The organism is Vibrio ostreicida (assembly GCF_013074385.2).
Taxonomy (GTDB): domain Bacteria; phylum Pseudomonadota; class Gammaproteobacteria; order Enterobacterales; family Vibrionaceae; genus Vibrio; species Vibrio ostreicida.
In genome coordinates this window covers 1-115,343 of the sequence record NZ_JABEYA020000003.1, presented here as the reverse complement: position 1 = coordinate 115,343, position 115,343 = coordinate 1, and the positions used below count along the sequence as shown (strand labels likewise).

At 45.4% G+C, this 115,343-nt stretch carries 98 protein-coding genes, 1 pseudogene and 1 riboswitch (1 of these 100 running past the window's edge); of the genes and pseudogenes, 59 read left to right on the top strand and 40 right to left on the bottom strand.

What is annotated here, in order from left to right; genetic code table 11:
• From HLM86_RS07505 to HLM86_RS07490, 4 genes are all read left to right on the top strand, one after another.
• A protein-coding gene (locus HLM86_RS07505) for a methyl-accepting chemotaxis protein (protein WP_076588320.1) crosses the window boundary here: on the top strand, positions 1 to 978 show its 3' portion. It extends 684 nt beyond the left edge of the window; 978 of the gene's 1,662 nt are visible here — the last part of the coding sequence; its start codon lies off the left edge, out of view; the stop codon is at positions 976 to 978.
• A gap of 444 nt (positions 979 to 1,422) precedes the next feature.
• Complete coding sequence (locus tag HLM86_RS07500; protein ID WP_076588318.1) at positions 1,423 to 2,976, top strand: S8 family peptidase; 1,554 nt, start codon at positions 1,423 to 1,425, stop codon at positions 2,974 to 2,976.
• 231 nt (positions 2,977 to 3,207) lie between these two features.
• Positions 3,208 to 3,594: a thiol-disulfide oxidoreductase DCC family protein gene (locus HLM86_RS07495; RefSeq protein ID WP_076588316.1), complete on the top strand. Its 387-nt coding sequence runs from the start codon at positions 3,208 to 3,210 to the stop codon at positions 3,592 to 3,594.
• Between the two features lie 197 nt (positions 3,595 to 3,791).
• Positions 3,792 to 5,453: a methyl-accepting chemotaxis protein gene (locus HLM86_RS07490; RefSeq protein WP_076588314.1), complete on the top strand. Its 1,662-nt coding sequence runs from the start codon at positions 3,792 to 3,794 to the stop codon at positions 5,451 to 5,453.
• Positions 5,454 to 5,552: 99 nt separating this feature from the next.
• Here the strand turns inward: HLM86_RS07490 and HLM86_RS07485 are convergent, their stop codons facing one another.
• From HLM86_RS07485 to HLM86_RS07470, 4 genes are all read right to left on the bottom strand, one after another.
• The gene (locus tag HLM86_RS07485) at positions 5,553 to 7,664 is read right to left on the bottom strand and encodes a response regulator (RefSeq protein ID WP_076588312.1); all 2,112 of its coding nucleotides are present in this window, start codon (positions 7,662 to 7,664) and stop codon (positions 5,553 to 5,555) included.
• Between the two features lie 5 nt (positions 7,665 to 7,669).
• Positions 7,670 to 8,176 carry a putative pterin-binding protein gene (locus tag HLM86_RS07480; RefSeq protein ID WP_076588311.1) on the bottom strand — a complete coding sequence of 169 codons (507 nt, stop codon included), beginning with the start codon at positions 8,174 to 8,176 and terminating at the stop codon, positions 7,670 to 7,672.
• A gap of 499 nt (positions 8,177 to 8,675) precedes the next feature.
• Complete coding sequence (locus tag HLM86_RS07475) at positions 8,676 to 10,034, bottom strand: alkaline phosphatase family protein (RefSeq protein ID WP_076588310.1); 1,359 nt, start codon at positions 10,032 to 10,034, stop codon at positions 8,676 to 8,678.
• Between the two features lie 180 nt (positions 10,035 to 10,214).
• A complete protein-coding gene (locus tag HLM86_RS07470; RefSeq protein WP_076588309.1) occupies positions 10,215 to 10,715 on the bottom strand; it encodes a GlcG/HbpS family heme-binding protein in 501 nt (166 codons plus the stop codon).
• A 173-nt stretch (positions 10,716 to 10,888) separates the two neighbouring features.
• Here HLM86_RS07470 and HLM86_RS07465 point away from each other — a divergent pair, with 173 nt between their 5' ends.
• From HLM86_RS07465 to HLM86_RS07455, 3 genes are all read left to right on the top strand, one after another.
• Positions 10,889 to 11,569, top strand: a complete 681-nt coding sequence (locus HLM86_RS07465) for a response regulator (RefSeq protein WP_076588308.1) — start codon at positions 10,889 to 10,891, stop codon at positions 11,567 to 11,569.
• Positions 11,547 to 12,941, top strand: coding sequence for a sensor histidine kinase (locus HLM86_RS07460; RefSeq protein ID WP_076588306.1), 1,395 nt, complete (start codon positions 11,547 to 11,549; stop codon positions 12,939 to 12,941). Before HLM86_RS07465 ends, HLM86_RS07460 begins: the two co-directional genes overlap by 23 nt.
• Positions 12,942 to 13,168: 227 nt before the next feature.
• Positions 13,169 to 14,941: an RICIN domain-containing protein gene (locus tag HLM86_RS07455; RefSeq protein ID WP_245798185.1), complete on the top strand. Its 1,773-nt coding sequence runs from the start codon at positions 13,169 to 13,171 to the stop codon at positions 14,939 to 14,941.
• Between the two features lie 184 nt (positions 14,942 to 15,125).
• On the opposite strand, the gene cyoE is transcribed toward HLM86_RS07455, so the two are convergent.
• The 8 genes from cyoE to HLM86_RS07415 all read right to left on the bottom strand — a co-directional run bounded on the left by cyoE (position 15,126) and on the right by HLM86_RS07415 (position 23,486).
• Positions 15,126 to 15,992: a heme o synthase gene (cyoE, locus tag HLM86_RS07450; RefSeq protein ID WP_076588304.1), complete on the bottom strand. Its 867-nt coding sequence runs from the start codon at positions 15,990 to 15,992 to the stop codon at positions 15,126 to 15,128.
• A gap of 7 nt (positions 15,993 to 15,999) precedes the next feature.
• Positions 16,000 to 16,311 carry a cytochrome o ubiquinol oxidase subunit IV gene (cyoD, locus tag HLM86_RS07445; RefSeq protein WP_076588302.1) on the bottom strand — a complete coding sequence of 104 codons (312 nt, stop codon included), beginning with the start codon at positions 16,309 to 16,311 and terminating at the stop codon, positions 16,000 to 16,002.
• Positions 16,311 to 16,907 (bottom strand): cytochrome o ubiquinol oxidase subunit III, encoded by a 597-nt coding sequence (gene cyoC, locus HLM86_RS07440; RefSeq protein ID WP_076588300.1) that lies wholly within the window; start codon positions 16,905 to 16,907, stop codon positions 16,311 to 16,313. The genes cyoD and cyoC overlap by 1 nt, the downstream gene beginning before the upstream one ends.
• Positions 16,897 to 18,933, bottom strand: coding sequence for a cytochrome o ubiquinol oxidase subunit I (gene cyoB / locus HLM86_RS07435; RefSeq protein ID WP_076588298.1), 2,037 nt, complete (start codon positions 18,931 to 18,933; stop codon positions 16,897 to 16,899). The genes cyoC and cyoB overlap by 11 nt, the downstream gene beginning before the upstream one ends.
• 5 nt (positions 18,934 to 18,938) lie before the next feature.
• Positions 18,939 to 19,820 (bottom strand): ubiquinol oxidase subunit II, encoded by an 882-nt coding sequence (gene cyoA, locus HLM86_RS07430; protein ID WP_083949326.1) that lies wholly within the window; start codon positions 19,818 to 19,820, stop codon positions 18,939 to 18,941.
• A 596-nt stretch (positions 19,821 to 20,416) separates the two neighbouring features.
• Positions 20,417 to 21,148: a transporter substrate-binding domain-containing protein gene (locus HLM86_RS07425; RefSeq protein ID WP_170882513.1), complete on the bottom strand. Its 732-nt coding sequence runs from the start codon at positions 21,146 to 21,148 to the stop codon at positions 20,417 to 20,419.
• 13 nt (positions 21,149 to 21,161) lie between these two features.
• Positions 21,162 to 22,697, bottom strand: coding sequence for a methyl-accepting chemotaxis protein (locus HLM86_RS07420; protein ID WP_076588292.1), 1,536 nt, complete (start codon positions 22,695 to 22,697; stop codon positions 21,162 to 21,164).
• A 306-nt stretch (positions 22,698 to 23,003) separates the two neighbouring features.
• Positions 23,004 to 23,486, bottom strand: coding sequence for a MarR family winged helix-turn-helix transcriptional regulator (locus HLM86_RS07415; RefSeq protein ID WP_076588290.1), 483 nt, complete (start codon positions 23,484 to 23,486; stop codon positions 23,004 to 23,006).
• A 134-nt stretch (positions 23,487 to 23,620) separates the two neighbouring features.
• Between HLM86_RS07415 and HLM86_RS07410 the strand changes: the two genes are divergently transcribed.
• The 3 genes from HLM86_RS07410 (at position 23,621) to HLM86_RS07400 (ending at position 26,683) form a co-directional block, all read left to right on the top strand.
• Positions 23,621 to 24,520 (top strand): DMT family transporter, encoded by a 900-nt coding sequence (locus HLM86_RS07410; RefSeq protein WP_076588288.1) that lies wholly within the window; start codon positions 23,621 to 23,623, stop codon positions 24,518 to 24,520.
• Positions 24,521 to 24,679: 159 nt separating this feature from the next.
• Positions 24,680 to 25,921 (top strand): leucine-rich repeat-containing protein kinase family protein, encoded by a 1,242-nt coding sequence (locus HLM86_RS07405; protein WP_076588286.1) that lies wholly within the window; start codon positions 24,680 to 24,682, stop codon positions 25,919 to 25,921.
• A 105-nt stretch (positions 25,922 to 26,026) separates the two neighbouring features.
• The gene (locus tag HLM86_RS07400; protein ID WP_076588284.1) at positions 26,027 to 26,683 is read left to right on the top strand and encodes a cupin domain-containing protein; all 657 of its coding nucleotides are present in this window, start codon (positions 26,027 to 26,029) and stop codon (positions 26,681 to 26,683) included.
• A 25-nt stretch (positions 26,684 to 26,708) separates the two neighbouring features.
• On the opposite strand, the gene HLM86_RS07395 is transcribed toward HLM86_RS07400, so the two are convergent.
• The 4 genes from HLM86_RS07395 to HLM86_RS07380 all read right to left on the bottom strand — a co-directional run bounded on the left by HLM86_RS07395 (position 26,709) and on the right by HLM86_RS07380 (position 29,057).
• Entirely contained in the window at positions 26,709 to 27,440 is a 732-nt protein-coding gene (locus HLM86_RS07395; RefSeq protein ID WP_076588282.1) for an SDR family oxidoreductase, read from the bottom strand.
• 250 nt (positions 27,441 to 27,690) lie between these two features.
• Positions 27,691 to 28,410, bottom strand: coding sequence for a YebC/PmpR family DNA-binding transcriptional regulator (locus tag HLM86_RS07390; protein WP_076588280.1), 720 nt, complete (start codon positions 28,408 to 28,410; stop codon positions 27,691 to 27,693).
• Between the two features lie 93 nt (positions 28,411 to 28,503).
• Positions 28,504 to 28,713 carry a DUF3283 family protein gene (locus HLM86_RS07385; protein WP_076588278.1) on the bottom strand — a complete coding sequence of 70 codons (210 nt, stop codon included), beginning with the start codon at positions 28,711 to 28,713 and terminating at the stop codon, positions 28,504 to 28,506.
• Positions 28,714 to 28,856: 143 nt separating this feature from the next.
• Positions 28,857 to 29,057, bottom strand: a complete 201-nt coding sequence (locus HLM86_RS07380; protein ID WP_076588276.1) for a PA3496 family putative envelope integrity protein — start codon at positions 29,055 to 29,057, stop codon at positions 28,857 to 28,859.
• Positions 29,058 to 29,401: 344 nt separating this feature from the next.
• On the opposite strand from HLM86_RS07380, the gene HLM86_RS07375 reads away from it, so the two are divergent.
• A complete protein-coding gene (locus HLM86_RS07375) occupies positions 29,402 to 30,784 on the top strand; it encodes a protein kinase family protein (RefSeq protein ID WP_170882512.1) in 1,383 nt (460 codons plus the stop codon).
• 298 nt (positions 30,785 to 31,082) lie between these two features.
• Here HLM86_RS07375 and HLM86_RS07370 read toward each other — a convergent pair whose 3' ends face one another.
• Positions 31,083 to 33,053 carry a replication initiator protein RctB domain-containing protein gene (locus HLM86_RS07370; protein ID WP_076588272.1) on the bottom strand — a complete coding sequence of 657 codons (1,971 nt, stop codon included), beginning with the start codon at positions 33,051 to 33,053 and terminating at the stop codon, positions 31,083 to 31,085.
• A 1,224-nt stretch (positions 33,054 to 34,277) separates the two neighbouring features.
• Between HLM86_RS07370 and HLM86_RS07365 the strand changes: the two genes are divergently transcribed.
• The 16 genes from HLM86_RS07365 to HLM86_RS07290 all read left to right on the top strand — a co-directional run bounded on the left by HLM86_RS07365 (position 34,278) and on the right by HLM86_RS07290 (position 53,946).
• Positions 34,278 to 35,495: a ParA family protein gene (locus HLM86_RS07365; protein ID WP_076588270.1), complete on the top strand. Its 1,218-nt coding sequence runs from the start codon at positions 34,278 to 34,280 to the stop codon at positions 35,493 to 35,495.
• Between the two features lie 7 nt (positions 35,496 to 35,502).
• Positions 35,503 to 36,474, top strand: coding sequence for a ParB/RepB/Spo0J family partition protein (locus HLM86_RS07360; RefSeq protein WP_076588268.1), 972 nt, complete (start codon positions 35,503 to 35,505; stop codon positions 36,472 to 36,474).
• A gap of 106 nt (positions 36,475 to 36,580) precedes the next feature.
• On the top strand, positions 36,581 to 38,575 hold the full coding sequence (locus HLM86_RS07355) for a tRNA(Met) cytidine acetyltransferase TmcA domain-containing protein (RefSeq protein ID WP_170882511.1): 1,995 nt from the start codon (positions 36,581 to 36,583) through the stop codon (positions 38,573 to 38,575).
• A 386-nt stretch (positions 38,576 to 38,961) separates the two neighbouring features.
• On the top strand, positions 38,962 to 39,243 hold the full coding sequence (locus HLM86_RS07350; RefSeq protein WP_076588264.1) for an STAS domain-containing protein: 282 nt from the start codon (positions 38,962 to 38,964) through the stop codon (positions 39,241 to 39,243).
• Between the two features lie 5 nt (positions 39,244 to 39,248).
• Complete coding sequence (locus HLM86_RS07345; RefSeq protein ID WP_076588262.1) at positions 39,249 to 39,608, top strand: response regulator; 360 nt, start codon at positions 39,249 to 39,251, stop codon at positions 39,606 to 39,608.
• Between the two features lie 43 nt (positions 39,609 to 39,651).
• Positions 39,652 to 41,742: a chemotaxis protein CheA gene (locus HLM86_RS07340; protein ID WP_170882510.1), complete on the top strand. Its 2,091-nt coding sequence runs from the start codon at positions 39,652 to 39,654 to the stop codon at positions 41,740 to 41,742.
• Between the two features lie 48 nt (positions 41,743 to 41,790).
• On the top strand, positions 41,791 to 42,294 hold the full coding sequence (locus tag HLM86_RS07335) for a chemotaxis protein CheW (protein ID WP_076588580.1): 504 nt from the start codon (positions 41,791 to 41,793) through the stop codon (positions 42,292 to 42,294).
• Complete coding sequence (locus tag HLM86_RS07330) at positions 42,294 to 42,764, top strand: chemotaxis protein CheW (RefSeq protein ID WP_076588258.1); 471 nt, start codon at positions 42,294 to 42,296, stop codon at positions 42,762 to 42,764. Before HLM86_RS07335 ends, HLM86_RS07330 begins: the two co-directional genes overlap by 1 nt.
• 33 nt (positions 42,765 to 42,797) lie before the next feature.
• A complete protein-coding gene (gene aer2, locus HLM86_RS07325; RefSeq protein ID WP_083949324.1) occupies positions 42,798 to 46,343 on the top strand; it encodes an aerotaxis transducer Aer2 in 3,546 nt (1,181 codons plus the stop codon).
• Positions 46,328 to 47,182 carry a CheR family methyltransferase gene (locus HLM86_RS07320; RefSeq protein ID WP_170882509.1) on the top strand — a complete coding sequence of 285 codons (855 nt, stop codon included), beginning with the start codon at positions 46,328 to 46,330 and terminating at the stop codon, positions 47,180 to 47,182. Before aer2 ends, HLM86_RS07320 begins: the two co-directional genes overlap by 16 nt.
• A gap of 8 nt (positions 47,183 to 47,190) precedes the next feature.
• Positions 47,191 to 47,835, top strand: coding sequence for a chemotaxis protein CheD (locus tag HLM86_RS07315; protein WP_076588255.1), 645 nt, complete (start codon positions 47,191 to 47,193; stop codon positions 47,833 to 47,835).
• A complete protein-coding gene (locus HLM86_RS07310; RefSeq protein WP_170882508.1) occupies positions 47,835 to 48,878 on the top strand; it encodes a protein-glutamate methylesterase/protein-glutamine glutaminase in 1,044 nt (347 codons plus the stop codon). Before HLM86_RS07315 ends, HLM86_RS07310 begins: the two co-directional genes overlap by 1 nt.
• Positions 48,879 to 48,903: 25 nt before the next feature.
• Positions 48,904 to 50,073, top strand: a complete 1,170-nt coding sequence (locus HLM86_RS07305; protein WP_076588251.1) for a methyl-accepting chemotaxis protein — start codon at positions 48,904 to 48,906, stop codon at positions 50,071 to 50,073.
• A gap of 61 nt (positions 50,074 to 50,134) precedes the next feature.
• Entirely contained in the window at positions 50,135 to 50,434 is a 300-nt protein-coding gene (locus tag HLM86_RS07300; RefSeq protein WP_076588249.1) for an STAS domain-containing protein, read from the top strand.
• A 21-nt stretch (positions 50,435 to 50,455) separates the two neighbouring features.
• Entirely contained in the window at positions 50,456 to 52,150 is a 1,695-nt protein-coding gene (locus tag HLM86_RS07295; RefSeq protein WP_170882507.1) for an ATP-binding SpoIIE family protein phosphatase, read from the top strand.
• A 122-nt stretch (positions 52,151 to 52,272) separates the two neighbouring features.
• The gene (locus tag HLM86_RS07290) at positions 52,273 to 53,946 is read left to right on the top strand and encodes a flagellar assembly protein A (protein ID WP_170882506.1); all 1,674 of its coding nucleotides are present in this window, start codon (positions 52,273 to 52,275) and stop codon (positions 53,944 to 53,946) included.
• On the opposite strand, the gene HLM86_RS07285 is transcribed toward HLM86_RS07290, so the two are convergent.
• Positions 53,938 to 54,198 (bottom strand): hypothetical protein, encoded by a 261-nt coding sequence (locus HLM86_RS07285; RefSeq protein ID WP_170882505.1) that lies wholly within the window; start codon positions 54,196 to 54,198, stop codon positions 53,938 to 53,940. The genes HLM86_RS07290 and HLM86_RS07285 overlap by 9 nt on opposite strands.
• 69 nt (positions 54,199 to 54,267) lie before the next feature.
• Here HLM86_RS07285 and mrdA point away from each other — a divergent pair, with 69 nt between their 5' ends.
• The 4 genes from mrdA to HLM86_RS07265 all read left to right on the top strand — a co-directional run bounded on the left by mrdA (position 54,268) and on the right by HLM86_RS07265 (position 61,209).
• Positions 54,268 to 56,163: a penicillin-binding protein 2 gene (gene mrdA / locus HLM86_RS07280; RefSeq protein ID WP_170882504.1), complete on the top strand. Its 1,896-nt coding sequence runs from the start codon at positions 54,268 to 54,270 to the stop codon at positions 56,161 to 56,163.
• 100 nt (positions 56,164 to 56,263) lie between these two features.
• The gene (locus HLM86_RS07275; protein WP_170882503.1) at positions 56,264 to 57,898 is read left to right on the top strand and encodes a methyl-accepting chemotaxis protein; all 1,635 of its coding nucleotides are present in this window, start codon (positions 56,264 to 56,266) and stop codon (positions 57,896 to 57,898) included.
• Positions 57,899 to 58,415: 517 nt separating this feature from the next.
• Positions 58,416 to 60,293, top strand: coding sequence for a PhoX family protein (locus tag HLM86_RS07270; protein ID WP_170882502.1), 1,878 nt, complete (start codon positions 58,416 to 58,418; stop codon positions 60,291 to 60,293).
• A 472-nt stretch (positions 60,294 to 60,765) separates the two neighbouring features.
• Positions 60,766 to 61,209 carry a VCBS domain-containing protein gene (locus HLM86_RS07265; protein ID WP_170882501.1) on the top strand — a complete coding sequence of 148 codons (444 nt, stop codon included), beginning with the start codon at positions 60,766 to 60,768 and terminating at the stop codon, positions 61,207 to 61,209.
• Positions 61,210 to 61,226: 17 nt separating this feature from the next.
• Here the strand turns inward: HLM86_RS07265 and HLM86_RS07260 are convergent, their stop codons facing one another.
• Positions 61,227 to 62,120: a LysR family transcriptional regulator gene (locus HLM86_RS07260; RefSeq protein WP_170882567.1), complete on the bottom strand. Its 894-nt coding sequence runs from the start codon at positions 62,118 to 62,120 to the stop codon at positions 61,227 to 61,229.
• Positions 62,121 to 62,240: 120 nt separating this feature from the next.
• Positions 62,241 to 63,071 carry an HDOD domain-containing protein gene (locus tag HLM86_RS07255; protein WP_170882500.1) on the bottom strand — a complete coding sequence of 277 codons (831 nt, stop codon included), beginning with the start codon at positions 63,069 to 63,071 and terminating at the stop codon, positions 62,241 to 62,243.
• A gap of 212 nt (positions 63,072 to 63,283) precedes the next feature.
• Here HLM86_RS07255 and HLM86_RS07250 point away from each other — a divergent pair, with 212 nt between their 5' ends.
• The 5 genes from HLM86_RS07250 to HLM86_RS07230 all read left to right on the top strand — a co-directional run bounded on the left by HLM86_RS07250 (position 63,284) and on the right by HLM86_RS07230 (position 68,427).
• Entirely contained in the window at positions 63,284 to 63,787 is a 504-nt protein-coding gene (locus tag HLM86_RS07250) for a lactoylglutathione lyase family protein (protein WP_076588233.1), read from the top strand.
• A 73-nt stretch (positions 63,788 to 63,860) separates the two neighbouring features.
• Positions 63,861 to 63,958: riboswitch (TPP riboswitch) on the top strand.
• Between the two features lie 81 nt (positions 63,959 to 64,039).
• A complete protein-coding gene (gene thiD, locus HLM86_RS07245) occupies positions 64,040 to 64,870 on the top strand; it encodes a bifunctional hydroxymethylpyrimidine kinase/phosphomethylpyrimidine kinase (protein WP_076588231.1) in 831 nt (276 codons plus the stop codon).
• Between the two features lie 198 nt (positions 64,871 to 65,068).
• On the top strand, positions 65,069 to 65,812 hold the full coding sequence (locus HLM86_RS07240; protein ID WP_076588229.1) for a phosphatase PAP2 family protein: 744 nt from the start codon (positions 65,069 to 65,071) through the stop codon (positions 65,810 to 65,812).
• Between the two features lie 239 nt (positions 65,813 to 66,051).
• On the top strand, positions 66,052 to 67,284 hold the full coding sequence (locus tag HLM86_RS07235) for a hypothetical protein (RefSeq protein WP_076588572.1): 1,233 nt from the start codon (positions 66,052 to 66,054) through the stop codon (positions 67,282 to 67,284).
• 189 nt (positions 67,285 to 67,473) lie between these two features.
• Positions 67,474 to 68,427, top strand: coding sequence for a sensor domain-containing diguanylate cyclase (locus tag HLM86_RS07230; RefSeq protein ID WP_170882499.1), 954 nt, complete (start codon positions 67,474 to 67,476; stop codon positions 68,425 to 68,427).
• A 23-nt stretch (positions 68,428 to 68,450) separates the two neighbouring features.
• Here the strand turns inward: HLM86_RS07230 and HLM86_RS07225 are convergent, their stop codons facing one another.
• Complete coding sequence (locus HLM86_RS07225; protein WP_076588224.1) at positions 68,451 to 68,741, bottom strand: hypothetical protein; 291 nt, start codon at positions 68,739 to 68,741, stop codon at positions 68,451 to 68,453.
• 103 nt (positions 68,742 to 68,844) lie between these two features.
• Positions 68,845 to 69,714 carry a LysR family transcriptional regulator gene (locus HLM86_RS07220; RefSeq protein WP_367947042.1) on the bottom strand — a complete coding sequence of 290 codons (870 nt, stop codon included), beginning with the start codon at positions 69,712 to 69,714 and terminating at the stop codon, positions 68,845 to 68,847.
• Between the two features lie 96 nt (positions 69,715 to 69,810).
• Here HLM86_RS07220 and HLM86_RS07215 point away from each other — a divergent pair, with 96 nt between their 5' ends.
• From HLM86_RS07215 to HLM86_RS07180, 7 genes are all read left to right on the top strand, one after another.
• Positions 69,811 to 70,182: a nuclear transport factor 2 family protein gene (locus HLM86_RS07215; RefSeq protein ID WP_076588218.1), complete on the top strand. Its 372-nt coding sequence runs from the start codon at positions 69,811 to 69,813 to the stop codon at positions 70,180 to 70,182.
• A gap of 277 nt (positions 70,183 to 70,459) precedes the next feature.
• A complete protein-coding gene (locus tag HLM86_RS07205; RefSeq protein ID WP_076588215.1) occupies positions 70,460 to 70,753 on the top strand; it encodes an ArsR/SmtB family transcription factor in 294 nt (97 codons plus the stop codon).
• A 167-nt stretch (positions 70,754 to 70,920) separates the two neighbouring features.
• Complete coding sequence (locus tag HLM86_RS07200) at positions 70,921 to 71,307, top strand: MAPEG family protein (protein ID WP_076588213.1); 387 nt, start codon at positions 70,921 to 70,923, stop codon at positions 71,305 to 71,307.
• The gene (locus tag HLM86_RS07195) at positions 71,301 to 71,837 is read left to right on the top strand and encodes a DNA mismatch repair protein (protein WP_170882497.1); all 537 of its coding nucleotides are present in this window, start codon (positions 71,301 to 71,303) and stop codon (positions 71,835 to 71,837) included. Before HLM86_RS07200 ends, HLM86_RS07195 begins: the two co-directional genes overlap by 7 nt.
• Positions 71,838 to 71,894: 57 nt before the next feature.
• A complete protein-coding gene (locus HLM86_RS07190) occupies positions 71,895 to 72,482 on the top strand; it encodes a TetR/AcrR family transcriptional regulator (protein ID WP_076588209.1) in 588 nt (195 codons plus the stop codon).
• A 91-nt stretch (positions 72,483 to 72,573) separates the two neighbouring features.
• Complete coding sequence (locus HLM86_RS07185) at positions 72,574 to 73,434, top strand: alpha/beta hydrolase (protein ID WP_170882496.1); 861 nt, start codon at positions 72,574 to 72,576, stop codon at positions 73,432 to 73,434.
• A 162-nt stretch (positions 73,435 to 73,596) separates the two neighbouring features.
• Entirely contained in the window at positions 73,597 to 73,851 is a 255-nt protein-coding gene (locus HLM86_RS07180) for a DUF3081 domain-containing protein (RefSeq protein ID WP_076588204.1), read from the top strand.
• Positions 73,852 to 73,886: 35 nt separating this feature from the next.
• Here HLM86_RS07180 and HLM86_RS07175 read toward each other — a convergent pair whose 3' ends face one another.
• Together HLM86_RS07175 and HLM86_RS07170 are read right to left on the bottom strand one after the other, a co-directional pair.
• Entirely contained in the window at positions 73,887 to 74,243 is a 357-nt protein-coding gene (locus tag HLM86_RS07175; RefSeq protein ID WP_076588202.1) for a MaoP family protein, read from the bottom strand.
• A 422-nt stretch (positions 74,244 to 74,665) separates the two neighbouring features.
• The gene (locus HLM86_RS07170; RefSeq protein ID WP_076588200.1) at positions 74,666 to 74,869 is read right to left on the bottom strand and encodes a hypothetical protein; all 204 of its coding nucleotides are present in this window, start codon (positions 74,867 to 74,869) and stop codon (positions 74,666 to 74,668) included.
• Positions 74,870 to 75,037: 168 nt separating this feature from the next.
• Here HLM86_RS07170 and HLM86_RS07165 point away from each other — a divergent pair, with 168 nt between their 5' ends.
• The 3 genes from HLM86_RS07165 to HLM86_RS07155 are packed head-to-tail and all read left to right on the top strand — an operon-like array spanning position 75,038 to position 77,246.
• Positions 75,038 to 76,402, top strand: coding sequence for a DNA-3-methyladenine glycosylase 2 family protein (locus tag HLM86_RS07165; RefSeq protein WP_170882495.1), 1,365 nt, complete (start codon positions 75,038 to 75,040; stop codon positions 76,400 to 76,402).
• Positions 76,399 to 76,881, top strand: coding sequence for a methylated-DNA--[protein]-cysteine S-methyltransferase (locus HLM86_RS07160; protein ID WP_076588196.1), 483 nt, complete (start codon positions 76,399 to 76,401; stop codon positions 76,879 to 76,881). The genes HLM86_RS07165 and HLM86_RS07160 overlap by 4 nt, the downstream gene beginning before the upstream one ends.
• Positions 76,881 to 77,246 (top strand): hypothetical protein, encoded by a 366-nt coding sequence (locus HLM86_RS07155; protein WP_076588194.1) that lies wholly within the window; start codon positions 76,881 to 76,883, stop codon positions 77,244 to 77,246. The genes HLM86_RS07160 and HLM86_RS07155 overlap by 1 nt, the downstream gene beginning before the upstream one ends.
• 20 nt (positions 77,247 to 77,266) lie before the next feature.
• On the opposite strand, the gene nhaD is transcribed toward HLM86_RS07155, so the two are convergent.
• On the bottom strand, positions 77,267 to 78,700 hold the full coding sequence (gene nhaD, locus HLM86_RS07150) for a sodium:proton antiporter NhaD (RefSeq protein ID WP_170882494.1): 1,434 nt from the start codon (positions 78,698 to 78,700) through the stop codon (positions 77,267 to 77,269).
• A 476-nt stretch (positions 78,701 to 79,176) separates the two neighbouring features.
• Between nhaD and HLM86_RS07145 the strand changes: the two genes are divergently transcribed.
• Positions 79,177 to 80,928, top strand: coding sequence for an EAL domain-containing protein (locus HLM86_RS07145; RefSeq protein ID WP_170882493.1), 1,752 nt, complete (start codon positions 79,177 to 79,179; stop codon positions 80,926 to 80,928).
• Positions 80,929 to 80,938: 10 nt separating this feature from the next.
• Positions 80,939 to 81,385 carry a hypothetical protein gene (locus HLM86_RS07140; protein WP_170882492.1) on the top strand — a complete coding sequence of 149 codons (447 nt, stop codon included), beginning with the start codon at positions 80,939 to 80,941 and terminating at the stop codon, positions 81,383 to 81,385.
• Positions 81,386 to 81,522: 137 nt separating this feature from the next.
• On the opposite strand, the gene HLM86_RS07135 is transcribed toward HLM86_RS07140, so the two are convergent.
• Positions 81,523 to 82,827 (bottom strand): dicarboxylate/amino acid:cation symporter, encoded by a 1,305-nt coding sequence (locus HLM86_RS07135; protein ID WP_170882491.1) that lies wholly within the window; start codon positions 82,825 to 82,827, stop codon positions 81,523 to 81,525.
• A gap of 1,147 nt (positions 82,828 to 83,974) precedes the next feature.
• Between HLM86_RS07135 and HLM86_RS07130 the strand changes: the two genes are divergently transcribed.
• Entirely contained in the window at positions 83,975 to 85,219 is a 1,245-nt protein-coding gene (locus HLM86_RS07130; RefSeq protein WP_076588184.1) for a PI-PLC domain-containing protein, read from the top strand.
• A gap of 128 nt (positions 85,220 to 85,347) precedes the next feature.
• Here HLM86_RS07130 and HLM86_RS07125 read toward each other — a convergent pair whose 3' ends face one another.
• Positions 85,348 to 86,151, bottom strand: a complete 804-nt coding sequence (locus tag HLM86_RS07125) for an SDR family NAD(P)-dependent oxidoreductase (protein ID WP_170882490.1) — start codon at positions 86,149 to 86,151, stop codon at positions 85,348 to 85,350.
• A gap of 248 nt (positions 86,152 to 86,399) precedes the next feature.
• Between HLM86_RS07125 and HLM86_RS07120 the strand changes: the two genes are divergently transcribed.
• The gene (locus HLM86_RS07120; protein ID WP_076588181.1) at positions 86,400 to 86,858 is read left to right on the top strand and encodes a YaiI/YqxD family protein; all 459 of its coding nucleotides are present in this window, start codon (positions 86,400 to 86,402) and stop codon (positions 86,856 to 86,858) included.
• Between the two features lie 9 nt (positions 86,859 to 86,867).
• A complete protein-coding gene (locus HLM86_RS07115) occupies positions 86,868 to 87,827 on the top strand; it encodes a LysR family transcriptional regulator (protein ID WP_170882489.1) in 960 nt (319 codons plus the stop codon).
• Between the two features lie 32 nt (positions 87,828 to 87,859).
• On the opposite strand, the gene HLM86_RS07110 is transcribed toward HLM86_RS07115, so the two are convergent.
• The 5 genes from HLM86_RS07110 to HLM86_RS07090 all read right to left on the bottom strand — a co-directional run bounded on the left by HLM86_RS07110 (position 87,860) and on the right by HLM86_RS07090 (position 91,009).
• A complete protein-coding gene (locus HLM86_RS07110) occupies positions 87,860 to 88,306 on the bottom strand; it encodes a copper chaperone PCu(A)C (RefSeq protein WP_170882488.1) in 447 nt (148 codons plus the stop codon).
• Positions 88,303 to 88,905 (bottom strand): SCO family protein, encoded by a 603-nt coding sequence (locus tag HLM86_RS07105; protein ID WP_076588175.1) that lies wholly within the window; start codon positions 88,903 to 88,905, stop codon positions 88,303 to 88,305. Before HLM86_RS07105 ends, HLM86_RS07110 begins: the two co-directional genes overlap by 4 nt.
• Positions 88,902 to 89,330 carry a hypothetical protein gene (locus HLM86_RS07100; RefSeq protein ID WP_076588173.1) on the bottom strand — a complete coding sequence of 143 codons (429 nt, stop codon included), beginning with the start codon at positions 89,328 to 89,330 and terminating at the stop codon, positions 88,902 to 88,904. Before HLM86_RS07100 ends, HLM86_RS07105 begins: the two co-directional genes overlap by 4 nt.
• Before the next feature lie 117 nt (positions 89,331 to 89,447).
• Positions 89,448 to 89,993, bottom strand: coding sequence for a GNAT family N-acetyltransferase (locus tag HLM86_RS07095; protein WP_076588171.1), 546 nt, complete (start codon positions 89,991 to 89,993; stop codon positions 89,448 to 89,450).
• Positions 89,994 to 90,364: 371 nt separating this feature from the next.
• Entirely contained in the window at positions 90,365 to 91,009 is a 645-nt protein-coding gene (locus HLM86_RS07090) for a DUF2057 family protein (RefSeq protein ID WP_076588167.1), read from the bottom strand.
• Between the two features lie 426 nt (positions 91,010 to 91,435).
• On the opposite strand from HLM86_RS07090, the gene HLM86_RS07085 reads away from it, so the two are divergent.
• On the top strand, positions 91,436 to 92,833 hold the full coding sequence (locus HLM86_RS07085; protein ID WP_076588165.1) for a tryptophanase: 1,398 nt from the start codon (positions 91,436 to 91,438) through the stop codon (positions 92,831 to 92,833).
• A gap of 388 nt (positions 92,834 to 93,221) precedes the next feature.
• Entirely contained in the window at positions 93,222 to 95,759 is a 2,538-nt protein-coding gene (locus tag HLM86_RS07080; RefSeq protein WP_170882487.1) for a glycosyl hydrolase family 18 protein, read from the top strand.
• A 46-nt stretch (positions 95,760 to 95,805) separates the two neighbouring features.
• Here HLM86_RS07080 and HLM86_RS07075 read toward each other — a convergent pair whose 3' ends face one another.
• From HLM86_RS07075 to HLM86_RS07060, 4 genes are read right to left on the bottom strand one after another with little or no spacing between them, the layout of a single operon-like run.
• Positions 95,806 to 97,920, bottom strand: a complete 2,115-nt coding sequence (locus tag HLM86_RS07075; RefSeq protein WP_076588163.1) for a type I secretion system permease/ATPase — start codon at positions 97,918 to 97,920, stop codon at positions 95,806 to 95,808.
• 11 nt (positions 97,921 to 97,931) lie between these two features.
• Positions 97,932 to 99,842, bottom strand: a complete 1,911-nt coding sequence (locus tag HLM86_RS07070; RefSeq protein ID WP_170882486.1) for a bifunctional diguanylate cyclase/phosphodiesterase — start codon at positions 99,840 to 99,842, stop codon at positions 97,932 to 97,934.
• A 5-nt stretch (positions 99,843 to 99,847) separates the two neighbouring features.
• Positions 99,848 to 100,510, bottom strand: coding sequence for a transglutaminase-like cysteine peptidase (locus HLM86_RS07065; protein WP_170882485.1), 663 nt, complete (start codon positions 100,508 to 100,510; stop codon positions 99,848 to 99,850).
• 47 nt (positions 100,511 to 100,557) lie between these two features.
• A complete protein-coding gene (locus HLM86_RS07060) occupies positions 100,558 to 101,949 on the bottom strand; it encodes an HlyD family type I secretion periplasmic adaptor subunit (protein ID WP_170882484.1) in 1,392 nt (463 codons plus the stop codon).
• A gap of 276 nt (positions 101,950 to 102,225) precedes the next feature.
• On the opposite strand from HLM86_RS07060, the gene pdxH reads away from it, so the two are divergent.
• Entirely contained in the window at positions 102,226 to 102,861 is a 636-nt protein-coding gene (gene pdxH / locus HLM86_RS07055) for a pyridoxamine 5'-phosphate oxidase (RefSeq protein WP_170882483.1), read from the top strand.
• Positions 102,862 to 102,930: 69 nt separating this feature from the next.
• Here the strand turns inward: pdxH and HLM86_RS07050 are convergent, their stop codons facing one another.
• Together HLM86_RS07050 and HLM86_RS07045 are read right to left on the bottom strand one after the other, a co-directional pair.
• The gene (locus tag HLM86_RS07050; protein WP_076588153.1) at positions 102,931 to 104,760 is read right to left on the bottom strand and encodes an SUMF1/EgtB/PvdO family nonheme iron enzyme; all 1,830 of its coding nucleotides are present in this window, start codon (positions 104,758 to 104,760) and stop codon (positions 102,931 to 102,933) included.
• A 146-nt stretch (positions 104,761 to 104,906) separates the two neighbouring features.
• Positions 104,907 to 106,016 carry a PEGA domain-containing protein gene (locus tag HLM86_RS07045; protein WP_076588151.1) on the bottom strand — a complete coding sequence of 370 codons (1,110 nt, stop codon included), beginning with the start codon at positions 106,014 to 106,016 and terminating at the stop codon, positions 104,907 to 104,909.
• 423 nt (positions 106,017 to 106,439) lie between these two features.
• Here HLM86_RS07045 and HLM86_RS07040 point away from each other — a divergent pair, with 423 nt between their 5' ends.
• The 5 genes from HLM86_RS07040 (at position 106,440) to HLM86_RS07020 (ending at position 113,806) form a co-directional block, all read left to right on the top strand.
• Positions 106,440 to 107,255, top strand: coding sequence for an AraC family transcriptional regulator (locus HLM86_RS07040; RefSeq protein WP_076588149.1), 816 nt, complete (start codon positions 106,440 to 106,442; stop codon positions 107,253 to 107,255).
• Between the two features lie 189 nt (positions 107,256 to 107,444).
• On the top strand, positions 107,445 to 110,564 hold the full coding sequence (gene putA / locus HLM86_RS07035) for a bifunctional proline dehydrogenase/L-glutamate gamma-semialdehyde dehydrogenase PutA (protein WP_170882482.1): 3,120 nt from the start codon (positions 107,445 to 107,447) through the stop codon (positions 110,562 to 110,564).
• Between the two features lie 24 nt (positions 110,565 to 110,588).
• The gene (locus HLM86_RS07030; protein WP_076588145.1) at positions 110,589 to 111,287 is read left to right on the top strand and encodes a 1-pyrroline-5-carboxylate dehydrogenase; all 699 of its coding nucleotides are present in this window, start codon (positions 110,589 to 110,591) and stop codon (positions 111,285 to 111,287) included.
• A 76-nt stretch (positions 111,288 to 111,363) separates the two neighbouring features.
• A complete protein-coding gene (gene putP, locus HLM86_RS07025; RefSeq protein WP_170882481.1) occupies positions 111,364 to 112,851 on the top strand; it encodes a sodium/proline symporter PutP in 1,488 nt (495 codons plus the stop codon).
• Between the two features lie 478 nt (positions 112,852 to 113,329).
• The gene (locus HLM86_RS07020) at positions 113,330 to 113,806 is read left to right on the top strand and encodes an Lrp/AsnC family transcriptional regulator (RefSeq protein ID WP_076588142.1); all 477 of its coding nucleotides are present in this window, start codon (positions 113,330 to 113,332) and stop codon (positions 113,804 to 113,806) included.
• A 66-nt stretch (positions 113,807 to 113,872) separates the two neighbouring features.
• Here the strand turns inward: HLM86_RS07020 and HLM86_RS07015 are convergent, their stop codons facing one another.
• Positions 113,873 to 114,586: a DUF445 domain-containing protein gene (locus HLM86_RS07015; protein WP_170882480.1), complete on the bottom strand. Its 714-nt coding sequence runs from the start codon at positions 114,584 to 114,586 to the stop codon at positions 113,873 to 113,875.
• A gap of 342 nt (positions 114,587 to 114,928) precedes the next feature.
• Positions 114,929 to 115,343: pseudogene (locus HLM86_RS07010) on the bottom strand (transposase); the annotation flags it as partial.

Genomic DNA, 115,343 nt, shown 5'->3' with positions numbered 1-115,343 from the left:
GAGATTTTTGATGCCTCCATCCATTCATTTGCCAGCGGCGATGCCGACCTGACCGCCCGCATGGAAGATTTCACCGCGCCGGAATTCTCTCGACTCAGTCATCACTTTAATCGCTTTGTGTCCCATCTTCATACCATTATCCGCAACGTCAGTGAGGTGGGTCAACAGGTTGTCTCTGAGACAAGCGATATGTCATCCAGAGCCGCCCAAGTGGATGAACTGGCGACCAATCAACGAGAGGAAACCGAACAAGTCGCCACGGCCATGACAGAAATGACCACCTCTTCATCAGAAATTTCCAATAACGCCAGTCAGGCGGCCACTTCCGCCAGACAAGCCGATGACCATGCCAAAAATGCACAAGTCATCGTCAATACTGCGGTGGAATCGGTGAAATTACTGGCACAAGAAGTCGCTCAAGCGAGTCAGGTTATTCTGCGTCTTGAAAGCGGGGTACAAAACATTTCTTCTTCGTTACAAGTCATACAGGCAATCGCCGAACAAACCAACTTGCTCGCCTTGAATGCGGCCATAGAAGCGGCTCGGGCGGGTGAACAAGGGCGAGGCTTCGCCGTCGTTGCTGACGAGGTTCGCCAGTTAGCCAGCCGCACTCAATCCAGCACCGGGGACATCAATCAAATGATCGAAGAACTCAAAGCCGCCTCCGATGAAGCCGTGCAAGCGATGCTATCGAGCCAGCAACGTGGAGAAAGCACAGTCGAAGAGGCCAATGAGGCCGCGCAGGCTCTAGTACAAATTCAGGCATCGATCGGCACGATTATGGATATGAATGCGCTCATTGCGACCGCAACAGAACAGCAGAGTTTGGTCGGGCAGGAAATCTCCCAACGCATTGTCTTAATTTCTGATCAGAGCGCGCAATCAGCACAGTTAGCCAATCAAAATCGCGCAGGCAGTCAGGAGCTCAACCAACAAGCCAATACACTCTACGAACTGGTTGATACCTTTAAACTTTAACCCTAATCACTCCATGCCTGCCCCCTTGGACAGGCATTTTTCCTGCATAAAACGCCCTTTCCTATTCCAGTACCGCTCTAGCATATCTCGTGATATTGATAGAGTAAAAAGCCTAAAACTTGACATTCATTCCAGAAATATAGAGACCAACTTACTTAGTTTTCACTTAATTCTATAAATTGATCTCATTTTTGCCACACAACAAAGATTAACAAATGCAATAATATGCATATGTGCATATTTTCTCTTAGCAATAAAAATTCATTCGCGGATGTCAGCTTTGTGTTCACTCAAGACGACTGCAACGATGCAGAATACAGTGAGTGGCAACCGGAGCGGTAGAGCAGTACGCACCCTGTTGTGACACAGGGAATCATCTTAGCGTGCTTGTTGTTTGTAGTAGGCAATATTCAATCATCTTTTTTACCTTCAAAGGAAGAAGACATGTTAAAAAAAATCTTAAGTTGTTGTATCGCCTCGACTCTATCTATCGTTTCCTCTGCGGCGTTAGCACAACAAACTCTGGCTCCTTTAGTGACGGCCCCAGAAAAACAAGGAATCGAAAACCAATATATTGTGGTTTTGAAGCAGCCAATGACACTCAGTACGGACGCGGATGCGTTACAGCGCTTTACTCAGCAAACCGTATCGAGTCTTGCCAGCGAACATGCCCTGAATATAGAAAAAGTCTTCGATCACTCTCTCAATGGTTTTGTCGCTAAGCTGACGGATCAACAGCTCGAAGCTCTACGTAATGATCAACAAGTCGATTTTATTGAACAAGACAAGATCATTACCTTAGATCCTGTGCTCTCGACCGATGCCAATCAAAGTAATGCGGTGTGGGGCCTAGACCGGATTGACCAACGCAACTTACCCCTAAATAACAGTTACAACTACAACTACGATGGAACTGGCGTTACGGCTTACGTCATCGACACCGGGGTGACGAATACGCATGTCGAGTTCGGCGGCCGCTCTACCTCTGGTTATGACTTTGTCGACAATGATAGTGATGCGAGTGATTGTAACGGTCATGGTACTCATGTGGCAGGCACCATTGGTGGTGCTCAATACGGGGTCGCCAAAAACGTTAACATTGTCGGGGTTCGAGTATTGAGTTGTAGTGGATCAGGTTCAACATCCGGTGTCATTGGCGGCGTCGACTGGGTCGCGGCGAATGCAAGCGGACCTTCTGTCGCCAATATGAGTTTAGGTGGCGGCGTGTCCACTGCCCTTGATCGCGCTGTCGCGAGCGCTGTCCAATCTGGTGTCAGCTTTACTCTCGCAGCAGGCAACTCTAATGCCGATGCCTGTAACTCCTCACCGGCACGCGAAGCAACTGGGGTGACCGTAGGTTCAACCACAAGCAGCGACAGCCGCTCAAGTTTTTCTAACTGGGGAAGCTGTGTTGATGTGTTTGCTCCAGGATCAAGCATCAAATCGGCTTGGTATGACGGCGGCTACCGCACCATCAGCGGCACGTCCATGGCAGCACCACATGTGGCGGGTGTCGCAGCACTGTACCTGCAAGAAAATAACGCATTGTCTCCAGCACAAGTCTCGACACTCATCAGTGATCGTGCCAGTGTGGACAAGGTGAATGACACACGAGGCACCGTCAATAAGTTACTCTATAGCCAAACGGACAGTGGTTGTGAACCAGACTGCGATACTCCAACACCAGACCCACAGGGAGAGCTGACTAACGGTACTCCTGTGACAGGAATCAGTGGTTCTCAAGGTCAGCAAAATCACTACTATATTGATGTGACTGCGGGTCAGAGCCTAACCGTGACCACCTCAGGTGGAAGCGGCGATGCCGACTTGTACGTACGCTTTGGCGCCAAACCAACCACAAGCACTTGGGATTGCCGTCCATACCGATATGGTAATAGTGAGGTGTGCTCGGTTTCCAATACGCAAAATGGTCGCTACTACGTCATGCTTAATGGCTATACCAGCTTTAGCGGTGTGAGTGTACAAGCGAACTATTAACCCCCTATAACCACCAACCCGTACCTGATACCTTCTACGTCAGTCGTACCTTTGGTGAACAAACAGGCATTAGCAGACTCAATGACGGTCATTGAGTCTGTTTTTTTATTGCATCGGCGTCGTTATTATGAGATTTAACCCCTTGCCTGTACGAGCGAAAAGCCAACCATTCTAGCCTGTTTGATCTCTATCATTTTGGTCTCGTACAACAAGGTAAAAAAGGAAGAGACCATGACTGACCTGACCGTATTTTACGATGGAACCTGCCCACTGTGCGTGAGAGAGATGCAACACCTTGCCGGCTATGACCAAAAGCAACGTTTGCAACTGATTGATATCCACTCAGACGCTTTCCAACACTATCCGGCGATCGACGCCACGCTCGCCTCGACCATTTTGCACGGGTTAGACAAAGACGGTCAGATTGTTCTGGGCCTTGACGTCACCTATATGGCGTGGAAATTCGTCGGTAAGGGGTGGCTCTACGCACCCCTACGATGGAAAGGCATACGCCCCATTGCGGATTGGTGTTATCTACGTTTTGCCAATAACCGCTATGCGATCTCTGGGCTGCTCACCGGAAAACGCCAGTGCCAGTCTGGACAATGCTCTAAGTAAAAACCAAAAGTAACAAAATCATCAATAATTTAGTGTTTCACCGAGATATTGACTAACCTTAACAGGTTATACACGGTCTCGGTCTGGCACATTTTGCTTCGACGTGAGCTCTTTCACTCGCGCCTGCCTGATAAAAAACTCTAAAAACAGACAGCCCTGACCATCCGTTTAGCAGGATGACATTACAGGATAATTGTATGAATTTGACGATTAAAAGCCGCCTCTATATTTTGGCTCTTGTCCCCCTCTTGGTCATTGCCATTGGCATGCTTGGCTTCACATACATCAAAACCAATGAGCTCAACGATGAGCAAATACAACTGGCACGCGCCAATATGATGAAGATGAAGCAGGACGAGCTAAAAAACTATCTGCAAATGGCCAAATCAGCCGTTGCTCCTTTCCTTGAACGCAATGCCCCATTTGAAGAAGCGTTGCCAACATTGAAAGCCCTAGAATATGGGAAAAGCGGGTATATCTTCGGCTTTACCACCGACGGCACCCGCCTACTGGTTGGGAAAAACACGAAAGGCATTGGCGACAACGCCATCAACCAGCAAGACAAGCAAGGCAACTTCATGATTAAGGACCTAATTCGTCATGCGAAAACAGGGGAGTTCACCACTTACTACTTTCCCAAACCCGGTCAGAGTCACCCCCTACCTAAACTGAGCTACTCCATTTACATTTCTCAATGGGATGTGACTTTAGGGACGGGTTTTTACACCGATGACGTCGACGCAATTGTGGCTGAAATGGAAGCGACATCCAATGAAACATTGCAATCGACCTTAACGGCCATCATTGTTTTCTGTACGATTATTGCTGGTGTGGTCGCCGTATTCGCCATCGCAATCAACCGTTCGATCATCAATCCACTGACCCTATTCGATGCCTCTATACGCTCATTCGCCAGTGGCGATGCCGACCTGACCGCCCGAATGGAAGACTTTACCGCACCTGAGTTTTCGACTCTGAGCAAAAATTTCAATAGTTTTGTCTCCAGTCTCCAAGCCATTATCACAAGTGTTTCAGATGTCGGGCAGAAGGTCGTCTCTGAAACCACCAATATGTCTGGAAGGGCGGCGAAGGTCGATGAACTGGCCTCTGGACAACGTCAGGAAACCGAGCAAGTCGCCACCGCTATGACCGAAATGACTACATCAGCATCGGAAATTTCCAATAATGCCAATCAGGCGGCCAATTCTGCCAAAGAAGCCGATAGCAGCGCTCATAAGGCACAAGAGATTGTCAATTCAGCAGCACAATCGGTGGAATCTCTGGCTCAAGAAGTCGCTCAGGCCAGTAACGTTATTTCGCGTCTCGAAGGCGATGTACAAAACATTTCGTCTTCGCTTGAGGTGATTCAGGACATCGCAGAACAAACGAACCTGCTGGCACTCAATGCCGCCATTGAAGCGGCTCGTGCCGGAGAGCAAGGCAGGGGCTTTGCTGTCGTCGCTGATGAAGTCCGCAAATTGGCTAGCCGCACCCAAGACAGCACAGGTGAAATACACAAAATGATCGAACAACTGAAGGCCGCCTCAGATGATGCGGTTAAGGCGATGGCGTCAAGCCAAAAACGCGGCGCAAGCACCGTTGAAGAAGCCAACGCCGCGGCTCAGGCACTGATTAAGATTCAGGAATCCATTGGGACCATTATGGATATGAACGCTTTGATTGCCACTGCAACCGAAGAGCAAAGCCTTGTCGGTCAGGAAATTTCCCAGCGTATCGTCGTGATCTCAGATCAGAGCTCACAATCTGCCGAATTAGCGAATGAAAACCGTGCGGGAAGTCAGGATCTCAATCAAAGAGCCAATGAACTGTACGATTTGGTGGACCGCTTTAAAGTGTAATCATCCTGAAGCGCAGTCTCGAAAGCCAGCCCGCATTATGTCAACGCGGGTTGGCTCCATTAAGAGAGTATGACGACAGACGATGACCACGTGACTGTGTCATGTATTCACCCGATATTTAACAATCAACTCCCGCATCCATTCGAGCTTAAATGGCTTAGGTAGCACATCATCAAACCCCTGATCCAAATAAGTCTGGACGTCGCTTTCAAAGGTATTCGCCGTTAAGGCCAAAATCGGTGTTCCGGGGGCGAGATTGCGCTCTTTAATGAAGCGGATTGCCTCCAGCCCATCCATCACCGGCATTTGTATATCCATAAAAATGATATCAAATTGTTGATGCTCTAGAGCATCCAAACATTCTTTGCCATTGTTAACCGCAGAAACTTCCGCATTAAACATGGTTAACATTTTTCTTGCCACCACTTGGTTGAGGTGAATATCTTCAACCAGCAATACCGAAAAACGGTCGATTTTAGGCAGTGTGGCACTCGGTGTCGGCTTCCCTTCATCAGCACTCGTCATCGTCATCAAACAATTTAACAAACCAAATAAGTCATAAGGTTTGCTCAATCTCACCGCCTGATTAGGGGCGGTCTTGTTTAGGCTAACATCGCCATAAATAATACTGGGGTTGTGTTCTAGAGGGTGATCGTTCTTTACACTGTCCATTTCACTGGCATAGTAAAGGACAATGTCTCCCTCGTGGTCAAACACTCCAACAGACATCAATTCGGTCATGATAAGCTGCTTTGCATACCTATGCTCAGAAATGACTCTCACAGAAGGTGTTTTTCTATCGGGTGGAAACAGCGCTTTTTCATCCACCACTTCTACCGGTAAATCCACCACAAACTCACTACCGACGTCCAGTACACTATGTGCCCTGATAGTCCCTCCTAAGACACGGGTGAGCGACTGACAAATCGACAAACCTAAGCCCGTGCCCCTGTACGGTCGTGACATCGAATTGTCCGCTTGAGTAAACTCATCAAAGACCTTATCCAACAGCTCTGAACTCATGCCGATACCTGTGTCTTTCACTTTGATCACCAGATGGCTCATAATGCTGTCTCGATCTAAGCTAAGGTGAATGTCGACATGCCCCCGATGAGTAAATTTAAACGCGTTATAACCAAGATTATTGATAATCTGGGCAATTTTGGCTTTATCCGATTGAATTTTGTAGTTTTTTTCACAAGACACTGAAAAGAAAACCTCAACGTCCTGTTTCTTTTCAAAATGAGCAAAGAGCTTTTTCGATCTATCGATAAGCTCATTAAAGAAAAAGGCTTCACTTTCTTTTTGTTGTTTTCCCTGATCCATTTTACTCATGTCTAGAACGTTGTTGATGAGTTTCAGTAAGCTCTCACCTGAACTGTTGATCATGGATATAAATTCGACCGTTTGCGGATCGGCCCCTTCAAAATATTCTTTACGGCTCAAACCAATGATGGCGTTCAGTGGAGTACGCATTTCGTGGGACATATTGGACAGAAATCTTGCTTTCGTTTTGGCACTTTGCTCAGCACTTTCCTTTGCTTCCTCCATCAGACGGGTCCTGCTCGCCAAATCTCCACTCAGTTTAATCTGATTGAGATACATCCAAGAAATAATACCGATCATCAACATTGAACAAATCAAAATCCCTCCCAAATAAAGGTACTGCGCATGATAAAAATTATCTTTCTGATTGATAAAGTCCGCTTGACTGCTCTGAACCTGAGCAACAAAAAACGACAAGTAGACATTAATCTCAGTGTAGAGATTATCCAAAAAGATCAGCGCATCGCCATTGGCGTTCACATTATTGGTCCCGAGACGTTCAACCATGTCAAACAAGCGACGAACCTTATCCTCAATATCCTCTAAGGTATTCAGGTCTCCGTAGGTATCATGGATATCTCTGGTTTTTTCCGACATCAAGTCTTGCAAAATACTCGACTGATATATTCTTGCCTTGAACTTTAATTTTTGCAGGCTTCCTGGCGCTCGGTCTTGAGTGAAAAGCAAAATTTCTGATTTTAAAAGCAATAGCTTATGTTTTATTGCCACATTATTATTGACGATGGTGACATAAGGCTGGGCGGACTTATTTTTGATGTCAGAAAGGGAGTAAAAAACATACGTAATGAAAAAGATCATCACCGCACACAACACCGCGGTGACACTTAAAAAGTAACCGCCTTTCGTCTTAAAGAATGAGTCCATAGCCACTACTCAACAACCAATTCTTTGACCTGCCAAGCAGACAAACTGTAGTAAAAATTGCTTCTCAGTTCTGGATACTGAGAAAAGGGAAAAACAATAAAAAACGGCCCTTTACCATCAATGGTCATCCGCTCACCATTTTCGTGCGTCGCAAGCAAAACACCATATTTTTTAATGTCCGCTATCGAGATGCGGACGACATAATCATCCCACGCAATCACTTTGACACTCGCCCCTTTGGCCCCAACGTGATCCAGTATCCCCATTAATAGAGGCCCCGTATATTCTGCCATCTCCTCGACAACGTGGTTATTGGTGGTGATTTTGCCCTGGTTCAAGCCTTCAATCATGGCCAAATCAAATACAAGCTGACCATCAGCGTTGGTATTCGCAATATTTCCCGACACCCAAAGCATCGGGTCACCTTGTAAAAGAGATAAAGCGGAAGCAGGACTAAAAAGGCCCATACTCGCCATCAAGCTCACGGTCACGCTCAGCATGATATTACGCATAAATAACCTTTTTCGTTTTAGGGCATGTTGCGTTCCAACACCCAACCACTAAAAGTAATACCATCATTATAGGAGAGAATTTGACGGGTGACTTTGGGGGGAGATGAGTCCAATCAACGAAATCGGTCATCGCGCAGTCGATGACATGGCTTGGCCCACCGACCTCCGGCTCTACGGAGTAAGGCAACGTCAACAATGATATAAAAATAACCTTCTCAATGATTTTTTATAACCAACACGGCGTTTTACCTAAAATGATCGGGATAATATCGCCCAATTCGCATAAAAAATGATTGTGGTGGACATAAATCATACAGGTGAATATATCGTCAAGATGTAGGGCAACGTTGAGAAAATGAAAGGCGTGTTCACGGTGACAAAGAAAGCCGATACAAGTTGTGGACGGATAAACCTAGACAAATCGGCCCTATGACTATGAATGAAAGACACATTGAAAAAGGGCCGTAACACGTCAGACAGTTATGATTGCAAACTCAGCTCACTCAAAGCTCAATGGATCGGCATGGCCGTCACAATCAAACTTGGCCACATGTTCATGGTTGCCCAATGTCATGGGGCGCCCTCTTTTCGCATGCCACTCAAACCCACATTGTTGATCGTCAATCCAACTGAATAGGTCATTTTCGCTAATGGTCAAAGGATCACCGTCGTTATTGCAATCAAACTTGGCAATATGTTCATTGCTCCCCATTGGACTCGGTGATCCTTTAGTCGCCTGCCATTGCAAACCACAGGATGAGCCAAAAATATTGGCGTAGATGGTATCGCCATTCACCCACAACGGGTCCGCGGAGTCATTGCAATCAAATTTAGCCACATGCTCGTAGCGAGAAAGCGACACAGGCTGCCCTACGTCGGCATCCCACTCTAAACCACACCGCCGATCATCAATCGTAGAAAATACCTTCTGTGTCTTTATTTCCCCAAGTAAAGGCAAACCATCCAAACGATGAATTGGGGGTTCAATGCCCATAAATGCCAAAATCGTCGGCACAATGAAAGTTTGCGCGGGTTGAGAGTAAATACCACCAAAATCCTGATTAAAAACGGAGATATATTGAAGGTATGTTTGATTGAGCGTTTGGTTTGAAGCAATAAAAATGGTTTTCTCATTGGTTGTTTGAGCACCATGCCCCTTACCCGTCCTACTATTTCGTCCGTGATCGGTCGTGACTAACACCAGCCAATCTTCTGCTTTTTCCCGCTCACGTTTTTCTACCGCATCAAGCAACCGTGCAAGCCTAGCATCGCTGCCTTTAATCGCCTTATCATACTCCGTCCCCCAGCCATGGCTGTGCCCTGCGCTATCAGGCTCATCAAGATGTATAAAAATGAAATCAGGGTTTTGGTTATCAATAACGTCTATTGCTCGCAACAGACTGTCTTGATCACTCCCCCCTTCAGAACGTCCTTCCAACAGGGGCATATCATGGGGAAAATAGAGTGTATTGATGGTGCCCCATGTCGAGAACGAATAGAGTTTTGCATCATGATCAGCGCGATAAATCTGACGAAAAAGACTCGGCCAATGGGGATCGGCAGGACCAACATTATTGCTCGTCACCTTGTGTTTATTTGCCCAGACACCAGTAAGTATCGTCGCCCATCCAGGGCCACTGATGGTTTTTTGTTGACTGAATCTGCCTTTAATGCCCCCCGTATAAGCCTTGGTGATCTTCAATCGATCAAAGCCCGGGGTCGGTAACTGATCAATATGTTGATACTGCATTCCATCAATCCCAACCAACAGCACCTTTTTCTGATTGGCTGATACGCTTGTCGATATTAATACGCTAAGTAACACCATCCAATGGCGCCATTTGTGTCCAGAGACCATCTCTATTTTCTCCATAAACAATTAATTGCATATAGATTAAACAATGTATTTATGACATCAAGGTGAACTTATCGATGTCACTTGATGAACATTGGCTAAGGCCCACCCTCCATGGTGAGCCTGTTTAATATAACCATACCCATTGACACTGAACATTAGGCGCAAAGGCTAGGATCTGTCTTAGAACACCGTTTTTAGGGCCGCCTCGGCACAGGCAACGTCTAGATGGCCTCCCGGCGCACCACCGACCCCTATGGCTCCAATCAATTGGTTATCAAGCAGGACAGGCACACCCCCTGCCAAAAACAGTAAGTTTTCATCCATGTTTTGCAACGGGGCCAATATCGGTTTCTCTGCAATCAACGTCATCAAATTGGCAGAAGGTTGCTTGATGCTGGCGACAGTAAAAGCTTTTTTACGCGAGCTTTCGAGTGTGTGGACTCCTGCACCATCTGAACGCACCTGAGCCAAGACATCACCCGAAACATCAACCACGGTCGCCGAGACCGTGTAGCCTTTCATTTCACATTGGTGCAGCGCTTCGGCCGCTAATGTTAACGCCGATTTTGAAGAAATTTGCAGTACAGATACGGTGTGCTTCTGATCCTCTGCAAGGCTATGAAAAGAGGTGGCAAGCAAACCAAGTGAAGTCGCAAGTAAGGTTAGTTTCATTGTTTTCATCGTGTCTCCTAGAGTCGTCTGTTGTATTCAACACCCACATCCTAACCTGAGCGTAATTACCAAAAACTTGCCCGAACATTACAGATCCGTAATCTTGCTTATATTCCTCAAAAGTTGTTGGTAAAGTGTTTGAACCCGTTTTAGTTCAAGAGCCGCAAAGAGATGATACATCCATGAAAATACTGTTGATTGAAGACGATACTCATATTGCACGCTTTCTTATTAATGGGTTCGAGCAGGAAAGAAGCCTCGTGACTCATGTAACTAACGGCGTTGATGGGCTGCACCACGCGGTGACCGAAACCTATGATGTGATTATTCTCGACATTATGCTGCCACAGAAAGATGGCTTTGAAGTGCTAGCGGAGCTACGCGGAGAAGGGCACACCACGCCCGTTCTTATTCTTAGTGCCAAACACTCCGTTGAAGAAAAAGTCTCCGGATTGCAATCGGGAGCAGATGATTATCTGGTGAAGCCCTTCGCCTTTTCCGAATTACTAGCCCGCTGCCAGTCACTGAGCCGAAGAGGCAAGCAGAACCCAGCGCAAGCGCATCAACTCAACTATGGCGAACTGTCTCTCGACCTCTTAAGACATGTCCTCAAGCGCAATGGCCACAACATCCAGCTCAATCAACGTGAGTTGACTCTGATGACCTTGATGCTGGAAAGACCAGAGACCGTGATATCCAAAACCACCATATTAGAGCAGGTTTGGGGGTATCAATTCGACCCACAGACCAATGTCGTCGACGTGCTGGTATGTCGATTAAGAAGTAAAGTCGACAAAGGATTCAGTACGTCGTTAATCCATACCCTACGAGGGGTAGGCTATGTCCTCAAATCACAAGATTAAACAGGCATTAAGCAAAACCCAACAGACTCTATTACTGCGTTTGATGTCGATCTTGTTGCTGTGCCTCTTACTGGCTGAATTGGCGATAGGCGCCGTGCTATTTTTTGACCTTTACCGAACCGAAAGTAAATTGATGGATTCGATGGCCACAGAGTACCAACGAATTCTGACTTACGACTCTGCTGAGCGCTTAACCCATGTCATGTCCGCCAACCCCTACCGCCTGATTGACAACAACATTGCCGCCTATTCTGTATCGAGTGGCGATCAACACCACTCGACGTTTGTTGCCGGCGATGACACTCAACCACCACTTTCGACCCTATCCGCCTATACAACGGACAAAAAGTTCTGGTTTTCTGCATTTATTACTCAGCCTTTTATGGCGAAAAAGATGACAGGTGAAACTCAAGATTTTTGGCTAGTTCTCGATAATCGAGCGCGTTACCCCATTGCCTATAAACAATGGTTAATGACCTTTTATGCTCTCATTGTAATGCTGCTTGTGACGGCTATTTTTACTCGACGCATCATTAACAATGCGATGGCGCCACTGGTCACGCTTGATGATCTGCTTGACCAGCTCAGTCAGGGGAGATTGGATAACCCGCCCAACCCATCCAACACCGATCCCAAGGGTTTGGATGTGATCAGCCGTCACGTTTACGACGCCATCTCTCGGCTTCACCATATCACCGTGGTCCTCAATACTACGGTAGACGCGATTGCTCACGACATTCGTACGCCACTATCACGCATCACACTGGCCTCTCATTCAGCGCTACTCGAACAGACCGACCCAACTCAACTTAAACACGCTCTGGCGGACTGCGCTGAATATGCGGCTCGCGCCAACACTATGCTGACCACGTTAATGAAGCTCAACGATGAGCAAACCGGTAAACGTGAGCAGAAATGGGTCTCTACTGATTTAGGGCATGTGATTAACACCGTGATCAGTTGGTATGAAGATGTCGCGGATGAAAAAAGTATCGAGCTGACGTTCCACCTAGCCAATCATATCGTGTTGCAATCAGACCCCGATAAACTCACCCAGATATTGGTCAATTTGGTCGACAATGCGATTAAGTACACTGACGCAGGCGGAAAAGTCACTATTGACGCTAAGCTCAACCATGCTCACCACCTGCGCATCCGTGTCATTGACACCGGTATTGGTATTGAAGAGCGCGACCAACATTTGGTGTTCGAGCGACTGTTTCGGGTCGACTCAAGCCGAACGAATGTCGAAGGTTATGGATTGGGCCTTTCGCTCGCCTCCGCCATGGCCAAAAACCTTGGTGGGGAAATCCACCTCACCTCCCAGCCCCATCACGGCAGTACATTTACGTTACTTTTTACCCAGCCCTAAACCGCCCCAGTTCAAGCGCAGTGGGATCCATTGAGATCTCACGCGGCTGTATTCACATACACTCAAAAGATAATGGTGTAAGCGCTTTTCTCTCATTATTCCCTTTCAAATAAATAATAATTTGACCATTAAGCAACCGTTTGCATATATGAAATGATATCGGTATATTGCCATCATTCAGATTTGAAAGACAACTTAGAAAAATAACGATTAAATGAGAAGGTCTTATGATGAAAAAATATCTTTCCCGCTTGGTTTTGATAGGAATAATATTGCTATCTTCCCCCTTTATTCATGCAAAAAATGCTCACAGCATACAAGATATAGATAGGTGCACCTTATTTGGTCAGGAAAAAATAAAACCTGAAAATTGCAGCTTTTACCTTCTTGATTTAGCCAATATCTCAAAGGGTGAGAGGCAGGAATTCACACAAAAAATCATCGGTATTGGTTTCGGATCTCCTTATAATTTAATCACCTACCCTGATGATGTTTCTTTACGTCAAATCTACATAATGGACACTCGAGATATCAGCTACATTTCTCAAATATTGAATGAGAATTCGAATCAGAAAAAAAGAAACCGAAGATTCGCAACAAATGTCCATAATTCACAAGTGATTGAATTTACGTTCCACCGGCGCTTCAAGGTCGGGCGGGAAGAGAAAGGAAGGACCAACCTAAAATTTAAAGTCCGCTACTACAGAAAATCCCCGTACTTCTATAAATTTGGTGACAAAGACAAATTTGTAGAGATTATTCTTGATGAAGGGGCGGGAATTAATATGGGAGAAGAAGAAGATATTTATAGGACATGGAAACACAATAGTAATACCAGCTTTGTGTATAGAGAATACATAGATGCAAGCAGCATCGACATTAGAATCAATGAAAGCAAAAGATTGGAAAATGGCGATATATACCTAAATGATCTGCAACCAAAGATGCAAGACCAGACTGACACTCGCATCGAGAAAGAAACCACATCGTCGATTAAACTCGGCTTGGGATTATCGCCCAAGATGCCAATCAGAGATATTGAGTATAATTTTACGAATAAATACAAAATCAACAGTAAGCGGCAATTTGGTTTGCTCACTCAAGCAAATAACCGAGGCTACCAAATTAAATACGTCAACAACACCTATGGCTCTCATCTTGATCCTGAGCAAGGTTTTTGTGATTTAGGCACCGCCGACGGCTGGTGTTGGGATTACGCGAGATCCGAAGATCTACCATGGGACTTTGATAAATTAAGAAACGATAATCCGCTCTCTCTGCAAGGGCTTCGGCCCGATTTCGTCGCCAAAATCGCGGCAAAAAATCATGTCTCCGGTTTCTCCACCATCGATATCTTGACCAAGGTTGAAACACTCGCTCTGTTTGGGCGCAATCGATTCTATATTGGGCGTCGATACATTACGTCCAACGAACTCCATTCAGCGGGCACTGAAAGCAGTTGGCAGAAAGATCGCAACTATGAAAAGCGCCAATATTCGGATGGGTTTACCATTGTGGTTGACTGGGATAGCCCCTGGTTTCTCGGTAGCGATGCGGTCACGATTAAGTCCGTTTATTTGAGTCAAGACGAAGCCCAGTGTCTCACGGTTGACAGCGACCATTCCCTAACGTTCAAGAAGTGCGTTGAGGGCAGTAAATCCCAGTCTTTTGTCTACGATCAGGAAAAGCGATACCGAAGTGTCGCTGATCTGTCTCTTTGTTTGGATTCTTCTGAGCCACAACTCAGTCTCAGTGAGCAATGTGATGATGATTATGCGCCCAATACACAGGTCTGGTATTGGGAGGAGCCAAATCGGTTTACCAATGATGTGCTGTTTACCATTAACGCAGACCATTCCATCAACCTCATTGACGCCTCTGCACAGCAGCCTAGCGTGCTTAAAGTCGCCTATGACGATCCCAAACCCAATGGCACACAGTTCACCAGTCGGTTTGCCGATTTTGGCACAGCTACCTGCATCTGCAGTGAGCTGGAGTGACCTAAAATAAATCAGTCAGTGGGGCCAAAAACCCCACTGACTGAGTAGTAATCAATATTGAGACACAGAGATAAAACGCGCCCCCTGCCTTGTTTTGCTCACACAAACATCCCGAATATCAGACAATCTTGGGATCGCCGCTAAACGGCATAGCAAAACCAAACAAGGGACGACTTACCCGTTATTATGTTGGTAGAGTGATCAACTCCAGCCCCAAGACACCACTAAGGCTCATCACCACCACCAACGATACTTTAAAGACGGATTTCGACCACTTGATACAGTTATTATGGTCGAGGTTACGAAACGTCACCTGCATCCACATACCACAAGTTATCGCCGCAACCGCCAAATATTCATATCCGGCTTCCCCGAGCAAAAATAAAGCCAGAGCGAGACCACCAAACGCCACCACATACGCCTTCATATGACGATGGGCTTTCTCGATCCCTTGCGTGACAGGTAAAACTGGGATCCCCGCCTCACGATAGTCTTGCATACGAAACATCGCAATCGCATATGAGTGGGGCATTTGCCACAAACAGAACATGGCAAACAACACCGTCGCTTCAAGGCTGATGTAGTTTGTCACGGCAAGATACCCCACTAATGGCGGCACCGCGCCGGACAAACTGCCGACGAATGTCCCATAAACCGAGTGACGCTTGTACCACATGGTGTAGAAAAAAACGTAAAACACGTAGCCGAGCAACACCACTACTGCAGCGAGCGGATTGGCCAATTGGTACAGTAAAGCGGTTCCGCTAAGCAACATCACCAATGCATAAATAAAGGCGACATCAATATTGATGTTACCTTGGGCCAATTCCCGATTTTGGGTACGCTTCATTTTCTGATCGATGTCTCGGTCAAAAATGTTATTCACCACGCAACCCGATGCAATCACAAGCCCCACACCAGCCAAAGTGGCCAACAGTAAGGTTGCGCTGGCCGACTCGGTTTTGGCGGCAAGGAAAAAGCCTGCTGCCACGGAAATCAAATTCCCGATGATGATACCTGGCTTGGTGATCGACACATAACGTTTGAACATACGATACCTACAACTTCATATTGACGTTCATGTTATAGATAATCCACACCGAACCCGCGATCAAAATCAAGACCACAATGGCGGTAAACATCAGTGATACAAGATTCCAACGTCCATCTGAGGTTTTGACTTCCATGTGCAGGAAGTACTTAAAATGGACGAAAATCTGTACCAACGCACAGCCAAATAGAATCACGTATGTCGCGCTATGTGGTAAGGTCTGCATCCACACAAAGTAGAATGGAATAACAGTGAGGACCAATGACGCGAGAAAGCCTTTCACATAGTCTGAAGCGCCTGATTGCTGATGTTGTTCCATTACATAACCCCCAATAAGTAAACAATGGTAAACACACAAATCCAGACAATATCGAGAAAGTGCCAGAATAAACTCAAGCAATTAAAACGCATCGCCATCGTGCTGTTTAAACCTTTGGTCGATAGCTGGTGATACGCGACCGCCAGCCAAATTAAACCAAACGTCACATGCAGGCCGTGTGTACCAACCAAAGTGAAAAACGCGGAAAGAAATGCGCTTTCCTGCGGCCCATACCCTTCAACAATCAGATGATGAAACTCATAGACTTCCATGCAGATAAAGCCAAGCCCAAGCAGAAATGTGACTTTAAGCCAGCGTTTTAGCCCAGCGACATCGTTGCGTTTCATCGCAATAATACCAAAGCCAAACGTAATACTACTGAACAGCAAGAGCATGGTTTCAACAAACACAAACGGTAATTCAAAGATATCTTTACCCGTTGGTCCACTGATCGACCCGCTTTCAAGTACGGCATAAGTAGCAAATAGCGTCGCAAATAAAATGCAGTCGCTCATCAGATAGACCCAGAAGCCAAACAACTTGTTACCGCTGGCGTCATGGTGATCATGGTTGTGAGAAGCCAGATTAGCTTGCATACGTCACCTCTAACTCATCTTTGTTGGTTTCATCTTGCACAGGTTTATTCTTCGCTTGTTCAAGCTGAGCGCGACGCTCGGCTTCAATCGCTTTAATCTCTTCGACCTCGACGTAATAATCGACATCATCGTTGTAGCTATGCTGGATACACGTCACGATAATACCAACCAAACTAGCAGCCGCCAGCCACCAGATATACCAAATCATTGAAACACCAAAGACCAAGGCCCAAGCTGAAACATAAATCCCGGTTGGGGTGTTTTTCGGCATATGAATACGCTCGTATTCCACTTCTTTCGTCGGATCGAATTCGCCAGTTTGTTTTTGATACCAAAACGCATCTAACTCATCACCTTTGGGTAAATGCGCAAAGTTATAGAATGGCGGTGGTGATGATGTCGCCCATTCAAAGGTACGGCCGCCCCAAGGATCTCCGGTCAAATCACGGTTTTGCTCACGATCTCTGATACTGACGTAAATCTGGATGAACTGACAAACCACCCCCATAGCAATCACAGCCGTCCCAGCAGCAGCCACCGCCAGCAATGGGAAGAAGTCAGGGTTAATATCCTGGCTCAAACGACGGGTCATTCCCATGAAGCCCAACGCGTAAAGCGGCAAGAAAGCCATTAAGAAACCGATAATCCATAGATAAAACGCACGTTTTCCCCACGTTTCGTTCATCATGAAACCTGTCGCTTTCGGGAACCAGTAAGTGATTGCCGCGAAACAACCAAATACCACACCACCAATGATCACGTTATGGAAATGGGCGATCAGGAATACAGAGTTGTGGAGCACAAAATCGGCCCCAGGCACCGCCATCAATACGCCCGTCATCCCACCAACGGTAAAGGTAATTAGAAACCCGACGGTCCACATCATCGGGGTGGTAAAGCGAATGCGGCCCTTATACATGGTGAACAACCAGTTGAAAATCTTCACACCAGTAGGAATAGAGATAATCATGGTGGCAATACCAAAGAAGGCGTTAACGTTCGCTCCTGACCCCATGGTAAAGAAGTGATGCAACCAAACCACAAAAGCTAAAATCGTAATGGCGACGGTCGCCCAGACCAAAGAGGTATAGCCGAACAATTTTTTACGAGAGAAGGTCGCCGTCACCTCTGAGAACACACCAAAAACAGGCAAAATAAGTATATAAACTTCTGGGTGGCCCCAAGCCCAAATCAGGTTGACGTACATCATGACGTTACCACCGAGATCGTTGGTAAAGAAATGCATACCCAAATATCGGTCTAAGGTCAGTAATGCGATGGTTACGGTTAGAATAGGGAAAGAAATAATGATTAGGATATTGGCGCACAAAGATGCCCAAGTAAACACTGGCATCTTCATCATTGGCATCGATGGCGTACGCATACGTAATATCGTGGCAAAGAAGTTGACCCCTGTAAGCGTGGTACCAACCCCAGAGATCTGCAGAGCCCATATCCAGTAATCAACCCCGACCCCCGGACTGGCCTCAATACCAGACAATGGCGGATAGGCCAACCAACCCGTACGACCAAACTCACCCAGTCCCAAGGACATGTTAGTGAGGATCACACCCACAATAAATAACCAAAAACTCAGGTTATTTAAGTACGGGAAAGCAACATCACGCGCACCGATTTGCAACGGCACGATGATGTTCATCAGGCCAATGACCAACGGCATCGCCACAAAGAAAATCATGATCACGCCATGAGCGGTAAAAATCTGGTCATAATGGTGAGGCGGCAAGTAACCAGCTTCACCCGCTGACGAGAGCAGTTGTTGGCTGCGCATCATTACCGCATCAGCGAAACCTCGAACCAACATGACCATTGCAACGGCTATGTACATAAAGCCGAGTTTTTTGTGGTCAACCGAGGTGAACCACTCATTCCAAAGATACTGCCACTTTCCTGCTTTGGTCACCGCGACCACAACAGCGAGGCCAACCAGAGCAACGATCGCTAGAGTAATAACGATAATGGGTTCATGGTAGGGAATAGAATCAAGAGTTAATCTTCCAAACATTGCGATTATCCTTGGTTTTCAGGCAAACAGTTCATAGAACCAGGATGCTGTGTCACGACATCAGTGAACAAAAATGGTGGAATACTGGAGAACATTGTCACCGGCTCTGCAATACTCGGTTCGGCAAGTGAACGATATTGCTCCCAGTCTTCGATACGATTCGGGCTGGCTTTGACTTTCTGTACCCAGTTAAGAAATGCGACGCGATCAGGCAAGGCTGAAGCCGTGAACTTCATCTGAGAGAACCCTTTTCCACTGTAATTGGAGGCAAAACCCTTGTAATCCCCTTCATGGTTGGCGATTAAGTTCAACTTGGTCACCATGCCCGGCATCGCGTATATCTGCGTCCCAAGCCGAGGGATGAAAAATGCGTTCATGATGTTGTCCGACGTCAATTTAAACTGAACGGGGACATTTTTAGGAAATGCGACATAATTGACCGTTGCAATATGCTCTTCCGGATAGATGAACAACCATTTCCAATCGAGAGAAACGACTTCAATCGTCATCGGTTTGACCTCACTAACCAGAGGCTTAGACGGCTCCAGTTCATGAGTTGAACGCCAAGTAATCGCAGCCAAAGTGGCAATAATGATGACGGGGATCGCCCACACCACTATCTCAATTTTGGTTGAATGTGACCATTCTGGTTCGTACTCTTCTTCTGTGTTGCTGGCACGGTAACGATACGCAAAGTAGATGGTCATCAAAATCACGGGGATTACGACGATCAACATCAATAAAAGAGCGGTTATGATCAGCTCTTTTTCCTGTACCCCAATCGCGCCTTTTGGATCAAGTAAAGCAGAACTGCATCCCGAGAGCGTAAGCATGGCGGTCACCAAACTTCCCCTCGACAAGATGCGTTTGTATCTTGCGGCTTCCATTAACTTTCCCGATATTTGTCCGCTTTCAGAGCCAATGTCCAAAAGCCAGTTGTTATAGTCATTAGAATGTTTCTCTGTTGAGCATGTGGACATTGAATGGCAAAGAATGTTAAGACCGGTGTAAGTCGGGTTAAAAACCCTACCTATTTTATGGTTTATTGGTTACACTTTGAAACACAATGTTACATTTGGCGCATTATGCTTAGATTAACGAGGAAGCTCATCTACTGAAGTTGGAAACTAACCTTTCAATAATGAAAGTGAACTATCTGACTTAGAAGGGTTTGCGGATCGCTCAACGCGGTAATACAAATTAAGCTATTGATTAATAAAAATACTATGTAAATAATCTGCGCGCTGATCTCAAGCTAAGTAAGCACGTCATCTCATTTTTTCACCAAATAACCTGTCCAATTAATGTGACAAATATCAAACTACAGTGATCACACTATTTTTCTATGGTATTTACTGGAATGATAGAAAGGCCAGCTTTTGAGCAGTTCTTTGATTGTTTTTTACCTACTCTAAACAATCAATAACGCCATCACAGCGGTGATGGCGTTATTGATGCTCGTCAAAGACCGTAACTGTTATCGCTACTTGATCCCGTATTTCTCTAAAATCTCATCAAACTTACCGTTAGCTTTAATTTCAACTAACCCTTTGTTAAACGCATCGATGTACATACCGTTATTGCCGTTGGCTAATCCAGACGAGACATGCAGGGGATTAACCGATAAGGCGTTGTTGGTAAACTCAAACTGACCGACATCCATCCCCGCCCCTGAAAGCGTTGATTTCGCCACGAGTTCATCTTCTAAAGTGAGGTCGATACGTTTTGCGATTAGCTTTTTCGCGTTAGAGACCAAGTCATTTGCCTCTGGTTTTTTGAAGTTAGTCGCATTTAAAAAGGCATCCCCATAGCCATAATTGCGGATCATCCCGACCGTTTTTCCCGAAAGGCTGTCGATGCCATTGAATTCAAAGCCATCCCCTTTCAGTTTGATAAACTTAAGAGAGTTTTCCAGATAGGGGTCACTATAATTAAGGTAAGTGGCTCGTTCATCGGTGTACCAAGTGCCTATTAGCACGTCAATACGGCCATCTTTAACTTCATTTAAGGCCCGAGTCCAAGGAATAATTTTAAAGTCTACCTCATGCCCCTGCGATTTAAACGCGGCTTTTACAATATCGACGGCGACACCAGGGTTGGACGCATCTTTTTGCACAAACGGTGGCCAAGGATCCTGCGCGGCTGTAATCGTCGCTGTATACCCTGTCACTGAAAATACCGTGGTCAACAAAACCAATAAAAAATTTTTCATCATACTTTCCCCAAAACTAGGTACGGAATTTCGCCATATGACTGGCAATACTTTGGCTTAATCCCAATACTTCCTCGGTACTCTGGGCGTTTCTCGTCGCGCCAGCTGACACTTCATTGGTCGCTTCTGATGCCTCAACGATGGCCTGACTGATTTCTTCAACCGCCATTCTCTGCTCATCCGTCGCTTGAGAAATTTGACCACTTCGGTCCGATATCACTGTGATTAAGCTCTGAACCTCGCCAACCGAAACCTGAGATTCGCTGACTCGGGCAGCCGTCGTCTCCAGTAAGGTCGCAATACGCGTTAATTCATCTTCCACCGACTTGGTTGCCGCACCAAGTGCACCAATATTTTTTTGAATTTGCTCAGTGGACTCACTCGTTTTGACCGCCAAATTACGGACTTCATCAGCCACGACTGCAAAGCCACGGCCCTGTTCACCTGCGCGGGCCGCCTCAATAGCCGCATTTAAAGCCAACAGGTTAGTTTGCTCGGAAATGTCATTAATCACGTTTAAGACCGTGGTGATTTTTTCACCCTCTTCAATTAGGATGTGCATTTCCGCGTTCACATGGTTCATTTCCTCACGCATATTGATGATATCATTGGCAGAGCTTTCAATCGCTTCATTGACACTCGAGGCTAGGCCAGTCGCGGTATGGGCTTGATCCGCAGTTTCGGAAGCGGTATCAGCGACCGTCGAGACCGATTGATTGAGCTGCGTCGCCGCCGCGGCTACCGTTGTGAGTTGTTGTTTTTGCGATTCTAGTTTTTCGGCATTAGTGCGTGCCGTTGAGCCATTGGTCAACGCTTTTTCGCCCAAGGCTTCAGACGACTGGTTGACATCCTGCACTATCACTCTCAGTGATTCGGTAAACGTATTGATCCCCACCGTTATCGCATCAAATTCGCGATATTTCGCTGGGGCGAGTTTGTTGGTCAAATCCCCGTCACCGGAAGCCAAATCACTGATCACTCCCGTTAGTTGGGCGAGAGGGCGAGTCACGGTCATGGTCAGTACAAAAATCACCACGACTGAAATGATAAGATCAAGGACAATCAATTCAATAATGTTCATGGAGAGCGAGTCGGCTAATTTCGATTCCAACTCTTCAGTGTTGAAATAAACCACCACTTGCCCGACTTTGTTTTCTTCGCCGTAGTCAACGAAGGTGAGCTCAGATGCCACCGCATTCTCCGCAGGATAACGGGTGGGTTCAGTAACATCGACCAGTTCTTGATCGCCCCCTTGTCCACTTAGCGTTAAGAACAACAGCTCAGTGTCTTGCGCGTCAATCAATTTGATTGCAGATATCTCTGGCAATCTAAGTTCCGCCGTTATCGCGACTTTTGCTGTATCAAGATCGAAATCCCACACCGCTTTTGGCAAACTTATCGACATCCTCTGGCTTGTATTCGCAACGCTGACTTCAAGCTCTTGATGAAGATTACCTTTAAAACTCTGATAATTAATAAATGCAGAGACCAATAACACCAGCGTAAGCGCAACGATTACCTGGATTAAAAAGACTACCTTTAACCTTTTCAAAACATGCCCCTTATGATTTTCGGCAGTTACTAAAAAAGTAGTAACTGATTAATCAATTATCAACCAAGATAATAAATGAGATCTAAATCACTATATTTTTCCGTGTATGACGCCAATCAATCAGAAGTACGCCAAATCAAATACCACCAGCAATCTGCGACGCTAACTTAAGTTATGCCTTAACTCTTATGTCAGTTCTCTAAACAAAAGATTTCACCTTTTAATTTGCTTACTCGATGAGCTTTCCCGTTGAAACCACTGTCATGTTTGTACAATTATGGGATGACGGTACAAGATGGTCACCAATCAATTATAGTGGGCCAACCACTCTTTTAAGATAGCATGGATACTGCTCTTATGGGTTTCATCCATTTCTTTTAACAGTTTCGACTGCAATGCTGCGTGCTCTTCAATCATAACGTCGATCAACGCAACGCCATCCGCCGTTAGCCCAACAGTAACACTGCGGCGATCCTCTTTACTGTGTTCACGTTCTATCAAGCTTTTGGACTCCAGTTTATCAAGGCGATTTGTCATCGCTCCTGACGTTAACAACATTGAATCAATTAATTCTGAGGGCGTTAAACGATAGGGCTTCCCGCTACGCCGAAGTGTTGCAATCACATCAAACTCACCAGACGTTAACTGATAACGTTTATGCAACTGCGCCATCTGAGTTTCCAGATACTTAGCAAGGCGCATCAATCTCCCTACGATCGCCATGGCGTCGGTTTTTAACTCCGGCTTTTCTTTTGCCCATTGTTCTATCACTCTATCGACAGAGTCCATTATTGAGTATTTCCAATCATAGTCTTAACAGACGTTAATATTAGCACAGGGTATCTTTGCGTAAAGATGCTTTACATAAACCAACTCAGGAAGTACCCTTTACATAAAGTATCTTAATATAAAGACAAGTGACCATGAATATACTCCTTGCAATGATCCCCGCTTTTTTCTGGGGTACGACCTATGCCGTCGCTCAGTTTTCCCTACCAGACTGGCCTCCTCTCTTACTCGGGGCCATCAGAGCCCTGCCTGCAGGGCTGCTTCTACTGCTGATCAAACCTTCTTTACCCAAAAAAGGAGACTGGGGGGTCCTGTTTCGGTTGGGGCTCGTCAATATCGCCATCTTTTTTAGTCTGATCTTTGTGATGGCCCTCACTCTGCCTTCGGCGATCTCTGGGGTAGGCATGTTGTCCGTACCCGTGTTCGCAATCTTCTATCAGTGGCTGATCAACAAAAAACAGCCCAATGCTATTCAAAGTGTCTGCGGTGCTGCTTTGATTGCCCTGGCGTGGGGATTATTCAACCCCAGTTCGCTCGATTTAAACCCAATGGGGTTGGCCGCCATGTTGGCCGCGATTTTATGTATGGTGACAGGAAGCTCACTGACACAATCTCTTGGGCATCGTATCCACTGGTGGACTGTCTTAACGTGGCAACTCATATTAGGTGGGGCGATACTGTCTTTCGCAGCCGGCGTTGAACTTTGGATCAATCCATCCGATTACCTCACACCGTTACAACATTTTTCATTACACAATGCCATTGGCCTCGTTTGGATTGTGGTTCTCAATACCGCACTTGGCTATGGTTTGTACGTTTGGCTATTACAACGAATGACCGTGGTCAACTTTACTTTTGGGGGTATTGCTAACCCACTTGCTGGGATTGTCACTGGCCTTATCTTGTTGGGAGAATCATTCTCACCGATTCAATACGGCTTGATGGGAGGGATGATTATCTTATCATTAATCCCCAGTGCTGCACTGACCTACGCCAAAGCGAACGCCAATGTGGTAATGCCAAAGGCACCATAAGGCGACGGGCATACAAGGCTGCCTTTTACATTGTAAATAGATAGAGAAAGTGGCTCGAAGCAACCACATTGAAGAGAAATACAACGGGCTATCGCCTTATTGGAGCATTGCGCGTAAACTGCGCGCTCTTTTCCAAATATACGCAAAGATGGACCCAAAGTGCATACGGTAGAACAACTCAAAAATGGTGAATTAAAGGGCCTCAAACGTTTAAGGCTTGCTGAGCAACTGACTCAACTCCCACCCGAGATAATAACGCTTGCAGACAGTTTAGAGATTCTGGATGTCTCGGACAATTTACTGACCGATTTACCTCAAGAGTTAAGACGATTGCCAAAGCTCAAAGTGATTTTTGCTTCCAACAATCGCTTTCGTCATCTTCCTTCTATCTTAGGGCAATGTGCACGGCTTGAAATGGTTGGCTTTAAAAACAACCAAATTGTCGATGTCCCTAACGATGCGTTGCCACTGCAACTTCGCTGGCTTATCCTAACCGACAACGAAATCAACGCTCTGCCAGAATCGTTGGGGCACCGCCCGCGACTGCAGAAACTCGCGTTAGCGGGTAATCGCATTCAAACGCTACCCAATAGCTTTGATAACTTGGTCAATTTGGAACTGATTCGATTGTCCGCCAATCAGCTACACGCCTTTCCTGACGTGCTACTTGAATTGCCTAAACTTGCTTGGATGGCATTTTCTGGGAACCCTTTCTGCCAGAATTCCGCTCACACGGAGCGAGTCCCGCAGGTCACATCAGGATGTTACTCGTTAAACCATGTTTTGGGCCAAGGTGCCTCAGGTGTCATTTCACATGCCGATTGGTCCAATGATCATTTTGATTTCCCAGCACATGTCGCGATCAAAAAGTTTAAAGGTGCTGTGACTAGCGATGGCTACCCTAAGGATGAGCTTCACGCCTGCCTAGCCGCAGGACATCATAAAAACCTAGTGAAATCGATTGGGCAAGTCAATGAAGACAACTACCTTGCTCTGGTAATGGAACTGATTCCCGACAGTTTTTTCAATCTTGGTCAGCCACCAACACTGCAAACCTGTACGCGGGATGTGTTTGACCCTGACTTTCGTTTATCCCTCCCCATGATTGAACGAATCGTCACACAAATGTTGGATGTGTTTCGTCACCTGCACGATAACAAGGTTTGCCACGGCGACCTGTATGCTCACAACGTACTGATAAACGCGCAAGGTGACATCATTTTTGGTGACTTTGGGGCAGCGTCTATCTACGGCTATTTAACCGAACGTCAACAACAAGGTATTCGTAGAGTAGAGGCTCGAGCATTAAGTCATTTTATCGATGATCTTCTTTCTGTATGCATAGATGATGACAACTCAACGTTCCAACATCTGAAGAACCTGATGCAACTGGCCCAGTAAGACACCATAAAATGTCTTACTATTTCTGTTCCACTTAAAAGTTTAGGGTAAAGATGAACCACTGCGTGACAAGCATTGAATACGAGGTCATAAAGGGAGAAAGTCATGCTCAATATGAATTTTTCTGAACGAGTCGTGGTTGATACAGAATCAATGTCTTGGCTAGCCAGCCCAGCGAACGGCGTGTGGCGTAAACCTCTTGAACGTCAAGAGGCGGAGTCGGGTCATACCACCAGTATTGTCCGTTATGATGCTGGTTGCTCCTTTAAAACACATCACCATCCTTTTGGCGAAGAAATCTTTGTTTTAGATGGGGTATTTTCAGACGAAAATGGCCATTACCCTGCAGGGAGTTACCTTCGCCACCCTCCGGGTAGTCATCATGCACCATTTAGCGCCCAAGGCTGCACTATTTGGGTTAAGCTCAACCAGTTCAATCACAAAGATCACCAAACGGTGAAGATGGAGACCAGAAATAGAAGTTGGTTGTCTGACATTGAAGGGTTTCTCTACATGCCCTTACATCAATTTGAGAATCAACATGTCATTCTAGTCAGATGGTCTGCAAAGGAATGCCCTCTTCTTCCCCGCCATTTCGGGGGTGGCGAAATCTTGGTTATCGCAGGGACACTGGCTGATGAATACGGACATTACCCGACAGGCACTTGGATACGGACACCCCAAGTGAGTACCCACTTTCCGTTAAATGCGCAAACCACGACGATATTGGTTAAAACTGGGCATTTGCCCATATCAAACTGAAGCGTTGTATTTTGTTTGACAGGGTTTATCTGCCCCCAGCAATGTCCAAGATAGACCCCGTCACATATGACGCGTCATCAGAAAGCAACCATGTGATGGACTGCGCAACTTCTAACGCCGTCCCTCCACGTCCTAGTGGAATTTGCGGTGCCAGCCTGTCGACTCGTTCTGGTTCTCCGCCATCAGCATGTATTTCTGTGTAGATGCATCCTGGACGAACACCATTGACCCGAATACCTTGTGACGCTAGCTCAAGAGACAGGCCTTTAGTCAACGAGTCCATTGCTCCCTTTGAAGCCGCATAATCAACGTATTCAAATGGCGCTCCTGTCCGCGAAGCAGCAGAAGAAACATTAACAATAGCGCCCTGAACGTCGTTCTGATTGATAAAAGCTTTACAACAGAGAAAACAACTCAGTACATTCGCCTCCATGATCCTCCTGAATCGATCGACCTCCATATCGCTCAGTTTGGATTGACCGAACAGAATGCCCGCGTTATTAACCAAATGCGTCGCTTTACCATATCGCTGATTCACCTCTAAAAAGAGTTTGGCAACATCCTTCTCTTCGGACACATTGGCTTGACAGGCAAACGCTTCCCCTCCTGCGTGGCGAATGTGGTCCACCACTTGCTCTGCGCTTTGATGATTTTTGAGATAGTTGACACAAACCGAATACCCTTTTGAAGCGAGCAGCTTAGCCGTTGCCGCACCAATACCCCGCCCCGCGCCTGTCACAATCACGACCTTGTTCACACAACCTCCTCAAATTAGCTTTAATCTTTCACCAACTTTACACTGTAAACATGGTTAGCTCTCCATCAAAAAAATAATTAATATAATAATATCAATGTATTAGTTGGTTCAATTTGACTAAAAAAGACAAACTTGTCAACGATGAAAGCACGTACTGATTCCGCTCAAGTATATGGGAAGGGCTCAGCACTATCTTCCGACAACAAAAAAGCCGAGCATGGTGCTCGGCTTGTTCATTTCGTGTCTCGTCTTATGAGACTTCAGCGTTATGATATACCTGCTGAACGTCGTCACAATCATCGAGCATATCTAGAAATTTCTGGAATTTCTCCACATCGTCACCAGAGACTTCGGTATGCGTTTGAGGCACAAATGTGATTTCTTCCACATCCAGAGCCAGATCGGGATAAGTGCCATTTAATGCAGTCTTTGTCTTAAAGAATTCGGTATGGGGAGCGAATACCGTAATGACCCCTTCCTCGAGTTCAATATCGGTGACGTCGACATCTTCCATCATTAGCGCTTCGAGCACTGTTTCTTCGTCTTCACCTTTAAACTGGAAGACGGCCTGATGGTCAAACATATGCGCAACAGTGCCCGGACCGCCAATTTTGGCGCCCGTCTTGACGAAACATTGGCGGACATCCTGATAAGTGCGGTTACCGTTGTCAGTCAGACAATCCACAATCACGCTTGCACCACCAGGACCAAATCCTTCATACCGCGCAGGTTGGTAATCTTCACCACCACCCCCCGTTGCTTTATCAAGGGCTTTTTCAATAACGTGCGCTGGAACCTGATCCTTTTTGGCTTTTGCAATCAGGTGTTTCAAAGACAAGTTCATGTCTGGATCGCCGCCACCGTTTTTGGCACACATGTAAATTTCTTTACCGTATTTGGAATAAACTTTTATTTTTGCGCCTGCAGTTTTCGCCATAGAGGCTTTGCGCACTTCAAAACTTCTTCCCATCGGGATGTTCTCTCTAATTCAATTTAACGCGAAGGATTTTAGAAAAAAAGCGAGCGTATTTCAATTTCTCACTTTGCAGAGACAAACGACGCATCAGGCGACGCCCATTACTCGCTTATATTTAGCTACAGATTCAAGAAAGAGAGTACGTTCACCGTCATCGTTGATCTTGGCCGCCTGTTGCTCAATTTCATCTGGGCCCGTTTTTGCTTCACGCAGTTTCCATACGAGAAAGGACGCTCGCTTATCAAGCTCAATTTTATTTTTCTCGTTTGCAGCCAGTCTAGACAAGTTAATCGACATACTCGTGTTCAGTATCTGTAAAATATGGGAAGAGAATATAACACATTGCAGGATAGGTTAGGCAAGTAAACCTTAAGCGGTGCACCAACAAAAAACGAAAGGGTGACACCTATCGCCACCCTTTTGATAAAAAGTCATTGGGATTAAGAATCCAATATACCAAGCTCCTTCGCTTCTTCTATCGTCAGGCCGCTTTCACGTATCTCTTTTAATGTCTCAATACGACGGCGAGCCTCCGCTGATTTCACGTTGTTGGTTGGTTTGTGTGATTCTACTTCATCCGCGTAGTCCCATTTGTCTGTGATTTCAGACATTTCATCATGGTCAATAGAATTGATGGACATTGTCACCTCCGAGCACACCATCCTCAGGGTCAACTCACTATCAACAAACTTCGGGTCGCCCTGCTAAGAATTTTAGCTCGATATTGTGATTGCGCGAATAATTCAATCACGGTGATCCCAATTTTTATCACTAACCCGCACCCTTGGTGAAGCCAACGTTGATTGACCTGAAAATGAGATAACAGTGTGGTGTATTTTGTTACCCATTCAATCGCTGTCACGGGCTTTCTCAGAGCATATTGGTCGTATTATGCTCTATCAGAGGGTTTGACCTGATTTTGTTGCCCTCTCAGTGTTCGTATACTGACCTCTCATTCTTATGCCCTCACAGTAGGAGCCACCGTGTGACCGTGCTTATTTCCATGGATAAAGTGATCTTGTCGAGCAACGCTCATACAAAGCCATTGTCAAATGATAGCGTTTCATTGACGTCAGATCGTGTCAGAAAACTGCTTGGCGATGACCAAAACCTCGCCACTTCAACCTCATTTCGATCAAAGATCGCATCGTTGCTTCACGCACAGACCGATGATTTGTTTAAGCCTGAGTTCAAACAAAAAGTCTTCCAATCTCTTTACGACATGATTCACAAACCAGACGAGGCGAAACAATCACCAACAGAAACGTTCCACCGATTCAGTTTACTTTCAGCGATGGCGCATCGAAATAATCACGCCTTGTTCACCGTGCAGACAGAACCGACAACCGAAAGAGATAACAAGGGTCAATTGCTTTACACCGTCCGCTATCTGGTTGCAGAAGAAGCCATCAAACAGGAAAAGGTCGACGAAGTAACTCGTGACGCAATCAATGCGTGTCTCGGCTGTACGAATGAGGAACATTTTGGCCACACTCTCACTAAACCCGCAACAACGATCAATCACTACAAAGTCGTCCCTGATCCTAAAGAACGTGATAGGTTAACCGACCAGTCGTTCACACTGGGCGGAGTCAACAAAAAGGTCAATCCAGCAACAGGAACATTGAGAGCCGATACTCAAGTCGGTAGAGAAGACTTTATTCGAGAAAATGCGTTGGCTCATTATGCGAGTAACAAGCCAGATTTGAACTACTACATCTCAACCCAGCGCACCATTGAGCCGCCTAAAGGCGTCGATCCTAGTTATACCTATGCCGAATTTGATGTGTTTGACAAAAGTCAGGTGATCAGTCAGGAGCTTCTTGGCGCGATCCATGATCTTAGTCGTCATGAAGCGCAAAATGTCGCGCTGCAATTACTGGAAATATCCAAAGTCATGTACAACAACCAAGTCGCTCACCGCGATCTTCATATGAATAATTTGCTCCTTCACAAAGTCAAAGATACTGGTGAGATTTTTCTAAAAGTCATTGATTTCGGTAGACTCAAATACGATCAACAATTTGAACCCTATCAATTAAATGATATTAAGTACCTGTTTAATCGTCAGGGCGAATCTTTGGGTGAAACGTTTGTCCGCAACTATGTTGTTTCAGACCGGTCGGATATTGCCAAAAAACACTACCCTTTTCATAAACTCATCGATGAGTTCGAACAGCACGATGCCATGATCAACGATGTGTTATCTCAAGCCGGTAAAAAACTTGAAGCCGATTTGACGTCGGCAAAACAGGACCATGGCATGATTGACGTCGCTTTTATGCAAGCCAAGCGTGCTGTCATTCAACTTTTCAATCAAGTTCACCAGCTTGACCATAATTGCAGCAATAGAGTCACCTACGCCTAGACGATACATCCTCTGTCACTGAAGCAGCGATAACAGGCTGTTTACTTCCTTGATCATTGATCCGCTGAAAGCCAAATTTCAAATAAAAAAAAGCGAGTTCAGAGAACTCGCCAAAATATTCAGAATGAATGTAACAATATGAGCCAATCTATAGGGATAAGGTTATCCCTTGATCTTTGCGAAAGGACAAAAGGTTGTCTATTCGTGATCAAGAATAGCGATTGGTCTCCTAGCCTATGTCAGTCCGATGTCAGGGGAATGTCGTAGGTGTGTTGTTTTGGTTGTTGATCTCGGACGATTACACTGCAACTTCATCCAAAACTCTGAAAACACTTTCGTCCAAATGCCCCGCATGGACCTGTTTACACACCTTACGCCTCACAGCAAGGCCAGCAATAAGACGCTCAATCGAGAGGTGTTTGTTATCACTTTGCGCATTATATAACTCTATCAGTTTGCTCAGCGTTTCGTAGGGAAGGATTTCTTCTCCAATTCTGAGGAAGTCAAGCTTCTCTATGAGCTCCTGACACTCTTCTTGAATTGAGTTATGTGAATGCCCTGTCATTGCTGCTAGAGCCGTAATAGAGCGCTCTAGGGCTTCTGGTGAGGTATATTTCGATAACGTTATGGTAATTTCGTCAGCATTGATTTCGACCAAGTGTTTTCTTAGCTTCACGCGGCGGCCCAATTTTCCTTTCGGAGAACGCTCTTTACGTTGAATGGGTTCAAACTCTCCATCAATAATTTGCGACATTTCATCGAGTTGTTGTCTCGTGACCATTTCGTTTCGTAATGGGTTGGGTAACGTCGGAGCCATATTGCGTTTACCCGCATTTGTGGTGCGGGCTCGTGAGTAACGCAACACTTCTTCGGCGTCGCATTTAATATCGAATTGATAATCTTTGATCTTTGTGCCGTCAGACAACTCGGAGATCGTTAGGTGATAACCCCATAAGTTGACAAGGAGAGGCGCTTCACTGTCTTTTCCGTCGGACAGTTTTTTCAGCTCTCGGATCAGATCCATTGAGAAACGTCGCCACTCAATGTTTCTGGCGAGTTTTTGATTCAATGCACTTAATAGCATTGTATCTGTATGTCGGCGTGACATACGACTACGAAAATAGCTGTAAAGCTGAAAGACCAATGTATGCTGTCTGAGGATCTCCGGTGGGAACAAAAAGAAATAGTCTCGAGTGAGGAGTTCCTCGTAAAACGAAGGTTCCCAAACCAATATGTACAGATTGGGTTTGATACGTATTTCACCATCGGCCCCTTCCGTAGGCGCCTCCTCTGAAGCCGTTATGGTGCGAGCGATAAACCGGAAACGATCACTTTTAAATCCTTCTGGCATATTTTCACTTAACCAACGTCCCGTTAATTCATGAAGCTGAAAATCCGTAAACTCAATACGATCAATACTGTCCCGAATGGCATCGCGTGCAGGTCCACTGTCTTTTTTGCCACGAAGGGAGAGAATGTCCGTGATGTAGAGCGGTGTTTTGTTTGGGGCCTGTTTTGCATCAAGCTGGTATTGATGTTGATGGTGATCGTGATACTGCACAGTCAGTGTAAACAAAGCAAACAAGGTCATCAGATCATCGACTGTCATGATATTTTTGGACGATCTTGTTTCGATCACAGCCTTGGTACCTGAGATCGAAACCATACTCTTTTGATATTGTTTACGTGTTCGCGGTGGGGCAAGAGCCTGATCAATAATACCAGCCCAGTTTGTTGGAGACACGACAAACTGTTCAGCTTCATCTTTCATTGCAGGGGGTGTATTTAAACCATATTCATTGAGTAATCGTTTATTTACGTGTGTTTGAGCCAGTGCTTTAGACCGTTTTTGTCTCTCATTTTGTTTCACGGATTCTGTCATTAAGCTTGTTGCACCCAACGCAGAGATCAATTGATTTGGGTTAACAAAACGATGCAACATGGTTTTACCAGCTAGGCCTTCTTCAAACCGCACTGGAACTTGATGAAACAACCCAATATTGACAGCAGCGCGTAATCTCTGTTGTATCGCTGCTCGGGTGAGCTGGCCGTCTGTAGCATCAATTAACTCTGTGGTGGAAACAAAACCGTCTTTGCTACTGAAGCCTTGGAGTGATATTAGATTCAGAAGTTCGACAATGCTTTTAGTCACGCCTTTAAAATGTTGATATTGTTCGATCCAGCTGATTGCTATTTCTGATACCTCGAACATATGCCCATCTTTGTGACTCCGAGGAGCCTTGATCAATATCTTATCTTCTGAACTCATTTATTATGATCCATATCACACTAGCCGTAATACCACTATCGTTCCGAAAGAGTAAAGAAAAAATCAGGATAAATAAAGAAAAATTTTCCTGTTTCTTTAATCCCTGATCTTATGATTAAAATGATCTAAATTGATTATATGATCTATTGATCCAGTTCGTGATTTCAACCTAAATACTTGAAATTAAATTAGTTATTTTATCCACAGCTGAAAGCATGATCATAGTAAACTCCGAAACATGATCATCAAACTTATGAAAGCATGATCAAATTCATTCAGAATGATGATCAACGTGGCCTCGAATACATGATCAACAGAAGCTCTGAAGCATGATCATCAACTCTTCACACTTTATCCACAGATCTGGCGTTGTCGGCAATGCAGACCTCAATGGTTGTCGCTATTTTTGGTCATTAATGTTCGAAACAATGATCAAGGTTGTGTTCTTTTTGGCCGTAAAGCGGGCGTTTAACGTCAGTGGATAATCCATTCGACATGATTGAGCAAATAAGGGGGCTAAATACACGTCGTGACTGAACCTGTAAGCATGATCAAGGTAAAGTTCGGTTGTATACGGCAACGGTCGTGTATCTCAAATAAGTTCTCAAATTTGTTGTTGTGCTTAGAATCACTTAGTCCACCTGCATTCAATCGTAACTTAGCCGAGTATTTACATGCTTCCGGTAGCTTTGGTTGCTTGATCATTGATCCGAATAACGATCCTTATCTTAGGTTAGTAAACTTGAGCCAAAGATTGGTTTTTTTCCTTGATCATCTTTCCACTGAGGGATTATTTTAGTGAAAGCATGATCAACGTTAATTCCTTGATCATCGTTTCGAATCTTAGTTTATTTATCGTTATCCGACTCAAATTTCATTTGTAGCTCTGTTTTCTAAGCAGTAAACCTCTTTCGACGATTTTTACTGTATCGAAATTACACTGGCCGTAAAATATCGGTTGACTACAATCGTTCCGTTCAAAAGGGGATGATATTTACATTGTAAATAAGTGACCTCGTAACACTTTAATTGTGTCTACGTTTCCGTGGAGAAACTAAAGGGTTTTAAATGATATATTGAGACATTTTCAACTGACATCATTGAATTGACGAACATTAATATTATTAATGTGATTTTAATCTATAAATGTTCGTTCACCTTTTTGTTGTGTGAGCCATTTTATGCTGTACAATGTACAAAGATTACTTACAACGGATTTTGGCAATGAAAAGAGAACAGACAATAGAAAATCTCATTCAGCTCGCTGAACAAACGGCTCAGGTTCAGGCTGATCGAATTGAGATAGTGTTAGAAGAACGCAGTGATGAACATTTTCCGCCTATGTCGAAAGCTTTGATGGAAACCCGTTCGGGCTTAACTCGCAGAAAACTGGACGATGCGATTAATAAATTAGAAGAATCAGGTCATCAGTTTACTAAGAACAACGCCAACCACTATTCACTTTCTTTGCAAGAGGCACACATGTTGATGGATGCGGCTGGTGTGCCAAAATTTCATGAACGTAAACAACACAGTCAAAATAAGCCATGGATAGTTAATGTTCAAAACCAGAAAGGGGGCACTGGTAAATCGATGACGGCGGTACATCTCGCGGCTTGCTTGGCACTCAATCTTGATAAGCGCTATCGTATTTGCTTGATAGACTTAGACCCGCAAGGTTCGTTGAGACTATTCCTGAATCCTCAGATCAGTTTGACGGATCATGACAATATTTATTCGGCCGTTGATGTAATGTTGGACAATGTCCCTGAAGGGGTTGAGGTTGACAACAATTTCCTGCATAAAAATGTCTTGTTACCTACGCAGTACCCAAACTTGAAAACCATTTCAGCTTTCCCTGAAGATGCAATGTTCAATGCAGAAGCTTGGCAGGATTTGTCTCAAAACCAGTCTTTGGATATTGTTAAGCTGCTAAAACACAAACTGATTGATAAGATAGCCGACGATTTTGATATCATCATGATTGATACCGGTCCGCATATTGACCCGCTGGTTTGGAACGCAATGTACGCTTCAAATGCGTTATTGATTCCTTGTGCGGCAAAGCGTCTTGACTGGGCGTCGACGGTCAACTTTTTCCAGCATTTGCCAACGGTCTACGAAATGTTTCCGGAAGATTGGCAAGGCCTAGAGTTTGCCCGATTGATGCCAACGATGTTTGAAGACGACAATAAAAAACAGGTCGCGGTACTGACCGAAATGAACTATTTGTTGGGAGATCAGGTGATGATGGCCACCATTCCACGAAGCCGTGCATTTGAAACCTGTGCAGATACCTACAGTACGGTCTTTGACCTTACGACAGGAGATTTTGAAGGTGGTAAAAAAACACTGGCCACAGCCCAAGATGCGGTTCAAAAGAGTGCACTTGAATTGGAGCGGGTCCTTCACAGTAATTGGTCTTCATTGAATCAGGGGTAACGAAAGAATGGCAATTAAGACTTCAGATTTAAACGCTAGATTATTTGGAAAAGCGAATAAACGCCATGCAACAACACCAGAGGAAGCGCAGCAAGCGGCAAAAGATCAAGCTCAGGTGATTGAACTCTCGGTAGCGGGAGAAGAAATGGTGACATTTGAGTTGGTTCGTATTCCAGCCAGTCATGTTGCTAAACAAACCGTGGTTTTTTCAGAGAACGCTCGTGAGCAGTCTTTTCTCAATGAGCATGCGCTGTCGGATGTACTAGTGACTCTCTCAGAGAGAGGGCAACAATATCCAGCGGTCGGACGTAAGCAAAAAGATGGAAAGATCGAGGTGCTTGACGGTAGCCGTCGTCGTATGTCGTGTATTCTGGCTAAAAAAGACTTTCTTATTTATGTTGCTGAAAAGATAACAGGTGAGCATGCCAAGTTCCTTTCTGACGTTGCCAATGCCCATAAGCCTTTATCTTTGTATGAGAAAGGTCGTGAAATGCAGACGAAGCTTGATAGCGGCGAAGCGGAAGATCAAAAAGCACTCGCAAAAATGTTCCAGTGCAGCGAAGCTTTGGTCAGTGGGGCTCTTAAGGCGGCGGATTTGCCGCTGTCGCTATTGCAAGCTTATCCGAATGTCGCTGATCTCGGCCGTCCAACGATAGTGAAGCTTCATAAACAATTTAATGAGTTAAGTGAGGAAAACCAAACTCACTTACTCAGCAAGTGTCAGTCTACTGATGGGTTTGTTTGGCAGCGTAGTCAGGCTCACGGGGTTGCCCGAATCACGAAAGAGGTGTCGGAAGTGATTGAGCGATGGATCGAAGAGCTGTCGCCGAGTACGCGTGTCAGAAGCCAAAAGGTCGAGCTTGTCAAAGGTCGAGCGACATACAGCCGTAAGGGTTCTGATCTCGCGCTTAACTTGAAGAAAGTGGATGATGCATTGATGCAAGAGATTCTCGATTTTGTCGCAGGAAAGGTTAATTAAACCTAATCATTTCTGTTTAAAGCCGCTTTCGCGGCTTTTTTTCTCTCTCTCTTTTCCCGATTAACTTGTTATAATTCGTTTACTTTTTGATTTTTCTGATGCGGCGATGAACACATTCTTTTCCCTACTTAATGATGCAGCAAAACGCGCAAACCAACGGTTTGGTATGGTATTGCGAGGACAGCGTGATTGGCAAATAACGACGCTTGCCGTTGCAAAGCAAGTCTATGCTGATTCGACGGTGTTTCAGTTGGGAGGAGAAATACAGCCAGAAGTCACTCGATACGTGAATGTCAAAAAAGGCCAGCAATTGCTTGGACAAGAATGCGGGTTACTCATCTGTGATTTTTCTGATGGCTTTGATGCCAATTCCTTTAGTGCAGCTTTGGGCTGCGTGCATGGCGGGGGAGGGGTTATTATCTTACCCACGCTGCGGCCTGTTCAGTCGTTAGGTGCTCAGTGGTTAGACACCGCATTTTGTCAGTTACTTCAACTTGAGCAAGGGAAGGCGTTACCCGATCTGCCTGTATTTGCAACTGATCAAGGTCAGCCATTGGCTGAGCAAAAATGCGCGATTGAGAAAATTCGCAAGGTCGTTGAAGGTCATCGAAAACGACCATTGGTATTGACGGCGGATAGAGGCAGAGGAAAGAGCAGCGCATTAGGACTGGCGGCCAGTGAAATGATGCCTTTACGGAAATTGCGCATATTGGTAACAGCGCCAAGTCTAGCCACTGTTCAGCCTGTGTTCGAGCATGCTCATCAACATTTGCCCGGCTCGACCTTAAAAAAAGGCCACTTGCAATCTGACGCATCGGAACTGATCTTTATCGCCCCTGATGAGCTATTACGCACTGAGCCTGAATGCGATTGCCTGTTTGTTGATGAAGCCGCGACCATCCCTATTGCCATGTTGCAAAAAATGGTGGCACGCTATCATCGCTGTGTTTTCTCCAGTACCGTTCATGGTTACGAAGGTTGTGGTAGGGGGTTTACGGTGAAGTTCCAAACCTGGCTCAAACAGCATCGACCGCAGGCGGTATTCTTTCACCTCGATCAGCCAATTCGCTGGAATACTCAAGATCCGCTTGAGAAGTGGCTGTTTGAGACTTTTCTGCTTGATAGTGAATTGAAAACACCGCTCCTTCAGGGCACAACAGAGTGGCAACTTGAAGCGATAGACAAACAGGAATGGATTCATGATTCGGGTAAATTGAAAGCGTGTTTTGCTTTATTGGTCAATGCACATTATCAGACCTCGCCCAACGATTTGATGCTGATACTGGACGATCAGGCAATACAATTATTGGGTTGTTTCATCGATGGATTGTGTGTTGGATGCATATTGACGATAGCAGAAGGTGGATTAGACGCTGATCTCATTAATGCGGTACAACATGGACGGAGGCGGCCGAAAGGTCATCTTGTTCCCACTATGTTGGCCAATCACCTCGGTTTGTCAGAAGCGGCCAGTCAAACCAGTGTGAGGATTATGCGAATCGCCATTCATCCAGATTTTCAACAGCAAGGTATCGGCTCTGCATTCATTAAACAGCTTGCGGCATTAACAACCCATGACTTTATCTCCACCAGCTTTGGGGCCACCAGCGAGCTGATTCAATTCTGGAGTAAGAATGGTTTTAGCATCGTTAAACTGGGTGTACAGCGTGATAATGCCAGTGGTTGCCATTCTGTTGCGATGATTAAAGGCGATACCCGTTGGCTAGCGGATGCTAAGCGGCACTACGCTCAGTCATTTCGTTTTCTTATCAGCGAATCGTTTGCTGATATTGAAACCGACATTGTACGTAATCTAATCCCCAAAGGTGATGCTTCCACAGCCTCTTTAAGGCAGCGCCCACTCATAGAACATTACTGCTTAGGTGGAGGGAGTTATGAGAGTGTGGCGATATTTGTCGAAGAATGGCTATTGTCTTCTCACCAAGCACTCACTTGCAGTTCTGATTTACTAATACGAAAAGTTCTCCAACGATGGAGTTGGAAAGCCTGTAGCCAAGAATTCGCTTTGGCAGGCAGAAAACAATCAGAAACGCAATTTCGCGCAGATTTGTTGGCGCTGATCAATACTCTTAAAAGTTAACATGGACCTTTAAAAAAATGTACACTGTAAAAATGACGAACCTTGATGTCATGGGGCGCAATTTTACAGTGTAAATAATGGAAAATTACGGCTATGCAACGACGCTATGTTAGTGTTTTTCAGATGAAAATTGATTTAGATCAAATTATATGAAACCGCATTGTATGCGTGACCCCTAAATTATGAGTATTTTTCCTAACATTTATCTCTGTTGTTAACTGTATAAAAAATATAAAAATTTTACCGAACAATAGCCAACATATCTCGTTAGTCTTTGATCTCTCCCCCTTTCTTGGTTTGCGAATTACCCATTTCTTCCTACACTCAACACTGAGCGTAAAGCTTACATAACGGCTAGGAAATTAAAAGAAAAGTGAAGGTTAAACATGGAGTGCTTACTTCCTGAGGCTTTAGACATTTCTACTGTGCTTGACACAGTAACCCAGTACAAGGCTTGGCTGGATAACACCGATCCCATTCGACTCAACGCCGAGTGCGTGACACGAGTGGATGCGGCTGGCATTCAACTGCTTTCGTCTTTTTTTATTTCCGCGAAAAAGAATCAACAAGACATTCAATTGTGCAAACCCAGTGTTCCTTTGCAAGATGCAATAGAAACATTGGGTTTGCAAAAAGTGTTTGAGTTAGCAACGAAAGTCGGAGAGTAATCACGATGACTAAGATTCTCGCAGTAGATGATTCCGTATCCATTCGCCAAATGGTCAGTCACACGTTGAAGGATGCGGGTTATGACGTAGAAACCGCTAATGATGGGCGTGATGCCCTCAGTAAGGTGGCAAGTAACAAATTTGATGTGGTGATCTCTGACGTTAATATGCCCAATATGGGTGGTTTTGAATTGGTCAAAGCACTAAGAGATAAACCCCAGTATAAGTTTATTCCCATTTTGATGTTAACGACGGAAACCAGTGCAGAAAAAAAACAGCAAGGAAAATTAGCGGGTGCGACGGGATGGCTAGTTAAACCCTTTAATCCGGAAACATTGCTGAAGACATTAAAACGAGTGATCTAAAAAAAATTAAACGCTACTAACGTCAGTAGGCAAGGAAAAGCGTATGGCTTTAGACATGGAACAACTGCGCAAGATGTTTTACGAAGAGTGTCGTGAAAATCTTGAGGTGCTCGAAGATGTTTTAGTGAATTTAAATGTGACGTCGGTTGATGACGAGTCCATTAATACTATTTTTCGCGCAGCCCATTCTATTAAAGGTGGAGCAGCGACCTTCAACCTCCTCGATATTAGTGAATTTACCCACTCTGTTGAAGCCTACCTAGACTTAGTTCGTAATCATGAGCGAGAACTGACGGTTGCCACCCTCGACTTATTGCTGAAAAGCAGCGATTGCATCCACACAATGCTGGAGGGACACGAGCAAGGCCATGAAGTCGATACCGAATCCCAAAAACAGATCAGCGCGCAATTACATGAGTTGTTAGGCGAGGCTGCTGTAGAGCCTGAGCAAAACAATCAAGCGGTTGTTGAAAGTGAGACCACGGCTCCACATCAACAAGGGGCTTATTGGGCGGTGTATTTTGAGCCTCATCGCGAAATGTTCTTTAGCGGTAATGACCCGTTACGTATTCTCAGAGAGCTGAAAGATCTCGACGCTGATTGCAGTATGACAGTGGACACTGAGGCTTTACCTGACATTGAAGTCATTGAAGCAGAATTGTGTTATCTCAAATGGCAAGCGACGTTGAATGGCGAAGTCTCAGAGGAGAGCATTCGAGAAATTTTTGAGTGGGTTGAAGATGAGTGTGAACTTAAGGTAGAGCTTAAAACGGAATCCGTTGAGGACCCGACTGAACAAGACAGCGTCGCCGATTCATCGACTGTCGAGCCTAACCAATCTCAGCCACCCCCTCCATCAGAAGCGTCGGCTTCGCCTTCGGCGCCAGCAACCCAGAAGCCACCGAAAGGCGCTAAATCTGATTCTAGTGTGACCTCTATTCGGGTGGATATCGATAAGGTCGACAGTTTGATCAACTTGGTTGGTGAGTTGGTCATTACTCAGTCGATGCTGACGGAAATTGGCAATGACTTTACGATCGACAAGCTGGAGAAGCTTAAAGTCGGTCTCGATCAACTGCTGCAAAATAGCAAAGATCTTCAGGAAAACGTACTCAATATTCGCATGTTACCAATGAGCTTCGCCTTCAGTCGCTTTCCTCGATTGGTGCGCGATTTGTCTGGTCGTTTGGAAAAACAAGTTGATCTTCAGATACAGGGAGAACAGACCGAACTCGATAAAACGGTGTTGGAGCGGATTGTTGATCCGCTGGTTCACTTGGTCAGAAACGGCATCGATCACGGTATTGAACTTCCCGCGATCCGTGCTCAACAGGGGAAACCAGAACTGGGTGTGATTAGTCTCAATGCGTACCACCAAGGTGGCTCGATTGTGATTGAAATAAAAGATGATGGTGCGGGCCTCAATTGTGAAAAGTTATGGAATAAAGCGATAGAGAAAGGAGTACTGGCGCCGGACTCACGACGTGAAGACATTGCGGATAAGCAAATCATGAACCTTATCTTTGCGCCGGGTTTCTCGACGGCAGAAGAGGTGTCCGATATTTCTGGTCGTGGTGTGGGTATGGATGTGGTGAGGCGAAACATCGAAGAGCTTGGCGGTCATATTGAAGTTGAATCGCAACTGGGCTCTGGCAGCTGTTTTACGATCAGTCTTCCATTGACGCTGGCTATTTTGGACGGTCAGTTGGTCAAAGTCGGCGGAGAGGTGTACGTCATTCCGTTGTTGACCATTGTTGAATCTATTCAAATTGATACCAGCTGTATCAAGCTCGCTTCTGGTGGCGTGGAACTCTATCGACTTCGAGAAGAAAATATCCCCATTCTGCGTTTGCAAGAAGAACTAAAAATGGGACAAAGCGGCGCGCTTGACGAGCGTATTTTGTGCTTTGTCGAAGCGGCCGGTAATCGGGTTGGTTTGTTACTTGATGAGTTGCTTGACCAGCAACAGGTTGTGATTAAAAGCTTAGAATCGAATTACAGTAAAGTACCCGGAATTTCAGGGGCGACAATTTTAGGTGATGGCTCCGTTTCACTGATTCTTGATATTCAGGGCTTGATTTCCCATTTTCTTAATCGTTCTTCTGATTCGAATAACAGTGGTATGGCGGCTTAAGGAGGTCATATGGATGCATCCGCACAAACCCAATCTCAGTCACGGGAGATGATAGAAGAACAGGCGCAGGCGACACTGCATCAGGTCAGTCAAGAGGGTGTGTCTGAAAGCGCTGACTTTTTGAGTTTTAAACTGGAAGGTGAACTGTATGGGGTGGACATTAAGGACGTCGAAGAGATTCGAGTTTGGGAAAGACCAACGCCAATCCCCTATTCACCTCAATTTGTCAAAGGGGTGATCAACTTACGGGGGATGATCGTGCCCGTGGTTGATTTACGCAGTCGATTTGATGTTGGCGACAGTGAGTATCTGGCGACAACCGTGGTGATTGTTTTACGTTTCCAGACTGATGAGTTGGAGCGCTTGATGGGTTTGGTTGTTGATGCGGTTAGTGATGTGGTGAGTCAGGGGCAAAATGAACTCTATCCGAGTGTGGGTGAATCAGCGGTTACCCCCTACTTACAGGGGCTTCTTAATGTCGGTGATCAGGTGATGTCATTGCTCAATACCGAGGAACTACTCAACATCGACGCTATTTTGAGGAACCAATGATGATCATGCCGCAAGAATTTTTAAGCTTTCTTCTCGGTGACGAGGAATACGGGGTTCCCATATTGGATGTGCGCGAAGTGCGCGGTTGGAGCGCTGTTCGAGAAGTGCCTAATTCTCCAGATTTTATGTTGGGTTTGTTAGAAATACGGGGTGAGTATGTACCGATTGTCGATATACGAGCACGATTTGGGTTATCGCTTGCGGAAATCGGTGCGACTACGGTAGTCATAGTACTTAACGATGCCCAAATGCACCCACTGGGTATTATTGTTGACGGAGTGTCGGAAGTGTATCCGTTAACGGATGAACAAATAAAACCAGCACCACATGTATCGGATTCAGTTGATCATAGTTACATTCGAGGCATTGCTTCGGTTGAAAATGGTCACTTAATACTAATCAAACTTGAAGCTCTATTTGACGTATCGGAGCTTGCTGTACCTGACCAGACTGAAGAGAGTTGGGCCTAGCATACAGACGAAGCAATCAGTGAGAGGTGACACATGGCATTTTGGAATAGGAAACCGCGACCTGCTGCAGCTGCGCAATTTGGTGCAACCGCTCAGGATAGCTTGATGGATGACTACGAGCCTGAGCAGGGACTGTCAAAGGACCAGCTGTTTTCGGCTTTGAATGCAGCACAGACAGCATTAATGATGATTGACCGGGATTTTAACATTACGTATGTGAACCAGAAATCTCTTGATCTACTAAAAATGCATGAGTCACTTTTTCAATCTTTGTGGCCAAACTTCAAAGCAGATGAAGAATTTTTGATGGGATATTGTATCGACGGATTTCATTCCAATCCCGCGCACCAGAGGCAGATGTTGTCCAATCCCTCGAATATGCCCTATACCACAACGATAAAGGTTAAGGACGTTGAGATTGAACTGAATGTCGGGGCCATTATCGACGGCCAAGGGGATTACGTTGGTAACACGCTCGAATGGTCTGATGTGACGGATGCGATTAAGCAGCAGGATGATATGGCTCGGTTGCAAGCGGCGGTTAACCAGGCTCAGACCGCCATGGTCATGATTGACCGAGATTTTTTGATCATCTATGCGAATCAAGAAACCCTAAAACTGTTTAGCAAACATGAAGCGACCTTCCGCTCTGTTTGGTCTGGTTTTACTGCGTCTGAAGACTGGTTGATGGGGCGCTGTATTGATGAATTTCACCAAAACCCTGCGCATCAGAGGAAGTTACTGTCGGACCCTGCCAACCTTCCTCATAAAACCGATATCAAGATTGGTGACTTAATTATTGAGCTCAATGTGGCGTCTATTACCGATGCACAAGGAAATTACATTGGCAACACCTTAGAGTGGTCAGATGTCACAAGCATTCGTGCACAGCAAGACGATGTGGCCAGATTACAAGCGGCGGTTGATCAAGCCCAAACCGCCATGGTGATGATTGACCGAGATTTTCTGATCACCTACGCCAACCAAGAGACAATAGACTTATTCGGCAAACATGAAACGACGCTGCGCTCAGTTTGGTCAGGGTTTACCGCATCTGAAGAGTGGTTAATGGGGCGCTGCATTGATGAGTTCCATACCAACCCAGCTCATCAGAGAAAGCTACTGTCGGACCCGAATAACCTCCCTTATAAAACCGACATTAAGATTGCGGATTTAATTATTGAACTTAATGTAGCCTCCATCACTGATGCGCAGGGGAATTACATTGGTAATACGTTGGAATGGTCGGATGTCACGGGCGCCCGAGCTCAGCAAGACGATGTGGCCAGATTGCAAGCGGCGGTTGATCAGGCCCAAACCGCCATGGTGATGATTGACCGAGATTTTCTGATCACCTACGCCAACCAAGAGACAATAGACTTATTCGGCAAACATGAAACGACGCTGCGCTCAGTTTGGTCAGGGTTTACCGCATCTGAAGAGTGGTTAATGGGGCGCTGCATTGATGAGTTCCATACCAACCCAGCTCATCAGAGAAAGCTACTGTCGGACCCGAATAACCTCCCTTATAAAACCGACATTAAGATTGCGGATTTAATTATTGAACTTAATGTAGCCTCCATCACTGATGCGCAGGGGAATTACATCGGTAATACGTTGGAATGGTCGGATGTCACGGCCATCCGTGCACAGCAAGATGAGGTGGCAAGGTTACGAGCGGCGGTTGACCAAGCTCAGACCGCGATGGTGATGATAGATAGAGACTTTTTCATTACTTACGCGAATCAAGAAACCATTGACCTGTTTGGGAAGCACGAAGCGACCTTGCGGACGGTTTGGGCGGGGTTCACGGCTTCCGAAGAGTGGTTGATGGGCCGGTGTATAGACGAGTTCCATAAGAACCCAGCTCATCAACGGCAGATGCTCTCGGATCCCGGAAATTTGCCCTTCCAAACCGACATCGACATTGCTGACATCAAAATTGAGTTAAACGTAGCGGCGGTGACGGATTCAAAGGGGAATTACATCGGCAACTCTTTGGAGTGGCGAGATGTCACAGAAGAGCGAGCACAACAACAAGAAGTTGGACGTTTGGCTTCAGCGGTCAAGGGCATGACAACCAATCTTATGATGGCCGACAAAGACGGGATTATTCAGTACCTTAACCCTTCACTATTCAATTTGCTCAAGTCACGAGAAGACGACTTGAAGAAAGTGCTTACTGGATTTGATGCCAGTAACTTGGTGGGAAAAAATATCGATGTTTTTCACAAAAACCCCAGCCATCAAAGAAACATCATCAACAATCCAGATCGCCTGCCTTTTTCCTCCAATATCGCGGTGGGCGGGTTGGAGTTCAACCTGACCTGTATCGCCATGCATGATGCCAGTGGTAACTATATTGGGCCGGCATTGCAATGGGAAGACATTACCGAGCAGCAAGATGGGCAAAGACAAGTTGAAGCAATGATTCAGCGTGCCATTGCTGGTGAATTTGCTGAACGAATCGATACCTCCGTTTATAACGGCTTTATGAAAGAGCTGGGGGATGGCATCAATAATTTGCTCGATACTATGGTTGCCCCCATTGGTCAGTGTATTGATGTCATGAGTCGGGTCGCGGACGGCGATTTAAATACGAATATGGACGACGACAACAAAGGTGAATTTGGTCGCCTTTCTGATGCCGTCAATACCTCGATCATCAACTTACGCAATATGGTCGATAAAATTACCCAATCTTCGGCTCGCGTAGCCACGGCGTCGACGGAAATTGCAGAGGGTAACAACGATCTTAGTCAACGGGTAGAAGCACAGGCTTCAAACCTTGAAGAGACGGCGGCCAGTATGGAGCAAATGACGGCAACGGTGCGCCAAAATGCAGACAACGCAAAAGGCGCAAATACGCTGGCTGAAGATGCAACCAAAAAAGCCAGCAAAGGCGGTGAAGTGGTTGGTCAGGCAGTATCAGCGATGTCTGAGATTAACACCGCAAGCAAGAAAATTGCCGATATTATCGGTGTCATCGATGAAATTGCCTTCCAAACTAACTTACTGGCCCTTAACGCAGCGGTAGAGGCAGCGAGAGCGGGTGAGCAGGGGCGTGGATTTGCGGTGGTCGCGGGTGAAGTGAGAAACCTCGCTCAGCGAAGTGCTGCGGCGGCCAAAGAGATTAAAGGCCTGATCAAAGACAGTGTCGAGAAAGTTGATGAAGGCTCGCGTTTGGTGGATGAATCTGGAGAAACGCTCAGTGAATTGGTGGAAGCGGTTGAAAAAGTGAATGGATTGATTGCGCAGATTGCGTCTTCGAGTATCGAACAATCCACGGGTATTGATGAAATCAACCGAGCCATTTCTACTATGGATGAAATGACACAACAGAATGCCTCTTTGGTTGAACAAACCTCGGCGGCCAGTCAGTCACTTAAAGACGAAGGTAAGCAGCTTATTCACCTAATGAACTTCTTTGCCAGTGACGACAATGTGTCGACATTTGAAAGTGCTAAGCGACCAGATACCGGTGCACCGAAAGGCAACGTAAGGGAAATACGTGCACCGCGCGTTGCTAATTCAGGATTAAGCGCGGGCGAGGACGGGGAAGAATGGGAAGAGTTTTAACCCGCAACGATAAGGATTCAACGGATAATGAATTTGAACTGACGGACAAAGACTTTAAATTTATCCAGTGGTTCATGCATAAGCATGCCGGAATCTATTTTTCTGATCGAAAGAGGACCATGGTATATGGCAGAGTCAGCCGCCAGTTGAGGCGGCTGGGCCTCAAACGTTTTTCAGACTATCAGCCACAGATTGAGCAAGATGGCGAAGAACGAGTGAATTTTATCAACAGCCTGACGACCAACAAAACCCAGTTCTTTCGTGAATATCATCACTTTGAGTTTCTAGAACAAGTCATGCTGAAAGAGTGGAAACAAATGGGGCTGAAGGATCTGAGCATTTGGTCTGCGGGCTGCTCCACAGGCGAAGAGCCCTACAGTTTTGTTTCATCCTTGAATTGTGCCGGTGCTTTTAAGCAGTTTGGACAGGTCTCAATCACGGCCACGGATCTTGATACCAAGGTTTTGGCTCATGCTAAACAAGGTATCTACAGCGATGAAGCGATCTCTTCTATTCCTGAAAAATATCTGAAGTCGTCTTTTTTTAGGGGGAAGGCGAGTCAGCGAGGAAATATTAAAATTGCGGAGAAGTTACAGCAGTTTATTCGATTCAAACAACTCAATTTGTTGGAGGATTGGGATTTCTCTCATCCATTTGACCTTATTTCATGTCGTAATGTGATGATTTATTTTGATAAGCCGACTCAGGAGAAGCTGATCAGACGGTTTCATCAACAATTGAAGCCTAACGGTGTGTTGTTTATTGGCCATTCTGAGAGTGCAGGGTCGTGCAGTGACCTGTTTCGCAACTTGGGCAAAACGATTTATGTTAAGCAATAGGAGCAACAATGATCGGTCCAAAGGCAACTAAGCCCAAGTACGAAAATAGCCACTTTAATCGCTTTTATCATCCGCAAAAGGAAAAGCACATGATCAAAGTGTTTCCTGGCGGGCTGTATTGTACCGCTGAAGACGAGATCATCGCGACGGGTCTAGGGTCGTGCATTTCTGCGTGTATTTGGGATGAGTTTGCAGCGGTCGGCGGAATGAATCACTTTTTATTGCCTTTTCATAATCATTCAGAAATTAATGCCTGGAGTCCGGATGAGGTTGTGTCTGTCGCGTCACGTTACGGTGGTCATGCGATGGAAATGCTGATAAACGCTTTGATTTCTCGCGGGGCGTCAAGAAACAGGCTCAAAGTGAAGTTGTTTGGGGGCGCACAAATGTTGGGCCGTCACTCGATGATAGGAGAAAAGAACATCGCTTTCATTCTTAAGTATGTTGAGCAAGAACAATTGCAGGTGGTTGCTCAAGACTTAGGGGGCATCGATCCCAGAAAAATCATGTTTGACCCGCTCAAGGGCAAAGCTTGGCTTAAGCGTATTCCGTACAACGAAGTGCATCACTTACAGCAACAAGAAGACAAATATGCCAGCGAGCTGGACAAAGAAAGTCATCGTTCACATGACGATGATGTGGAGCTGTTCTAATGAAAAAAATTAAAGTGTTGGTGGTGGATGATTCTCCTGTTTTTCGGGCATTACTTTGTGAATTGATCAGCTCTGACCCTGAGCTGGAAGTCGTGGCGATGGCGGAAGATCCTTTTGAAGCGAGGGAGCTTATTAAGGTTCATAACCCAGATGTGCTGACGTTAGATATTGAGATGCCCAAGATGAATGGGGTTCAGTTTCTAAAAAATCTGATGCGTCTGCGGCCGATGCCTGTTGTGATGATCTCGACCTTGACCCAACATGGCGCAGAGCCGACCTTAACCGCGCTTGCGCTTGGGGCGGTGGACTACTTTCCCAAGCCCAGTGTCGAGGCGACTGGGGAAATGGTCAACTATAAAGGGTTAGTTAACGACAAGATCAAAATGGCGGCTGGTGCAAATGTGCTTCAAGACAGAAGTAAGCATCATCCGGCGAAAAAAGTGCAAGCGGAGAGCTATAAAACGTCAGTGGAAGTGATTGCTATTGGGGCCTCCACGGGGGGCACTGAAGCAGTCAATCAAGTTTTGTCGGCCCTGCCCGCTGGGCTGCCTCCTATTATCATTACGCAACACATTAGCGCAATGTTCAGCGCATCGTTTGCGGCACGGTTAAATGAAAACAGCGATATTCAAGTCAAAGAATTATCAGTCAGTAAAGCGCCTTTAGTTAATGGGTGCGCTTATGTGGCCCCTGGAGATAAGCATTTGGTGGTCACAAAACGGGGAAACCACTTATATTGCCAACTTGATGATAGCCCCGCTGTCAATCGGCACAAACCTTCTGTCGATGTGATGTTTGATGCGGTTTGCGAGACGGTCGGAGCTAACTCAATTGGCGTAATTTTAACTGGAATGGGACAAGATGGCGCTCACGGCATGCTCAATATGAAGCAAAAAGGGGCCAAGACAATTGCTCAGGATAAAGCGTCTTCGGTGGTCTGGGGAATGCCCAGAGTTGCCGTAGAATTAGACGCTGCTCAACAAGTCTTGAATCTAAAAAAGATCCCTCAGGCCATCTGTGACTGCTTAAAATCAAGCTCGTAACAGAATATAACGTCAGGAAAGTGCGATGAGTAAAATAATTACAGACTATAGGTACCGTTATGGTTTTGCGATAGGCGTTCAAATTGTTTTATTGTCGATTGGTATGACTTTGTCGTCCTCGATGGCGAATGTCGCGATTGCGGTCCTCGCGGCCGCTATACCATGGTTCGTGTTCCCACGTGTTGATTCGATGGTTAACAGAAAAACGCTGACTCCCGTGGCCGATGATGCACCTCGCGATAACCGGTTGTTAACAAAGAGTACGAGTGAGGTTTTGCGCCAGCTCACCACCCAGCTCAATGAACCACTGAATCATCAACATGGTGTGGTGGATGAATCGGCGGAAACGCTCAACGAAAGTTTCTTTGAATTACAACGGTTAGCCGAAGGACAAAATGAAATCACCAAGCATTTGGTCGATAACCTATTAGGGAACCGAGAAGATACCTACGATATAACTCAAGTTCTGCCTGAAACAGAAGCAATCATTACTGAGTTTGTCGACACGTTAATTAAAGTCTCTGAAAGAAGTATTTCCGCGGTTCATAGTATTCATGATATGTCCGATAAGTTAGATATCGTGTTTAAACTGTTGGCACAAGTGAGAGGGTTATCCGAACAAACGAACTTACTGGCTTTAAATGCAGCGATTGAAGCTGCGAGAGCGGGCGAAGCGGGAAGGGGGTTTGCTGTTGTAGCACAGGAGGTGCGTAATCTTTCGGTGAAAGCTGATGAGTTGAACCGTGAAATTGGCAAAGAAATCAATATCGCTCAGGAGACGGTCCAAGAGGCTAATAAAACGGTGGGAGAAATGGCGTCAATTGACATGACTGAAGCGATTTCATCGAAGGAAAAAGTAGACCAAATGCTTAAAGGCGTTCAGCAAGTGAATGAGGCCGTCGAAGAGGAAGTGCAAAAAATCCAGTCGCTTGGCGACACACTGCATCAGCGGGTTGGTGATGGTATTCGAGCACTTCAATTTACCGATATTATTATTCAACAGGGGGACTACGCGAAACTCAGTGTCGGCTTTCTGGAGAACATTTGTGAGTTACTGGCAGCGCATGCGGAGAAAAAAGTCAATCAGGAACAGTTGATTCAGTCTTTGTCTGAGCTGAAATCCAGTATCGATCAACGTGGTGCTCCCGCCGCATCTCAGGAGTCGATAGAAGAGGGTGAAGTTGAATTATTTTAATTTTTTAAATGAAACGGTTTGTATAAGTTTAGATACTGATTGTAAAAAATAAGGGGATTGTATGACGGTTGAAGCTCAAGTTGATTCGAACTCGAAGCAAGTGACTATATCCATTGAAGGGGCGTTTGGGTTTAACTTAGTACAGGATTTTAGGCGCTGTTACTCTGATAAAAAAGATTTCCGATTTACTATCGATCTGCGCAAGGTGGATTATATCGACAGTGCCGGACTTGGGATGTTGCTCAATATGCATAATTACCTCGAACAAGATGATGGGATGATCCGCATTACCAACACCTTGCCACAGGTGAGAAAGATTTTGACCATCTCTAGGTTCGATAAAAAATTCTCCATTGAATAGTGGTTAGTTGAGGAAACGCTTATGCATGTGATAATCGTTGACGATCATGCCACCAATCGAGAACTTTGCGGCGCTATGTTAAGTCAGGTCGTTGATGAGTTGACCAAGTTTGAAAGTGGTGAGGGGGTGGTTGAGGCCATGGAGGAGATGCCATCGCTGCCGGATGTCATCTTGCTCGATGTCATGATGCCAATAAAAGATGGCTTTACTACAGCGCAAGAAATTCGGGAGGCGTTTCCACAGCACCACATCCCGATCATCTTTCTCACCGCTCTGGATGACCTCGATTCATTTGAGCGTTGCATGTCCTTGGGTGATGACTTTATCCTCAAGCCCGTTGAGAAAAGCATCTTAGTCTCTAAAGTGCAAGCGCACTTTCGTATCGTTAAAATGCACCAAGAGGTGCGGCTTCAGCGTGATGAACTGAGTAAGTTCAATGAGCATGTGCGGTACGATTATGCGATCGCCGAGTCGATTTTTTCCAACCTAATGGATGAAATGAGCGCTCAGGTGAAAGGCATCTACGGGGTCGACTATATTTCTACGCCGTCTACGGTGTTTAATGGCGATCTCATCCTTGTGGCTAACCGTCCCCATGGTGGTGTTTACGTCATGATAGCGGATGCAACGGGGCATGGTTTACCTGCTGCTATCTCGGCTATTCCGGCAACCCGAGCCTTTTTTTCGATGGCGGCAAAGGGGCTTGCGCTGGGAGAAATCATTAGAGAGCTTAACGATGTGTTAGGCCGTTTTCTTCCCATGGGAATGATGCTGGCGGCCAGCGTGTTTGAAATTCGGGCGAATGGTTTTGAGGTCTCTTGGTGGGGAGGTGGGCTTCCCGATGGTTATTTGCTGGATAAAGACGGTGCCATTTTGCGTAAGCTGGTGTCGACTCATATGCCTTTGGGCGTATTAAAGCCCCATGAGTTTGAAGGTGAGCTTGTTCACTTAAAGCTAGAGCCGGATCAGAAAATCGTCTGCTATACCGACGGGGTGATTGAAGCTGAAAATGAAGAAAGGGAGCAATTCGGACAAGAGCGGCTTGAAGCATCATTAGCGGTCAAGCGCGCGACCATTCCAACGTTGTTTGATGCAGTGAGAAAATTTGCTAATCGGAATGTCGGTGATGACTTGTCAATATTGACCATGCAATTCCCCATTTCGAACAACAATGAAGTAGAAGCCAAACCAGCCAGCTTTTATCTCAGCAAAATCGCGACTGAATCTACGTTGCACTTTCCCGCCTCTGTGCTGAAATCGGTGAGTGTAATGGGCGAGGTTAGGCAATGCTTAATGGGCTTATTTACAGGCCATCACTTGGATTTGGTTTGCTCTGTTTTATCGGAACTGTTCGCTAACGCGATTGAACATGGGTTGCTAGAGTTAGATTCGAAGATCAAAGAAGAGCCCGATGGCTTCTTCACTTTTTACCAACTTAGAGAAGATAAACTGCGCGATATGCCTGAGCATTTGTGGGTGACACTATCGATTCAATTTGACCCCAGTACACGTCAGCTTTTGATGGTTATGAAACACAACGGCAGCGGTTTTGATTATGTTAAATATGAAAAAAGCATCGAGAAGTCGACCACACATGGACGAGGGATTGTTTTGGTGTCGGAACTTTGTGAATCCATGAAGTATTCCAAGGCAGGGAGGTGTGTCAAGGTGGTTTATAATTTTGACTCTAATCACGCGTTCCCAGGTGTTGTCTAGCGATTTACAGTGTAAACATGGGGGGATAAGTGACTTATGCCTGATTTTACTATAAATTGTATATAGCATTGTAATTTAATTTTATAGACTGAAACGGTGATAGTTTATAGAGTGGGCTGTAGATGTGGAAGAAATTAGTCAGCTTATCTGAGGATAATCAGCAGGTTATCGCAAAATTGACGCCAGATGTGAATCTGGAAGGTCGATTTGACAGTGAAGGTGTTGAAGACGCTTTAGAGGCACTGAACGCCAGCAATTTCTATTTGTTGCAGGATGAAATTGTCCGGTTTGTTAACTGCGCCAAAGAAGGCAAAGGTGAAGCTCAGGTCGGCTTTGCGATTGCCGAAAAGCGCGACGCAAGTGTTGAGGTCGATTTATCAGAGCAAGACATGCTGGCCAGTATGATTGTGACGGGCGCTTATGGCGGCAAAGCCCTTCGGGGGCCCCAGATTGTCCAAGCCCTCGCTCAGGCACACATCACCAAGGGCATCAATAAAGCCGCATTGAAGAAAATTCTGGTGATGAGCCATCAACTCAAGCCCGGTGAAACCTTTACCCAGCCCGTGGCGAAAGGCAAAGAGCCGATTCAGGGACAAGACGCCAAATTTATTCCCCTCGTTCAAGACATTACCAAACAAGTCCTCGCACCAACCGAAAACGATGACGGTAAGGTGGATATGCTTAATTTGGGTGAGACAGTCACCGTTGATGAAAAAGCCCGTTTGATGAAGCGTATTCCAGCAACAAAAGGCACTTCGGGTCTCACGGTGCAAGGGACGTCCATTCCACCTCAATCAGGCAATGACGCCATGCTTAAAGCCTCAAAGGGATCGGAAATTTCACCAGATGACCCCAATTTGTTGATTGCTTCGGTTTCTGGGATGCCGATGATCAAAGAGCGCACCGTTGAAGTTGAAGACGCGTTGTGTCTTCCTACCATTGGTGTGGCAACCGGTCACATTAAGTTCAAAGGGAATGTGTTGGTGACGGGCGACATCGAGTCAGACATGGTTGTGCGGGTCACAGGCAATTTGACGGTCGGTGGTTTTATTGAATCTGCCGATGTTCAGGCTCAGGGCAATATTGATGTGGCAAAAGGTATCATCGGTCATAATGTTTCCGGAGATGAAAAGAAAAGTTGTCAGGTCAAATCGGGTGGGACGATTACCGCCAACTACGCGCAATTTTCTGAGATCCAAGCGGGCGACAATATACATCTTAGTGTCCATTGCATGAACAATGAGCTGCGTTGCGGGCAAGACTTAACGGTCAGTGATGCGGCCGAAAAACAAGGCACCTTGAGTGGCGGGAGTGCTAAGGTCGGTGGCAAAGTGGTCTGCATCAACCTCGGTGTAGAAGGTGATACGGCGACGCATGTGCATGCTTTTGCTAAATACCATATGTTCAAAGAGCGCCAAAAAAAGTACAAAGAAGAATACCGAATAGCGCAAGAAGCGACGATGGAAGGGGTGCGTCAAGAACTTGAGTTTAAGAAAAAACCCAAAGCGGAGCGCAGTGAGGAAGAAGAAGCCTCGATAGAAAGTCATAAGAAAGAGCTCAATCAACATCTTGAAAAAGTAAAAATGGCCAGAGATAGCTACGAGATGGAGTTTGAACAAGCGCTGGTCGATAACATTATTGAAGTCAAAAATAAAGTTTACACCCATGTCACTGCTCAGTTTGGTGAAGAAAAAGTGACGACAAAACGAGTTCATGGCGCCAGCACCTTTTCGTTTAATCAATTTGAAATTAGGCTTGCTTCTATGCTTGATGAGGAAGCGCTTGAATCAGAATAAACGGCAGTATGTGATTGCTGAGCCTTCCATTATCAATGGTTTATTTTCGTCTTCGTCACCGTGAGCGATCGGTTCCATCGCTATGGGCGCGCAACGTTCCGTCAGGAGGCCCTTGATCCTTGGGATAAAGGCCAACCAGAGCAATGACTCGCTAAATATACTCGGCTGGTGAGGACGGTCGTGAGTTGCAGAATGCTCACCTCCTGACACTCTCCACACACAAGCTTGACGGCTTGTTGTTACAGTATCCATTAATGTCATAAGAATTTGGGCTGACGGCATCGGCTTTTTGGACGCCGTCGTCAGTCGTTAACGAGCTGTATGAAACCTAACTGCCCATCCAATCGATTTCGCAATCATCAACTGGAAGTCACATTGTTTAAGCACCGTGCCATTATTGCTTTTATCGCGATGATGCTGCTTTCTGTTGTGCTGATCGTCAATCTTTACTCATTGGAAGTAAGAGACTTTTCTTATTATAAAACCCGCGCCAACGATAACCGAATACAGGTGTTGCCCATTTCGCCTCCCCGCGGTCTGATTTACGATCGAAATGGTCAGCTGATTGCTAAGAATATCCCTGTTTATGTGTTGCAGGTGTTTCCCGATAAGACGACGAATTTGAATCGTTCAATACGCGCGTTGCGAGAATATGTCGCCTTATCCGAGGAGCAGGTTGAGCGGCTAGAGACGCTCAATCGTCGCCGATTTAAGCCGATCACGGTCAAAACGGGGCTGAGCGAAGAAGAAGTGGCCAAATTTTCCACACACCAGCATCAGCTGCCCGGATTTGTGATTAATGCCGAGATGAAGCGTTTCTACCCTTATGGTGAGTCATTGACTCATGTTATAGGTTATGTTTCCCACATTAATGATAAAGACATTAAGCGGTTAGATCAGCAGGGCGAGCTGGCAAACTATCGAGCGACAAAGAATATCGGCAAGCTTGGGATTGAGCGTTACTACGAAACCCTGCTGCATGGCAAGCAGGGCTATGAAGAAGTCGAAGTGAACAGCCGAGGTCGAGTGATACGGACACTTAAGTCTGTGCCTCCTGTGGCGGGTAAAGACATCGTCCTGAACATTGATGCGGATCTACAAAATTATGTCTATCAGCTTTTGGGTGATAGGCAGGGCAGTGCTATTGTCCTTGACCCAAAAGACAATAGTGTCTTGGCGATGACATCCAGTCCGAGTTATGACCCCAACGCTTTTGTGGATGGCATTTCCAGTGCCGCGTACCGAAAGTTGTTGCAAGATGTTCATCACCCTTTGGTTAATCGCGCCACGTTGGGTGTCTATCCGCCAGGGTCGACCGTGAAACCTTTTATCGCGATTGCAGGCCTGACTGAGCAAGTGATTAGTCCCGACACGCGACGCAACGATCATGGGCGCTGGCAGATCCCCGGTTCCAGCCGCCGTTCAAAGGCGTGGCGTGATTGGAGACGCTGGGGGCATGGTGATGTCGACATTACCATTGCCATTGAAGAATCGGTGGATTCCTTCTTTTATCAGATGGCCTACGACCTAGGTATCGATAGAATCTCTGATTGGATGGGGTTGTTTGGTTTTGGTCGTCTGACGGGGATTGATCTGCTTGAAGAGACGGAAGCGAATATGCCAACGCGAGAATGGAAACAACGTCGACATCACCAGCCATGGTATAAAGGAGATACCGTACCGGTAGGCATTGGGCAAGGGTATTGGACCGCCACGCCTCTGCAGCTGGCGAAAGCAACCTCCGTCTTGGTTAATCACGGCGATGAACGGCCGCCGCATTTGTTAAAAGCCATCATTGAGCATGGCCAGAGTTTCGACTCTGCGGAGCCAATTGAAACACCTGTGGTGAATTCTATGGCTCACGTAGAGGATAAATTTTGGGATCTTTCCCTCAATGCGATGCGTCTTGTGAATCAGGGGTCGCGAGGTTCGGGAAGACGAGCGTTTCGCCATTCGCAGTATTGCAGTGGAGGAAAGTCCGGGACGGCCCAAGTATTTGGACTCAAGAAAGATCAAGTGTACAACTCACGTGAACTGCGGCACAACTTACTTGATCATGGATTGTTTACTGGATTTGCGCCCTGCGATGAGCCCAAATATGTGGCTACCGTGGTGATCGAGCATGGTAATGGTGGAGCGAAAGTCGGTGCGCCGTTTGTTCGCCAAGTCTTTGATCATCTCTTGGTGCCGTCGACAAACCCCAGTGGATCGGAATGAATCACGAAGTGCGTGCCCCCAAATTACCCTGAGTATTAGCCAACCTACAAAATCTCAACTAACGTATTAATGTTGGTTTGGTTTTTTAAGGGATGCAAACATGAAAAAGGTGTTGTCTCAGTTATCGGTTACGCATCGCCTTCTGGCGATTTTTGTTGTATTCATCGTGACCATTGTGTTGGTGGCGACCGATGTCATCTTGACGTTGGAAAAAAACAAGCAGGATGGCACGGTCATCAATGTCGCAGGTCGGCAGAGAATGCTGACGAAAAAGTTTGCGAGTGAAGTTATGTTGTCTATCTACGAAGGGCATAAATCTCAGCACGCTCAACTCAATTATGACAACACGATAAAATTGTACGAAGTCTCGCTGAGGGCCCTCAAAAATGGTGGGCAGACCTTTTCTGACTTGACAATGAATAAACCGCTTAACCTCGTCGACAGTTCGGCGACAGACTTTAAATCTCGGCTGGGCGCGATTGAACAGCTTTGGAATACGCAAAAGGCGATGGCGCTGACCCTGTTACAACAGTCTGAACCGCCAACGGAACCTCAGGTGGACGCTTTTATGCTCGCGAATCATAAAGTACTGGGTGCGATGCACCAAGCGGTATTGAGTTATGGTCAATACGCAGGCAACAATGTGGCGAGCCTGAAGCGCGACGTGGTGGTCATCTCCAGTGGTGGTGTGCTGGTGGTTATTGTGCTGTCTTTTATGATCGGAACCAGTTTGACGCAGCCTATCAATCAATTGGTGTCCATTAGTCGTGATACCAGTAAAGGTGACCTTGAAGAGAAAGATTATATCGATGAGATTGTGAATAGTAGCGAGCTTGGCTTGTTAGCAAAAAATATCCAGTTGATGCGCCATGCTCTATCTTCAGTGGTGAAAGGGCTTAAAACCAGCGCTGAGAATATCACCCACCTTTCTTCGCGTGTGGAAACCTTGTCTCAGGAAGTCAATGAAAGTTACGAAGACGAGAAATTAAAGTATCAGGAAATTTCCGAAATTTCTGATGGATTAGTACATTCATTCGAGCGCGTTTCGAATGTGGTCGGCCAAACACTGGAATCAGCAGGTAAAAGCCAGACCAGCGCAAAGAATGGCTTGGAGTCCGTCCATGCCAATATCAAAGCGGTCGAGCTCGCGTCGGAAGAATCGAAAAAAGTCTCGGAAAACATTCAGCAACTCAGTTCAGTGGCTGAGCAAGTTTACAGCATTATTGACGTGATTCAGACCATCGCAGAGCAAACCAACCTATTAGCGCTGAACGCTGCGATTGAAGCCGCGCGAGCGGGTGAGCAAGGGCGTGGTTTTGCCGTCGTCGCAGACGAAGTTCGCATGCTGGCGAGTAAAACTAACGATTCGACTGGGGAAATCAGCAAATTACTCAATGATTTAACCGAGCGGGTCAAAGTCTCAGTGGATTCCGTTGGTCAATTGCAAAAAGAGGTCGAAAACAGTCGGCAGTGCAGTGGTGATACCGCGACCAACATCGAGACAATATCGGAAACCATTGCCCTAACCGTCGAACAGCAAAATGAAATTGCTTCAATGATTGATGAGCAGTCGCGCAGCATTAAGGATTTGAAGCAGGCGCAGGACTTTTTATCCAACTTACTGCAAAACACCAGTAATAAAATAATTAATAGCTCGCAAATTGCGATGGATATGAGTGAGATGGCGAAGGGTATTTCATCGACTCTGGACGATTTTTCACTTCCGAATAAATAGAGTGTGACGTTTCGTTATTTAGCAAAAAAAGGCCCGTATCGGGCTTTTTTACTGTGTATTATCGCGGGGCTTGCGCTCGGCAAGCGTGCCTTGGATGGCAACGTCTTCCCTTTCAATTATTGCCGTCAGATCGCTGGGGTTTGGTGAATGCCTTATTATTGGTCTCTTTCCAGTACTGTATTCGAAGGCGATGTAACCGTGCTTTTCTCATCCTTTTCATGATATTCCTTCCTTGCCTCGTTATTGAATGTGTGGGGCCGTTGGCCTCCAGTTATTCCCTAGAGAATCTAAGTTTGAATATGGACCGAATATTGAGGTTTTTCATGGATTCTCATCGATAAAGCCATGAAAGATTGAGGAATTGTGAATTCCGATAACGATTAATCAGCCTGTCATGTAATAAATCACAAAGCCTGCTTGGATTCTCCGCTATCGGTAACGGTTTAACCTGTTTGTCACCTTTGCTGACTATTATCGGCTCGAAATGATAATAATGTCTTTAATCAAGGAGTCAGCAATGTGGAATCGTAATCAACAAGATGTTCATTTTAACCAGATGATCGAAGCGAGATTATCGCGGCGTGGTTTCTTAGCGGGCAGCGCTGCGGTGGGAGTCGGTGCCTTTTTGTCGCTTAATCCCATCAGTAAAGCGCTGGCCGCAGACAAGCGCAGTAAACTACTTAACTTCGAGGCCGTACCAGCTTCAACCGCCGACACGATCACGGTACCAAAAGGTTACCAAGCAACTCCCCTGCTATCTTGGGGCGATCCAATTTTCCCTGATGCACCATCATTTGACCCGAGCGGAAAACAAAAAGCGCAAGCTCAGGCTCGTCAATTTGGTGACAATACCGATGGCATGAGTTTGTTCCCCATTGCCGATGAGAGAGCTGTGATGGCAGTCAATAATGAGTACACTAATTATGATTTGTTGTTTGATCATGGCGGCGAGGCGATGACGGCTGATGACGTCCTGAAAGCGCAGGCTGCGCATGGTGTTACTGTATTTGAAATCGTCAAGTCCTCTGGAGAATGGCGCTTGGATAAAAAGGGCCAGCGCAACCGCCGTATTACCGCGAATACAGAAATGAGGTTAACTGGGCCTGCCGCCGGTCATCGTTTAATGCAAACCAAGTTTGACCCTTCAGGTATGCGGCCTCTGGGTACTTTCAACAACTGTGCGAATGGCCAGACTCCGTGGGGGACTTATTTGACGTGTGAGGAAAACTTCAATGGTTATTTTGGGAGCAAGGCCAGTGCGACGGTATCTGATGATCATGCTCGCTATGGGATCACTGCAACACCGAGCCAATACCAGTGGCACAATACGGATGAGCGGTTTGATGTCACTAAACATCCCAACGAGCCGCATCGTTTTGGTTGGGTAGTCGAAATTGACCCTCACGATCCGACATCGACACCATTGAAGCGCACGGCCCTTGGCCGATTTAAGCATGAGAATGCGGCACTGCTGATCAATGATGATGGTCATGTTGTGGTCTATTTAGGGGACGATGAGCGTGGTGAGCATCTCTACAAATTTGTTTCTCGAGGAAAATATCAGCCCAATAACAATAAAGCGAATCGAAACCTACTTGAAGAAGGGACCTTATATGTTGCTCAGTTTGAGATGGACGACGTTGAGCTTAAAGGGCGTGGCAAGTGGCTGGAGTTGACTTATGGCAAGAACGGACTGACCAAAGAAAATGGCTTCAACGATCAGGCTGAAGTGATGATTTTTGCACGTCGCGCGGCGACTCAGGTCGGGGCAACAACCATGGACCGTCCTGAGTGGGTGGCAATACACCCAGACAATCGCCACGTTTTCTGTACTCTGACAAACAATAAGCACCGTGGTGTGAAAGAGGGCCAGCCAGTCGGCGGACCCAATCCACGTAAGGAAAACCATTATGGCCAAATTGTGCGTTGGGTGCCTGACAAGGGCAATCACACCAGTGATGGCTTTGAATGGGATCTCTATCTGATTGCTGGGAACCCATCGGTTCACAAAAACACGCGATACGCTGGCAGTGACAACATTGATCAAGACAATATGTTCAATAGCCCTGACGGGATCGGATTTGATAAAGCGGGACGTTTATGGATTCAGACCGATGGCAATTACTCCAATAGCGGTGATTTTGCAGGGCAGGGAAATAACCAAATGTTGTGTGGGGATCCTATGACGGGAGAAGTTCGCCGTTTCTTGACAGGGCCGGTTGCCTGTGAAATTACTGGCTTGACCTTCTCGGAAGACAATCGGACTCTATTTGTGGGTGTTCAACATCCAGGAGAAAAGGGCGCGCCTTCGCATTTTCCTGCCGGAGGGAAAAGCAAACCCCGTTCCACTATCATGGCGATCACTCGTGAAGATGGCGGTGTGATCGGCGCCTAATGACACTGGGATCTCTATTGACGAAGGGGCATCATGCCCCTTTTTTAGTTTTTGTGACCGTCAGCATCTGGACCCTTTGAGCGCTGGGATGCTGATTGCTGACCATAGAGAACCGATCAATCGTCAATATCAAAAGGTAAACGGGTGAGTTTTTAGGGTGTGAGTTCCTTGTTTATCGACGGTTTGGGACAAGAATCGAAAAGAGCATTTGGTCTGTGGGAGAATTTATTTGGGACCAAAATGGGTATTTTTTGTCTCATTTTGCATCTTATTTTGAGAATGGATTATTCTAATGATAAGAGACTTTTTTTATCTTATTGATTGATGTGCACTTTGATTCTTATGATTCTTATGATTTTGTGAATTTAGTGGCGCGCTGTTTGCATTAGTTTCGATAAAGAGTGGTCAGGCTTAGCGTGAGTTTTGCATTGCTGCGTAAGCTGGTATTGAAGATATGCACGGGGAGAAAATTATGGCTGAACCGTTTTCACCGCCGCTTTATCAAGCCTTCGATGGTAACGAAGTGAGCAAAGTTAATCCTTCTTTAGGGCAACGTACAGGCCGTCAATATGGCGGTGCCAGTGCCGATATTAATCGACTGAATAGCTCGCCAATATTGGTCGATTCAGGTTCATTGGTCGAAGGATTGGACAAGAACGAGCAAACTCGATTTGATCCCTCTAGCGTTGAGGCGCTAGGACACGAACTGGGTACTCTTGTGGTGGATAAACAAGGACGCTGGAGCTACTCGGTCTACAAAATAAAGATGCATTATCTCGTTGAGGGTGAAACCAAGATTGAGCGCTTTGGCTTGAACTCAACCAGTGGCAAACAATATTGCATTACGTTGACACTGGTGGGCGTAAAAGACGGCGTAATCATTGATGAAACCGCCACCGAGATTACGTGTAAATAGGGTTACAGACGCTAAACTCAGTCTGAGTAAAAGTAGCGAATAATCGTCTCTGTGATGGTAACCGTTCGTTTCGGCAACTTTCGGTGGCGCTTGGTCACAAAGTATAGGGTTTCAGCCACGTCGTTGTTGGGTTGATAGATATCAATGTCTCTTTTGTCGGGAAAACACGCCAGTGCGCTTTTAGGGAGCACGGTAAACCCAACGCCTTTTGCCACTGGCAGTAAGATCTGGTTGAGCTGATTAACATAACCTTTAGTCGGCAGATCGCTGATGTTGAGGTTCTCCAGTGGTGGTTCTCCGCATTTGGACAAATAAAAGGAGAGATAGTGATCCACATCTGGATGCCTGATCAAGCCGAGTGATACTAACCTCTCTTTTGTCAGTGCTCCTTGGTTATAGAACTTAGGCACGAGCAAACACAACACCTCTTTACCCAGCGGTTTTACGTCAAATCTTGAGTCAGAAGGAGCCTGAGTGACGATGCCGATGTCTGTTGAATCGTTTAAAATATCCGCGATAATTTTATGCTGTGGAGCGGCCTCAACCGAAGGAATTAAGCCTTTGTATTTACATTGTAAATCAATAAGGTGAGGGTAGAGACCTAGAGCTAAAGAGCCCGAACAAGACAAAGATACGGGGCCATTATAGGGATCATCTCCAGTGAGTGAGCAGAGAAGTTCCGCCTGTTGCGACTGGACTTGTTTCGCGTATTGATAAACAGATTTTCCCGCATCGGTAATGTCAAACGTCTTGTTGTGTCTTGTGATTAAAGGTTGCCCACAGGCTTTTTCGAGCTTTTGTATGTGTTGGCTAACGCCTGGTTGGGTCATATAAAGTGTTTGGGCGGTTTTGGTAAAGTGACCGGTTTCAATCAATGTCTGAAAGGTCTGAAGCCATTGGAAATTGAGCATAGTCATCGTCTAATCACAATCAATCATGTTGTCGAGTCTAGGAAATTACGTGTCATCTGGATAGAAAAATTTTGGCGAAGCGGGTCATCCGCTTCGCCGACATGGCGCTTTCGAGACGATTTATGCGGCATTGAGTTGTGCGGCGAGTTCTTTGCCATTGCCACGATATTTGTCTACCGTAGGTGCGAAGGTAGCAGAAATATGCAGCAATCGAGAATCTGGATGCTCTGCTAAATATCGGGCTTTGGCTTCGTCGCTGTTTAACTGATCCCAGTCACGGTGAATGGAACGTGCGAGATGCAGCGTCGTGGCCATTTTGGGGGAAATCTCAGCTTCTCGGGGTTCATAATAATTTGCAATGGCGTCAACCATAGGTGACGGAAATTTCCACGCCTTCGCTAGCTTTGCGCCCAACGCTGGCGCTGTGATATCGAGAATTTCTTCCTGAACCGCGATCGCATCTTCCCCCGCTTCAGAACGTTGATTGATTTGCACTGCGGCTTCTGGGACCAGTGTGTGAATCATGAGTTCACCAATATTATGTAAAATGCCTGTGGTGAAGACTTCATTGGCATCCATATCGGTCTCATCAGCAATTTTACTCGCAATGACTGACACTTCGAAGGTGTCCTCCCAATATTGAGTCATATCAAGCGTTTGCACTTTATGGAACACACCTGACAGCACAGAGGCAACGACTAAGGTCCTTACAGGCCCAGTTCCCACTCTAAGTAGGGCTTCATTGACTGACGCAACAGATTTGTTCCCGCCAAAATGAGCGGAGTTGGCCATACGAAGTAATCGGGCGCTCAATATCTGGTCCGTCGCAATTTTTTTCGATAGCTCGCCAAAATCCACTTCATCTTTATTCACCATATCAAGCAGTTCTTGCAATATTTTCTGAATTCTCGGTAGTTCGTTGAGACGAGATATTAAAGCCTCCTGACTCATGGTTCACTTCCTTATCTTTATTGAAGAGCTTTCTTACTATAGAACAGTAAATGATTTTGATACAAAGTCATGGCGAGGTAGGGCTGTCATTGAAGTTAATAACAAAAAATTATCATAATAAGAATAAATGATAATTTTTAGTGTTTTCTATTCATGCTTAATATGGTGGCTACCTTGCAGTTGTCTGCTGCATGAAACTTAAAGAGGTCACGATGTCAAAACCATACCCACGCAATTTTTCTCATATCGGCATATCTGTTCCGGATCTGGAGGCGGCCGTTACCTTCTACACTCAGGTTTTAGGTTGGTATCTGATTATGCCACCGACAGACATTGTCGAAGACGATTCTGCCATTGGTGAGATGTGCACAGATGTATTTGGGGTAGGATGGGATCGCTTTCGCATTGCGCACCTTTCAACAGGTGATCGTATCGGTGTGGAATTGTTTGAGTTTAAGGACCAACAGAGCCCAGAGGATAACTTTGAATACTGGAAGACGGGCATATTTCACTTTTGTGTTCAGGACCCAGATGTTGAAGGGTTGGCAGAAAAGATTGTTGCAGCGGGTGGCAAAAAGCGCATGAAAGCACCTCGTTATTACTATCCGGGCGAAAAGCCCTATCGTATGATCTATATGGAAGACCCTTTTGGTAATATCCTCGAAATCTATTCTCACAGTTATGAACTCCACTACTCCGCTGGGGCATATCAGTAAGCGATAGAAAGGTTTTGCCATGATAAAAAGGTAGGAGGATTTACTTCGATTTTTGTTTCCTGTTATTATCACGGCTCAATCGTCGGGGTGCCCTTGGGCTGAGATCGTCTTGCGAAACCCGTTGAACCTGATTCAGTTAATACTGGCGTAGGGAACGTTGAGCATTGTGATTATTGGCCCCTGCTGACGCTAAAGTAGTGGTAAGTTGGTCATCATCAGCCAAGGTTTCTTAACGCTGTTTTAGGAAACATCATGAAAGCATCACCACAAGCCACGCCTATCGTTTTGACTATCGCAGGCTCTGATAGCAGCGGAGGAGCGGGGATTCAGGCGGATATTAAAACCATCTCAGCGACAGGCAGTTATGCCTGCTCTGTTATCACCGCTGTCACGTCACAAAACACACAGGGAGTGGCCGCAATACACCCGATCCCTCTCGCGCATATTGAAAGCCAACTTGACGCTGTGTTTGCCGATTTAAACGTCAGCGTGATTAAAGTGGGCATGATGGCAGACTCGAGTATTATTCAATTAGTTGCCGATAAAATTCAATGCTATAAGCCGGATTACTTGGTTGTGGATCCAGTGATGATTGCGACCAGCGGCGCTGTTTTGTTAGAGGAAAGTGCGGTGACAACACTCAAACAATCGCTTCTTCCACTGGCTGATTTAATTACACCTAACCTTGCTGAATGCGCGGCGCTGGTTAATGCACCGATTCCCGTTGGTGAAGACGATATGGGGGCCTTAATTGAAGAATTACGCCAGTTGGGGTCGGAGGCAGTGCTGCTTAAAGGAGGCCACCTTCCTCAGTGTCAGGGCAGCAATGATCTTTTGATCATGCCACAAAGCAGCGAGCTATTGCGTGCGAAACGCATTCTCACTCGCAACACTCACGGGACTGGTTGTACCCTGTCATCCGCGATTGCCTCCTACTTAGCTCAAGGAAACCGGCTTCATAAGGCGGTGTATCTTGGCAAACAATATATTTCTCAGGCGATCAGTCATGCCGATGAACTGGCAGTGGGTGATGGCCATGGACCGGTGAACCACTTTTTCGCAGGACACAGTCAGGTGCGGTGAGGGTTAAAACTGGCCTAGGAGGGTTGATTTCATTTGTAGGATGAATGTTTTTTTAGGGGGGATTTAAAGTATGAATTTAATGACGCCAAAGTCGCTCAAAGGGTACGAATCTTTCTTCAAATTGACATTGAATTAAACGTCTTCGTGAAGAGCTCGATTAGTATATGGCTATCTTGTCATTGGGCTCAGGGCGCCATCATGAAACATTATTTCATAGAAAAACAATACGGTTTAGGTTTGTTGGGCGGTTTCTTTGTCATTATTGGACCTCTGTCCTGGCAGATCAGTCATCTTGATTTCCTGGGTCCTGTTTCTGACATTTTCGGCGCGACCTTAACTTTATTGACCTATTCCGCTGGGCCAGAAGGTTTTGTGATCACTTTGCTAATTTTGATCGCGCTGACGCGAAAATTGATGCCCAATGTGCCCAATTGGTTGAGTAAATTGGTGCAATTGGGTTTGATTCTTGTGATTGGCTTTGTGTGTAAAACGGAGCTTAAGCAAGTCACTCAAAGCCCTCGGCCCTATACCTATCTTTTGTCACACCAACTCTTGCTGCCTAACCCGACCCATTTTTACAAACTGGATAGTGCGCAACAAGCTCATGTTATCGATGAAATTTCCGGTCGTGTGAGCCCTTGGCGAACTCGCCACTGGTACAAGGAAACCGATTATTCTTTCCCTTCGGGGCATACTCTTTTTGCGGCAATTTGTTTAGGTTTTTTTGGTCAACTTTTTATACGTTCGCGGTGCTACGGACTGGCGACTACCTTGAGCGTTTGGGCCGTAGGGGTGGCTTACAGCAGGCTGTGGCTGGGAATGCACCGACCTATTGATCTGTTAGGTTCGATCTTATTTGTTACGCTCATTTATCTTTTGATTCCGGACTTACAGAAAGTCCGCGAAAAATTGTTCACTCGGGGTTCGAACGCGGTGACTTGACGCTCATCTTGATTTATTTCGATTGAAAGTCGTGTTCGGCAATGTTGAGCTTCAGATGTCAATCTTGTCAAAAGTCATACATGCCTCCCACTTTTTGTTTGTTTTTTTTACAAAATTTCGAGTCGAAGAGATCACATTTTTTATAAAACTCGCTATTATTTGTTTGTTGTTTATTAATTTATCAGCTATCGATTCGCGTAGGCAGGTAAACAAAATCCATGTTCAGTGGTGAGGTGTGTATGCAGATTAATTTACTCAAGCGTCTTATTAAAAATATAATCTTTGGTAAAACAGATGATACCGCTGCTGGGGTTCAGGTTGCCGAAATGGCGGATGCTCGAATGGGGGCCATGTACATGTTGGCCAGCACTGAGATCTCAAAAGTTGCGATCATTTCTAATGCTCATTACTTCAATACCTTTGTTGTCGGGATAGAGCCATTTGAAGACTTTAAAGATGCCGCTATGGGCTTGCTCAATAAAACCGAAACCATGACCAAACTGAAAAATAGTAAAGCGGGTAAAAAAATCGCGAAAGTAGCAGAAAAAGCGAGTGAAATGACGTCCGCGGCGAAGGAAAAAATTAAGCAACTATTGTCCGATTTTTTTAGAACCTTGTTGGATAAAGTGGGCGATGTCTATGGCGATTTGTTACATGGCATTGAATGGTTAACTCAGGTCGGTACTTGGTTGATCAGTAAGTTTGCTGGCAATTTTTCCAAATTAATTCCTGGTTGGGGGCATGTCCAAAGTGCCTCTGGCCTCTATTCCGCAGTGAAACAATCCATCATGAAAGCCAAGGACCTGATTACTCAAATTTATAAAGGACGTGGGGTGGAGTTGCTTGGTGGCCATCCAAGTATTATATCCCGAACCTTGGCGCGTCACTCTGCTACCGGTGTATTGGGGGGGATCAAAGACTTCACCATGAGCGTGGCTGGTATTGCGGGCGCAACCGCGGCAGGGATCGGTTCTATCATCAGCTTGGTGATCAGTATTTTAGAAAGAATCATTAAATTGGTGGACTTTTTTGTTCAGCGCAGCCTACTGTCGAACGTGTTAGAGCGTGCCACCAAAGAGTGGCATAATCGAAGTTCTCAGAGCAGTATAGTCCATGACCATAAAAGGTTTTCAGAGTGGTTTCAAAGGGCGGTGATGACGACGCCAATTGTCTCTGCATTGGTTATGGGAAGTGGTTTTGTTGGCCACCCTTATCGATTTGCCACGCTTCTGACTGCCAAAGGTGAGGTGGTTTCTCAGGGAGAATTTGACAAGGCGGTGGTGTATATCGAGAAGCTCAAGTCCTTGTCGCAGCAGTACGTTCAGGAATATTCTAAGAGTTACAAAATTGATTTCACGAGCAGTGATGGGGTGGTCAACGCACGGCTCAATGAGTTGAAAAAGGGAAAAGGAATGTTGGATGGGCATGAATTTGCGGTGCGTTCTGCGTCAGTGGTGCCCTCGACGCCTTAGTGATACCTCCCATCACAGACCACATATTGGCTGAATTATTTTTTACGGCGAGAATGGTCAGTATTGATTATAAGAAATAGTCGGCTGCTATCACAGTTTTTTACTTCGGTGAACAGTACCAAGCTTAAAACTCAGCAAGCTCAAAGTGGGGTGCTAAAATAGGGTCAAGGCTCATAACTTATTATCTCGATGAAAGCACCTGATAATACCAATGATGAAAAGCAACGAATCGACGATCTTCACTCGCTCGACCTTTTAGATAGTGAACCGGAAGAGCGTTTTGACCGTTTAACCAGACTCGCAAAGCGTTTGTTCGATGTTCCTATTGCCGTGGTCAGTTTGGTCGACAGTAATCGGCAGTGGTTTAAGTCTTGTGTGGGTCTTCCGGTTAGAGAAACGCCAAGAAATGTGTCTTTTTGCGGACACGCTATTCATGATGATAAACCTTTCATTGTTTGTGATGCGTCTCAAGATCCGAAATTTATGGACAACCCACTGGTGACAGACGAGCCTTACATTCGGTTTTATGCTGGTATTCCCTTGGTGTATAACAATGACACTAAACTGGGCACATTATGCATCATTGATACTGAACCCCGTCAGTTTTCTGAGCAACAGAGAAAAGATCTGATTGACCTAGCAAAACTGGCCGAGCAGCAACTTGATGCGACGATTCAAGCAACATTAGACCCTGTGACTCAGATCTCTAATCGTCGAGGCTTTTTTGAACTCGGTGCAAAATCCATGAGCTATTGTCGGATGGGAGGGTTTAGTATCGCATTAGCTTGTTTTGCTATTGATGTGGCGAAGACGACTGAGAATGGGGCGGAGAACCAAACTGAGGAAGATTATCTTCGCTCATTTTCTGACCTATTGGCGACCTCGTTTGGGGAGTCGGATATTTTTGCGAGAATTAGCGAGGATGAATTTGTAGTGCTGATGTCCGGGTTAACGGTTAAAGTGGCCGACATTGCCGTCGCTCGTTTTCGTAAAGCAGTCGAACAGTTCAATCGCCAGCAGAGCGTCACGATATATTTCGATGCAGGCGTGGCAGCCGTCAAACCTTCTTCGGGTGTGACACTTGATGCCTTGCTAGAAATGGCGCAGAAGAGTTTGCAAGAAGGAAAGTACCTGAACCGTTAGCACTTCTCTTCTGCGTGCTGATGTCATAGATCTCTCATCAATATTTCGAATTCTTCGTTTGCTTCAATAATCAAGCGGCGCAGCTCCGTTGCATCTTGGTCGTTAAGATCCATTTGCCAGTCATCCTGAGCTTCTTTACCTTTGATTCGAGTTTTACCCTCAAGCTTTTCAAAGCTGACATTGCACAGTTCAGCCTGATGGTGCTCATTTTTTTCAATAATATCAACGCCTAACAACCCTGCTGGGTTGACCTCGATGTGAGCGTGAAAGTGGCGTGTTCCTTTTAGTTCGTAATCTCTAAAGGTTGAAATCATGCGAGTCTCCTTGGTCTTTTTCAATGGGTTTAACAAGTTTAGGTCACTGGTTTTGACTCTAAGATGAAATTATCGTGACGTTTGTTCCAGAATCTTACTTTGTTTATTTATTTGTCAGTGATGCAAGCATGTGTTCGATGGATTCGATAGCCATGGACACGGTAGGTGGTGGCGATAGAGAATACGGATGTAGAGCGTAGACGCTATTTGGCAAGAGTTGATAATCCTCGTCACAGGGTTGAAGGTTCGGGTATTGTTGAAGACAAAACTCGGGTATCAAGCCAACGCCCATATTGAGCTCAATCATATGGGCAACCTGATGGACAGTATTGGCGTTATGATGGGTCGTGAAGGACAAGGTTTTTTCATCCTCTTTGACTCTATGCTGTAAATGGTGAGTCACCAATTTAGGCTGCCATTGGTTGGCGATATATCGGCTTGGTACCATGAACGGCTTGATGTGGCGAGGTTGGCAGAGAATGTCTCGAAATTGGCCGATTCTTTTTTGTTTGAGGCGGCTATCAGGAGATTGACCGACTCTTATCGCAAGGTCAATGTTGTGTTGCATTACGTCCAATTGGCGATCTTCGGCGAGTAAGCTTAGGGAAACTTTGGGATAGTGCATAAACGCTTCACTCAATGCAGGAACGACAATACTGTCCATCAGTGCGACAGGAGCGGTCACACAAAGGTTACCCTCTGGCTCTGTTTGTAACTGGCGTATATCTTGCCAAGCTACTGACATCACGTCATTCATCTTGATGCAGTGTTGATAAAATCGTTCTCCTGAAGAGGTCAGCGACTGCTTTCTGGTGGTTCTCTTTAAAAGTGAGCAGGATAAATCACTCTCCAGTTGTTTCAGCTGTGTACTCAGCACTGATTTCGATAAATTTAATTTCTCGGCTGCCTTTGAAATAGAACCGGATTCGACGATGGCTTTGAAGATCATCATTTGCTTATATTGGCTCATCATTGTTCTCTTTTAGTAAACATTCATTTCTAATTTATCTGTTTTTCTTTGTTAATCCCAGCGTTAAACTTTTTCCATCAATCGCAGAGGAGAAATACTATGTCCCAATTCGTTTTAGATGCTTGCCAAGCCGGTATCGATGCATGGAAATCCGCGTTTAACCTTCAGGACGCGAAAGGATGCGCTCAACAGTATGCCGAAGAGGCCGTGATGGTAGCCAAACCATTTGGTACATTTGAAGGTCGCCAGCAGATAGAGGCATTTTGGCAACACATTGTGGATGAGGGGTTTAAAGATGTGGCATATACAGAAATTACTTGGAAAAAAGTGGATGACAGCAATTACGTGCTCTCGTCAAAATGGACAATGAACAAAGCGTATGGCTTAGTTCACAAAGAGGTCTGGACGTTGCAAAATGATGGGAAAGCGCGCTTAACTTATGATGAGTTTGAAGTCCTTGGTGAACGATAGTTACGATGGTACGGTCACCAGCTTTGATCATAAATCATCAGGTTTCTCGTGAGGGGGGATGTCAGCCTCGAACCAATGAAAGCGTCTGCTTGTCGTGTCTATTCGATCACTTTGTTGTTTAAGTTCCAAAAAGAGCGTCACTTCCCAGCCTTAGGAGGGAATAAAAAAGCGGTGCAAGCGGTATTGTATTTTCGCTGCGTCGATACTCAATAGACACTCATTGCAAATAACTAATGTTTCCATTATTGTGGAAATATTAGTTATGCGAGGAGTATGTATGGAACTTGAAGCTGTCGCGAAAGCGTTAAAGGAGCTTGGCCATCCAACGCGTCTTTCCATTTACAAACGTGTTGTCAAAGCGGGCTATAAAGGCATTGCCGTCGGCGCGATTCAGGAACAATTGACTATCCCCGGTTCGACTTTGTCGCATCATATTTCCAGTTTGGCGTCTGCGGATCTGATTAGCCAGAGAAGGGAAGGTCGCACGCTTTATTGTGTAGCGCACTATCAGTGCCTTGATCAAGTGATTGGGTTTTTGCAAGGTGAATGCTGTGCTGACGAACAGTGCTGACGCCATTTTTTCAGGTTGAGACTGATTGAGAAAAGTGACCCTCGTGTATTTTGGGTTTTAGTCTGCTTGACGCCACACATATGTATTTTAACTCAACTTTCTCTCTCGTTTTTGAAATTATTTTCTATAATAATCAAAATGATCAATACATTAAGGGAGAGTAGAGGATGATTACTGCATTGTATGCATCCATCTATACAGGGTTAATGGTTTGGCTCGCGTTTGAAGTCATCAAACAACGTCGCGATGCTCAAGTGGCCTATGGAGATGGTGGTGTGAATGGTTTGCAAGTTGCCCGTACGGCTCAGGGCAACGCGATGGAAACGATTCCTATCACGATTATTTTGATGGCGCTGGTGGAATATAATGGCGCTGTTCCTTGGATGATTCACCTCGCTGGGGTGGTGTTTCTGATCGGCAGAATTTTTCATGCAAAAGCCGTATTGGCAGAGAAGTTTAAAGGGCGCATCTTGGGAATGAAGCTCACTTTTCTCACTATGCTGGCATTGATGTTGTTAAACCTGTTCTACCTTCCTTTCGGTAAGTTGTGGTAAATCCATCGAGATTGCCGCCTCCATGGGTATTAGTACTGGTTGGCCTCATTCTTAACATTCTAGCGATTGTCATGTCGAGTGTTGTGCTGGATCGGCTTGGTGCTCAGATCATGACCTTGTCTGAACAAAAAAATGAAAATACGTACTCTATTCAGCTGGTTTGGAACCGTATTGAAACGCTCGAACGCAAGCGGGAAGTCGTGTTACTTTATGTGAGTTTAAAGGGAGAGAATCAGGTAGCGAATGCGCTACAAACGGCATTTCAGGAGCAAATGACGCTTTGGGTCGGTAGTGAGGTCCCCTTGATCACAAGCGACAACCTGACTCGGATAATGGCACAAATCAATCAGTTGCAGCAGCGCTATCGTGATCAGATAGATGAATATTACCTCAAAAATCTGAGTTTGGCTGAGGCGATGATGACGTTGAATGAAAAAATTGCTTGGTATAAAAATATTGGGTTATTCTTACAAGTGTTCGGGCTAACCCTGATTTTGGCGCGTGATCTCGCTCGAAAGCCGCCACTGTAACGTTATTTGCTGTAAAGCACCAATATGCTAGCAATAAAGTAGATAGGTGAGTGGAACATGAGTAAAGGCAAGGTTACCCGAGATAATATTTTATGCCAAGCATTTGAACTGGCGAGTGAAAATGGTTTGGAAAGCCTGACTATTGGTGAATTGGCTAAGCAATGTCAGATGTCCAAAAGTGGCTTATTTGCGCACTTTAATTCAAAAGACAACTTGCAGATTGCCGTCATTGAGTATGCGAATCAGGTTTTTATTCAAAGGGTGATTTCGCCTGCTCGTCAGTGTGACCCGCTCAATCAAACACAGAAAATTAAGGCATTACTGGACAATTGGTTAGGTTGGAATCACTCGTTTCAAGGGAGCTGTATGTTTCTTGATGCGTGGAAAGACGCGAGCCTTACCCAAAGTCCAACCCAAAAGGCATTACAAAAAACGCTGACCATATGGATAGACTATCTGAAGATACAGGTAGAGAAAGGGGTTGATACGGGAGAGTTCAGCTCGTTTCTTGATCCTCAGCAAGCAACTTTTGAGCTGTATGGTTTGTATTTGAGCGCACATTTGTTCTATTCTACTCATGGAGAACAAGCCAGTTACCCGCATTTTTGGCAAGGGGTTGAGCGTTTGATGACGAGTTGGAAATAGAAGGTAATAGGCCGAGGTATTGGACTCGGCCTATTGTTTGTTTTTAAATAGCACGATCGTGCTATTAATGGGAAGAGTAAAGGATAGATGTATGAGTGAAAAGATTTATTTTAGCACCGCAAACAGGTTCAGCGTTAAGAAGAGTCTTGTTAACCTGACTACACGTCTTCATCATACATTGGCTCCGAGCCATGCTAAATCGACAGCTCGCAAGCTCCTGCTTACGCCTGCGAGAACCAAGCCAAAAAACCGCCCTCCTCAAGGTTTGCGTATGGGAGAAGTTGAATCAAAAGAGGGCCTATTGACCACGTATCAGCTCGGCAGCGGGCCGATTTGGATATTGACTCATGGTTGGTCAGGCACCGCCAGTCAGTTTTTTCCTTTGATGGTTCATATGGCGTCTCAAGGATACACGGCGCTCGCTTATGACCATCCGGGACATGGACAAAGTGGCGGGCGATATGGCCATATACCGGCTTTCGTTCATGGATTAGACGCTATTCTTGATAGTGTGGATGAAGTGGCTGGTTTGGTCGGTCACAGTATGGGAACGGCATCGGCCCTTGAGTGTCATCATAGGAAGCTGGTTGACAAGCCTCTACTATTAATTGCGCCTGTGCTTGATTACTTAGACAACTTGTTTAGCAGCATCAAGCGCTCTGGGTACTCGATGAAATTATTCAACGCGATTGTTTCAGATGTTGAGGAACAATATCGCTATCCAGTTCAGTCCATTGATCCTTACAGCAAGTTAAAACAGCGTCGCTCACCAACCATTATTGTTCATGATCAAGACGATCAGTTTACCCATTATTCGGTTTCGCAAAACGCGGATCGAGAAATGGATAGAGTAACGCTCATCTCGACTCAAGGACAAGGTCATGGGCGAGTGATGAAATGTCAGGAAGTCATGCACGGTTTTGATCAACTGATCCTTGGTCAGCCGATGTGAGTATGATCGTTATCCCTAAAATAAGGGTGTAATTGCGAACCAGAACACCTTTTTCGATGTAATTAGGAAATGGGGCAAAAAGTTGAGGTCTAATTGCGATAACTTAGTTTCAGTCTTGATAAAGTCGAGTTAGCCTTACCGTTCAACGACAGAGAGCTATTTATGAAAAATGAACTCGATCCCACCAAAATTTTGCATGCCTATGAAACCGTGATGACTCATGGTACACCTACCGAATATGGCAAAATATATCAAGGAGTAGAAGCCTTCTCCGATTATGATGGCTATACCGTGTACCTGCGAGGCAATGGCGTGGAAATAAAAATAGGGTTCCACAATACCTATCATTTGGACTACGATCAGGAACATCGTCGCGATAGTTTTATCAAAAAGGTTTACCAGCTAGCGAAATCGTGATGGCTATGCGCAATGGCTGAAACTCAAGTAATCCCTTAATCACTGTCCATCAAGGGGCTGAAATCGAGTTCGTTCTCCTTCAGGTGAGGTTTATTGCGGCCAGCTAAAGGGTAAAAATTTTTCCGGCTACGTGAAAGATGGATGTATTTCAGCCAGACACGTTCCAGCTTAGTGGCTGGGGCTGCCCCGCCCTGTGTCACGAACAGGAAATGACATTCCTCTGCCGTCTGAGGGGCAAGTTGACCACTTTCTATGCCCATCATTGTCTCACCATAAAGAATCAGTAACGCGTCTTCTGCGATCGTGAAATTCCCCGATTTAGCAAAACCTCGTGGGAATTTGGTGTTGTCGTAAAAACGCTTTTTTCCTTGACGAAATGGGTTGTTAATCATTGTGTTACCTCGATAGTGCTACCCGATGAAACTGAGCCGAAAACGGACGGAAAGATAAATAGAAACACAGCTGTTTTATCGTGTTATTTGGGCAAACTCATGACAGTAAAATCACAGTTTTGTGATAGAGACTTTTGCTTGAAGCTTGAGTACGCGAATCACCAAAGAGACGCAGACAGAATCGTGTCTAGGGAAACAAAGTGGTGAGCGCGGATTGAACGGGCTATGGATGGCCGAAAGTTTGCTAAATGGAGCAAGAGTGAGTTGAGTGTGTTAGGGATACCAAGGCATCGGTTTTTATGGCGCCACGGCAATCGTTAGGAAGCGTCTGGGGTCATTGGGCGAATTGAATCAATGAAAAAGGCGAGGTCCACTGGCATGTGTACTGTCGCCTTAACAATTAGGGTCAGATCACTGTGTGATTATAAATCCATTAAACTTTCTATCGACTCTTCTATCGATAGATTGTTGTAGGAATGAACGATCTGTCCATCGGTAGCATCAATCGATATTTTGTTGATACCCGATATACCGTGACGTTCAATCACACCCAAGCTCTGTTCTACATTGTCACACTTTAGTGTGTGATTATCTTTAAGCACGATCGTACAAGTGTGGAGATTCATAGCCAACTTCCTTATTTTTATTTGTACTTTATTATTTGTACTGCATTCTAACTCTAGAAGAGTTTAAACTGATAGCAAATTCGATTAAGTTCCGAAAATGGCGAGCGTTGAATGGCCTATCCATTAGACTCAGGGCGAAGTGAATGACAAGTTTGAGGAATAGATATTGTGAATAGGTTATCACTTTTGTCTTTGCAAGAATGCCAGAGTGCTCGCCAAGCACGAGATGCTAGGTTTGACGGACGTTTTTATATTGCGGTTAAAACCACAGGTATTTTCTGCCGACCTATATGCCCTGCCAATTTACCCAAAGAAGAAAATGTTGAATATTTTTTTGAAAAAGCTCAGGCCCTTCAAGCAGGGTATCGGCCATGCCTGCGCTGTCGGCCTGATAGTGCTCTTAGCTCTTGGGCGTGGAAAGGCGTTGAAACCACCTTTTTACGCGCAGCTCAAATGATAGAACAAGGCGAGTTACAACGAGTGACTTTGTGTGAGTTGTCTGAACGTTTAGGGATCAGTGATCGCTATTTGAGGCAGCTATTCCATGACCATTTAGGAATGTCACCCAAACAGTATGCATTGGCACATCAATTGATGTTTGCCAAGCAACTCCTTCATGTCAGTTCGATGCCGATTACAGACATCGCTTTTTCCAGCGGGTTTAATAGTGTTCGACGCTTCAACGACGCGTTTAAAAAAGTGATGAGTTTGACGCCAACCCAAGTGAGGAAAAATCACAATTATAGGGTTGGGGAAGTTAATCATATTGATTTGATGTTTAAAGGCCCACTTGATTGGCAGTACATGCTAGATTTTTATCGTCGACGTGCTATCGACGGTTTGGAGAGCGTTGATCAAAATAGCTACCAGCGCCAATTTACCCTCCATGGTTCCAATGGCTGGTTTCGTGCCCGTTGCCTAAAATCAAATGTGATGCGGGTTGAGTTTGAATTGTCAGATATACGATGTTTAAAAGCGCTAGTTACCCACTTACGCAGACTGTTTGATCTTGACTCGAACATTGAGATAATTGAGCAGAAACTGCGCAGTGTTAGCCGTGATTTGGTGCAGAGGCGTGGGATCAGGATCCCTGGTGTGTGGGACCCTTGGGAAGCGGGTGTTCGAGCCATTCTTGGCCAGCAGGTCTCGGTCAAAGCCGCAATTGGGCACCTCAATCTGTTGGTAAAGACACTTCAACCTTACAAGATCAGTCATTTCCCGACGCCAAAGGAATTGGCAATGGCTGACTTAAGCTTTTTGCGTATGCCCCAAAGTCGTAAAGAGACATTGTCAAGATTTGCTCAGTTTATTGATCAACAACCTCAGGCAGATTGGTCACAGTGGCTTGAGGTTAAGGGGATTGGTCCTTGGACGGTAAATTATGCAAAGCTTAGAGGTGCCTCGGAGCCCAATTGCTTTTTGGATGGCGATCTCGTGGTCAAGAAAGCCCTAAACCAATTTCCGACTTTGAATGCTCAAAGTGCCTCTCCTTGGGGCAGCTATGCAACCTTCCATTGCTGGAGCCAAGTATGAAAAAAAGTTATACCACCTTTGATTCCCCCTTAGGGATGGTTACGGTTCAAGCCAATGAGCTTGGACTGACGGGGGTCTGGTTTGAGACTCAGACCACACAACCTGAAGAGTTAGGCACAAGCCAAATAGAACATCCTATACTTATTAAAGCAATCAAACAGTTACAAGAGTATTTTCTCGGTGAACGGCAAGAGTTTGATCTACCCTTATCAGCAGAGGGTACAAGATTCCAAAAACAAGTATGGAAGGCATTGACGGAAATACCGTTTGGAGAGGCTTGGAGCTATCAACAACTCGCAGAAATGATCGGAAATCCCAAAGCGGTGAGAGCGGTAGGGGCGGCCAATGGTAAAAACCCGATTTCTATCATTGTGCCTTGCCATCGGGTGATTGGTAAGAATGGCCAAATGACAGGTTACGCAGGTGGTTTGGAAAGAAAAGTGGCGCTATTAAATATTGAACATTGGGAACCTGAGTGATGCAGTTAAAAAAAGGAATCTTTTCCTTGTTGGTGATGCTAACGCTGCAAGGATGTTTTGAAGAAAAACTTGATCGATTGATCAATAAGCAAACTTACGAATTTGAGGGTGTGTATGAAAACCTCTACACGCAAGACTTGCTCATGTTTCAAGATGCAATGGTTACCATTAGCATTGTTGGCGCACCAGATGTGACCAAGCCTTTTTCTGTCGACGACAACTTTCTCACGATAACCATGGCCAGTAATTCAAGAGAAAAACGCGAAGATATTGTCATGCGTATTCATGGGAAAAATGAAGCCCTGACATGCAGTGCCTGCGCCAGATATCACTTGGCCAGTGTGTGGCAAAGACGTTTGGAATAAGCATTGGATTAATGCCTAATTTAAAATAAGGCGTTATTCAGCAGCAGATGCAACGCAATACTTGCCGCATAGCCAATTGCAATCACAGGCAACCACTTGAGGTGTCCAAAGAAGGTGTACTTGCCATGTGCGGCTCCCATCAAAGCGACTCCCGCCGCAGATCCAATAGACAGTAAACTCCCCCCCACACCAGCGGTGAGCGTGACCAGTAACCAGTTGCCCATACTCATGTTAGGCTCCATGGTCAGCACGGCAAACATAACCGGAATATTATCGACAACAGCAGACATCAGGCCGACCATCACATTCGCCCAGACCGGATTCCACTGTGTATACATAAGTTCCGATACTAATCCAAGGTAGCCAAGTAGGCTTAGACCACCGACACACATTACCACCCCATAAAAAAACAATAGGGTATCCCATTCTGCATGAGATACTCGTCTAAAGACATCAAAGGGCACGACAGACCCCAAGCGTTTTAGGGCTTCATCATCGCGATTGGCGATGGCGCGTGAAGCTTTCCGATGCAACGAGGCCTTGAGCGTTTTACGCAGAAAAAAACCGAAAAACTGAAGATAGGCAAGCCCCATCATCATGCCGATAACGGGAGGGAAATGTAACGCGGCATGAAAAGCGACTGCGGTGGCAATGGTGAGAACAAACAAAGCGACGATTCTGCGTGCCCCACGCTTGAGTTCAACGTGTTGGTGAACCACATTTGGGTGCGTTTTTGGTACAAACCCAGACATGATGATGGCTGGGATCAGATAATTGGCAACCGCCGGCAAAAATAATGGCAAGAACTCAGAAAAAGACACATACCCTGCCTGCCAAACCATCAAAGTGGTGATATCGCCGAAGGGGCTGAAGGCACCGCCCGCATTAGCGGCAACCACAATATTAATACAGGCCAAATTGATAAACTTGGTATTGTCACCAGCGACTTTCATCACGACGGCGCACATAAGAAGAGCGGTTGTCAGGTTATCGGCAACCGGAGAGATAAAAAAGGCCAGCACTCCTGTTAGCCAGAACAAGGATCTAAAGTTGAACCCTTTGCTAACCATCCATGCTTGAAGGGCATCAAAGAGCTTCCTTTCTTCCATCGCGCTGATGTAGGTCATCGCAACTAAGAGAAACAGCAGCAGTTCAGCATATTCAAGCAGGTTATGTTCGAGTGCTGACTTGGCTACCTCAATGTCTCCATGTTGAGTGTAAACATAGCCAATCATTGCCCAAATTAGGCCTGCGGCCAGAAGCACGGGTTTAGATTTTCTGAGAGATAAGTATTCTTCAAGCATCACCAGAACATATGCACTCGAGAAGATCAACAATGCGGCATAACCAATGGCGGATTCAGTTAAAGGGAGTGTTTCTGTATCGGAGAAAGCAGCTAACGCAGAAAAGGGAACTAATAAGAGAGCAAAAAGAGCGAACCGCTGCAATGTCATACTTTCATTCCTTGAAAGAGGGGAAGTTATCGAGGGCCTATTCTAGAGAGCTTTGAAACTCAAGGATGTGAGGCAGGTTTGATCTGGTTGAATCTTAGGTGTTTGTATCGTCAAACAGCCGCTGAACAGTCAAAGTTATGGTATTGGTTACAGCCTGAAAGAGGGAATGAAGTAAAGAGGTCATCCATGAACATGCCATCAATGATCATAGACTTCTTGTATTTGAAGGAGAGTTTCCAACAAAAAAGATGGATACTTATACGGTTATCTTATTGAAAGTTAGCTTGCCCGTTTATTTCTGGTAAATATCGTCAAAAGTTCAATTTAACCTTATAGCTATTGAGTTTAGGTTTGCTGAGGCAGGTATTATTTTTAATTATTTATATTTAATCCAGTTAAATTATCATTAATTTACTAAAGAAAAGTGACGTGTTCGTTTAGTTTAGCTGTTTGTATTTTGAGAAATGGCACAAGTAATGATGTATTCATTTAGCCTAAATGCTGGTAGGTCATTGGTTTTCAACGACAACTTATTATACAGCGTGGGTGTTGTTGAACAAGATAAAGATCTCGACAGCCAATATGAATATGAGTGTTATCTTAGCGACAAAGAACAGTTCGTTTTAGAGTACCTAATCAAGAATGCGTCGAGGCGAGATCCGGTGAGCCCCTTATCTATCGAAGCCGCTTACAGAGAGACGTTTTCTGAAAAAATCAGTACGCATTCGTTAATCAACATCATCGCTTCGCTGCGTAAAAAATATAAATGGCTTGTTGCTCAATATGATGGAACGGTGAATGACGCACAGCTGGTCGTCAATGCCTTTGGTCGAGGTTATTACATTGACTTAGATCGTTTATCAAACCAGCAGCTCAACGCTAAGCTTGCGACACATTTTAACCGCTACCAGCCCAGCTTGTTAAGTATGCTTAAAACCTTTGCTGATATATATCATCGCAGTTTTCTCAATAAGGCGGTATGGATCCTTTTCAGTGCAGGGCTGGTTGTGGCTTTCCTCTACGGTTTACAAATTTGGCAACTCTCGTCGATGATTGACAAATACAGCCGTAATCACGCACAGGTTGCAGATAAAATACTCGCTCTGGGGTGTGATGACCGTTCGAGCATTACGGAATTTGATCGTTCTCTCAGTTTAGATTCTGCCTTGTTCGTCTCCCGCTCCCAAGCGTGTTTAATTGACCGAGATGGCATCCGTCAGCTCAGTGTTAATGAAACAAAATTGTTACTCGAAAGACCTGAGTTTATCTACATGTCGGCTCAAAGCGCGGAGGCCGAAACGCGCCTGATAGGGCGTATATCCAAACGCTCTTTTGAGCATCACTACCACAATCATCTATGGCCCATTTTGGTGAGTTCAATCGTGATAAGTCACCAAGGGGAGGATGTTGTTAGTATCGGCGTGCCCTTTAGTGGTATTCGTATTTCTGCCGTTGAATTTGAAAATGGAACCCGCGTTTTTTTCTATAGTGATGCGCTTTTTCTTGAGTGGTTCATCATGGCATTATTTTTGTTGCTGGCGCGCTATGGGAAAACTATCAGCCAGTTTGGTGTTTTTTGTTGTGATTGGTCGTCGTCGCATTTTAAGCTTGAGAAAGTCATAGATACCCATCGAGACACAGTGCTTTACTACGAAGTTCTTACTAACCTAAAGCGCAGAAGTATCGTGCAGTATATCGATAACCTAGTTTCAAATCAGTGGATGACTTTCCATACCATTATGATTATAAAGACGATCGCCAAAGCAAGATCGGGAGGGGTATTGGGTGTCTATGGGGTCAATATCTGTCCGAGTTCTTTGCTCAATAGCCAATTTGCCAATTTGGAAAAATACCTGCGCCTTTTACCTGCGAAGCAAGTGGTGCTTGAATTAACTGAAAGTGCCAAACTGCATTACAACAAAGAAATTTACGCTAACGTCAATAAGCTTAAACGTCTCGGTTTTACTATTGCTCTTGATGACTTTGGAACAGGGCAAAGCAATATTGAAATTGTCAGTAAAATTTGCCCCGATTACCTCAAAGTAGATATGGGTTTTGTGTTAGGCATTGAATCAGAGCAACATAAACGCGAATTATTGATGACATTGCTGGATATTGGACGATTGTCGGGGTGTCAGGTTATTCAGGAAGGTGTTGAAACACGTTCCCAACAAGATATCCTGCATAAGATGGGCTATCGCCTGCAGCAGGGCTATCTGTATACCTAGGTCTATAAATATGACTCGGCGAAATACTAAAAACTTTTCAGATTTGTTTGTTGCAGGTGAGCCGCGTTGCCATCTCTGTGGTAGCACGCTGGTTTTTGAAGAGGAGCACACATGTAGCCAGTGTGATTACGCCTTTGGTTACTTTGAACGTTTTAGTGAAACCCATGAACGAGAGATGATCTCCGCCTTGGTTGAGTTGGACGTTACCAGACGCAGACTTGCTAACCTGATCCTTAGTTCCCATTCTCTATTCTGTTTGGATATCGAGCTCTTAAGGGAGATAAAAACAAAAATAGATTCTGTGCTCAACCTGATGACTCTAACGGAGACGAATGACGAAGTGAATAAACTTATCATTCATAACAGCAAAGAAATTCGAGGTTTACTCACAAATAAATCATTCTACTTACTCACCTCTGATTTATCAGAGATTAAGCTAAATGGAAATAAACTCTGAGCCTCACTCCCCCAAACCACTGAATCTGCTTCTTATCTGTCAGGCAACCAAGCGTTGCAACTTCGCTTTTTTAAAACTGTAAATACATCATGTCTCTGTATAAAAAACCCCATGTAAACATGGGGTTGAAGAAACATTTATGCGGGGGATTTTGTTAACTTAATTTTGTCTTCGCTTTCTCCGGCGGTGGGATCTTTAAAACGAGACTCATCAAGCGCTCCTTCCGATTTCGCAACAATCACAGTGACAGCACTGTCACCAGTAATGTTAACCGCTGTACGAATCATATCCAATAAACGGTCAACACCCATGATGAGGGCAATACCTTCCAGTGGGAGTCCAACTTGATTGAGGACCATGGCTAACATGACTAGACCGACTCCAGGCACACCAGCGGTTCCGATTGAAGCGAGTGTTGCTGTCATGATCACCATCAGGTAATCCGACATGCTAAGGTCGATATTAAACGCCTGTGCAATGAAAGCGGTTGCCACGCCCTGCATGATGGCAGTGCCATCCATATTCACTGTTGCCCCTAGAGGTACAGTAAAAGACGCTATGCGGTTTTCAACACCCATGCGATTTTTCACGGTTTCCATGGTAACAGGAATGGTCGCGTTAGAAGACGCAGTGGAAAAAGCGAACATAATCGCATCTTCCATTTTTTTCAAGAACGTGATGGGGCTGAGTCCGGTAAAACCTTTGAGCATCAGGCTATAAGTTACTAACCCATGAAGCACTAGCGTACCGGATAGAACTAAGAAATACTCGGCCAGTTTGAGTATAGCGCTTAAATCGAGACCAGTGAACAGCTTGGCCATTAAGAAGTAAACGCCAAAAGGTGCCAAATTCATCAAGATGGCAACCAGTTTCATAATCACTTCGTTGAGGTCGGAAAAGACAGCCGCAATACGCTCTCCCGGCTTACCTGCTGCACTGATGGCGATTCCAAACAGAACCGCAAATACGATCACTTGTAAGGTTTTACCTTCTGCCATCGCACCGATGGGGTTGGTCGGGAACATGTTGATGATCACCTGTCCCAAAGAGGGGGCTTCTGCAGATGAGAATGAACTTGCTGTGTTGAAATCTGCGCCTGCACCAGGCTGAAACAGGTAACCCATAGCTAAGGCTAAACTAATGGCTATGGCGGTTGTGGTGATATAAAAGGCGAGCGTTTTGCCCCCCATTCGACCTAATGTTGCTAAGTCTTTTAAAGAGCTTGTACCACAGACCAGCGATACAAAAACTAGGGGTACGACAAGCATTTTTAAGCTGGCGACAAAAATTTGGCCACCGACTTCAAACAATCCATTAACGATGTATGCGTCGACAAATCCGTTGTCGGCAAAAAGGCTGCGAATGGCAAACCCTGTCAAGATACCTGCGACCATACCCAGTATAACTCGGCTGGTAAGCGACATCGGTTTCTTGGTATTCATAATGAACACTCCTTATAGTTATGCACCTTGAGTTCATTTCAAGGCGAGCTGGAGGTTATCAGGCCCATCGGGAAATAAAAAAGCAAAATGTCATTACAGAGCAATAGATGTGATCATTGTCACCAGATACCATGGTTATTTAACCATGAATTAACAAGTTAACTCATTTAAATATTCATTTGTCGATAGGTGTTTACAGTTAATGAGTGGTGGCTTAAATATTCAGTATGAGTCATTACATGAGAGATAATATGCATACTACTTAAACCATTAAAATGAAATGAATATTTAGTCATAAAGATCATATAGGATTTTTGGGCTTATATAATGGCCTAATCACATCATTATTATTTATTGAATTCCAATTAATGAACATTGGTGTTTATAAAATATTATCGATGTTCAGAGGCTACGTTTTCTTTTATCTGCGTGTAAATACAGTGAACGATATTAACTTTGATTGAGGCTCTGTTCTTCATAGAAGAGGGTATTGAAATCACTATCAATACCAGAATTTAACGGGTGACAAACAGCAATGCCGCAATGTTGCGTCTTGTCGGCGATGCTTGCCAAAAAAAGCCCGCATGCAGCTGCGGGCAAAGGTACTGCTTTCCAACTGCAGTGGATGTGCAGATTGCAATACGGTAGCGGGCGGTGGCACGGGTTGATTGGGGTTTCAGATGAATAATGACGAAAAGTGGACGATAGATTCCGGATCCCCTCTTTCTCGCCGTGTAATGGCGGTTGATTAGGAGGCTGACTTGGGAGACCTTGCTTAGCCTATCAAAGTCAATATCTGATTACTCATCGCGGAGCTGTTGGCAATACGGAACTCTTTTTTATGTTGTTGAACTTAGGTAGGGGAGAGCCTAGCCGTTTGACATTCTCTGCGTCATGGAGACTTCTTGATCAAAATAGTCAGGCTTGTACGGTTTGATAGGAGGAAAAACGCATCTGGCATTATTGTAATAATATTCATATTAATGAATGATTTAGTATTAGTTACCTATTTCGATCCATGTGTGATTTTTTCTTCTACACTAAATCAAGTTGTTGAACTTGTATACATGAGGCGATCTTTTCTGTGTAACGCTCAAAATGTGTTCGTTTTTTCGCCGATATAAGCTTTATAAAGGAGTATTGCTTTATGACCATGCCAAAACATGTCGCTGTGGATAATTTGAAAGAGGCGAAAAGAATTTACGGCGAGAATCTTACCCGTATTGATCAAGTCACGAATATGAACACGGGTTTTAAAGGTTGGCGCTTTCTCAACCGTCCGAATGCCGTCAATATCACCAAGCTGGATAAATGGATCAACGAGATGATGCAAACCAAGAAGGGAGTGATGCAGAATCGTCCTCTTGCGGCATTTACTTTGCCCGGTGCGCACGATGCAATGACATATGCCTACCGAGGTAGTGTGTTTAGTAGAAATATCGCGACTTTCATTTATGGTGGTACGAAAACTCAGACTTTGACGTTAGTCGCACAGTTTAAAATGGGGATACGTTTTTTCGATATTCGTGTGCATGCCGATAAAGAAGGTCACTTATATGGTGAGCATGGCGGGATTAAGTTTACCCATGTGGATGCGCGACAGGAAATACGCCGTTTGTTCATTTTGGCAAAGTGCAAAAATGAACCGATAGTTATCAAGTTTAAACACAACAAAGAGGCCTATCCGATTTTAAAGCAAATTGCCAGCGACTTTAGCCCTCATATTATGAACACCAGAGATTATTGGCACAAGCCGGTGAGCCAATGTATTAAAAAAGGCAAAGTGATTTGTCTTTTTCACAAGAAAAAATCTCGGAATTGGAAGCATAAGGTTGGCCTCAAATCGTTCAAACAATATGAAGATGAAAAAAGTTGGTTTGGTAGCTATTCCAAACACAAAATGGGTGGATTTTCTAACACTCACTTTTTGAAAAAACACGCCAAGTACGTCAATAAAAATATTGATAGCTCGCCGACACTAAAAGAAGAGCGGCTCAAAGTTATTTCTCTAAATATACCCTGCGTATCGACCAATGCTGGCCGATTGGCGCTTGATACTGCGACAGGTTTGGGCGTTTTGAGTGCTCGAGTTGCAATGCCATTGGATGACCCTTCACGTTGGATTAAATGGGTTGGCCTTTACAAAAGTGTCAAAGATATTGAGAACGAACCGGATGTAAAGCGCATCAATAAGGCACTGGTTAAAAAAATGACAGCGTTAGTCGATTCATGGTACACCGCACTTTACGATATCAATTATGGGCACCGTAACGCTATGGCTCTTGCTGATAAAGTCACGGGTATGGTATCTGGTGTTGTCGGGATGGATTTTGTGGGAGACAAACGACAATTGGTGTTGGAGTTAATCGAACTCAACAATCGAGATTTCTAAAGTCTTATATACCCGTCGGGCCAATAACAAGGTTAGCGAGTGTTTTGCGTCGACAATGCTGTGCGTGGGTGAAGCAACGCCAGAGTTTTTTCTCTGGCTATATCCAGTGGCAACATTTTAGGCTAGGTTTATTGGCAGGAGAGTATTGACTCCATCGCCGCGATCAGTTGAGACATAGCGTGTTGATCGGCGGCGGCAGGGTGGGGCGATGCAAAAGCTTCAATATCATTGTCGAAGTAGGCTCCGTGGGCTTGGCTGAAATCTTCATTTAAGGTTGCACGCACCAAAATCTCGGCTCCTAGTTTCAGATCACCGCCTGTAATCCCGTAAGCTTCTTGGACCATTTTACTGCCAAGAAGTGATTTCGGGTTGACTGATACAATCACTGGTCCCATCGTTTTATGCTTGAGTCCTAAATACTGAGACCACATGGTTAAGGCAAGCTTGCTCTGTGCATAAGCGGCACTATCACTTAGCGTTGCCTGCCCCTTTAAGGCATCAAGGCTGACAGGGGCTTGGGCTGCCGAGGATAAGTTAATGACCCGCCCTGACGCTGATAATATAGGAAGTAATTGCTTGGTGAGTAGGTAAGGGGCTAGCGTATTCACCACAAATCGTACATCCAGTCCTTGAGAATTGGTAGGTTGTGAAGTGGTATACACACCCGCATTGTTAATAATGATATCGAGCTTACCCACCCGTCTAGCGATGTCTTCCGCCATAGACTTAACATTGTTCAGTTCAGACAAATCGGTCAGAATACCTTCGACGTTTTGATCAGAACCGGACGCTTTCAGCTCAGTGATGACTTTCTCAAGTTTATCGGGGTTGCGGCCATGGACAATGATACGATGGCCGAGACCCCTCAGTTTTTTCGCTGTTTCATACCCAATTCCGTCGGTAGCGCCTGTGATAAGAATAGTGTTTGCCATGGTTGAGTTCTCTTTTTAATAAGGCGTACTGGAAAAGTAACGTCGTGAGCAGACAACAACGTTTGGTGGCGTTGAAGTCTGTTGTTTGATCAATAGCTTAGTATAGTCCTGACATATAAGGGTTATGGTGTTGGTTATTTTTCGAGGCCGAACAGTGAGACAGGGCGGCGGTGAATTTAAATAACGCTATTCACACTCTGACTTTTGCGGTGTAATAGGCACGAATTTATGGTTTAGGAACAGAATGAATGAAAATTTGGGTAGATGCAGACGCATGTCCTGTTGTGATTCGAGACATTTTATTTCGGGCGTCGGAGCGCACAGGTGTTGAAGTGACCTTGGTGGCGAATCAATTTATTCGAACGCCAGCGTCCCCCAAAGTGACCATGTTACAGGTTCAGTCTGGCTTTGATGTCGCGGACAATGAGATTGTGCAACGTTGTCAGGCTGGGGATCTTATTATCACCAGTGATATTCCTCTTGCCGACGAGATCATAACAAAAGATGGGCATGTTCTGAGTGCACGCGGAGAGTGGTTCACTAAAGAAAACATAAAATCGCGCCTTAATATTCGTGATTTTATGGAAACAATGCGCAGCAGCGGAGTGCAAACTGGGGGCCCTGCGCCATTGAATCAAGCGGACAGACAGCAGTTTGCCAACCATTTGGACAAATGGTTAGTCCAGTGGAAACGGGCCCAAAACTAAGAGAAGACGATGTCCCTGATTAATCAGTTATCTTTATTTATTGATGTAGTGCAACAAGGCTCTTTTACCAAAGCGGCCGAATTGCATAATATGGACAATTCGTCTTTGTCCAAGCAAATCAAAAAACTGGAAGCAGAGTTGGGCTTGCAGCTACTCAACCGTTCAACCCGTTCGTTTTCATTAACGCCTGCTGGAGAAGATATCCTTGCTCAGGCACATCATTTGGTCGCGACGCTTGGCCATGTTCATGCCATTGCGGATTCTTACCAAGCTAAGCCGAAGGGGCGGGTCCGTATCACCGCTCCCCTGCATATTGGCCAGAATTATCTCCAACCAGTGATTGCCGAGTTTATGCGACAGTTTCCGGATGTAGAGATTAATTTGCAGATGGATGATAAGCGCTCTGATATTATTTCTGACCGTTTTGATGTTGCTTTTCGGTTAGGGCGGTTAGAAGACTCGAGCCTGATTGCTAAGAAGATCGCTGATATAAGGCCAGTGATTTTGGCTTCAGAAGCCTTTCTTGCCTGCCATGGAGAACCCGAAACGCCGGACCAACTCATTCAATTGCCTTCAGTAATATACAGCAATGGACCATTGACGGTGGATACGGTCAGGATCAGTGAAATGCCGACATCTGGGGTTTATCGGAACTACAAAATGTCCGGTAAATATAAAGTGAACGATGTCCAGACTCTGTTAGCGGCGATTCAGGATGGTATCGGGTATGCGATGATTTCTTCATCAAACCTTAACCGACCGATTAGTGAGTTGCGGCTTAAACCTATTTTAACTCAATACGCATTGTGTAATCGAGGGGTGGCACTCTATGCGATTTATCCTCACCGCAAGCAAACCGCTTTGGTAAAAGCGTTTATTGAAGCCGTTGGCGCTTACATCGGCACCCCTCCAGTATGGGAAAAACATATCCCACATTTTTCTACACTTTATCCGAGTGAGCGTAAATAACCCGGCGACTTTCACCGAGTCGTCAGCCAGTACTAGTGATGGTGTTTCATACCACTCATGACGTTTTTGATCGGAGCGTCGATGGTTTGTTGTTCGCCATTTGCAAATGAGAGGGTGACTTGGATGTTTTCACCTTCGATTAATGGTTGCTTCAGATCAAAAAGCATAATGTGCAAGCTGCCGGGTTTAAGTTCTATCATTCCGTTTGCTGGGATCTTGATTTTTTGTACCTGACGCATTTTCATCACATCACCCTGTTTGATGACATCATGAAGTTCAACCTTGCCAGCGGCCTCAGTTGTTGCAGAAACGATGAATCTGTCGGTATCTCCCTTATTCATAATTTCACTGAAGACAGCGCTGGTTTCGGCGTGAGGTGGTGTTGCACGAGCATAAGTGCCGTGCGTGGTCAGGTCTGACGTCGCGTGAGCAAAGGGGCTCGCTGCGATTGAAGCTAAAAGAAGCATTTTAACGTTCATGAGGTTTTTCCTTGAGACTTAATGGTTTTCATCGCCTCAACCAAGGGAGCTGGTGTTAGCGTATGCGGAACTTTAGTAATCAATGTGCCATCTGGTTTTAAGAAATAAAAATAGGAGCTATGATCGAGTGTGTATTTTAGCTCTGAGTTTTCCAGTTTGGTTTTACGAAAAATAACGCCATACTTATGTGCCAGTGGGGTCGTGATGTCCAATGGTGCAGACAGGCCCTCTATCTGCGGGTGAAAGTACTGCGCATATTGGTAGGAATCTGCCGCCGCATCACGCTCTGGATCAAGAGAAATAAAAACGGGCCTGAACGCAGATTTTACTTCGTCATTCACTTGATTGAGTGCACCAGCCAGCATGGCTAAAGAAGTGGGGCAGACATCTGGACAGCGAGTAAAACCAAAGTAGACGATTCGTACTCTTGGGTCTGTTTTATCAAAGATTTCGACAGACTTGCCGTTTTCACCAAACAAAATAGTCTTCTTGCTGGTTTGTAAAGGTACAGTCGTTGGGGCATCGGTGTTCAGATAGGCTTTTATACCAAAGCCTAATGCAAAGGCGGCGACTAAAATTAATGACCAGCGCTTGTTCATTGTTCCATCCTAATCGAAGTGTGTACATTTTGTGTTCCGTCGGTAATAAATCCGACCCATGTCATGGCGTCTGTGGTGCAAATCGGCAGTATAATTTTACCCGTGAAGAGGTCTGGATCGCTTTTGTTGAGCTGGAACACAGTGGTCCCCATTTCCATTTCATAACCTTGTAGCAATAGGGTTAAATTCTCTCCCTGTGCGTCTGGCCACTCAACCGTCACCTCGGTGGCGATCAGTGGCTGACTGATGTCTCGGTCTACGGTAATGCGAACTTGATCAATTTGACAAGGTTGTGTCGTGAGCAAGCAGTAATCTGCTAATGATTTGGATTTTGAGCGTCCTACTCCCCAGTGGTACAGGTCACTGGCAAAAAAGCCAATTCCGATGGTGATTGTGAGTATTAGCAGTTTCAATATGGAAGACACGTTGTGTCTCTACTTTGTCCGTAAAGTCAGAATCCTATCATCAAGGTAGAAAAATTACTAAGCCAACAAGACAGATTTGTGCAGAGACTAGCTTTCAAATATGTCCTATCGCTTTTCCTATTCTCTTGGTGAATGGCTACGATGAATAGCATAAATGGCGTGAGCTAAAATTCGGTCACCCACTTTCTCTGAATTGGTGATGATCCCTTCTAGATTCATACCGACTCTCTCAGCGACCTTCCTGCTGGGCCAGTTATCTTCTGCGGCATGTAATTCCACTTTCTCCATACCATGTTGATAAAAGGCAATATCAATTAATTTGTGGACTACACGAGTAACGATCCCTTTGTTTTGCTGGTCTTGAGAAAGCCAGTAGCCCAATTGGACAGTCTTGGTTTCTTGGCATATCGAATTAAAACTGCAATTGCCAACAATGTCGTCGTTATACAAAATGGCGCAAGTCATACCAGTACCTTCGGCATAATCATTTAAAGCACTTTTGATAAACGAGCGAAAGTCTTGCTCTGACTGGCAGTGTGGAGGCCAAGCAAGCCATTGGGATAAATACTCGGTTTGTTTCAGCACAAGTTCGGCATAAATCTCGGCAAACGACTCTTGAACAAGTGCCAGTTTAATGTCTGAATCAATAGAGAGAGTAAACATAAGTCATTAAATAAAGTGAGTTTATATTTTAACCTATCAAATTTTGTGAAGCGTTGCTATAACCTTTTGTTATTAATACTATTTAGCAGATATTCGGCATTTTCTGAGCGGTTGTATTGATTGTTTTTGTGAGGCGGGAAGCGCATTAGGTGTAAAAAGGAAGCTTTCTGGGACTTGGCTATCGTTGAGGCGTTGCGCATGATTTGGTGGTCGACAAAGTGGCCCTTTTTACCGCTGATAAGCTGCTCGCAAACGGATTGCCTCTCTCGAAGGCTATGCTTTATCGACTCAGTTTTTGTTGTTGAGAGGAATATGCTCACAATGACTGAGGAGCGGAAGGCGCCAGCGGCTAAAGCACTGGCGGCCATGACCTACTGATTTTCCAACAAAAATTGTTTAAACCGAGCTTGAGTGTCTACATCGGCTTTGTTGTACCAGAAATACAGCATTTCTTCTGCAGTTGAGTCAGCGTTGATTGGTTGGGCACTCGTTTGTGTCGATGGCAGAGAGGCCGAAAAAGCCGTAGGTGTGATGGCTGCAATGCCTCCTTGCCGGTTATAATCAACAATTTCTTGTTTGAAGTCTCGGCCAACTTGCATCCCGTGCTTGATCAGTGTGTCTTGGGCTACTGTTATTTGTGCCCCGTTTGCGTTGACGATTTTCCAGTCTAAGTTTTGAATCTGTTTTTCGCCTTGGTGGTGGTTGCGATATTTGGGCATAGAGAAATTTAATCGAGTGTCAGTCGCTCTAAATTTTGCCACGATCGGGTCGCTTTCCAGAATAACCCGATCATTGCCCTGATTAAAATAAGGTTGGTATCGAAATAAAATTTGGTTTTCGCCATCGGGGAGGGTGAGAGTTTTATTTGCTGAAAAAAAACCGCCCTCTAACTTTGGTTTCGTGCCATTGGCGACCAGTACGTCGACCGTCTCTGGTACCGTAATCGTGACGTCAGCGGCGGCCATGCCACTGAAGGTGAAGGCGGCAATGGTGAAAAGTGTGTTTCTCATCTTCATGGTTGAATCCGTTTTGTCTCGTTGATACTTACTCTGCCTAGCGGGCTCAGATATTGCAATTGCATGAATGTCAAAGTGATAAGATTTCACGGAAACTTAACCTTTTCTGCTGATAAAGCACTAATCAATGTGTGCTTGAGGGCGTACTTTGGTGGAAGGTCATTTATAAAAGTCTTTGTTCGATCACGGCGCAATGAATAATGTCTCACTATCTTTATGGTGTAATCCGTCAATAGTAAGGATCAAAAGATGCACTTTCGATTGCATAAAGACAGTCGCTTTGTGATGTCGTTTTGGTACAACATCGATTTTTGTCTTTCCCTATTGAGCAAAGTTTCATTCCCACTCTAATCTCCTCTGGTGCTCTCGTACCCATCTATATCTAAGCATTCCTTATCCCATTTAGTGATCCAATAGGAAAAAAGTATGAAACGAATTCCGGAACCTTTTCGTATAAAAATGGTTGAGCCAATTAAAGTCACCACGTTTGAAGAGCGACTTAGTGCTCTGGAACAAGCTGGCCTTAATCCCTTCCTACTTAAAAGTGATGATGTCTATATTGATCTGCTCACGGATTCAGGGACAGGAGCAATGAGTGACCATCAATGGGCAGGTCTTATGATGGGCGACGAGTCTTACGCAGGAAGTCGTAATTACTATCATTTGTGCGAAGCAGTCGAGTATTTTTTTGGGTATGAACTCACGGTTCCAGTTCATCAAGGGCGTGGAGCAGAACAGATATTGTTCCCTGCTTTGATAGACAGGATGCGTGCGATACGAGGAGGAACGGAGCCTGTTTTTATTTCCAACTATCATTTTGACACGACAGCAGGTCATATTGAACTTAATGGTGGTAAAGCCATTAATGTCCTTGAACCGCGTGCTTTTGATACCCGGACGCCATACGATTGGAAAGGCAATTTTGATTTAGAAAAGCTTAATTCAACGATTGAGGCATATGGCCCAAACAATATCTGCGCCATTATTACCACTGTCACTTGCAACAGTTGCGGTGGGCAGCCTGTTTCTATGGAAAACATGCGCATGGTTTACAAGATAGCGACCCAAAATGATATTCCGGTCGTCATTGACTCAGCTCGCTACTGTGAGAATGCCTATTTTATAAAGCATCGTGAAAGTGGTTATCAAGATAAATCCATCCATGAGATCATCCGTGAAATGTATCAGTACGGAGATATGTTGACCATGTCTGCAAAGAAAGACCCGATGGTGAATATTGGAGGTTTGTGTTGTATTCGAGATCATGAAGAATTGTTTCAGGCGGTCCGCACTCGTTGCGTGCCAATGGAAGGTTTTGTCACTTATGGTGGAATGGCGGGGCGGGATATGGAAGCATTGGCCAGAGGGCTTTATGAAGGCGCTGACGAGGACTTCCTTCATTATAGAATTAGTCAGGTCCAATATCTGGGCGAGAGATTGATGGACGCGGGGATCCCGATTCAGTCACCGACTGGCGGGCATGCTGTTTTTGTTGATGCAGCTAAAATATTGCCTCACATCCCTCCTGAACAATTTCCTGCTCAGGTCTTGTGTAACGCGCTGTATCTTGAAGCGGGCGTTCGAGCGGTAGAGATAGGTTCGTTGTTGCTAGGCAGAGATCCAAAAAGCGGTGCCCAAAAGCCCTCTGAACTCGAATTAATGCGGTTAACCATCCCACGGCGAGTCTATACCAATGATCATATGGACTATATCGCGGATGCGATTATCTCACTGAAGCAGAAAGCTCATCAGCTAAAGGGGTTGGTGTTGGACTACGAGCCGCCTGTTTTACGTCATTTTACAGCACGATTTAAATCTAAATAAGTACGGTTTAGCGCTCACCTCTCCCCATTTAGGGGTGAGTGTATTGTTCTTCATTGATGTCCATCTCTACTCTTTTGCTCTGTTTCGTCACTTCCAACTCTAAGTTGGACCAACAAGTTTAATTTTTTTTAAATATGCGAGCAATTCATCGCTATGAGTGAAAACAGTAACCAATATGCACTTAATTTCTTATTTTGCCTCGTAAATAAACGCTATTTTTTTTGATGAAAAAAAAGTTTCTCGAATACTTAAGAAAGGTCATCACCTTGCATATAAAGAACAAGTGGATGCCGATCTCGGTGAGCTGGTTGGTGAATGTTTTGTGATAGAAGGTTTAGGACCAGTGATTCGTTATCGGGTAAATGCACAATCAACGAGAGAAATAGGTATGAAGCGTATAACTTTGTCTACCATGAGTATGGTTCTAGCGTGGTCCGGGCACACGATAGCGGCTCCGGCAGCCCCGAGCATTGATGTTTACGGCTCCAACAATCTCCAGTTTTCAAAAATCGAATTGGCGATGGAAACCACCTCGGGTTATAACCAGATGGTCAAGTATTTCGATGAAGCGAATATCACTATTCAATTCAATCAATGGAGTGGCACAACCGGTGACACTTATAACGTTTATTTTGATGGGGCTCAGGTGGCATCAGGGCCCATCACCAGCAACCAGACCTCGGCGAGTTTTACTTATCCCAACGGAGGTCGCTATCAATTGACGGTTGAGGCTTGTGATGCAACAGGTTGTTCTGCTAGTGCCCCCACACAAATCGTTGTGGCTGATACGGATGGTTCACACTTACCACCTCTGACCATGAATATTGATCCTAACAACAATAGTTACGACACCGATCCGAGTATCGTGGTCGGGGCTTACTTCGTCGAATGGGGCATTTATGGTCGCGATTTTACCGTCGATAATATCCCTGCGGATAACTTGACTCATATTCTCTACGGATTTATCCCAATTTGCGGGCCAAATGAATCTCTTAAATCCGTTGGGGGAAATAGCTACAATGCCCTAATGAAAGCTTGTAATGGGGTGTCCGATTATGAGGTCGTGATTCACGATCCTTGGGCCGCCTTCCAGAAGAGTTTTGATCAGGCAGATCATGAATACAGTTCGCCTATTAAAGGTAACTACGCCATGCTTATGGCACTCAAACAGCGTAATCCCGATCTAAAAATTATCCCCTCGATTGGTGGGTGGACGCTCTCTGACCCCTTTTTCGATTTTACCACCAAAGTCAATCGTGACACGTTTGTTGCGTCTGTCGAACGTTTTTTGACAACATGGAAATTCTACGATGGGGTTGATATCGATTGGGAGTTTCCCGGAGGGGGTGGCGCGGCGCCTGATCTGGGTGACCCCATGCTTGATGGCCCTGCGTATGTGGCGCTGATGCGCGAGTTGAGAGTCATGCTGGATGGACTTGAGCAACAGACTGGCCGCACTTACGAACTGACTTCTGCGATCGGTGTCGGTTACGACAAGATTGAGGACGTGAATTATGCAGATGCCGTTCAGTATATGGACTACATCTTTGCCATGACCTACGACTTTTATGGTGGCTGGAATAACGTTCCTGGGCATCAAACGGCGCTCTATTGCGGCACGTTTATGCGGCCTGGCCAATGTGATGGCTCAGGCACTGACGCCGATGGTAAACCCTATGAAGGCCCTGCATATACAACGGACAACGGTATTCAGCTTTTACTCGAACAGGGGGTGCCTGCGAACAAACTCGTGCTCGGCACCGCCATGTATGGACGGGGTTGGGAAGGGGTGGCACCAGACACACTGACCGATCCTAATGATCCGATGACGGGGACAGCGACAGGCAAACTCAAAGGCAGCAACTCTCAGGGCGTATGGGAAGAGGGTGTGATTGATTACAAAGGCGTTAAAGCTTATATGCTTGGGCCTGATCATACGGGGACCAATGGATTCGAATACGGTTATGATGTTCAGGCAGAAGCACCATGGGTCTGGAATCGCTCCACCGGCGAATTGATCACTTTTGATGACCCTCGTTCTGTGAAAGTGAAAGGGGCCTATGCGCGTAGTTTGGGGCTCGCTGGCTTGTTCTCGTGGGAAATTGACGCCGACAATGGGGATATTCTTAATGCTATGCATGAAGGTCTAGCGAATGGTTTACCGTCCAACAAAGCGCCGACAGCGTCCGCTGGCGCTGATATTGTCGTGATAGGTCCGACATCAGTTGTTCTTCAAGGAGGAGAATCCCAAGATTCAGACGGCACTATTGTTAACTATCGTTGGGAGCAGCTCTTTGGGATGGCGGTTGAGCTCACTGATGTCAATACTGCTCAGGCTGGTTTTGATATTGCGGAGGTGCTTCAGACAGAAACCTTGCAGTTCAAGTTAACCGTCACGGACAATGACGGTGCGTTGGCATCAGATACAGTGTTGGTGACGATTGATCCTGTTGATTCTGGACCTGAGAATCGCGCTCCAGTGGCTAAGATTAACGCGCCTGCTACCGCGAACGGTGGGGACATGGTTGTGGTCGATGCCTCCCTATCTAGCGATGCAGACAACGATGTACTGAGCTTTGGTTGGGATCTTCCAACGGGTGTGGATGCGACCATTGATGGGGACATAGTGAGGTTTATGGCGCCAGAAACTCCGGAGGATATGAGCTTATCATTTACGGTGACGGTCAGTGACGGGCAAACTGCTTCATCCGCCTCGACGTCGATTGTTATCACCAAAACGGGCTCAGGAGATGGGGTCTGTGATAACCTTTGGAAGGCTTCGACCGCTTACAATGGCGGAACGCAGGTCGCTTGGAAAGAGCGTATTTGGGAAGCGAAATGGTGGACACAAGGGGATGATCCAGAGTTATCTGGCCAGTGGGGAGCTTGGAAAGACATAGGGCCTGCTGATTGTTCAACCCAATAACCGCAAACGCTAACGCCGCTCTAGGACTAGAGCGGCATTTTGTTGGTTAACTTACCGCTCGCACTTTGCCTTGCTTGAGACTATTTAGTACTTCGTTTTTAGGCCCGTCAGCAATGATACCGCCTTTTTCCATCACAATGACTCTATCAACGACATCCAACATCGATGTTTTATGCGTGATCAGAATCAGAGTTTCTTCTGATTTCAGTTGGGCCAGTTGTTGTTTAATGTGCATCTCTGAGCGGTTATCCATTGCGCTGGTTGGCTCATCCATTAATAAAACAGGGGGGCGTCCAAGTAAGGCCCTTGCAATAGTAACAGCTTGGCGTTGGCCACCTGAGAGTAATAACCCGCCTTCACCAACCTGACGTTCTAGACCGGCGGGGTCTTGCTGGGTAAAGACAGTCACACCCGATCGATTGGCGGCGTTCATGACATCTCTGTCGTCAGCTAAGGGGCGACCCAATGTAATATTGTCGCGTATGGAACCATAAAAAAGTTGGCTGTCCTGAGGTACGCAACCAATGTTGCGCCTGATATCGATATGGTGGAGCTGCTTGATATCCGTATCATCAATACGAACATGGCCTTCGGTGGGCTGGTACAAACCGAGAATAAGACGTTCAAGAGTGGTTTTACCAGAGCCTATACGGCCGATGATCGCCACTTTTTCACCAGGGTTAATGGTCATACTCAGGTCCCGTATTGAAGCCATGGGAGAGTCCGGATAGTGGAATGTGACTTTGTCTAATTCGATTTTTCCATGAATGATTGGACGGTGAATGTAGCGCTTGCCTTCTTCCTGTTCATCAGGCATTGCCATTACTTGTTCGATAATTGTCATCGAAGATTTGGCCTGATTATATCGAGTCGAGAGTAAGGATAACTGAACCATGGGACCGATGGCTCGGCCGCTAAGCATGGTGGCTGCGATGAGCCCCCCCATTGTCAGATCCCCTTCCGCGATCAGATACACGCCGAGAATGATCATTCCGATATTTGAGGCTTGTTGAACAAAACCTGCTGTATTCTGGATACCATCGGTAATACGGCGGCTTTTAATATTCCAATTCGCCATGTGAGCAACCGCTTCTTCCCAACGGAATTGGAACTGACTTTGGGCGCCAAATAGCTTGACGGTTTCCAACCCTGAAATACTTTCAATCAGATTGGCGTACTTTTGGGAGGCCAAACGAGAGCCTTCCTCAATCGCTCGGCGCAAAGGTCCTTGTATCAAGGCAGAATATATGACGAGTATAAGCACACCGATGATAGGTACTAGGACTAAATTACCAGCCATGAGCCAGATAAGAAGCAAGAATAGCAGCGCAAAGGGTAGATCAATCAGAGAGCTTATCGTTGCTGATGTAAAAAACTCTCGAATCGACTCAAACTCTTGAAGGTGGCGTGCAAAGGCTCCGACAGAGGGCGGCTTAGATTCCATCCGAATACCGAGCACTTTACTGAAGAGTTTTGATGAAATCAGAATGTCTGACTTTTTCCCCGCGACGTCGATGAAATAACTGCGTAAGAGCTTGAGCGATAAATCAAACAGAAAGACAACAAAAATGCCACTGGCTAATACCCAAAGCGTTTCAAAAGCTAAGTTAGGCACGACTTTATCATAGACAAGGCGTGTAAACATGGGGGCAGCAATAGCAAATAAATTGATTAAAATCGACGCAATTAAGACATCTCGATAGATGTGTTTAGATTGCCAAATCGTGCTCCAGAACCAATGACCATCGCGGGTTTTGAGCACCTCTGGTGAACGCTCGTCATAGCGAAACTGTTTTTTGACCAAAAAGTAACGGCCAGTATAGAGTTCTTCTAGTTCGCCAAGTGGGGTGGCAATCGGCACCAAACCTGACTCGCCGGTCACAATTTCGGCCTCTTGCTCTTCACGGTTAATCTTATTCAGTACGCACGCATCCCCACTTTTCAGCAGCAGGACGACGGGCAGGACTAGTTCAGAAATATCACTTAGGTCAGAGCGATTTTCTTTGGCGACCAACCCAGCTCGCTCAGCGGCACGCGGGAAAAGAAATGGCGTGAGTTTACCATCGGTCAATGGCAAACCATTGATCAGAGCTTCTGGAGAGTTAGCCAACCCGAAATAGCGGCTGACGTAAATCAGTGAGTTTAGTAAAGGATCCTGCATCTATAACCTTTCTACTTATCGACAATAAAACCCTGAAACACATCAATAAAGTGCTCAGAAAGAAAATCGAGCTGAGTTTGTGTTTCAACGCGTGATGCAATGGTCTTGATTCCAAGATTATGTGCGGCGCGGGAGATCGAGGTGAGTGTAAATCTTTGTTTTTCGTCATCCAGATGGTGTGTATATAAATAATCCAGCTTAACGTAAGTGGGGCGAAATTCATTAAGATAGTCCAAAGACTGAAAATTACGTCCGTAGTTGTCGACACCAAAATCAGCCCCTGAATTGCGTACGGCATGGCAGAAAAGCGCTGTATGGTGCGGGGTATTGATAAAACAGGTTTCGGGTATTTCAAAGTGCAGTTGTGCCGCGACTGATTTGTGCTTGTTCAGCAACTGAGTGATCCAACGGATGAAACTCGGTTGGGCAATACTGCTTTGTGAAATGTTAATCGCAACCGGTTCAGTAAATTCACCGTGATCCAAACGTTTGACCATCGCATTGATGACGTATTCGTCAAATAAGTGGCTGGCATTGAGTTGCTCGAGTGCGAAAAGGTATTGGTTCGCGCTAAAGCGTTCTCCATCCTTTTCAATTGCAGAAAAGACTTCACGGTGGAAAGTATCGCCCTGACTGGTATTGGCTGCTTGAAAACGGAACTGGAACCAATCATTGCTGATGGCTTCTTCAACCAGATTTCTCCATTGCTGTTTGCCCATCAAGTTGTCAGAATTATTTGCAGTTGCATAGCCGTAGAAAAGTTCAGGGTCGGATTTTGCGTTAGCAAGCGCGTTGTCGAGCATCGTCAACATTTCCGTCGGGCTTTTGGGCGATTCGTTATAGACCACACCTAACGAAAAGTTGGAAGTGGCCATCCCTGTTGGGTCTGCATTGATGTCTTGTACGTAAGTGACGATGCTTGCCGCGATCACTTTGAGATCGTTCTCGTCGACGTTAGGGAGAATGAAGCCAAATTCACCGGATGAAATTCGTGCCAAGGTTGTATCAGATGTTGTTAGGGACACTTTGAGATGATTCGCCAGCTCACGCACCATACCGTCACCAGCTTCGTAACCTTTTTCTTCGTAGAGCTCACGAATGAAATTCGCTTCTAGAATTGCTACGCCACCAAAGCCACCTTCCCCGAGCCAAGAATTTAATTGGCTCATGTAATAGGCTCGATTGCCTAACCCTGATACTGGGTCAATATACGCGCGTTCCCGCAGTTGCTGCGCTTCTTTGGCCTGATCTTTGAAGGCCTCTTCGACTTGAGCCGACATGCTATTGATACCGTCAACTACGTAGATCAAATCTCTGGTTGTCGGCCTAGGTAATGGCTCACCAAACTGATTGCGTGCCACTTGTTCCATCTTTTCAACGATAAGTTCTAACGGGCGGAGTGAGCGTTTAAGAATAAAGGCAATCGCGAGCAAGCCAATAAAGAAAATGATACCGAACGCAATGAGTAAACGTTCGAAAGCCTTCCATAACTGGATGTAGGCATCGCCTGTGTCGCTGATAATCTCGATTTCAGCTAACTGCATCCAACCACTTGTTACGACCCTACGATCGTGAATTTTGGTAAATAAATTGAGGGTCATGAACCACTCTGGCACCGCTGATGATTTGACTGGATAAGAGCGGACAATTTCTTCGCCACTATCTAGGAAAATCAAGCGGACAATGGAGTAACTGCTGCCATCAAAAAGCGCGTTAATGACAGATTCAACCGCCACATTGTCCTTCTTTTCTAAGTAGGGGGCTAAGGCAAGACCAACAGTGTTGATGGTATTATTTACCTCAGAGCGCTGCTGTTGCACTAAATTATTGCGCGTGGTATTGAATTCGATGATGAAGACCGAAATCATCAACATCAAAAATACAGCAATCATTCCCGCGACAAGCTGTTTATATAAAGTCATATTGCCTACTCATCGTAATTCACTTTAGGTTTATTCAATTTAAGAGATTTTTCTCTGGCTCGAAGGTCATTCCATAGACTGAGTCTGGATGATTTTCCTGCGAGTTGCCCTTGTTTTGATTTCATTAGCCAAAGGTTTTTACCATTAAAGCTATAGATCGGTAGTAAATCCCTGCGTTTGGAGGCTTTTTTAATTTCAGAATCAATATTATCCAATAGTATCGGTTCGGCACTGGGTGTTGAGTAATAGGCAAGCACCATATGAAACTGATTAAGGGTGATGGATTTAACATAAACCAAGCGCAGTTTTTTATCTGAGACCCCCAATTCAAGCAGCGAAAAGTACTTGGCAATGGTAAAGTCCTCACAGTCACCTGCATTACTTCCCAAAAATTCCAGTGGTGTCGCCCAGTAGTCCTTTCGTCCCCACAGGTGAATGTCATCAACGAAGTGTAATTGGTTAAAAAAACGATTAACCTCAGTCAGTTGCTGACGTTCGGGTAAACCTTTGAGTTGGCGTATTTCTTTGCGCCATGTCTCAATTCGTTTCCCGGCTCGGTCACCATAGGTATTGCGTACAGCATCAATCCACCTTTGTTCCTGCGTGCTCACGGCCAAAGGTGCTGTTGATGCCAAGATAAGAAGTAAAGCCATGAGCCCATACTTCATACAACTAGTTACCTACAACCATTGCTAATAAATTCGTGACATGATGTCTATTCCTTGAGGGCATTATCTTTTGCTCCCAAAATGGGTTTGAGTAAATATTCCATCACTGTACGCTTGCCCGTAATAATATCTACCGAAGCCGTCATTCCGGGAATGATGGGTAAAGACTGGTCATTGTTGAGGCTGGTTTCTTTGGTACGTACTCTAACAAGGTAGAAGCTGTTGCCTTCTTCATCGGTTGTCGTGTCTGCGCTAATTAGCTCAAGGTTTCCCTCCAGCCCACCGTATTTAGTGAAATCGTAGGCGCTAAACTTCACAATAGCTGGCAACTCAGGCCGTAGAAACGCGATATCCTGTGGTGCAATCTTGGCCTCCACAAGCAGCGTATCTTCGCTGGGGACAATCTCGACGATATCCATACCGGGTTGAATGACGCCTCCAACCGTATTGATATTGAGAGTTTTGACCGTGCCAGCGACGGGGGATGTTACCACCGTGCGATTGACTCTATCTTCAAGGCCGACAGTGGATTCAGTCATAGACGAAAGCCTATCTTGCGCTTCGTTGAGTTTCTCTTGCTGTTCTGAACGGAATTTTTGGGCGACGTCAATTCGGCTCAGCATCGCTTCTCTGATGGCTGAGCGCAGTACCGGGGCTTTAAGTTCACTGGACGTCATTTCACGCCGAGTGTCATTGACCTGACGCTGTAGCTTTAACAGCTCAATTTTAGGGACAACGCCTTCGTCGGCCAGCGGTTGGGTAATTTCGAGCTCTTTTAGCGCGAAATTATAGCTTTCGCGCAGGTTGTCGATTCGCGCTTCTATTTCTATGAGGTCTTGTTGTTTTTGTTTCACTTGCTGATTAATCACTGAGACCTGATTGCGTAAATTGTTCAGGTCCTGACGATACTCAGCTCTCTGACGTTTCACCAGCTTAGGCTGGCCTTGTTGCAGCCAATCAGGGAAAGTGAGCTTACTAAAATCGAGGATAACACCCGTTTGCCAGTCTTTGTCTGAGAAGTTCTCATTGATGGTTACGCTGCTGATGGAGGCGGACAATTGTTCAACACTGGCCGTGAGGTTGGCGACTTGTTGCTCTCGCTCACGAAAATCTGAACGAAAAAGGGTATCGTCAATGAGAAGGAGTTGTTGGCCTTTGTGGACGGTTTGGCCTTCTCGGACAAGGATCTCTTTTACCAGACCCCCTTCTAAATTCTGCACGACTTGAATTTGAGAGGAAGGCACAACTTTTCCTTGCCCCACTGTGATTTTGTCGATCTGAGCCCATGATGCCCAAAGACCAGCGATGACAAAAAACATCACCATGACCCAAAGCATGATACGAGCACTATTGGGAGTGTTGAGTAAAAGCGCTGCGGTTTGATCGTCCACATAATCGAGCTCGTGCTCAGAGAGCTTATTATAATTGCTTTGACTCATTAAAAAATCCTTGTGACGTCAGTCAATGGCATTGATTCTATTATCCCAAAAAAGAAATGTTAAGCAGTTACTATCAGAATGCTACTTTTTATCAGTTTTGCAGATTAATTACCGTGTTTAAGTGAGTACTTTGTGCCAATTACCCATAAGTATATACAAATATTTGGCTCAAAAATGGTAAATAACAGGGAATTAGACGACATCGGTGCATCTAATGTGGGCTTGAGTTCTTTTCGATATGAGCGCACAATCATCAAAAATTGTTGAGGAGACAAGATGGAACTTGAAGATATTCGCCGTGAATACAGCCAAGGTGGTTTACGCAGAAAAGACCTCAGGGCCAGCCCTATTGATCAGTTTAACGTGTGGCTACAGCAAGCCATTGACGCTAAGCTTCTCGACCCGACGGCTATGACTGTAGCGACTGTCGATGCCAATGGGCAGCCTTTTCAGAGAATTGTGTTATTAAAACACCTCGATGAGCAAGGGTTTGTATTTTTCACCAACTTGGGCAGTCGTAAAGCTCAACATATTCAAGATAATGCCAAGGTTAGCCTGCACTTTCCGTGGCATTCTCTAGAGCGTCAGGTGCACATTACAGGGGTCGCGGAAAAACTATCGGTAGCAGAAAACATCAAATATTTTTCTTCACGACCCAAAGAAAGTCAGCTGGCGGCCATTGCGAGTAAGCAAAGCAGCCGTATTTCTGCCCGCGGTGTACTGGAAGGTAAATTTTTGGAACTGAAGCAAAAATTTGCTCAAGGCGAAGTGCCCGTACCGAGCTTTTGGGGAGGGTTCTGTATCAAACCTGAGAGTATGGAGTTTTGGCAGGGCGGGGATAACCGGCTGCATGATAGATTTTTGTTTTCCAAAGCAGACAGTGATTGGCAGATCGATCGATTGGCGCCCTAAGCAGGAAGACAAATAGATAAAGAATAGGCCGTGATAAGCGGCCTATTTTTTTATCGGTGTCGTGCGCTGTTAATTAATATCGCGGACGACACGAAAGCCGGCATAGTTGGCCGCTGAAGCGTTGGAAAGCGATAGCTGTTGGTGAGCTGCCGCCATGTCAGGGGAGAAGTTCCATGCCCCTCCTTTTAAGAGGCCACGCGCATCACTGGTCCATTGCCAGACATTACCCACCGCATCGTAAATGCCCAGTCGGTTTGGTTTAAAGGCATTGACTGGGGACGTACTGTGGTTTGACCAATTTGATCCTCCCCAACCCGTATTGGCGTGATTGGGAACAAACGTATCACCCCACCAGTAATTCGATTCAGAACCAGCTCGGGCAGCGATTTCCCACTCATCTTCATTGGGTAACCGATAACGATGTCCCGATTTTTTGCTTAGCCAATTTGTATACGCCTTGGCATCATTGAGACTCACACAAACGACCGGCGAATTTGCCGATTGTTTAAAGCCTGGGTTTCTCCAATAGCCTTTCGAGATGGGTGTCACTTCGCCTTTTATAATGGCATTACAGGTATTGGTCAGCTCTGCATCAGTCTGATAATTGGTCGTGTCGACAAACGATTTGAACTGTCCGACCGTGATAGGGGTAACCCCAATACCAAGTGGATGTTTGAGGCGCATTTGTTTTGACCCGTGCTGACCAAGGATATACTGACCAGCCAGAATTGTGGATAGCTCTGGGCCTTGGATGCCTGACCCAAGCGAATCGGCAAACTTATCGCCCTCTTTTAGAGTGTTGGCTTTCTCTATCAACTCTGCACGTAAGTTCTGATCTTTTTTGACCGAGATTTGACGATGAAATGAGCGATACCCCTCTTTTTCAACGGTAATCATATGCTGGCCGACGGGTAACATAATATCGAGCGGTGTGCTGCCATAAGACACGCCATTTATCGCCACTCTGTCGTCATAAATATTTGAACGAATAGTGAGGGTGACCCAAGCGACTTCTTTGTCACTAACGAGTGACGCCTGTTCCGTTGAATCTTCGGGTTCGAAACAATATTTTTTATTGAGACCGAGTAGAGTACAAGCAGCGCTTTGCGTCGGGCGAGCTTGCATTTCTACGTCCATCACACTGCGATAGCGGCTACCATCATAAAAGCCTGAGTCCGTGACTTTGGAGCGTAATACATGGATGTTAAAGGACACCTTACTGGCGTGGATCTGGATAACTTGTGGTTCACTTGTGGTCGATATTAACTCAGCTTGAAACTGTTTAACCGCTTTTTGTAGGTTAAGATCACGAGTTTGACGATCACACTGGGCAATGGTCATGTGTGGTTGACAGCGATTGGTAAAGCTAACCGATAGTGAGTGAGGTTGAGCTAACTGGTGTTGAAGTCGTTCAGCACGAGCTCTTAGCTTGTTTGAATCAAGATCTTCAATGTTTTGGCCTATGGAATCGACTTCGTTGTTTTGTAAATCTAATCGATACTTAGATTCTTGCAACTGTTGTTCTTCCGATAAGCGTTGTTTCTGATTTTGTTTAACGCTTGACCAAGCATCCTGATACGCTTTTTGTGACGCGGCTAGATCGATTTCGGGATCTTCAAGCATCTTTGCATAGTCACTTTCTAGCTGCTTTTTAGCCTGAGTCAATGCTTGATCTAAAGACTTAGCCAGCTTGTTGAGTTCGGCGACGGACTGTTGCCGAGTCTCAAACTGCGCTTGTTTTTCGTCTCTGTTTTGAGTCGCCGCTTTTAGCTGTTCATATTTATCAAAAAGTTGCTCATCAATCTCGACTATCGGGTCGCGAGTATTCTGAGCCGCGATACCTAAAGAGATAAAGCAAGGTGATAAAGCCAGAAGCAACGTTGGTAAACCAGTTCGCATTATCTAATTCTACAATTCTTTGTGACTAATAGGGAATTCAAAACCAGAACGCCATTTTGTCTTAAGTTATAAAGCAATAACTTACGACATAATGGCGTCTAAGGTCAATTTTGTACCGCGCTTATCTCTCTAAAAAGAGAAGCGTGTTAAATCTCTGAGTCAGGTCGTAGCTTCACCCAAACGGTATCGTTGCCATTGACAGCAATGGTTCGGTTGTAAGTTTGATAGCCATCTTTAGACACAGTAAATTGATGCTTGCCTCGCGGTAACACGACTTCAACTGGTGTACTGCCATAGTTTACACCATTGATCGTTACGCGATCTTCGTACTGATCGGAGCGGATAGTAATATTCGCCCAAACTTTCTGGGTTTGCGTCTCATTTTTCTTCACTACTTCTGCGCCATTCAGACAGTAACGAGAAGAAACATTCAAGAGCTTACATGCCGCTGAGGCTTCTGGACGTGCCTGAAGCTGAGCTTGCATTTCAGTGTAGTAGTTGTTGTTGCCTTCAAAGCCTGAACGAATGATCTGGCTTTCTTGGACAAAGACGTTTAATTGAACACCCTTTAGATTTTGTTTGGCGACGTTTGCTTCTGTCAGGCCATCAAGAAGTTGAGTTTTAAAGGTGTTGACTGCGCGCTGCTTGGTTAGATACTTACCCTGATTGGTACATTCGCCCAATGTCATTGTTGCAGAACAGGTGGTTTTGAACGCCGTATTGAGCACATCACTTTCGCGAAGCTCCGCGTCGAGCCGCTTCACGCGAGCTTCAACTTTCTGCTCTTTCAGGTAAGATAATTCTGAGTTAATTCTAGAGCGTTTTTGCTTTACTTGAGACAAGCGCATTTCCTGTTCAGTAATGCTTTGCTCTTGCTCTAAAATCTGACTTTGGTTCTTTTTTACAGAAGACCAAGCTTGCTGATACTCTTGCTGGAATGACATCAGATCAACATCAGGGTCATCCAAAAGGCGGTTGTACTGTTTGTCCAACGCGGACTTAGCACGATTACGCTTTGCATTGAGTTCTTGCTCTTCACGCTGGTACTTAGTCAGTTCCACCCTTAACTGTTGTAAGCGCTCAGACTCTTGATCAAAGTCGGCGCCAAGCGTTTGAAGCTCGCTCTGTTTATTCTCTAATTTTTCATCGATCGTTGTGACAGGATCGGCAGCCGATGCCGTTTCCGCAAAAACCGAAGTTGTTACCCATATAGGGCTTAGCGCAAGCAAGAGCGCTGGGATGCGACGTGTTATCATATTTCCCTGCAACAATTAACGTTTCATTTTACCAACGTAAAAACCAAAAAAGACAAACTTTTGACAGTCCATGTACCCCTGTCTTTCTCAAGCTTCCTTTTATCCTAGCATCTTTCTTTTTAACAATAATCAGATTATTCGACTTTTATACACGCAAAACTTGTATGCTACCTATCATTTTGAGTTGATTGGGGAAATATGCAAGTGAAGATTGACCATCTGCAAAGATAAAAGTGTCTAGAAGTGACATACACCGTAATTTATGTGCACTTGATCATTCTTCCGAAGCGTATAAAAGTATGTTTTTTGACCGCTCAATCAGACGGAATCAACTCATTTGCATATCAACTAATAAATTTCTGATCGGATAGGATTTAGTATACCATGCGAGGTTAGTCCCCTTCCTGATCTCGTTACTTTGCTATGTCCTCATCAAAGTCTACACCATTGATTGGTGAAAATGCCAAACTTTTGTCACCCAAACCCGCAGAGCTCGTGACCTTACCTTCTTATATGGAATGCCATGATCATAGTTATACGCAAATCGTTATTGGTCTAAAAGGACAGGCTGAATTTGAAGTGAGTGGCTTTGGGAGTGTGGTTGGTCCGGGTCAAGGGTGTGTTGTGACGTCTGGCTCTGGGCATGCGTTTGGCGGCGTGGTCGGGCAATCGGATATTTTGGTGCTGAATATGCCGGTGTCGTCGAGTGATGATGCGCTGATGCTCCAAAAACTCAATGAATTGAAGCAGCAAGATACGTATTTCCAACTCAATGGACAGATTCAAAAACTGATTCAAATGCTGGTGACCGAAATGCAATCGAACCCCGAAGATTTGCTCTTGAGTCGCGCGTGCAATGATACGGTGGTGGCTTTGCTTCAGCGTCATATGTCGGCGTTTGCGACGGCTCGGAAAGACTCGCGCTTCGATCTTGAGTTGATTGATCGCTACATTGAACGGCATTTGAGCCAAAAAATATCAGTTGCTCAACTCGCTGGTAGTGTGTTTTTAGGCGAGAGCCAGTTTCACAGCTTGTTTAAGCAGCAAATGGGGATTACGCCCCATCAATATGTCTTGGGTAAGCGTATTGATATGGCGAGGCTATTGATTGAAAAAGGCGAGCTGTCTCTGGGACAGGTGGCAGAACTGAGTGGTTTTTCGGGCCAGAGTACGTTTACTCATACCTTTTCTCGCCTTCAGGGTATTTCGCCTTCTCAGTATAAGAAACGATTTGGTTAAATAAGATTTAAACTACCAAAGAATATTTTGCTTAATTTGATGTGACTGTGTGTTTATTTTGTTAATAATCAGAGTTTTTGGCAAAAAACTCGGAGTTTTTGACAAGTAATCCTCCCGCACTCAAAATACACTGCAATCCATTGTAGGAATCCTGATGAAATTATCAGGGCTGAGATTGAGGGAAAACGCATGTTTACAGCAACAGACGTGTTAAATGCCGAGTTTGTTGAGCAGCCGCTTGAAACACTCTGGTCACTGATCTCGCCACTTTACATGGTGGACGAATCTAAATGGCTTGAACAATTGCTGCCTTTGGCAATATCGACCGAGGCCGAGAAAGCACAAATTACTACCAAGACAACCGAGTTAATTGAAGCGATTCGTTCGGATAAAAAATCTGTACAGATGATCGATGCTCTCTTGCTTGAATACAGTTTGGATACTCAGGAAGGGATTTTGCTGATGTGTCTTGCCGAAGCCTTGATGCGTATTCCTGATTCAGCCACCGCAGATGCGCTGATACGTGATAAGTTGAGTGTCGCGGACTGGAAATCTCACCTCAAAAATTCAGATTCTATTTTTGTTAACGCTTCTACTTGGGGGCTAATGCTGACGGGTAAAGTGGTTGGCCTGTCTGATACTGAATCCCAGAGCGCTTCATCCGCGGTCAATCGGTTAGTGAATAAGATGTCAGAACCCGTCATTCGCAAAGCCATGCATCAGGCGATGAAGGTAATGGGGCACCAGTTTGTTCTCGGTCGCAACATTTCCGAAGCTCAAAAAAATGGCCGCATCATGCGGGACAAGGGTTTCACTTATTCTTATGACATGTTGGGCGAAGCGGCGCTGACGACTGCGGATGCGAATAAGTACTTTAAAGATTACCTTATGGCCATTGAGGCTGTGGGCCGCGATAAATATGGTTTAGAGACGAGCCCAGCACCATCGGTATCAATAAAACTTTCCGCCTTGCACCCTCGTTACGAAGCGGCTAATGAGCAGCGTGTTCTTACCGAATTATATGATACTTTGTTAGAGTTATTGTGTCGTGCTGTTGAATTAGATGTGGCGATCACCATTGATGCAGAAGAAGCGGACCGCCTTGAGCTATCGCTGAAATTGTTTGAGAAAGTATATCGCAGTGATGTGGTGAAAGGGTGGGGGAAATTTGGTTTAGTTATTCAGGCTTACTCGAAACGCGCGCTGCCTGTGTTGGTCTGGGTTAACGCTTTGGCAAAAGCCCAAGGTGACACGATTCCGCTCCGTCTCGTAAAAGGCGCTTATTGGGATAGTGAAATTAAATGGTCTCAGCAAGCTGGTTATGAGAATTACCCTGTCTACACGCGTAAAGAAGCGACTGATGTGGCCTACCTAGCGTGTGCTCGTTTTCTTTTGAGTGAACCGGTTCGCGGTCATATTTTCCCTCAGTTTGCCAGCCATAATGCCCAAACAGTCACGTCTATTGCCGTCATGGCCTCACATAAAGAATTTGAATTTCAGCGTCTGCATGGTATGGGAGATTCGCTGTACAATCATGCGATAAAAGCGTACCAGCAATCCGTGCGGATTTATGCGCCTGTCGGCAGCCACAAAGACCTATTGCCTTATTTGGTTCGTCGTTTGCTAGAAAATGGAGCGAACAGCTCTTTTGTCCATCGCCTGGTGGATGCTCGCTGTCCGGTTGAAACCTTAACTCAACACCCCGTCGATATGCTTCAAGCCTACCCGACGCTTAACAACCTGCAAATACCCTTGCCGCCAAACATATTTCCAGAGCGTTGTAATGCTTATGGCATTAACATTGATATTGCATCTGAAGGACAGCCATTTGAGAAGTTAGTGGCTGGGTTCCTCGATAAGCAGTGGCAGGCTGGGCCTATCATCAATGGGCAAGGGCTCGCTGAAAGCATGATCAAGGAAAGTAACAATGTCGAGATCGTGACGGCACCTTATGATCGACGTATTCAAGTTGGGCAGGTGGCTTTTTCCAACCTTGATCATGTTTCCAAAGCAATCAATGGTGCCGAGCAGGCAGTAGCCGATTGGCAGGCGAAAGGTCATGCTTATCGGGCGCAAAAACTGGATGTTCTGGCTGACGTGATGGAAGACAATCTCGCCGAATTGGTCGCTTTGTGCCATCAGGATGCGGGAAAAACCATCCATGACAGTATTGATGAAGTCCGGGAAGCTGTTGATTTTTGTCGCTACTACGCAAAACAAGTCGACGCTTTGGGTGATGTTAAACTCATTGGGTTTGATGGGTTAACTCGGACTGTTTCGCGACAAGGGCGCGGCGTTTTTGTTTGCATCAGCCCTTGGAACTTCCCATTAGCGATTTTCCTAGGCCAGATTTCTGCGGCCTTGGTCGCGGGTAATACCGTCGTAGCAAAACCGGCAGAACAGACTAGTTTGATTGCCGCTCGGGCGGTCGAGTTAATGATGGAAGTGGGTTTTCCAGCCGGAGTTATTCAATTATTGCCCGGCCGTGGTGCCGAGATCGGTTCAGCCCTGACCTCGCATTCTGCTATTGCAGGTGTTGCCTTTACGGGCTCGACGGCGACGGCGCAGCGGATCAATCAGACTTTGGCACGGAGAGAGGCAGATCCAGTCCCCTTTATTGCTGAGACTGGTGGTCAGAATGCGATGATTGTCGACAGTACCGCCTTACCTGAACAGGTTGTTAGAGATGTAATTCGCTCGGCATTTGCATCTGCTGGCCAGCGATGTAGTGCATTGCGAGTATTATACGTTCAAGAAGACATCGCTGATCGTATTATTACCCTGATACAAGGGGCGATGGATGAATTGACGGTTGGCAAGCCATACTTGCATTCAACCGATGTGGGTCCAGTTATCGATGTGACGGCGAAAAATAAGCTGATGACACATATTGAACGCATGTCGGCAAGTGAGAAAAAAGTTGCCCAGTTGGCGCTTGATGATGAGCATCAGCACGGTGATTTTGTGGCACCAACAGCCTTTGAAATTGATGATATCTCTTGTCTTGATGAGGAACAGTTTGGTCCAATTCTGCATATTGTCCGTTTTAAAGCCCATGAGTTAACCGAAATTGTTGAGCGCATTAATCGCACCGGCTTTGGTTTAACAATGGGTATTCATAGCCGCAACGAAACCACCTATCGCTGGATAGAAAAACATGCTCGGGTTGGTAATTGTTATATCAACCGAGATCAGGTTGGCGCGGTGGTTGGCGTCCAACCATTTGGAGGTCAAGGGTTGTCTGGAACGGGTCCTAAAGCGGGCGGGCCCCATTACTTGTTCCGTTTTACACAAACATTGTTTTCTTAACTGATTGAAGCAGGGAGAGAGATTATGGTTCATCAAGTCACGTGTTTTTCCGATGCTTACTTAGCATGGGAAAATTGGAATTTGACCAGTTTTGACTCAAAAAGTGAGTGTATGCTTACTTTCAACAAGGCCTTAGAAAATCTTAAGCCAGACATGGCTGCTGTCGCCACGTATCATCTAAAACACGGTGAGACATTACTTGCTAAGTCGCATCATATGATTGGGCCGACGGGCGAAACAAATGAATTATATACGGCAGGTCGGGGCGTCGCTTTGGTCATTCATGATTCTAGCGAATCCAACGCACAGTTATCGGTTATTGCACAGATGTCCGCGGCTCTGATTGCAGGTAACAGCGTGATCTTATCGAGCGATGATACATCGTTTAGGCAAGTTGTGGAGCAAGCGTATCAGCAGTCATCTTTGCCGATGAATCTGATGCAGTTTGCCCCATTGGAAGCCTATCATCAGCTTGTCGAACTGGATGTTCGAAGTGTTGCTTATGTCGGCAGTGAAAACATGGAGCGGGCAATTAACCGACAGATCGCCAAGCGTTCGGGAGCGATTGTTGGGCTTATTTCAGAAACGGACATGGCGGCGATACCAGTCGCGCATGATCCACACTTAGTACTTCGCTTTATCACGGAGCGGACGAGAACAATAAATATAACAGCAGTGGGCGGCAATGCGACCTTGCTAGAACTGGGAAGTGAAGCTCACTAATCCTTGGCCATGTGCCCTTACCGGCTATTGGTGGGGGCTGTGAATCAAGGGTATCTTTTATTATGAGGACAGACACATGGAAAATAGCTTTGCTATTACGACCACGTTTATTGCGTATCTGATTATGATGCTTGCAATAGGCGTTATTGCTTACCAACGAACGAAAAACTCAACGGATTATTTCCTCGGCGGCCGTTCACTTGGGCCTTGGCCTGCGGCACTTTCTGCCGGCGCATCCGACATGAGTGGCTGGTTGCTACTCGGCCTACCAGGCTACGCTTATGCCGCGGGTATTGAAGCATTTTGGTTAGCTGGGGGTTTATTAGCGGGTACATGGTTGAACTGGCTTATCTGTGCAAAACGCTTAAGGACGTACAGTATTACGACTAATGCACTGACGTTACCTGAGTTTTTGTCACGTAGGTTCAATGATAATTCAAAAATGATTCAGTTCATCTCAGCCTTTTTTATTCTGTTGTTTTTCCTTTTCTACACCAGTTCAGGCTTGGTCGCAGGCGGAAAATTGTTTGAGACCGTCTTCGGTCTTGATTACACCATTGCGGTGATTATTGGTACTGTCTGTGTGGTGTCATATACGCTATTTGGCGGTTTTCTTGCCGTCTCGTGGACAGATCTTGTTCAGGGTTTACTGATGTCGGCGGCCTTGCTGGTTGTTCCTATCGCTGCAATGGAAGGGGGGGTAGGACAATTAAGTCATGATTTGACCGCCATCAACCCTGAGTTATTAACGCTTTGGAATGACGCCAAAGGTCAACCTTTATCCGCCATTGCCATCATTTCTTTGGTTGCATGGGGATTGGGTTATTTTGGGCAGCCTCATATCCTTGCGCGATTTAAAGCGTCTCGGAGCAATAAAGACCTGACGACTGCGCGCCGTATTGCAGTGATCTGGACTGCTTTATCTATGGTTGGTGCGCTGCTGGTTGGTCTTGTTGGACTGATATACGTGAATAACACTGGCTTGTCGATTGACGATGGTGAAAAGATCTTTATGTTACTTGTGAACGCGATCTTCCATCCTGTTGTCGCGGGTGTTCTTCTTGCCGCTATTCTTGCGGCAATTATGAGTACAGCGGATTCTCAATTGTTGGTCTCCTCTTCAGCATTGGCTGAGGATTTCTACAAGCAACTCGTTAAAAGAGATGCCAGTTCAGATGAGGTGGTGTTTATCGGGCGTATTGCAGTTATTGCGATTTCAATTATTGCACTGCTTCTCGCACTGAAACCGGACAGCTCAGTCTTGGGTCTTGTCTCGTATGCTTGGGCTGGATTCGGTGCTGCGTTTGGACCGGCAATTATTCTGAGTCTGTATTGGTCACGCATGAACCGCTATGGCGCGTTAGCCGGTATTATTGTCGGTGGCATCACTATTGTTGTCTGGAAGCAACTATCGGGTGGCTGGTTTGATGTTTATGAGATCGTTCCTGGTGTAATTTCTTCTACTTTGGTGATCGTCATAGTCAGTCTGATGACCGATGAGCCGGATGCGTCAGTGAAAGCGCAGCATGTTAAATTTCAGCAACAACTCAAAGAACTTGATTAAGGGTTACCTTTTTTAGCAAAGCCCCAAAATTGGGGCTTTTTTATACTCAAACACTAAATTGTGATTTTTATCACAAATTTTAAACAAAATCTTAAGCGTAAGGAACCAATTGCTTGCTACTGTGTCCATTGTCAATATTGATGCCGTAAACGGAGAAGGATTCATGCCACAAGTGTATTGCTGTTGCTGCCAAAAAGTGACGTTTCACAAGGTTGTGATGAAACGGTGTCCGCAAAAAAGCGAGTCTATAATGAAAGGCTTGGTGTGTTTCTTTGCTACTCTAGTTCAGGGGGCGCACTATGTGAAAATGGAAAAGCAGACATTTTGCCGGACTTGTAACACTCAGTCCAAGTGGGTCAAGCCGCGACGTTTACCCAACGTGAAAACGGCCTAGTCTGAATTGTTCTGATAAATTTTCGCTTTCGCCCGTCCAATTATTTATGATGTATGTTCATTATTCGGCCTGATCAGAAATTAAATGGATTTAGATAGAATCGACCTTGAAATTCTCCGTACTCTTAACCTCAAAGGGCGTCTTCCCGTTGTTGAGCTTGCCAAACACGTTAATTTGACTACGTCCCCTTGTTCAGACCGAGTAAAACGTCTGGAGAGAGAGGGATACATTAAAGGCTATCACGCAGAGTTAAACCCTGAAAAATTGGGGTTGGACGTTCAGGTTTTTATGCATATTCGGCTCGATCAAACCAGCTTTTCGATATTTGAGAAATTTGCCAAAGCGGTCGCAGATATGCCGGAGATTGAAGCCTGCTATTCTCTGTCCGGTGACTTTGACACCATGATAAAAATACGAGTTAAAGACATGAAAGCTTATCAGAATTTTATGTCGAAAAAGTTGGGGACCTTACCTGGCGTCATTCAGACACGCAGCGAGGTGGTTATTGAAGAGCATAAGACGAGCTTTGGTGTTAACGCGGACTTGCTGGGGACATTATAGTTGTATTATTTACAGAGTCGAAAGGGAAGAGCGCTTTCCCTTTCGACCGATGGTTTGAGTCTACTTTTACGAGGCCTGAGTAATAAAGGCTGAAACGATGCCGATCAGCCCGCCAAACACCCCTCCCCAAACAACCAGCCACCCAAGGTGTTCTTTGATCATTTTTTGCACCATTTGTTTGACCAGTTGCGGCGTCAGTTCGTTTAGGCGTTGATCAATGATCGTTTCAATATTGTTCGTGATTTCGTTCATCATTGCAGGAGACTCAAGCTGTTCTTTTAATGCTTGTTTGACTGCTTCACTTTGGCCAATCTTTAACATTGATTGTTGCATTTTTTCAACAAACGGCTCTTTAAGAGGTGCGAGTGCGTCTCGGCCACCAACCATGGCCAACATACCCCCGAAAGAAGAATCAGCAATCACATCGACCAAAGAATCAAACGCGGGATTAAAATCGATTTTCTCAATCAGGGGATCAAGATTGAGTGTTTGATCTCCAGTTATGTCGCTGGTTAAGAATTTTTCGATGTTTTGGGTAGTGAAAAACTGCGCCATCATCAGGTTTTTAATCGCCGCTTTGAATTCTTCAAAACGTGCAGGGATGACTCCTGAGCCGTAAAGGCCGGGAACTTTCTCAAACAACATATGAATTGCCAGCCAGTTAGTGATGGCCCCCGAGAAAGCAAAGACACCTGCGTAAAATACGATTTGATTGTTTAGCTGATAGCCGCCAGCAAGGAGCGTCAGCGCGAATAAATTAGTTAGTAAGCTTTTATTCATTGTTTTAGTGAGGGTTAGAAAAAGTGAATGGTTAAGATTATATAACAATTGCACGATCAGATTGAATATGACTGAATAAAAAATCAGCCGCGTTGCTACCGCCGATTTTTACAGCATTAATGAAGCATTAATGAGGACAGGCACGAAAAAAATGTAGGTGACTCTATACTGTGTCGAGCTGTTTCGATTGCCTATTTTATAAAATTAGAGTTTGTGATATTAGCGTAATGTTGACTGAAGCAAGCCATCTTTAGCGTTTGACAATGACAAAGGACAAGAGTCTTAGATTGATAGGCATATTCATTCCCAGCGTTCGCTGAGAACGAGATTAAAAATGGCACGTTATGTGAGCTGATACCCGTGTATACGCTGCCTGTTCATTATCGGGATGACCGTGGGGAAACACGCTTTCCCTCCCACCAATAAAGCGCGTTTATGTTCTAACTGGGTGCATGCCGTTAACCAAGAGCATGGGCTGATTTTCACTGTTTGGAGCAGTGGTGGTATGGATTGAGGGACGCTTTTTTTGTTCGGCCTCACCTGTCTTCCGGTCCAATCGACCAGCTCAAGGTAGTCGACCAACCGAAAAGGCAGGCCGTCGAGGTTAGTCTGGTCAGCGTGACCAATAAAAGGATGAAGGCAAGGAGCGCTTGGTTGTGGCTGACTTAAGGCTTCAAGCCGCACTTTAATGGAAGTATAGTCACACGCTTGTAACGTATCGCTTAGGCCAGCACGGATAGGATTTAAGTCCGTGTAT

Coding starts and splice junctions, on each gene's coding strand:
- HLM86_RS07500 (WP_076588318.1), top strand. CDS start 1,423: ATGTTAAAAAAAATCTTAAGTTGTTGTATCGCCTCGACTCTATCTATC.
- HLM86_RS07495 (WP_076588316.1), top strand. CDS start 3,208: ATGACTGACCTGACCGTATTTTACGATGGAACCTGCCCACTGTGCGTG.
- HLM86_RS07490 (WP_076588314.1), top strand. CDS start 3,792: ATGAATTTGACGATTAAAAGCCGCCTCTATATTTTGGCTCTTGTCCCC.
- HLM86_RS07485 (WP_076588312.1), bottom strand. CDS start 7,664: ATGGACTCATTCTTTAAGACGAAAGGCGGTTACTTTTTAAGTGTCACC.
- HLM86_RS07480 (WP_076588311.1), bottom strand. CDS start 8,176: ATGCGTAATATCATGCTGAGCGTGACCGTGAGCTTGATGGCGAGTATG.
- HLM86_RS07475 (WP_076588310.1), bottom strand. CDS start 10,034: ATGGTCTCTGGACACAAATGGCGCCATTGGATGGTGTTACTTAGCGTA.
- HLM86_RS07470 (WP_076588309.1), bottom strand. CDS start 10,715: ATGAAAACAATGAAACTAACCTTACTTGCGACTTCACTTGGTTTGCTT.
- HLM86_RS07465 (WP_076588308.1), top strand. CDS start 10,889: ATGAAAATACTGTTGATTGAAGACGATACTCATATTGCACGCTTTCTT.
- HLM86_RS07460 (WP_076588306.1), top strand. CDS start 11,547: ATGTCCTCAAATCACAAGATTAAACAGGCATTAAGCAAAACCCAACAG.
- HLM86_RS07455 (WP_245798185.1), top strand. CDS start 13,169: ATGATGAAAAAATATCTTTCCCGCTTGGTTTTGATAGGAATAATATTG.
- cyoE (WP_076588304.1), bottom strand. CDS start 15,992: ATGTTCAAACGTTATGTGTCGATCACCAAGCCAGGTATCATCATCGGG.
- cyoD (WP_076588302.1), bottom strand. CDS start 16,311: ATGGAACAACATCAGCAATCAGGCGCTTCAGACTATGTGAAAGGCTTT.
- cyoC (WP_076588300.1), bottom strand. CDS start 16,907: ATGCAAGCTAATCTGGCTTCTCACAACCATGATCACCATGACGCCAGC.
- cyoB (WP_076588298.1), bottom strand. CDS start 18,933: ATGTTTGGAAGATTAACTCTTGATTCTATTCCCTACCATGAACCCATT.
- cyoA (WP_083949326.1), bottom strand. CDS start 19,820: ATGGAAGCCGCAAGATACAAACGCATCTTGTCGAGGGGAAGTTTGGTG.
- HLM86_RS07425 (WP_170882513.1), bottom strand. CDS start 21,148: ATGATGAAAAATTTTTTATTGGTTTTGTTGACCACGGTATTTTCAGTG.
- HLM86_RS07415 (WP_076588290.1), bottom strand. CDS start 23,486: ATGGACTCTGTCGATAGAGTGATAGAACAATGGGCAAAAGAAAAGCCG.
- HLM86_RS07410 (WP_076588288.1), top strand. CDS start 23,621: ATGAATATACTCCTTGCAATGATCCCCGCTTTTTTCTGGGGTACGACC.
- HLM86_RS07400 (WP_076588284.1), top strand. CDS start 26,027: ATGCTCAATATGAATTTTTCTGAACGAGTCGTGGTTGATACAGAATCA.
- HLM86_RS07390 (WP_076588280.1), bottom strand. CDS start 28,410: ATGGGAAGAAGTTTTGAAGTGCGCAAAGCCTCTATGGCGAAAACTGCA.
- HLM86_RS07385 (WP_076588278.1), bottom strand. CDS start 28,713: ATGTCGATTAACTTGTCTAGACTGGCTGCAAACGAGAAAAATAAAATT.
- HLM86_RS07380 (WP_076588276.1), bottom strand. CDS start 29,057: ATGTCCATCAATTCTATTGACCATGATGAAATGTCTGAAATCACAGAC.
- HLM86_RS07370 (WP_076588272.1), bottom strand. CDS start 33,053: ATGAGTTCAGAAGATAAGATATTGATCAAGGCTCCTCGGAGTCACAAA.
- HLM86_RS07365 (WP_076588270.1), top strand. CDS start 34,278: ATGAAAAGAGAACAGACAATAGAAAATCTCATTCAGCTCGCTGAACAA.
- HLM86_RS07360 (WP_076588268.1), top strand. CDS start 35,503: ATGGCAATTAAGACTTCAGATTTAAACGCTAGATTATTTGGAAAAGCG.
- HLM86_RS07355 (WP_170882511.1), top strand. CDS start 36,581: ATGAACACATTCTTTTCCCTACTTAATGATGCAGCAAAACGCGCAAAC.
- HLM86_RS07350 (WP_076588264.1), top strand. CDS start 38,962: ATGGAGTGCTTACTTCCTGAGGCTTTAGACATTTCTACTGTGCTTGAC.
- HLM86_RS07345 (WP_076588262.1), top strand. CDS start 39,249: ATGACTAAGATTCTCGCAGTAGATGATTCCGTATCCATTCGCCAAATG.
- HLM86_RS07340 (WP_170882510.1), top strand. CDS start 39,652: ATGGCTTTAGACATGGAACAACTGCGCAAGATGTTTTACGAAGAGTGT.
- HLM86_RS07335 (WP_076588580.1), top strand. CDS start 41,791: ATGATAGAAGAACAGGCGCAGGCGACACTGCATCAGGTCAGTCAAGAG.
- HLM86_RS07330 (WP_076588258.1), top strand. CDS start 42,294: ATGATCATGCCGCAAGAATTTTTAAGCTTTCTTCTCGGTGACGAGGAA.
- aer2 (WP_083949324.1), top strand. CDS start 42,798: ATGGCATTTTGGAATAGGAAACCGCGACCTGCTGCAGCTGCGCAATTT.
- HLM86_RS07320 (WP_170882509.1), top strand. CDS start 46,328: ATGGGAAGAGTTTTAACCCGCAACGATAAGGATTCAACGGATAATGAA.
- HLM86_RS07315 (WP_076588255.1), top strand. CDS start 47,191: ATGATCGGTCCAAAGGCAACTAAGCCCAAGTACGAAAATAGCCACTTT.
- HLM86_RS07310 (WP_170882508.1), top strand. CDS start 47,835: ATGAAAAAAATTAAAGTGTTGGTGGTGGATGATTCTCCTGTTTTTCGG.
- HLM86_RS07305 (WP_076588251.1), top strand. CDS start 48,904: ATGAGTAAAATAATTACAGACTATAGGTACCGTTATGGTTTTGCGATA.
- HLM86_RS07300 (WP_076588249.1), top strand. CDS start 50,135: ATGACGGTTGAAGCTCAAGTTGATTCGAACTCGAAGCAAGTGACTATA.
- HLM86_RS07295 (WP_170882507.1), top strand. CDS start 50,456: ATGCATGTGATAATCGTTGACGATCATGCCACCAATCGAGAACTTTGC.
- HLM86_RS07290 (WP_170882506.1), top strand. CDS start 52,273: ATGTGGAAGAAATTAGTCAGCTTATCTGAGGATAATCAGCAGGTTATC.
- HLM86_RS07285 (WP_170882505.1), bottom strand. CDS start 54,198: ATGGATACTGTAACAACAAGCCGTCAAGCTTGTGTGTGGAGAGTGTCA.
- mrdA (WP_170882504.1), top strand. CDS start 54,268: ATGAAACCTAACTGCCCATCCAATCGATTTCGCAATCATCAACTGGAA.
- HLM86_RS07275 (WP_170882503.1), top strand. CDS start 56,264: ATGAAAAAGGTGTTGTCTCAGTTATCGGTTACGCATCGCCTTCTGGCG.
- HLM86_RS07270 (WP_170882502.1), top strand. CDS start 58,416: ATGTGGAATCGTAATCAACAAGATGTTCATTTTAACCAGATGATCGAA.
- HLM86_RS07265 (WP_170882501.1), top strand. CDS start 60,766: ATGGCTGAACCGTTTTCACCGCCGCTTTATCAAGCCTTCGATGGTAAC.
- HLM86_RS07260 (WP_170882567.1), bottom strand. CDS start 62,120: ATGCTCAATTTCCAATGGCTTCAGACCTTTCAGACATTGATTGAAACC.
- HLM86_RS07255 (WP_170882500.1), bottom strand. CDS start 63,071: ATGAGTCAGGAGGCTTTAATATCTCGTCTCAACGAACTACCGAGAATT.
- HLM86_RS07250 (WP_076588233.1), top strand. CDS start 63,284: ATGTCAAAACCATACCCACGCAATTTTTCTCATATCGGCATATCTGTT.
- thiD (WP_076588231.1), top strand. CDS start 64,040: ATGAAAGCATCACCACAAGCCACGCCTATCGTTTTGACTATCGCAGGC.
- HLM86_RS07240 (WP_076588229.1), top strand. CDS start 65,069: ATGAAACATTATTTCATAGAAAAACAATACGGTTTAGGTTTGTTGGGC.
- HLM86_RS07235 (WP_076588572.1), top strand. CDS start 66,052: ATGCAGATTAATTTACTCAAGCGTCTTATTAAAAATATAATCTTTGGT.
- HLM86_RS07230 (WP_170882499.1), top strand. CDS start 67,474: ATGAAAGCACCTGATAATACCAATGATGAAAAGCAACGAATCGACGAT.
- HLM86_RS07225 (WP_076588224.1), bottom strand. CDS start 68,741: ATGATTTCAACCTTTAGAGATTACGAACTAAAAGGAACACGCCACTTT.
- HLM86_RS07220 (WP_367947042.1), bottom strand. CDS start 69,714: ATGATGAGCCAATATAAGCAAATGATGATCTTCAAAGCCATCGTCGAA.
- HLM86_RS07215 (WP_076588218.1), top strand. CDS start 69,811: ATGTCCCAATTCGTTTTAGATGCTTGCCAAGCCGGTATCGATGCATGG.
- HLM86_RS07205 (WP_076588215.1), top strand. CDS start 70,460: ATGGAACTTGAAGCTGTCGCGAAAGCGTTAAAGGAGCTTGGCCATCCA.
- HLM86_RS07200 (WP_076588213.1), top strand. CDS start 70,921: ATGATTACTGCATTGTATGCATCCATCTATACAGGGTTAATGGTTTGG.
- HLM86_RS07190 (WP_076588209.1), top strand. CDS start 71,895: ATGAGTAAAGGCAAGGTTACCCGAGATAATATTTTATGCCAAGCATTT.
- HLM86_RS07185 (WP_170882496.1), top strand. CDS start 72,574: ATGAGTGAAAAGATTTATTTTAGCACCGCAAACAGGTTCAGCGTTAAG.
- HLM86_RS07180 (WP_076588204.1), top strand. CDS start 73,597: ATGAAAAATGAACTCGATCCCACCAAAATTTTGCATGCCTATGAAACC.
- HLM86_RS07175 (WP_076588202.1), bottom strand. CDS start 74,243: ATGATTAACAACCCATTTCGTCAAGGAAAAAAGCGTTTTTACGACAAC.
- HLM86_RS07170 (WP_076588200.1), bottom strand. CDS start 74,869: ATGAATCTCCACACTTGTACGATCGTGCTTAAAGATAATCACACACTA.
- HLM86_RS07160 (WP_076588196.1), top strand. CDS start 76,399: ATGAAAAAAAGTTATACCACCTTTGATTCCCCCTTAGGGATGGTTACG.
- HLM86_RS07155 (WP_076588194.1), top strand. CDS start 76,881: ATGCAGTTAAAAAAAGGAATCTTTTCCTTGTTGGTGATGCTAACGCTG.
- nhaD (WP_170882494.1), bottom strand. CDS start 78,700: ATGACATTGCAGCGGTTCGCTCTTTTTGCTCTCTTATTAGTTCCCTTT.
- HLM86_RS07145 (WP_170882493.1), top strand. CDS start 79,177: ATGATGTATTCATTTAGCCTAAATGCTGGTAGGTCATTGGTTTTCAAC.
- HLM86_RS07140 (WP_170882492.1), top strand. CDS start 80,939: ATGACTCGGCGAAATACTAAAAACTTTTCAGATTTGTTTGTTGCAGGT.
- HLM86_RS07135 (WP_170882491.1), bottom strand. CDS start 82,827: ATGAATACCAAGAAACCGATGTCGCTTACCAGCCGAGTTATACTGGGT.
- HLM86_RS07130 (WP_076588184.1), top strand. CDS start 83,975: ATGACCATGCCAAAACATGTCGCTGTGGATAATTTGAAAGAGGCGAAA.
- HLM86_RS07125 (WP_170882490.1), bottom strand. CDS start 86,151: ATGGCAAACACTATTCTTATCACAGGCGCTACCGACGGAATTGGGTAT.
- HLM86_RS07120 (WP_076588181.1), top strand. CDS start 86,400: ATGAAAATTTGGGTAGATGCAGACGCATGTCCTGTTGTGATTCGAGAC.
- HLM86_RS07115 (WP_170882489.1), top strand. CDS start 86,868: ATGTCCCTGATTAATCAGTTATCTTTATTTATTGATGTAGTGCAACAA.
- HLM86_RS07110 (WP_170882488.1), bottom strand. CDS start 88,306: ATGAACGTTAAAATGCTTCTTTTAGCTTCAATCGCAGCGAGCCCCTTT.
- HLM86_RS07105 (WP_076588175.1), bottom strand. CDS start 88,905: ATGAACAAGCGCTGGTCATTAATTTTAGTCGCCGCCTTTGCATTAGGC.
- HLM86_RS07095 (WP_076588171.1), bottom strand. CDS start 89,993: ATGTTTACTCTCTCTATTGATTCAGACATTAAACTGGCACTTGTTCAA.
- HLM86_RS07090 (WP_076588167.1), bottom strand. CDS start 91,009: ATGAAGATGAGAAACACACTTTTCACCATTGCCGCCTTCACCTTCAGT.
- HLM86_RS07085 (WP_076588165.1), top strand. CDS start 91,436: ATGAAACGAATTCCGGAACCTTTTCGTATAAAAATGGTTGAGCCAATT.
- HLM86_RS07080 (WP_170882487.1), top strand. CDS start 93,222: ATGAAGCGTATAACTTTGTCTACCATGAGTATGGTTCTAGCGTGGTCC.
- HLM86_RS07075 (WP_076588163.1), bottom strand. CDS start 97,920: ATGCAGGATCCTTTACTAAACTCACTGATTTACGTCAGCCGCTATTTC.
- HLM86_RS07070 (WP_170882486.1), bottom strand. CDS start 99,842: ATGACTTTATATAAACAGCTTGTCGCGGGAATGATTGCTGTATTTTTG.
- HLM86_RS07065 (WP_170882485.1), bottom strand. CDS start 100,510: ATGAAGTATGGGCTCATGGCTTTACTTCTTATCTTGGCATCAACAGCA.
- HLM86_RS07060 (WP_170882484.1), bottom strand. CDS start 101,949: ATGAGTCAAAGCAATTATAATAAGCTCTCTGAGCACGAGCTCGATTAT.
- pdxH (WP_170882483.1), top strand. CDS start 102,226: ATGGAACTTGAAGATATTCGCCGTGAATACAGCCAAGGTGGTTTACGC.
- HLM86_RS07050 (WP_076588153.1), bottom strand. CDS start 104,760: ATGCGAACTGGTTTACCAACGTTGCTTCTGGCTTTATCACCTTGCTTT.
- HLM86_RS07045 (WP_076588151.1), bottom strand. CDS start 106,016: ATGATAACACGTCGCATCCCAGCGCTCTTGCTTGCGCTAAGCCCTATA.
- HLM86_RS07040 (WP_076588149.1), top strand. CDS start 106,440: ATGTCCTCATCAAAGTCTACACCATTGATTGGTGAAAATGCCAAACTT.
- putA (WP_170882482.1), top strand. CDS start 107,445: ATGTTTACAGCAACAGACGTGTTAAATGCCGAGTTTGTTGAGCAGCCG.
- HLM86_RS07030 (WP_076588145.1), top strand. CDS start 110,589: ATGGTTCATCAAGTCACGTGTTTTTCCGATGCTTACTTAGCATGGGAA.
- putP (WP_170882481.1), top strand. CDS start 111,364: ATGGAAAATAGCTTTGCTATTACGACCACGTTTATTGCGTATCTGATT.
- HLM86_RS07020 (WP_076588142.1), top strand. CDS start 113,330: ATGGATTTAGATAGAATCGACCTTGAAATTCTCCGTACTCTTAACCTC.
- HLM86_RS07015 (WP_170882480.1), bottom strand. CDS start 114,586: ATGAATAAAAGCTTACTAACTAATTTATTCGCGCTGACGCTCCTTGCT.